Annotated in this window: 98 protein-coding genes and 1 pseudogene (1 of these 99 running past the window's edge); 50 read left to right on the forward strand and 49 right to left on the reverse strand. The window is 39.8% G+C overall.

Translation table 11 applies throughout. The features are described from left to right. Nucleotides 1–1044: 1044 nt before the first annotated feature. The 9 genes from ASU03_RS00030 (at nucleotide 1045) to ASU03_RS00070 (ending at nucleotide 8189) form a co-directional block, all read left to right on the forward strand. On the forward strand, nucleotides 1045–1425 hold the full coding sequence (locus ASU03_RS00030) for an ATP synthase subunit I (protein ID WP_082627068.1): 381 nt from the start codon (nucleotides 1045–1047) through the stop codon (nucleotides 1423–1425). A 67-nt stretch (nucleotides 1426–1492) separates the two neighbouring features. Continuing rightward, nucleotides 1493–2290, forward strand: a complete 798-nt coding sequence (gene atpB / locus ASU03_RS00035; protein ID WP_057829871.1) for a F0F1 ATP synthase subunit A — start codon at nucleotides 1493–1495, stop codon at nucleotides 2288–2290. A gap of 110 nt (nucleotides 2291–2400) precedes the next feature. Continuing rightward, nucleotides 2401–2652, forward strand: coding sequence for a F0F1 ATP synthase subunit C (atpE, locus tag ASU03_RS00040; protein WP_057829872.1), 252 nt, complete (start codon nucleotides 2401–2403; stop codon nucleotides 2650–2652). Nucleotides 2653–2700: 48 nt separating this feature from the next. After that, nucleotides 2701–3171 (forward strand): F0F1 ATP synthase subunit B, encoded by a 471-nt coding sequence (gene atpF, locus ASU03_RS00045; protein ID WP_057829873.1) that lies wholly within the window; start codon nucleotides 2701–2703, stop codon nucleotides 3169–3171. Nucleotides 3172–3183: 12 nt separating this feature from the next. Continuing rightward, the gene (atpH, locus tag ASU03_RS00050; RefSeq protein ID WP_057829874.1) at nucleotides 3184–3717 is read left to right on the forward strand and encodes a F0F1 ATP synthase subunit delta; all 534 of its coding nucleotides are present in this window, start codon (nucleotides 3184–3186) and stop codon (nucleotides 3715–3717) included. 25 nt (nucleotides 3718–3742) lie between these two features. Further along, nucleotides 3743–5284, forward strand: a complete 1542-nt coding sequence (atpA, locus tag ASU03_RS00055; RefSeq protein ID WP_057829875.1) for a F0F1 ATP synthase subunit alpha — start codon at nucleotides 3743–3745, stop codon at nucleotides 5282–5284. A 34-nt stretch (nucleotides 5285–5318) separates the two neighbouring features. Continuing rightward, nucleotides 5319–6179: a F0F1 ATP synthase subunit gamma gene (atpG, locus tag ASU03_RS00060; RefSeq protein WP_057829876.1), complete on the forward strand. Its 861-nt coding sequence runs from the start codon at nucleotides 5319–5321 to the stop codon at nucleotides 6177–6179. Nucleotides 6180–6288: 109 nt separating this feature from the next. Continuing rightward, a complete protein-coding gene (gene atpD, locus ASU03_RS00065) occupies nucleotides 6289–7674 on the forward strand; it encodes a F0F1 ATP synthase subunit beta (protein ID WP_057829877.1) in 1386 nt (461 codons plus the stop codon). Nucleotides 7675–7763: 89 nt separating this feature from the next. Then, nucleotides 7764–8189: a F0F1 ATP synthase subunit epsilon gene (locus tag ASU03_RS00070; RefSeq protein ID WP_057829878.1), complete on the forward strand. Its 426-nt coding sequence runs from the start codon at nucleotides 7764–7766 to the stop codon at nucleotides 8187–8189. A 188-nt stretch (nucleotides 8190–8377) separates the two neighbouring features. Here ASU03_RS00070 and ASU03_RS00075 read toward each other — a convergent pair whose 3' ends face one another. From ASU03_RS00075 to ASU03_RS00090, 4 genes are read right to left on the reverse strand one after another with little or no spacing between them, the layout of a single operon-like run. Next, nucleotides 8378–9301 (reverse strand): phosphotransferase, encoded by a 924-nt coding sequence (locus ASU03_RS00075; RefSeq protein WP_057829879.1) that lies wholly within the window; start codon nucleotides 9299–9301, stop codon nucleotides 8378–8380. A 15-nt stretch (nucleotides 9302–9316) separates the two neighbouring features. After that, complete coding sequence (gene pnuC, locus ASU03_RS00080) at nucleotides 9317–9961, reverse strand: nicotinamide riboside transporter PnuC (protein ID WP_057829880.1); 645 nt, start codon at nucleotides 9959–9961, stop codon at nucleotides 9317–9319. Next, entirely contained in the window at nucleotides 9961–10227 is a 267-nt protein-coding gene (locus ASU03_RS00085) for a hypothetical protein (protein ID WP_057829881.1), read from the reverse strand. Before ASU03_RS00085 ends, pnuC begins: the two co-directional genes overlap by 1 nt. Before the next feature lie 59 nt (nucleotides 10228–10286). Further along, entirely contained in the window at nucleotides 10287–12407 is a 2121-nt protein-coding gene (locus tag ASU03_RS00090) for a TonB-dependent receptor (RefSeq protein ID WP_057829882.1), read from the reverse strand. Nucleotides 12408–12874: 467 nt separating this feature from the next. Between ASU03_RS00090 and ASU03_RS00095 the strand changes: the two genes are divergently transcribed. The 3 genes from ASU03_RS00095 to ASU03_RS00105 all read left to right on the forward strand — a co-directional run bounded on the left by ASU03_RS00095 (nucleotide 12875) and on the right by ASU03_RS00105 (nucleotide 19053). Next, nucleotides 12875–16345, forward strand: coding sequence for a hybrid sensor histidine kinase/response regulator (locus ASU03_RS00095; protein ID WP_057829883.1), 3471 nt, complete (start codon nucleotides 12875–12877; stop codon nucleotides 16343–16345). A gap of 598 nt (nucleotides 16346–16943) precedes the next feature. Next, complete coding sequence (locus ASU03_RS00100) at nucleotides 16944–18446, forward strand: FG-GAP repeat domain-containing protein (RefSeq protein WP_231731445.1); 1503 nt, start codon at nucleotides 16944–16946, stop codon at nucleotides 18444–18446. Between the two features lie 400 nt (nucleotides 18447–18846). Next, on the forward strand, nucleotides 18847–19053 hold the full coding sequence (locus ASU03_RS00105) for a DUF3565 domain-containing protein (RefSeq protein ID WP_057829885.1): 207 nt from the start codon (nucleotides 18847–18849) through the stop codon (nucleotides 19051–19053). A gap of 49 nt (nucleotides 19054–19102) precedes the next feature. Here ASU03_RS00105 and ASU03_RS00110 read toward each other — a convergent pair whose 3' ends face one another. From ASU03_RS00110 to cyaY, 5 genes are read right to left on the reverse strand one after another with little or no spacing between them, the layout of a single operon-like run. Next, nucleotides 19103–20314: a heme biosynthesis HemY N-terminal domain-containing protein gene (locus tag ASU03_RS00110; RefSeq protein ID WP_057829886.1), complete on the reverse strand. Its 1212-nt coding sequence runs from the start codon at nucleotides 20312–20314 to the stop codon at nucleotides 19103–19105. Next, a complete protein-coding gene (locus ASU03_RS00115) occupies nucleotides 20311–21639 on the reverse strand; it encodes a uroporphyrinogen-III C-methyltransferase (RefSeq protein ID WP_082627069.1) in 1329 nt (442 codons plus the stop codon). Before ASU03_RS00115 ends, ASU03_RS00110 begins: the two co-directional genes overlap by 4 nt. Before the next feature lie 38 nt (nucleotides 21640–21677). Next, entirely contained in the window at nucleotides 21678–22532 is an 855-nt protein-coding gene (locus ASU03_RS00120) for a uroporphyrinogen-III synthase (protein ID WP_231731446.1), read from the reverse strand. Next, entirely contained in the window at nucleotides 22504–23457 is a 954-nt protein-coding gene (gene hemC, locus ASU03_RS00125; RefSeq protein WP_057179186.1) for a hydroxymethylbilane synthase, read from the reverse strand. Before hemC ends, ASU03_RS00120 begins: the two co-directional genes overlap by 29 nt. Before the next feature lie 24 nt (nucleotides 23458–23481). Beyond that, entirely contained in the window at nucleotides 23482–23802 is a 321-nt protein-coding gene (gene cyaY / locus ASU03_RS00130) for an iron donor protein CyaY (protein WP_057829889.1), read from the reverse strand. A 154-nt stretch (nucleotides 23803–23956) separates the two neighbouring features. Here cyaY and lptM point away from each other — a divergent pair, with 154 nt between their 5' ends. From lptM to ASU03_RS00150, 4 genes are all read left to right on the forward strand, one after another. Then, nucleotides 23957–24256: an LPS translocon maturation chaperone LptM gene (gene lptM / locus ASU03_RS00135; RefSeq protein ID WP_231731447.1), complete on the forward strand. Its 300-nt coding sequence runs from the start codon at nucleotides 23957–23959 to the stop codon at nucleotides 24254–24256. Between the two features lie 5 nt (nucleotides 24257–24261). Beyond that, entirely contained in the window at nucleotides 24262–25092 is an 831-nt protein-coding gene (dapF, locus tag ASU03_RS00140) for a diaminopimelate epimerase (protein ID WP_057829891.1), read from the forward strand. 34 nt (nucleotides 25093–25126) lie between these two features. Further along, the gene (locus tag ASU03_RS00145) at nucleotides 25127–25840 is read left to right on the forward strand and encodes a DUF484 family protein (protein WP_231731448.1); all 714 of its coding nucleotides are present in this window, start codon (nucleotides 25127–25129) and stop codon (nucleotides 25838–25840) included. A gap of 114 nt (nucleotides 25841–25954) precedes the next feature. Beyond that, nucleotides 25955–26740: an HAD-IA family hydrolase gene (locus ASU03_RS00150; RefSeq protein WP_057829892.1), complete on the forward strand. Its 786-nt coding sequence runs from the start codon at nucleotides 25955–25957 to the stop codon at nucleotides 26738–26740. A gap of 124 nt (nucleotides 26741–26864) precedes the next feature. Here ASU03_RS00150 and ASU03_RS20500 read toward each other — a convergent pair whose 3' ends face one another. Continuing rightward, complete coding sequence (locus ASU03_RS20500; protein WP_157465771.1) at nucleotides 26865–27038, reverse strand: cache domain-containing protein; 174 nt, start codon at nucleotides 27036–27038, stop codon at nucleotides 26865–26867. Between the two features lie 327 nt (nucleotides 27039–27365). On the opposite strand from ASU03_RS20500, the gene uvrD reads away from it, so the two are divergent. Together uvrD and ASU03_RS00160 are read left to right on the forward strand one after the other, a co-directional pair. Then, complete coding sequence (gene uvrD / locus ASU03_RS00155) at nucleotides 27366–29540, forward strand: DNA helicase II (RefSeq protein WP_057829893.1); 2175 nt, start codon at nucleotides 27366–27368, stop codon at nucleotides 29538–29540. 58 nt (nucleotides 29541–29598) lie between these two features. Further along, entirely contained in the window at nucleotides 29599–30858 is a 1260-nt protein-coding gene (locus tag ASU03_RS00160; RefSeq protein WP_057829894.1) for a diguanylate cyclase, read from the forward strand. 73 nt (nucleotides 30859–30931) lie between these two features. Here the strand turns inward: ASU03_RS00160 and rarD are convergent, their stop codons facing one another. Beyond that, the gene (gene rarD / locus ASU03_RS00165; protein ID WP_057829895.1) at nucleotides 30932–31834 is read right to left on the reverse strand and encodes an EamA family transporter RarD; all 903 of its coding nucleotides are present in this window, start codon (nucleotides 31832–31834) and stop codon (nucleotides 30932–30934) included. A gap of 386 nt (nucleotides 31835–32220) precedes the next feature. Here rarD and recQ point away from each other — a divergent pair, with 386 nt between their 5' ends. Both recQ and ASU03_RS20505 read left to right on the forward strand, forming a co-directional pair. Next, a complete protein-coding gene (gene recQ, locus ASU03_RS00170; protein WP_082627070.1) occupies nucleotides 32221–34050 on the forward strand; it encodes a DNA helicase RecQ in 1830 nt (609 codons plus the stop codon). A gap of 27 nt (nucleotides 34051–34077) precedes the next feature. Further along, nucleotides 34078–34215, forward strand: a complete 138-nt coding sequence (locus ASU03_RS20505; protein WP_157465772.1) for a hypothetical protein — start codon at nucleotides 34078–34080, stop codon at nucleotides 34213–34215. Nucleotides 34216–34569: 354 nt separating this feature from the next. Here the strand turns inward: ASU03_RS20505 and ASU03_RS00175 are convergent, their stop codons facing one another. The 4 genes from ASU03_RS00175 to ASU03_RS00195 all read right to left on the reverse strand — a co-directional run bounded on the left by ASU03_RS00175 (nucleotide 34570) and on the right by ASU03_RS00195 (nucleotide 38596). Next, entirely contained in the window at nucleotides 34570–36738 is a 2169-nt protein-coding gene (locus tag ASU03_RS00175) for a prolyl oligopeptidase family serine peptidase (protein ID WP_082627071.1), read from the reverse strand. A gap of 305 nt (nucleotides 36739–37043) precedes the next feature. Beyond that, nucleotides 37044–37460, reverse strand: a complete 417-nt coding sequence (locus ASU03_RS00185) for a VOC family protein (RefSeq protein WP_057829897.1) — start codon at nucleotides 37458–37460, stop codon at nucleotides 37044–37046. Between the two features lie 53 nt (nucleotides 37461–37513). After that, nucleotides 37514–37924, reverse strand: a complete 411-nt coding sequence (locus ASU03_RS00190) for a VOC family protein (RefSeq protein ID WP_057829898.1) — start codon at nucleotides 37922–37924, stop codon at nucleotides 37514–37516. Nucleotides 37925–37963: 39 nt separating this feature from the next. After that, complete coding sequence (locus ASU03_RS00195) at nucleotides 37964–38596, reverse strand: NAD(P)H-dependent oxidoreductase (protein ID WP_057829899.1); 633 nt, start codon at nucleotides 38594–38596, stop codon at nucleotides 37964–37966. A gap of 178 nt (nucleotides 38597–38774) precedes the next feature. On the opposite strand from ASU03_RS00195, the gene ASU03_RS00200 reads away from it, so the two are divergent. Further along, on the forward strand, nucleotides 38775–39392 hold the full coding sequence (locus ASU03_RS00200; RefSeq protein ID WP_057829900.1) for a helix-turn-helix transcriptional regulator: 618 nt from the start codon (nucleotides 38775–38777) through the stop codon (nucleotides 39390–39392). Nucleotides 39393–39880: 488 nt separating this feature from the next. Here the strand turns inward: ASU03_RS00200 and ASU03_RS00205 are convergent, their stop codons facing one another. The 3 genes from ASU03_RS00205 to ASU03_RS00215 all read right to left on the reverse strand — a co-directional run bounded on the left by ASU03_RS00205 (nucleotide 39881) and on the right by ASU03_RS00215 (nucleotide 47686). Then, nucleotides 39881–45133: a beta strand repeat-containing protein gene (locus ASU03_RS00205; protein ID WP_057829901.1), complete on the reverse strand. Its 5253-nt coding sequence runs from the start codon at nucleotides 45131–45133 to the stop codon at nucleotides 39881–39883. Between the two features lie 2 nt (nucleotides 45134–45135). Further along, nucleotides 45136–46212, reverse strand: a complete 1077-nt coding sequence (locus tag ASU03_RS00210; protein WP_057829902.1) for an OmpA family protein — start codon at nucleotides 46210–46212, stop codon at nucleotides 45136–45138. Nucleotides 46213–46300: 88 nt separating this feature from the next. Further along, nucleotides 46301–47686, reverse strand: a complete 1386-nt coding sequence (locus ASU03_RS00215; protein ID WP_057829903.1) for a sensor histidine kinase — start codon at nucleotides 47684–47686, stop codon at nucleotides 46301–46303. 146 nt (nucleotides 47687–47832) lie between these two features. On the opposite strand from ASU03_RS00215, the gene ASU03_RS00220 reads away from it, so the two are divergent. Beyond that, entirely contained in the window at nucleotides 47833–48561 is a 729-nt protein-coding gene (locus ASU03_RS00220; RefSeq protein ID WP_057829904.1) for a GGDEF domain-containing protein, read from the forward strand. Nucleotides 48562–48654: 93 nt separating this feature from the next. On the opposite strand, the gene ASU03_RS00225 is transcribed toward ASU03_RS00220, so the two are convergent. The 7 genes from ASU03_RS00225 to ASU03_RS00255 form a co-directional block, all read right to left on the reverse strand. Next, nucleotides 48655–49587, reverse strand: coding sequence for a mechanosensitive ion channel family protein (locus tag ASU03_RS00225; RefSeq protein ID WP_082627073.1), 933 nt, complete (start codon nucleotides 49585–49587; stop codon nucleotides 48655–48657). Nucleotides 49588–49976: 389 nt separating this feature from the next. Beyond that, on the reverse strand, nucleotides 49977–50642 hold the full coding sequence (locus ASU03_RS00230; RefSeq protein WP_057829905.1) for a YceH family protein: 666 nt from the start codon (nucleotides 50640–50642) through the stop codon (nucleotides 49977–49979). 173 nt (nucleotides 50643–50815) lie between these two features. Then, a complete protein-coding gene (locus ASU03_RS00235; protein WP_057829906.1) occupies nucleotides 50816–51679 on the reverse strand; it encodes a YicC/YloC family endoribonuclease in 864 nt (287 codons plus the stop codon). Between the two features lie 104 nt (nucleotides 51680–51783). Next, complete coding sequence (locus ASU03_RS00240; protein WP_057829907.1) at nucleotides 51784–52713, reverse strand: DM13 domain-containing protein; 930 nt, start codon at nucleotides 52711–52713, stop codon at nucleotides 51784–51786. A 123-nt stretch (nucleotides 52714–52836) separates the two neighbouring features. Next, complete coding sequence (locus tag ASU03_RS00245) at nucleotides 52837–54564, reverse strand: GMC family oxidoreductase (protein WP_057829908.1); 1728 nt, start codon at nucleotides 54562–54564, stop codon at nucleotides 52837–52839. Beyond that, complete coding sequence (locus tag ASU03_RS00250) at nucleotides 54561–55295, reverse strand: gluconate 2-dehydrogenase subunit 3 family protein (protein ID WP_057829909.1); 735 nt, start codon at nucleotides 55293–55295, stop codon at nucleotides 54561–54563. The genes ASU03_RS00245 and ASU03_RS00250 overlap by 4 nt, the downstream gene beginning before the upstream one ends. A gap of 72 nt (nucleotides 55296–55367) precedes the next feature. Then, nucleotides 55368–55919, reverse strand: coding sequence for a thioredoxin family protein (locus ASU03_RS00255; RefSeq protein WP_057829910.1), 552 nt, complete (start codon nucleotides 55917–55919; stop codon nucleotides 55368–55370). Between the two features lie 134 nt (nucleotides 55920–56053). Here ASU03_RS00255 and rph point away from each other — a divergent pair, with 134 nt between their 5' ends. The 3 genes from rph (at nucleotide 56054) to ASU03_RS00270 (ending at nucleotide 59001) form a co-directional block, all read left to right on the forward strand. Next, nucleotides 56054–56767, forward strand: coding sequence for a ribonuclease PH (rph, locus tag ASU03_RS00260; protein ID WP_057829911.1), 714 nt, complete (start codon nucleotides 56054–56056; stop codon nucleotides 56765–56767). 33 nt (nucleotides 56768–56800) lie between these two features. Beyond that, on the forward strand, nucleotides 56801–57466 hold the full coding sequence (pyrE, locus tag ASU03_RS00265; RefSeq protein WP_057179211.1) for an orotate phosphoribosyltransferase: 666 nt from the start codon (nucleotides 56801–56803) through the stop codon (nucleotides 57464–57466). Nucleotides 57467–57627: 161 nt separating this feature from the next. Beyond that, nucleotides 57628–59001, forward strand: a complete 1374-nt coding sequence (locus ASU03_RS00270; RefSeq protein ID WP_057829912.1) for an alpha/beta hydrolase — start codon at nucleotides 57628–57630, stop codon at nucleotides 58999–59001. Here ASU03_RS00270 and ASU03_RS00275 read toward each other — a convergent pair. The 3 genes from ASU03_RS00275 to waaA are packed head-to-tail and all read right to left on the reverse strand — an operon-like array spanning nucleotide 58998 to nucleotide 61423. Next, nucleotides 58998–59318 (reverse strand): hypothetical protein, encoded by a 321-nt coding sequence (locus ASU03_RS00275; protein WP_057829913.1) that lies wholly within the window; start codon nucleotides 59316–59318, stop codon nucleotides 58998–59000. The two genes, ASU03_RS00270 and ASU03_RS00275, sit on opposite strands and share 4 nt — an antisense overlap. 9 nt (nucleotides 59319–59327) lie before the next feature. Beyond that, nucleotides 59328–60104 (reverse strand): 3-deoxy-D-manno-octulosonic acid kinase, encoded by a 777-nt coding sequence (locus ASU03_RS00280; protein ID WP_057830097.1) that lies wholly within the window; start codon nucleotides 60102–60104, stop codon nucleotides 59328–59330. An 11-nt stretch (nucleotides 60105–60115) separates the two neighbouring features. Then, a complete protein-coding gene (gene waaA, locus ASU03_RS00285) occupies nucleotides 60116–61423 on the reverse strand; it encodes a lipid IV(A) 3-deoxy-D-manno-octulosonic acid transferase (RefSeq protein WP_057829914.1) in 1308 nt (435 codons plus the stop codon). An 89-nt stretch (nucleotides 61424–61512) separates the two neighbouring features. Here waaA and ASU03_RS00290 point away from each other — a divergent pair, with 89 nt between their 5' ends. Beyond that, on the forward strand, nucleotides 61513–62418 hold the full coding sequence (locus ASU03_RS00290) for a hypothetical protein (RefSeq protein ID WP_157465773.1): 906 nt from the start codon (nucleotides 61513–61515) through the stop codon (nucleotides 62416–62418). Nucleotides 62419–62478: 60 nt separating this feature from the next. Here the strand turns inward: ASU03_RS00290 and ASU03_RS00295 are convergent, their stop codons facing one another. Further along, nucleotides 62479–62907, reverse strand: a complete 429-nt coding sequence (locus tag ASU03_RS00295) for an Lrp/AsnC family transcriptional regulator (RefSeq protein ID WP_057830098.1) — start codon at nucleotides 62905–62907, stop codon at nucleotides 62479–62481. A 234-nt stretch (nucleotides 62908–63141) separates the two neighbouring features. Here ASU03_RS00295 and ASU03_RS00300 point away from each other — a divergent pair, with 234 nt between their 5' ends. The 4 genes from ASU03_RS00300 (at nucleotide 63142) to glpG (ending at nucleotide 66844) form a co-directional block, all read left to right on the forward strand. Further along, entirely contained in the window at nucleotides 63142–64350 is a 1209-nt protein-coding gene (locus ASU03_RS00300) for a glycine C-acetyltransferase (protein ID WP_057829916.1), read from the forward strand. A 118-nt stretch (nucleotides 64351–64468) separates the two neighbouring features. Further along, the gene (gene tdh, locus ASU03_RS00305) at nucleotides 64469–65494 is read left to right on the forward strand and encodes an L-threonine 3-dehydrogenase (RefSeq protein ID WP_057829917.1); all 1026 of its coding nucleotides are present in this window, start codon (nucleotides 64469–64471) and stop codon (nucleotides 65492–65494) included. 127 nt (nucleotides 65495–65621) lie between these two features. Continuing rightward, nucleotides 65622–65948 carry a thiosulfate sulfurtransferase GlpE gene (gene glpE, locus ASU03_RS00310; protein ID WP_082627074.1) on the forward strand — a complete coding sequence of 109 codons (327 nt, stop codon included), beginning with the start codon at nucleotides 65622–65624 and terminating at the stop codon, nucleotides 65946–65948. A 5-nt stretch (nucleotides 65949–65953) separates the two neighbouring features. After that, on the forward strand, nucleotides 65954–66844 hold the full coding sequence (gene glpG / locus ASU03_RS00315; RefSeq protein ID WP_057829918.1) for a rhomboid family intramembrane serine protease GlpG: 891 nt from the start codon (nucleotides 65954–65956) through the stop codon (nucleotides 66842–66844). Nucleotides 66845–66918: 74 nt separating this feature from the next. Here the strand turns inward: glpG and ASU03_RS00320 are convergent, their stop codons facing one another. Next, nucleotides 66919–67308: a flagellar basal body-associated protein FliL gene (locus tag ASU03_RS00320; protein WP_057829919.1), complete on the reverse strand. Its 390-nt coding sequence runs from the start codon at nucleotides 67306–67308 to the stop codon at nucleotides 66919–66921. 243 nt (nucleotides 67309–67551) lie between these two features. Here ASU03_RS00320 and ASU03_RS00325 point away from each other — a divergent pair, with 243 nt between their 5' ends. Beyond that, nucleotides 67552–68208, forward strand: coding sequence for a chorismate--pyruvate lyase family protein (locus tag ASU03_RS00325; RefSeq protein WP_057829920.1), 657 nt, complete (start codon nucleotides 67552–67554; stop codon nucleotides 68206–68208). 39 nt (nucleotides 68209–68247) lie between these two features. Beyond that, nucleotides 68248–69111, forward strand: a complete 864-nt coding sequence (gene ubiA, locus ASU03_RS00330) for a 4-hydroxybenzoate octaprenyltransferase (RefSeq protein WP_057829921.1) — start codon at nucleotides 68248–68250, stop codon at nucleotides 69109–69111. A 12-nt stretch (nucleotides 69112–69123) separates the two neighbouring features. Here ubiA and ASU03_RS00335 read toward each other — a convergent pair whose 3' ends face one another. Continuing rightward, on the reverse strand, nucleotides 69124–70545 hold the full coding sequence (locus ASU03_RS00335; protein ID WP_057829922.1) for a putative bifunctional diguanylate cyclase/phosphodiesterase: 1422 nt from the start codon (nucleotides 70543–70545) through the stop codon (nucleotides 69124–69126). Between the two features lie 143 nt (nucleotides 70546–70688). Here ASU03_RS00335 and ASU03_RS00340 point away from each other — a divergent pair. From ASU03_RS00340 to ASU03_RS00360, 5 genes and pseudogenes are all read left to right on the forward strand, one after another. After that, a pseudogene (locus ASU03_RS00340) lies at nucleotides 70689–70988 on the forward strand (TRAP transporter large permease subunit); the annotation flags it as partial. Nucleotides 70989–71238: 250 nt separating this feature from the next. Then, nucleotides 71239–72486 (forward strand): hypothetical protein, encoded by a 1248-nt coding sequence (locus tag ASU03_RS00345; RefSeq protein ID WP_057829924.1) that lies wholly within the window; start codon nucleotides 71239–71241, stop codon nucleotides 72484–72486. Continuing rightward, a complete protein-coding gene (locus ASU03_RS00350; RefSeq protein ID WP_057829925.1) occupies nucleotides 72486–72920 on the forward strand; it encodes a hypothetical protein in 435 nt (144 codons plus the stop codon). The genes ASU03_RS00345 and ASU03_RS00350 overlap by 1 nt, the downstream gene beginning before the upstream one ends. Next, nucleotides 72913–74508, forward strand: a complete 1596-nt coding sequence (locus ASU03_RS00355) for a sensor domain-containing diguanylate cyclase (protein WP_057829926.1) — start codon at nucleotides 72913–72915, stop codon at nucleotides 74506–74508. Before ASU03_RS00350 ends, ASU03_RS00355 begins: the two co-directional genes overlap by 8 nt. After that, nucleotides 74508–76415 (forward strand): putative bifunctional diguanylate cyclase/phosphodiesterase, encoded by a 1908-nt coding sequence (locus ASU03_RS00360; protein ID WP_157465775.1) that lies wholly within the window; start codon nucleotides 74508–74510, stop codon nucleotides 76413–76415. Before ASU03_RS00355 ends, ASU03_RS00360 begins: the two co-directional genes overlap by 1 nt. Here ASU03_RS00360 and ASU03_RS00365 read toward each other — a convergent pair. Together ASU03_RS00365 and plsB are read right to left on the reverse strand one after the other, a co-directional pair. After that, nucleotides 76405–77178: a hypothetical protein gene (locus ASU03_RS00365; protein ID WP_231731450.1), complete on the reverse strand. Its 774-nt coding sequence runs from the start codon at nucleotides 77176–77178 to the stop codon at nucleotides 76405–76407. The genes ASU03_RS00360 and ASU03_RS00365 overlap by 11 nt on opposite strands. Before the next feature lie 135 nt (nucleotides 77179–77313). Then, nucleotides 77314–79749 (reverse strand): glycerol-3-phosphate 1-O-acyltransferase PlsB, encoded by a 2436-nt coding sequence (gene plsB, locus ASU03_RS00370; RefSeq protein WP_057829929.1) that lies wholly within the window; start codon nucleotides 79747–79749, stop codon nucleotides 77314–77316. A 236-nt stretch (nucleotides 79750–79985) separates the two neighbouring features. Here plsB and ASU03_RS00375 point away from each other — a divergent pair, with 236 nt between their 5' ends. Then, nucleotides 79986–80459: an NYN domain-containing protein gene (locus ASU03_RS00375; RefSeq protein WP_057829930.1), complete on the forward strand. Its 474-nt coding sequence runs from the start codon at nucleotides 79986–79988 to the stop codon at nucleotides 80457–80459. A gap of 30 nt (nucleotides 80460–80489) precedes the next feature. Here ASU03_RS00375 and ASU03_RS00380 read toward each other — a convergent pair whose 3' ends face one another. The 3 genes from ASU03_RS00380 to ASU03_RS00390 form a co-directional block, all read right to left on the reverse strand. Continuing rightward, the gene (locus ASU03_RS00380) at nucleotides 80490–81230 is read right to left on the reverse strand and encodes a TVP38/TMEM64 family protein (protein ID WP_057829931.1); all 741 of its coding nucleotides are present in this window, start codon (nucleotides 81228–81230) and stop codon (nucleotides 80490–80492) included. Between the two features lie 204 nt (nucleotides 81231–81434). Further along, nucleotides 81435–83624, reverse strand: a complete 2190-nt coding sequence (locus ASU03_RS00385) for a hypothetical protein (protein ID WP_057829932.1) — start codon at nucleotides 83622–83624, stop codon at nucleotides 81435–81437. A gap of 51 nt (nucleotides 83625–83675) precedes the next feature. Continuing rightward, complete coding sequence (locus ASU03_RS00390) at nucleotides 83676–84374, reverse strand: single-stranded DNA-binding protein (protein WP_057829933.1); 699 nt, start codon at nucleotides 84372–84374, stop codon at nucleotides 83676–83678. Nucleotides 84375–84510: 136 nt separating this feature from the next. Between ASU03_RS00390 and ASU03_RS20510 the strand changes: the two genes are divergently transcribed. The 5 genes from ASU03_RS20510 (at nucleotide 84511) to ftnA (ending at nucleotide 88906) form a co-directional block, all read left to right on the forward strand. After that, on the forward strand, nucleotides 84511–84666 hold the full coding sequence (locus ASU03_RS20510) for a hypothetical protein (RefSeq protein ID WP_157465776.1): 156 nt from the start codon (nucleotides 84511–84513) through the stop codon (nucleotides 84664–84666). Then, nucleotides 84666–85484, forward strand: coding sequence for a class I SAM-dependent methyltransferase (locus ASU03_RS00395; protein WP_057829934.1), 819 nt, complete (start codon nucleotides 84666–84668; stop codon nucleotides 85482–85484). The genes ASU03_RS20510 and ASU03_RS00395 overlap by 1 nt, the downstream gene beginning before the upstream one ends. A gap of 107 nt (nucleotides 85485–85591) precedes the next feature. Beyond that, nucleotides 85592–87541: a methyl-accepting chemotaxis protein gene (locus tag ASU03_RS00400; protein ID WP_057829935.1), complete on the forward strand. Its 1950-nt coding sequence runs from the start codon at nucleotides 85592–85594 to the stop codon at nucleotides 87539–87541. 141 nt (nucleotides 87542–87682) lie between these two features. Continuing rightward, entirely contained in the window at nucleotides 87683–88156 is a 474-nt protein-coding gene (locus ASU03_RS00405) for a peroxiredoxin family protein (protein WP_057829936.1), read from the forward strand. Nucleotides 88157–88378: 222 nt separating this feature from the next. Then, entirely contained in the window at nucleotides 88379–88906 is a 528-nt protein-coding gene (gene ftnA, locus ASU03_RS00410) for a non-heme ferritin (protein ID WP_057179241.1), read from the forward strand. A 143-nt stretch (nucleotides 88907–89049) separates the two neighbouring features. Here the strand turns inward: ftnA and ASU03_RS00415 are convergent, their stop codons facing one another. From ASU03_RS00415 to ASU03_RS00430, 4 genes are all read right to left on the reverse strand, one after another. Next, nucleotides 89050–89379 (reverse strand): winged helix-turn-helix domain-containing protein, encoded by a 330-nt coding sequence (locus tag ASU03_RS00415; protein WP_057829937.1) that lies wholly within the window; start codon nucleotides 89377–89379, stop codon nucleotides 89050–89052. A gap of 10 nt (nucleotides 89380–89389) precedes the next feature. Beyond that, on the reverse strand, nucleotides 89390–89965 hold the full coding sequence (locus tag ASU03_RS00420) for a hypothetical protein (protein ID WP_057829938.1): 576 nt from the start codon (nucleotides 89963–89965) through the stop codon (nucleotides 89390–89392). A 92-nt stretch (nucleotides 89966–90057) separates the two neighbouring features. Beyond that, nucleotides 90058–90345: a hypothetical protein gene (locus ASU03_RS00425; RefSeq protein WP_057829939.1), complete on the reverse strand. Its 288-nt coding sequence runs from the start codon at nucleotides 90343–90345 to the stop codon at nucleotides 90058–90060. A gap of 117 nt (nucleotides 90346–90462) precedes the next feature. After that, complete coding sequence (locus tag ASU03_RS00430) at nucleotides 90463–90717, reverse strand: hypothetical protein (protein ID WP_157465777.1); 255 nt, start codon at nucleotides 90715–90717, stop codon at nucleotides 90463–90465. Nucleotides 90718–91042: 325 nt separating this feature from the next. Here ASU03_RS00430 and ASU03_RS00435 point away from each other — a divergent pair, with 325 nt between their 5' ends. After that, on the forward strand, nucleotides 91043–92227 hold the full coding sequence (locus ASU03_RS00435) for an NAD(P)/FAD-dependent oxidoreductase (protein ID WP_057829941.1): 1185 nt from the start codon (nucleotides 91043–91045) through the stop codon (nucleotides 92225–92227). Nucleotides 92228–92659: 432 nt separating this feature from the next. Here ASU03_RS00435 and ASU03_RS00440 read toward each other — a convergent pair whose 3' ends face one another. The 3 genes from ASU03_RS00440 to ASU03_RS00450 all read right to left on the reverse strand — a co-directional run bounded on the left by ASU03_RS00440 (nucleotide 92660) and on the right by ASU03_RS00450 (nucleotide 95717). Beyond that, the gene (locus tag ASU03_RS00440; protein ID WP_057829942.1) at nucleotides 92660–94336 is read right to left on the reverse strand and encodes an ATP-binding protein; all 1677 of its coding nucleotides are present in this window, start codon (nucleotides 94334–94336) and stop codon (nucleotides 92660–92662) included. Continuing rightward, nucleotides 94329–94886 carry a carboxymuconolactone decarboxylase family protein gene (locus ASU03_RS00445; protein WP_057829943.1) on the reverse strand — a complete coding sequence of 186 codons (558 nt, stop codon included), beginning with the start codon at nucleotides 94884–94886 and terminating at the stop codon, nucleotides 94329–94331. Before ASU03_RS00445 ends, ASU03_RS00440 begins: the two co-directional genes overlap by 8 nt. Before the next feature lie 420 nt (nucleotides 94887–95306). Beyond that, nucleotides 95307–95717 carry a CBS domain-containing protein gene (locus tag ASU03_RS00450; protein WP_057829944.1) on the reverse strand — a complete coding sequence of 137 codons (411 nt, stop codon included), beginning with the start codon at nucleotides 95715–95717 and terminating at the stop codon, nucleotides 95307–95309. Between the two features lie 581 nt (nucleotides 95718–96298). On the opposite strand from ASU03_RS00450, the gene ASU03_RS00455 reads away from it, so the two are divergent. Both ASU03_RS00455 and ASU03_RS00460 read left to right on the forward strand, forming a co-directional pair. Continuing rightward, nucleotides 96299–97186, forward strand: coding sequence for an alpha/beta fold hydrolase (locus ASU03_RS00455; protein WP_057829945.1), 888 nt, complete (start codon nucleotides 96299–96301; stop codon nucleotides 97184–97186). 133 nt (nucleotides 97187–97319) lie between these two features. After that, entirely contained in the window at nucleotides 97320–99323 is a 2004-nt protein-coding gene (locus tag ASU03_RS00460) for a methyl-accepting chemotaxis protein (protein WP_057829946.1), read from the forward strand. Between the two features lie 64 nt (nucleotides 99324–99387). Here ASU03_RS00460 and ASU03_RS00465 read toward each other — a convergent pair whose 3' ends face one another. The 6 genes from ASU03_RS00465 to ASU03_RS00495 all read right to left on the reverse strand — a co-directional run bounded on the left by ASU03_RS00465 (nucleotide 99388) and on the right by ASU03_RS00495 (nucleotide 110227). Next, the gene (locus tag ASU03_RS00465) at nucleotides 99388–100656 is read right to left on the reverse strand and encodes a leucine-rich repeat-containing protein kinase family protein (RefSeq protein ID WP_057829947.1); all 1269 of its coding nucleotides are present in this window, start codon (nucleotides 100654–100656) and stop codon (nucleotides 99388–99390) included. A 271-nt stretch (nucleotides 100657–100927) separates the two neighbouring features. After that, a complete protein-coding gene (locus ASU03_RS00470; RefSeq protein WP_057829948.1) occupies nucleotides 100928–103546 on the reverse strand; it encodes a glycosyl hydrolase family 18 protein in 2619 nt (872 codons plus the stop codon). A gap of 114 nt (nucleotides 103547–103660) precedes the next feature. Beyond that, complete coding sequence (locus ASU03_RS00475) at nucleotides 103661–105253, reverse strand: lytic polysaccharide monooxygenase (RefSeq protein WP_057829949.1); 1593 nt, start codon at nucleotides 105251–105253, stop codon at nucleotides 103661–103663. A gap of 77 nt (nucleotides 105254–105330) precedes the next feature. After that, nucleotides 105331–108483 (reverse strand): glycosyl hydrolase family 18 protein, encoded by a 3153-nt coding sequence (locus ASU03_RS00480; RefSeq protein ID WP_057829950.1) that lies wholly within the window; start codon nucleotides 108481–108483, stop codon nucleotides 105331–105333. Nucleotides 108484–109022: 539 nt separating this feature from the next. After that, on the reverse strand, nucleotides 109023–109526 hold the full coding sequence (locus ASU03_RS00485) for a CPBP family intramembrane glutamic endopeptidase (RefSeq protein ID WP_082627075.1): 504 nt from the start codon (nucleotides 109524–109526) through the stop codon (nucleotides 109023–109025). Nucleotides 109527–109924: 398 nt separating this feature from the next. Continuing rightward, a complete protein-coding gene (locus ASU03_RS00495; protein ID WP_231731451.1) occupies nucleotides 109925–110227 on the reverse strand; it encodes a hypothetical protein in 303 nt (100 codons plus the stop codon). 168 nt (nucleotides 110228–110395) lie between these two features. Here ASU03_RS00495 and ASU03_RS00500 point away from each other — a divergent pair, with 168 nt between their 5' ends. The 4 genes from ASU03_RS00500 to ASU03_RS00515 all read left to right on the forward strand — a co-directional run. Then, nucleotides 110396–111175 carry a SapC family protein gene (locus ASU03_RS00500; protein WP_057829954.1) on the forward strand — a complete coding sequence of 260 codons (780 nt, stop codon included), beginning with the start codon at nucleotides 110396–110398 and terminating at the stop codon, nucleotides 111173–111175. Nucleotides 111176–111336: 161 nt separating this feature from the next. Beyond that, nucleotides 111337–112905: a hypothetical protein gene (locus ASU03_RS00505; protein ID WP_057829955.1), complete on the forward strand. Its 1569-nt coding sequence runs from the start codon at nucleotides 111337–111339 to the stop codon at nucleotides 112903–112905. Nucleotides 112906–113011: 106 nt separating this feature from the next. Beyond that, nucleotides 113012–113677 carry a YjaG family protein gene (locus ASU03_RS00510; protein WP_057829956.1) on the forward strand — a complete coding sequence of 222 codons (666 nt, stop codon included), beginning with the start codon at nucleotides 113012–113014 and terminating at the stop codon, nucleotides 113675–113677. Between the two features lie 77 nt (nucleotides 113678–113754). Next, nucleotides 113755–115343: the 5' portion of a serine hydrolase gene (locus ASU03_RS00515; protein ID WP_057829957.1), read on the forward strand. It continues 19 nt past the right edge of the window; the window shows 1589 of its 1608 coding nt (coding positions 1–1589); it begins with the start codon at nucleotides 113755–113757; its stop codon lies beyond the right edge, outside the window.

The following is a 115343-nucleotide window of genomic DNA, read 5'->3' on the forward strand; positions in this document are numbered from 1 at the left end:
TCTGCTCATTGCCATCCATGGCAACGCGGCGACATTAGTACATCCATGTACGTCACGCAGTTGCGCCGGATGTAGTAAGTGTGTGGGTGTTTTTCTCTTTATGTGAGAGTAGGACATTGCTAAACTTATATTTAAAGAAACCCGTAGCTTAAGCTACGGGTTTTTTGCTTTGTGGGATTTGAAAAGTTGTAGTTGCGCCGATGGTAGTGTGACTTATGTTGCAGGTAAGCCCATGTGCGAGCGTAGCGGGACATTGCTAAACTTCTATTTGTGCTTAGGCACTGAGAAGCTCGATTGATAAGAATCGGTCTTTTTGCTGTCTGGGATTTGAAACCATTACAAATAAGCGCGAATAAATTTCGAAGCGCGAACAAGCTCCCTGCGCGAATAAATTCCCGCCTACATATTTTTGACCCCCCTTATCTCATTCACTATCTCTAACGGAAAGTGCCGCGGTGCTGCAGAAGTTGTGTTTGCTTTATGTAAGAGTAGGAGTTTGCGAAACTTCTATTTTTACTTTCTATTTTTTAATGTTATTAGTGGTATTAAGACATTTCTAGCTCAATTACTTACTATAAATCTAGGTGTTAAGCCGATTTTAATCGAGTAGATAATTAACGAGCCGATATTAAAATAAGTAAACAGTTACTTATTAGCTAGTATGAAAATATTGTATAAATTCTGTACTTATTATTCGTTGGAGGGGGCGTCGACTTATTATTATTTATACCTAGCTCATTGTTCTCTGTCATTCAATTATGAAGCTTATAAAAATATTTAAGGGTCGTAGTATGTTAATTGATTTAGGCTGCTAATTTTGGCATTGAAAGCTCTCAGTCACAGTTGTCCAATAGACATTATTTAATAGCGTATTTTCCTGGTGCTTATAAATCATTCGCACAAATATAGGGCGTGATTTGCCCTAATATCTTGCAAAAATAGCCAAGTTAAGTATACTTGCGCAAACTTTTTAGCGTTAAAGTTTTTACTTTAAAAAACTATAGAATATACGATTGATTTCGTATGTTTATAAGATATATCACGATGAAAAATACATTAACAGCAGTTGGCCGAAAATATGCTCGGCAACAGAGTGCTTTCATGGTTGCGGTGGTATTGTTGGTTACGCTAGTCATTTATTTTGTTTGGGGTTGGTCAATTGCTAAATCAGCATTGCTTGGTGGTTTTATTGCAATCATCCCTAATATGTTATTCGCCTATAAAGCTTTTAAATATGCTGGGGCACAAGCCTCTGAAAAAGTGATTGATTCCTTTTTTAGTGGTGTAAAATTGAAAATGGCCTTAACGGCTCTATTACTAGCACTCTCCTTCAAATTTTTAGTGTTGGTGCCTTTACCATTTTTTTCGATGTTTAGCTTAGTATTGATGTTACCCGCAGTAACACCGTATATATTTAAAAATTAAGCTGGAATTGTTAATAAACAAATTTATAAAAATTTTAATTTAAACTTTAATCATTAGGAACATTAATATGTCTGCAGCTGCTGCTACTGAAGCAACACTAACCAGCCAAGAATATATTAAACATCATTTAACTAATTTAACAGTTGGTGAAGGCTTTTGGAGCTTGAACCTGGACTCGTTAGGTTGGGCGGTGTTTTTAGGCGTGGTATTTCTTACTATTTTCCGTAGCGTTGCTAAAAAAGCAACCTCGGGTGTACCAGGTAAACTGCAATGTGCAGTTGAAATGGTGGTAGAATTTGTTGATGACAGTGTTAAAAGCACTTTCCATGGCAAAAATGACTTAATAGCCCCCTTAGCGCTTACTGTATTTGTCTGGATTTTACTGATGAATATGATGGATTGGGTGCCAGTGGATTTACTGCCTTGGTTAATTAGCTTGGCAACGGGTATGGACATGGCTGATATCTATATGAAGCCAGTACCAACAGCTGATCCTAACATTACTTTCGGTCTAGCTGGAGGTGTGTTCTTCCTCATTATCTACTACTCAATTAAGGTAAAAGGTGTTGGCGGCTTTATGAAAGAGCTTTACACACAACCTTTTGGTCATTGGACTTTGTATCCAATCAATTTCATCCTTGAAGTGGTTACTTTATTAGCTCGTCCATTAGCATTATCTTTACGTTTATTCGGTAACTTGTATGCGGGTGAATTGATCTTCTTATTGATTGCGACACTTGGTTTATACCAATTGCCACTTCACTTTTTATGGGCAGCGTTCCATTTATTGGTCATCCCATTACAGGCGTTTATCTTTATGATGTTAACTATTGTATACCTTAGTTTAGCGCACGAAGATCACTAATTCTTCAGGGAAGAATTTAAACGACGGAGGTCGCCCGAAGGGGATGGCAGGAAGCCAAATATACTAATTTTTACTTTTAAACTTTAACTTTAAACAATCGGAGAAAAAAAATGGAACAACTAGTACTTGAACATGCAGGTTTAATGTATATCGCTGCAGCACTACTTATCGGCTTAGGTGCTTTAGGTACTGCAATCGGTTTTGGTTTGTTAGGTGGTAAATTCTTAGAATCTGCTGCTCGTCAACCTGAACTTGCACCACAACTACAAGTTAAAATGTTCATCGTAGCAGGTCTTATCGATGCTATCGCGATGATCGGTGTAGCAATGGGCTTATACATCTTATTCGTTAAAATCGGTTAATTTAGCCACTTTATTTTTTAAACGAATAATTGATTAGGAGGTACACAAATGAATCTTAATGCCACGATTATTGGCCAGTTAATTGCGTTTGTCGTATTTGTAATTTTTTGTATGAAGTTTGTATGGCCACCAATTATGGCTGCCATCGAAGCTCGTCAAGCTACTATTGCTGACGGTCTTGCGGCTTCAGACCGTGCTGCTAAAGATCTTGAGCTTGCTCAAGAAAAAGCAACTGCTCAACTTAAAGAAGCGAAAGTTCAAGCTGCGTCAATCATCGATGCGGCTAAAAAACATGAAGCTAAAATTGTTGACGAAGCTGCAGGTAAAGCACAAGTTGAGAAAGAAAGAATCTTAGCTACTGGCCATACAGAAATTGAAACTGAACGTAACCGAGCTAAAGAAGAATTGCGCGCACAAGTTGCCATTCTTGCCATTGCCGGTGCCGAGAAAATTCTTGAACGTTCAATTGATGCCGCTGCACATAGCGACATCTTAGATAAACTCGTCGCTGAGCTTTAAGGGGAGAGCGCTATGTCTGAATTGACTACTATCGCTCGTCCTTACGCGAAAGCTGCGTTTGACTTTGCTGTTGAAAAAAATGCAATTGAAAGCTGGTTCACCCAGCTAACGTTTGCGGCTCAAGTTTCACAAGATGAAACTATCCATACCTACCTTAGTGGTGGTGTATCGGTTGAGCAAGCCATATCATTATTTTTAAATGTGTGTGGTGAACAAGTAAATAGCGAATGCCAAAACTTTTTAAAAGTTATGGCTGAAAGTCATCGTTTGCTGGTGCTACCACAAGTGTTAGTTCAATTTTGTGAATTAAAAGCAGAATATGAACAAATCATTAATGTGAATGTGACCTCTGCAGTTGAAGTAACAACTGAACAGGAAGCAAAAATTAGCACCGCGCTTGAAAAGCGCTTGGCACGTAAAGTAAAGCTCAATTGTAACGTAGATGCGTCCATTATTTCTGGTTTGATTATCAAAGCAGATGATATGGTTATTGATGGTTCTATCCAAGGTAAATTGAACCGTTTAGCACAAACATTACAATCCTAGCACTGATAAATTAAGGGAACAGAGCATGCAACTGAATTCCACTGAAATCGCTGAACTGATCAAAAAACGTATTGGACAGTTTAACGTTGTCAGCGAAGCTCGTAACGAAGGTACTATCGTTTCTGTAACAGACGGTATCATTCGTATCCATGGCCTTGCAGAAGTAATGCAAGGTGAAATGATCGAACTTCCTGGTGGCCGTTATGCTATCGCATTAAACTTAGACCGTGATTCGGTCGGCGCGGTAGTTATGGGTCCGTACGCGGATCTCGCTGAAGGACAAAAAGTAAAATGTACTGGTCGTATATTGGAAGTTCCAGTAGGACCAGGCTTATTAGGTCGCGTAGTAAACACTCTAGGTGAGCCAATTGATGGCAAAGGCCCTATCGAAAACGATGGCTTTGCTCCTGTTGAAGTACAAGCTCCAGGTGTTATCGAACGTCAATCAGTTAACCAACCAGTACAAACTGGTATCAAGTCAATTGATGCTATGATTCCAATTGGCCGTGGTCAACGTGAATTAATCATTGGTGATCGTCAAATTGGTAAGTCTGCCATCGCAATAGATGCCATTATTAACCAAAAAGATACTGGCATTAAATGTATTTATGTTGCGATTGGTCAAAAATCTTCTACCGTTGCTAACGTAGTACGTAAGTTAGAAGACCATGGCGCTCTAGAAAATACTATTATTGTGGTTGCCTCAGCTTCTGAAGCGGCTGCCTTAATATACTTAGCACCATACGCGGGTTGTTCAATGGGTGAATACTTCCGTGACCGCGGTGAAGATGCGTTGATCGTATATGATGATTTGTCTAAGCAAGCTGTTGCTTACCGTCAAATTTCATTACTACTTCGTCGTCCGCCAGGTCGTGAAGCCTACCCAGGTGATGTTTTCTATCTTCATAGTCGTTTATTAGAGCGTGCTGCTCGAGTAAATGTAGCTTATGTAGAAAAATTCACTAAGGGTGCGGTAAAAGGTAAAACGGGTTCTTTAACTGCCTTACCTATTATTGAAACTCAAGGTGGTGATGTATCTGCATTCGTTCCAACGAACGTTATCTCAATTACCGATGGTCAGATATTCTTAGAGTCTAGTTTGTTTAACTCAGGCATTCGCCCAGCGGTAAATGCAGGTTTATCTGTATCGCGTGTTGGTGGTGCTGCACAAACAAAAATCATCAAGAAACTTGGTGGTGGTATCCGTTTAGCATTAGCTCAATACCGTGAATTAGCTGCGTTTGCTCAATTTGCCTCAGATTTAGATGATGCTACTCGTGCCCAATTAGAGCATGGTCAACGTGTAACTGAATTAATGAAGCAAAAGCAATACAGTCCATTATCAGTAGCTGAAACTGCGGTATCATTATTTGCTGCGGAAAAAGGCTTCTTAGTTGATATTGAAATTAAAAAAATCAATGATTTTGAAGATGCTTTGCATATTTACATGAATAATGAGCAAGCTGAGCTTATGGCTACCATCAATGAAACTGGTAACTATGATAAAAATATCGAAGCAAGTTTGAATAAAGCACTTGAGACATTCAAGTCAACGCAAACTTGGTAAGAGTTATCATTAACTAGTTTCGGAGAGAAGAGTCATGGCCGTTGGTAAAGAGATAAAAACCAAGATTGCGAGTGTGCAAAACACTCAAAAGATCACAAAAGCTATGGAAATGGTTGCTGCGTCTAAAATGCGTAAAGCGCAAGAAAGCATGGCAGCCTCTCGTCCATATGCAAACAATATACGAAATGTGATCGGTCATATCGCGCTTGGTAACTTAGAATATCGTCATCCATATATGGAAGAACGTGAAGTTAAGCGTGTTGGCTATATTGTTGTATCAACAGACCGTGGTTTGTGTGGTGGTTTAAATATTAATTTATTTAAACAAGTACTAGCATCTGCTAGTGAATGGCAATCGAAAGACTGTGAAGTTGAATTTGCTGTCGTAGGCTCTAAAGCTACGTCATTTTTCAATAACATGGGTGCGAATGTTACTGCTCAAATTTCTGGCTTAGGCGACCGCCCGTCTATTACTGACTTAGTTGGTAGTGTACAGGTTATGCTGAAAGCGTATGATGACGGAAAAATTGATAAGCTGTTTATTGTGTATAACAAGTTTGTTAACACCATGACACAAGCGCCAACAATCGATCAATTGTTACCTTTGCCTAAGTCTGACGATGAAAAAATTAAACATCGTTGGGATTACATCTATGAGCCTGATGCTAACGTATTGTTAGATCAATTATTGGTTCGTTATGTAGAATCGCAAGTATATCAAGGTGTTGTAGAAAATATCGCCTGTGAACAAGCTGCCCGTATGGTAGCGATGAAGTCAGCAACTGATAATGCCAGTGACTTGATCGACGATTTACAATTGGTATACAACAAAGCACGTCAAGCGGCAATCACCCAAGAATTAGGTGAAATTATTGCCGGAGCGTCTGCGGTATAAGGATTAGGTAGTTGTTTTAATAACAAGTATCGGTAACAAAAAATTCGTAATTTAACGACAAGCTAATTAACTATCAATATTTAGTTAGCTTAAATTAAGAGGAATAAACATGAGTGCAGGTAAAGTCGTCCAAATAATTGGCGCAGTTGTGGATGTTGAATTTCCACAAGATGCCGTACCTCAGGTATATCACGCAATAAAGATAACTGAAGGTGACCTAGCAGGTTTAACACTTGAAGTTCAGCAACAGCTGGGCGGTGGTGTTGTTCGTACTATTGCAATGGGGTCATCAGACGGTTTACGTCGTGGTTTGACTGTAGAAGATACAAAAGAAGCTATTCAAGTTCCTGTTGGTGTTGAGACTTTAGGTCGCATCATGAACGTCTTGGGTGAGCCTATCGATGATGCAGGTCCAATTGGCGAAAAAGAACGTTGGGGTATTCATCGCGAAGCACCAGCATACGTCGACCAAGCATTATCTAATGAATTGTTAGAAACTGGTATCAAGGTAATCGATTTAATTTGTCCATTCGCTAAGGGTGGTAAAGTTGGTCTTTTCGGTGGTGCTGGTGTTGGTAAAACCGTTAACATGATGGAACTTATCCGCAACATCGCTATTCAACATAGTGGTTACTCAGTATTTGCTGGTGTTGGTGAGCGAACTCGTGAAGGTAACGATTTCTACCATGAAATGAACGACTCTGGTGTACTTGATAAAGTATCGCTTGTTTACGGTCAAATGAACGAGCCTCCAGGAAACCGTTTACGTGTTGCCATGACAGGTTTAACCATGGCTGAAAAATTCCGTGATGAAGGTCGTGACGTATTATTCTTTATTGATAATATTTATCGTTATACGCTTGCGGGAACTGAAGTTTCTGCATTACTTGGTCGTATGCCATCAGCGGTTGGTTATCAACCAACATTAGCTGAAGAAATGGGTATCTTACAAGAACGTATTACTTCAACTCATAAAGGTTCAATTACTTCAATTCAAGCGGTATATGTACCTGCAGATGATTTGACTGATCCAAGTCCTGCAACAACGTTTGCGCATTTAGATGCAACGGTAGTACTTTCTCGCTCAATTGCTGAGCTAGGTATTTACCCAGCAATTGACCCATTAGATTCTACATCTCGTCAACTTGATCCTTTAGTTGTTGGTCAAGAACATTATGATGTTGCACGTGGTGTACAAACCATATTACAACGTTACAAAGAACTTAGAGATATTATCGCTATTTTAGGTATGGACGAACTTTCTGAAGAAGATAAACAGACAGTTACCCGTGCTCGTAAAGTTCAGCGTTTCTTATCTCAACCGTTCTTCGTTGCTGAAGTATTTACTGGTTCTCCAGGTAAATATGTATCATTAAAAGACACCATTGCTGGCTTTAAAGGCATTATAGCGGGTGATTATGATGATTTACCAGAGCAAGCCTTCTATATGGTAGGTACTATTGAAGAAGCCGTAGAGAAAGCGAACAAGATGTAATCATTTGTAGGTCGTCCTCTAGGGCATCATGGTTTTTATAAATATGTGATGGGCTAAAGCCCAACCTACAATTAAAGAGGTCAAGTCAAATGGCATTATTTACGGTAAATCTTAGTGTTGTTAGTGCAGAAGAAAGTTTATTTTCTGGTAGCATTAAATCATTACAGATCACAGGTAGTGAAGGTGAATTAGGTATTATGCCGGGTCATGCACCTTTATTAACCTCATTAAAACCAGGTATGGCATTAATTACCAAAGAAGATGGCACTGAAGAAGTGATTTATCTTTCCGGTGGTATGTTAGAAGTTCAACCAAATAACGTAATCGTATTAGCAGATGTTGCTACACGTAGCGCTGATTTAGATGAACAAGCTATTCTTGACGCGAAACAACGTGCTGAAGATAACATCAACAAGAATACTGATGGTGTTGACTTTGCTGCTGCTGCCGCTGATTTAGCTCGTGCAGAAGCGCAATTACGCGTTATACAAGCGAGTAAGAAAAAGGTTAACTAGTTTATCTAGTGATCCTACCTTCAGGTTTAGTGATTTCTTAGTCATAAGAAGTGAACAATGATACTGATTTTAAAAGCCGCTTACTCCTAGAGTAAAGCGGCTTTTTTGTCTCTGTAATACCATTAAGTGCAGAATAGATAAACAATGACAACGGGTATATGTCAGGAGAAAGGTATTCGTTAGCAGCATTAGCTAACTACCGGCATTAATTTTGTTATAGCAATGGAGTGATGAGTTGCAAAATGGTCGAAGGCCGACCATTGCTCTATAGCTAAGGTATATAATCGATTGCCTGCTGGTAAGTTTTTGCTATTATCAAAATACCATAAACCGTTAATATAAAAGCTATAGAGAATGTAGTAGTTCAGTAATTTAAGATTAGGCTGGTAACTAACTACTAATTTTCTATAGTCATTAACTATCCCCGCTATATGGTGATCAGCAATATTGTTTACTGCGATAAACATGGCCAAATCGAATTCCACTGGTGCTAAATGTGCACATTCAAAATCTATTAGCCAAGATCTTTGCTGATCATCTAGTAGAATATTAGTGAAATTAATATCACCATGACAAAGCATGCTAGGGCTCTGTGAAGCATCAATTAGGCTGTTAATAGTGCAAGACAATGACTTGGTTACATTATCTAAAAGGTGGCTTTTTTTTGTTAGTAAAGGGGCAGGGTTAGTTAATAAACGCTTGATTGACCGTGTTGTGTTCAGTGGCTTAATCGCTTGCTTGGCAACTGAAGTCGGTAATTGATGTAACTGTGCCATGAGCGTCAGTGCAATGGAAATCTTGACCTGAATTTTAAGCTCAGCATCAGCAAGCGTGATACCGTGAATAAATTCAGTCACTAACCATTGCTGGTCATGGTAAATAACGGGCGGACTTAACTGTTGCTTTGCATCTTTCCTAGCAAAAAAGAGGGCACAAGAGATCTCTGTACTGGCGGTCTCATCATTAAGCTTTTTAGCAAAAAACACCTGCGAAGCTGTGCTAACTTTAATTGCGGTTTGACTCAAGCCATCCGCTAATAAACTAATGGCCTGAATCTCGGTAAAACAAGGCAAAGATTGCAGAGAGTTAATAACATCTATAGGAACAAGCATATAACAACTATAGCCTTAGCTACTAGTAGCCGGCTGCAATTTGATTGATGACTTCTTATACAGCGTTAACCACTTGCTATAACCGTAACATGCAGCAATAACAAAGATCACGAATAAAACCGTGGTCGGTATTAAGGCTTTTTCGATATATAAATAGATAGAAACAAGATCAATAACAATCCAATATAGCCAGTTTTCCAAGACCTTATTAGCAACCAAGTAGGTAGCAAATACCGCGAATACCGTAGTGAAGGTGTCTAAATAGGGAAAATGCGCCTCAGTATAGTTAGCCATAAGATAACCTAAGCCAACAGCAAGTATTACTAAGCCAGTAGATATTTTAATATGCCAGCTTAAATTCCAACTTACAATGGTGATCTCGGCGTTATCAGCTTGATTGTTATTGCTGTGTTTAGACCATTGCCAGTAACCATAAACTGCCATTAATAAGTAATAGGCGTTTAAGGCGCTATCCATTAACAGCAAAACATCATAAAAAATAACTGTGTACAGTGCGGTACTAACAAAGGCAGCCGGCCAACACCATAAGGAACCTTTAGCAGCCAAAATAACATAGGCAAGTGATAGCAGCATAGCTATCAGCTCAAGCCAAGGCAGTTGTTGGAAGTAGCTGGTAACGCTGGTTAAGATTTCAGCCATTAACTTTCAGCTTCGACTTGTGAACGATCACCATTAATAAACTTACAAACAAAAACCGCCGCGCCGGTGTTTTGATGTACGTGTTTGATCTCAGCCATAACATGATTAACAGCCAGGTCGTAATCACCAAACACTTGCGTACTCATGCCATTAGTGACTACTTGCAAACCTTCTACCAATCTAAGCCTTTTGATAAACGCCCAAATCTCGGTTTTATATTGCTCTTCCGCTAAGGGGTATAAGCTCAGTTCGATAGAAATTTTCATAAGGTACCTTTATAAGTGTATCAGGGGGGATAGATCCCCCCTGATACAAGTCATGCTAATTAAAATTGATAGTCTAAGCTAGCACCAAAAACTAATGGCTCAGACAACTGAGTATATTGCTTGGCAGTATAACCATCACGTGGGTCATTACCAAAATAAAAGCCACGGTTAGCGTAGTCTTTATTGGTTAGGTTACGGCCCCAAATTTTAAGCTGCCAGTTCTCTTGTAAGTAGCTAATGGAAGCATTAAGTAATGCTACAGATTCAGACTTTTCATCATGGCTATCAGAGAAGTAGAAGCTATCTTTACCATCAACAGAAATATTGATTAACCAATTTTCATTCGGTTGAACATTAATGCCAACATTGAATTGATAGTTTGGCGCATGGGCTTGTTCACGACCATCTAAAGATTCACCTTCAGCATTAATAAAATCATTAAATTGAGTTTCAAGTAAGCCGAAAGAACCATAAACGTTAACAACGTCGTTTATATGCCATGCACTTTCAACTTCAATACCGTAGTTACTACCAGTAGCAGCGTTACCTAAATAGCTAATAAATTCAGAACTACCGTCTGCACGTACTATGGTTTTAGAGCTTTTTACTTGCATGTCTTCACGATCCATATAGAAAATCGAAGTTCGAACATAAGCACTGTTTTCGAGTAAAGAAACCTTATAGCCAATTTCATAGTTCAATAAATATTCAGGATCAAAAGTACGCAAACCTTCAGGTAAAGTACCGTCGGTATTATGACCACCGGCTTTATAACCACGGTTAATTGAGCCGTACCACATGCTATCTTGAGTTTGTTGATAACTAAGTACTAACTTACCGCCGACCATAGTATCGTCAATACTGTCATCAAACTGAGCTGAATTGTTATAATCGGCACTGTAATTTTCAATACGTAAACCAGATATTAGCGACCACTGCTCGGTTAACTGGGTGTCTAATTGCCCATAAAGCGCAACACTAGTGCTGTCGTTAGTTGAAGTAAAATCACTATCGGCATAAGTGTATTGGCGTAACAGGTCTTCGTCGTCTTGTTTAAAGTAAATACCAGCAACCCAAGCTGTACTGCCATTAAAAAGTTCTTGGCCTTGCTTAGATACAGCGCGTAACTCAGTAGTTAATACTGCTTTATCGCGGTAATAATGATCGGTAGAAGTGTATTCCCAGTAGGCATAATCAGGATTTTCGATAACATCGGGGTCAGATATGCCAACGTAAGCCCAATCTTCATCATAGCCATAAGCTAAATCTGAATCGGAGCTACTAATAATGGCTAATACAGTGGCGCTGTCAAAACCTTGATAGGTAAATTTAGCGGAAAAGGCAGTGGTTTCTTGTTGATCAAACCCCGGCTCGTCAGAAAGCGTCTCTCTAGTGTTATCTAGTGAGAAGGTATCGTAACCGTTATCAAAATCAAAGTAATAACCCGCAAGGTCAATGGTCAGATCGTTACTGACTTCTATAGCCAGTTTACCGCGGATAGTTAATTCATCACGGTTGTTAGTATCCTCACGCTGTAAATAAGTATTTTCTATATAGCCATCACTGTTACTTTGATTAACGGCTAAGCGGTAATTAACTGAATCGCTGGCAGGGCCAGATAAAGCAACACCTAAATCATAACTATTATAATTGCCGACGCCAAATTGTAAGGCACCTTCAAAGTCTTCGGTTGGCGCATTGGTGGTAATATTTATCATACCAGCAATAGCATTGGCGCCAAAACGGGTACCTTGTGGACCGCGAAAAATTTCCGCTTGCTTAACATCAAATAATGAAGCAACACTACCGATACCAGTAAAGTCAACTTCATCAATAATCACACCCACTGACGGGTTAATCGGTTCTTGAAATTGACTGCGTTCGCCAATACCACGAATTTGATAATAACGTGCTCGTTGTGAACCACTGGCAAAGTTAACATTGGGGCTAACGGCAATTAATTCTTCAAGATGTTTAGCATTACGTTGCTTAATTTCAATAGCGGTTAGTACAGACAACGATGCCGGAATTTTTTGCAGGTTTTGCTGGCGAAAATCACTGGTAACAGTAATGGTTTCAATATCGTTAGTGTCATTACTCGTTTGCTCTTCAGCGAAAGCGGTAACGTTAAAAATACTGGCGGTGATAGCTAAACTAATAGCCGATTTGGAGAAGGTCATAAAAATCTCATCAAAAAAATAAAAAGTTGGGCTGTGCAAGCAGGATAATTTTTGATGAATTTTAATATTTATCTGTAACCATCCCTATGCCAGAAAAATAATTAAGCTAATTTTCTGCCCAGGTTCAAAGAGTATATATCTCAGCGACTAGTCAGTTTAAAAGCTAAATGACAGCGCACCCCTTGGTTGCACGCTATTCTAACAAATAATCACCTTGGAATCTTGTTATTGTTGAGCCGCTGTTAAAAGATTTATTGCGGCGTTATTGCGATTAAATAGACTGCTACTGGCTGCTGCTCATTAGATAAAGTCAGAGCATATTCTGCTGAATAACCATTGCTTTGCAATGAATGCTTTACCTAAAGTCTTTTAAATTCACACTGAATCCTGCATTATGAAGTGGCACGGATATCATAATTAATCCACATTGTAGTAACTTACCGATAAAATAATAGTAGCGAGTATTTATGTTTCCCAATTGGCAATTAGTGCTGTTAAGTTTGGCTTATATTGGCTTATTATTTTTAATTGCTTTTCTGGGGGACCGATACCGACATCAGCTGGCTAAAAAAGGTCAGAGTATTATTTATGCACTAACGCTTGGTGTTTATTGTACCTCGTGGAGTTTCTTAGGTACCACAGGACAAGCATCTACTAGTTTACTATCGCACTTACCGATCTATTTAGGCCCGATACTGCTTTTTGTTTTTGCTTGGCCCTTTATTCAACGCATCATTCGCGTCAGCTTGAAGCTACATTTAACCTCTATTGCTGACTTACTAGCAGCGCGCTTTGGCAAGTCACATAATCTCGCTATTATGGTGACCATAGTTGCCCTCGTTGGCACCATGCCATATATCGCCTTGCAGCTTAAAGCTATGGTGTATTCTTTTCAGCAATTACAAATAGAGCAAAGTTTCACTAGTTGGGGCATTGGCTTAGTGGTCAGTCTAGTTTTAGCGGTATTTACTGTTTTATTTGGTATTAGACACATTGATGTCACTGAGCGACACCCCGGCGTTATGTTGGCCATTGCCTTTGAATCTTTAGTGAAATTATTTGCTTTTTTAGCTGTCGGTATTTTTGTCTGTTTTGTTTTGTATGATTCACCGGTAGATATTTGGCAGCAAGCCGATGCTAATGCTTTACTTGAGCAACAACTGACTGTCGATAACGTCACTTCTATGTTGGCCATGTTAGTGATTGTTATGGCGGCATTTTTATCATTGCCGCGTCAATTTCAGGTGATGGTGGTTGAGCTGAAAGATCAGAAAGATACCTGGCTTAGTCGTCGAGTCTTTCCGCTGTATTTATTAGTCTTTGCTTTCTTCGCCGTGCCGCTGGGTTTAGCTGGTCAAATGTTACTAGGGAATACTGTGCCCTCAGATACCTATGTACTGTTTTTGCCGGATGTTACCGAGCAAACCTGGCTGACCTTGTTTGCTTTTTTAGGCGCGATATCGGCAGCAAGCTCTATGGTAATTATTTCCGCTATCGCCCTAAGTACCATGCTCAGTAATGAAATTGTTTTCCCGCTACTTTATCGTCGACAAAAAGTGGCGCAAACTGACTATGATCATTTTCGCAAACGTTTATTAAACATTCGAAAGCTACTGGCCTTGTTTGTTATTCTGCTAGGTTATGGTGTTTTTATCATGGCCTCACCCGATACACTCTCTTCCTTAGGCGAAGTGGCTTTCGGCGCTTTTGCCCAGCTAACACCAGCGTTAATTGCGGCCTTTTATTGGCGACGTGCTAGCTTAGTAGGGGTCTACGCCGGTATATTGGTGGGCTTTATCTTATGGCTGACCCTTAACTTCTTACCGCAATTTGGTTTATACGCATCACCTTTTGCTGAAGGGTTTTTACCGGCAAAAACCACCGCCACGCTCTTTAGCTTAGGAGCCAATATCATAGTGATGTGGGCTTTATCACAAATCAGCCGACAGAGTGTACAAGAGCGGATACAAGCCTCGCTGTTTCTTGAGTGGCAGTCACCCAAGCTGCTTAGCGCAGAGAAAAAACGTCATTTAGATGTTAGCGAGTTAGAATTGTTAGCGTCTCGGTTTGTTGGCATAGACAAAGCGCGCGATAGCTTCAAGAACTTCTTATCGGTTAATGATAAAAAGCAATTGGGCAATGTTGGCTATAACCAACAATTATTGCAGCACACTGAAAATACGCTAGCAACTGTGATGGGCTCATCATCTGCTCGTTTAGTGTTGAGTTCAGTACTTGATGGGCGTGATTTTGCCCTAGATGAATTGGCTGTTTTTGTTGAAGAAGCTTCCAGTCATAAACAACAATTTTCCCAAAACTTACTGCAAAGTGCTATAGAAAATGCCAGTGAAGGCATTTCCATCGTTGATGATAAATTACAGCTAGTTGCCTGGAATAAAAAATATATAGACTTATTCGATTACCCAGCAGAGTTAGTCTATATAGGCAGCCCGATATCTGACCTTATTCGTTATAATGTGCAACGCGGCTTATGTGGCTCTGGAGATATAGAGTCGCAGGTGAACCGTCGCTTAGACTTCTTACGTAAAGGCAACCCACATAGTTCAGAACGGCAACAAGCAAGTGGGAAAACTATTCGCATTGAAGGTAACCCTCTGCCGGGTGGTGGTTTTGTTATGTTGTTCTCTGATATCACCGCCTATCGACAAGCAGAGCAAGTACTTAAAGAGGCCAATCTTGATCTGGAAACTCGCGTTTATGAACGTACGCTAACGCTAGCTAAAACCAATGAAGCTCTGGCGAAAGCGCATGAAAAAGCTGAACAAGCGCATTTGAAAAAAAGTCAGTACCTGAAAGCTTGTAGTCATGATTTAATGCAACCCTTAGAAGCCGCAAGATTATTCACTTCGGCTCTGTCGGAGCAAGGTAATTTAACTAAGGTTCAGCAAAAGCAAGTCGATAATATTGACCGTTCGTTAAAAGCGGCTAATGATTTATTGGCTGATTTAGCCGAAATTGCTCGTTTAGAAAGTGGCAATATAAAAGCCAATGTACAAGTTTTTGCACTCAATGACTTATTTGAGGACTTATCACAAGAGTTTTCCGCCCTTGCTATTGAACAGTCGGTCGAGTTTCGTCTAGTGGCCAGTAAAGTTTGGATTAAGTCAGATAGACATTTACTCAGACGTATTATTCAAAATTTGGTTGGCAATGCTTTTAGATATGCCAGCCCAGGAAAAGTTTTATTAGGCGCCAGAGTTTTTAATAACAAAGTTATTATACAAATTTTAGATAATGGTCCAGGTATTCCTGTTGAAAAGCAAGAGTTGGTTTTTGAGCAGTTTACCCAACTTAATACCCATAATAATCAAGCGGGTAGAGGCTTGGGTTTAGGGCTTAATATCACCCAAAGTTTGGCGCAGTTATTGGGACATAGCTTAAGTTTACAATCGAAAACCATGCAAGGTTGTAAATTTTCTGTGCAAGTAGAGCAAGCGAAACCTGTGGTGCAAGCGAGAATGGTTACAAAACCTAGCTTTCATGTCGCGTTAAAAGATATCACCGTTTTATGTATAGATAACGATCCAGATGTACTCAGTGGTATGGTTGAGCTACTTTCAGCGTGGCAATGTAATATTCTAGCGGCGGACTCTAGAGAAACAGCCCTAACAGAATTTGCTAATCACAGTAATGAAATAGATATATTATTGGTTGATTATCAATTGGGCTATCAGGCTGGTGATCGACAAGAAATGCAAGTGGATGGTTTAACCTTGATTAAAGACATACGTAGTCAGTGTCATCATTCACTACCAGCAATATTAATAACCGCGACCACAGATACAGACATTGAAGCTAAGGCCAAAAGTTACGATGTCGGTTATATGCGTAAATTAGTAAAACCTGCCGCGTTACGGGCAATGATGAGCGCTATGCTGGCGAAGAAGTTACAAGCGGATTACGTTGGTTATAGCTAGATTTAACATAGCCTATAGGTGGGGGGCTCATGATGAGCGCGTGGTTATAAGGTAAGGCGAAGAAGCTGTAAGCGGATTACGTTGGCTATAGCTAGATTTAACATAGCCTATAGGTGGAGGGGCTCATGATGAGCGCGTGGTTATAAGTCAAGGCGAAGAAGCTGCAAGCTGATTATGTTGGTTATAGCTAGATTTAACATAGCCTATAGGTGGAGGGGCTCATGATGAGCGCGTGGTTATAAGGTAAGGCGAAGAAGCTGCAAGCTGATTATGTTGGTTATAGCTAGATTTAACATAGCCTATAGGGTGGGGGGCTCATGATGAGCGCGTGGTTATAAGGTAAGGCGAAGAAGCTGTAAGCGGATTACGTTGGTTAAACCTCTGAAATAAGGGGCTTTAATAAGAAATATACAAAGCTGTTACATATTATGTAACAGCTTTTTTGCTGCGCTTTAACTTGGCTATGTTATATATGTTATATATGTTAGAGCATGCTAGGGAACTCTAATGGCTTTTAGTGTTCTACATTTACCAGAAGATGGTTAATAGCATTAAGTATTATATATGGAGATTGCCCTTGTTGTTTAAGAAAAAAAGAGTGTTTAGCCTGCTTACTACCCTTGTCTGTGTAACGTCTTTAACTACGTTTGCTAGCAAGTCGTTCGCCATTGATTTTAATGAAGTTATTATTAATACTCCCTATAAACTCACGCAAGAAATTATTGCCGCCGATGTACTGGCAGGTAAAGGTAAGGAGCTAATTACTTTTTCTGTCGATGAACAGAGTAATCGTTGGTTAATAATTTACCAACTAGATAGTGAAGCTAATCAGTATGTGGTCGCGGAAAAAACCATCATACCGAAACAGTTTTATCGCTTTGATTTAAGTGAATTACACGCAGAGAAAAAACAACAGCTCTACTTCCTTTCTGCTGATTTATTAAGCCTTTATCAAAATCAGCAGTTTAAGCCCCTAGCAAATATTGAGTCGTTATACATTCAAGAGCAAGCCGATTACCTCAGTCGCGGCGATTTTATTCAAGATCTAAATAATGATGCTTTTGCTGATGTAATTATTGCCGACTTTAATAACACCCATATTCTTATTGGTCAGGAAAAGGGTGGCTTTATTAGCCAAGTACTGCCGATAAAGCCTGAAGTTCGGGTGTTTTCATCAGGTGCCAGTTATAGCCAAGCAAAGCTGTATTTTAGTGATGTAAACTTCGATGGCAAAGTTGATATTTTACTGATCGGTGATGGTGAAATGATTATTTATCTGCAAACGGAACAGAGTATGTTTGCTAGCACGGCAGTTCACTTAACCATTAATGCAGCGATCAGTGGTACTGAATGGTGGAATAAGCGCGATGAAAGTGGTGAGCAACTTGACCAAAGTAATTTGGAATACCGAAAATTAGAGCAGCTGCGTGATGTTAATGCCGATGGTATTGTCGATATGGTGGTGCGTTATACTAAGGCTTCAGGTGTACTCGACCGCGTTAATGATTATGAAATATTCCTCGGTCGGAACAGTAACGGCGAATTAAGTTATGCTCAAACTCCCGACAGTGTTATTCATGCCGAAGGTACACTGACAGGTTTAGAGTTTGTCGATATTGATAGTGATGACAAACTTGAGGTTTTACTCGCTGGCTTTGATATCGGCCTATCGCAAATTATCGGTGCCTTAATCACGGGCAGTATTGACCAAGATGTTTATGTATTTAAAATGAATGCAGAAGATAAATTCCCAACAAAACCAACGATTAAAAAAGGTGTTGAACTGACTTTTAGTTTAAGCTCAGGGCAAACTGGTAGTGCGGTAGTTAAGTTGGCAGACTTAAATGGTGATGGCCTAAAAGAGCTTATTTTGTCAGATGATGATGATGAGTTGAAAATATACCTAGGTATAAAAGCGAGCAAGAATAACAAATCATTTAAAAAACGCAGTGTTAGCTATAGCACTCAGTTACCTAAAGATGGCAAACGGGTCATGGTTGAAGATTTAAATGGTGATGGTAAAGATGATTTACTAATGAAATTCTCTCGCCTTGATGGTGAAGATAAGGCTAAAGAGTTTAAAGTACTCTTTTCAAAGTAACTTATACCCGTTACCATTCAAAGTGCTCGATTTCAGTGGGAATTAAAAGGGCTTTAGGCAAGGGAAATAATTGAAGCATAGTCATTCTATGGTTTAATTAGTTAACGCGGTATAAAGTCATTTTAAACCCATCGAAGAAGCGTTTGAGCAACATCACTTCATCGTTGCTGTAACTCATAATGACGCTGCATGGATGCAGCTTGTTAGAGAATGCAGACGGTACAGGAAGTACCTTATTAGATAATGCAGGAGCAATTATCCTGAGCATATTCTCCGGAACAACCATTATTTCATCACAGCGCCTTGAATTGAAATTGCTCAAGCACTCTGAAACATGCATCTTGAATGGTCACGGGTATATACCATAGCCCTGTAAGGCTAAAATAATACTGAGTTAACAATGAAACAGGCGATTTGTGGTTATCATCAAGATGAAGAAGACCATTGGGTAGCAGAGCTGGTTTGTGGACATTTTCAACATGTTAGGCACAAGCCGCCATTTATTAATCGACCTTGGGTTGTGTCATTACATGGACGGAAAAGCATGTTAGGGCAGTTACTAAAATGTAAAAAATGTGATGAGGGTGCAGCAAAAAATACCTGCTAACGGGTATATAGGTTATTACTTTGCTAAGCAATAACCTGAATTACCTTATCTATAAAGCGCTTGCTTTTAACCAAATAGAATCGGCAGCTTGATACCGGCCTTGTTGGCTATGAGCCTGTGCTAAAGCTTGCAAGTCTTGGCGATCATATTGCCTACCATAATCATCATCGGCTAGCTTTATCAGGCTACCAAAGGCTTTTTCTGCCATAGAATATTGCCCGCTCATCAAGGCTAAATGACCTAAACAACTTAACCATTTACCGCTATGAACATTTTTATGTAATTGTTTTTGCACAATAACAATCAGCTCGTCGGCTTGGGTAATAGGCAGGCTACGGATTTCCTTTAAAAACGCACTACTAGGTGATTTTTTTAATAGTGGCACTAGTAAGTTATTTATTGGCGCTATGATTTTGTTTTCGGCTAACACTTTGCAGTAAGCAAAAAGTACCGCTTCCTGTTGTTTAACCTTACGGCTAAGAGCCTGCCAATTATCAAACAAGGCTTTACTATTATGCTGGGTGATAATGTCATTAAAGCTACCGTAATAGGCTTGTCGTTGCCAAGCTTGAAGTACTCCATCGGTAATGGTCTTCTCTTTACGTGCTGCCGTTAAGTATTTTATCGCTTGGCTAAAGCGTTGCTCAATAATGCATAAATCAATTTCTAGCGCCAGTAAGCGAGCATCATGGCCAATCTGTTTATGGTGTTCATCAATTAAGCGGCGAGCTTTGCTGTAGGTTTCCGCTTTATCTTGATTCATTAATAATTTTATATTAACAATAATACTTGATAAACCTACATCTTGCAGCTTAACGGTTTCTTTTTCTAGCAATGCTAGGTAATGATTTGTATTGCTATCTAGGTTTAGTTTGGCTGCTGCAGAGGCGGCAAGTAGGTAAGCACTTTGTTTACGTTTTGATGGAATGGCACTCTTGGCGAATAGCGCTTCCGCTTGGCTATAGTCCTCTAACATATAAGCGGCCAGACCTTTGTTAAAGTTGGCGATGCCACGGCGTTGCCCGGCAAAAGCGAGCTTGTTCCAGGCACCAAAACTTAAATGTAAACCTCCGCGCAACAGCTTTAAGCTAATAATGAGGGCAATGAAGAGTAGTGTTAACATAATGCCGGCAGATAATACGGTTAATTCTATGGTGGTGTTACCCATAGCAATAAGAATGTAACCTTTTTCATCAATTAAAAAGGGGCTTATTGCCATTACGCTAAGAAAAAGGATTAAGGCAATGATAATGCGGATCATAACTGGCCTCCGCTCACGGGTTCATTTTCAACGGGTTTGTTTTCTTCGGGTGTTGGCGTTTGTCCTACCGACGGGGTTGATTTTTGCTCTAAAGGGGCATTTTTTAACTTAGGGCTTTGTGGCCGCGTAATTTTCTTAGTATCATCAAGCAAACGTTTTATTGCCGCTAATGAACGTAAATCACTGGGGTAGTCGTAATAGATAGTCTGCTGTTTTAGCTGCTCTATTGCTTGATAGAACTTTTGGTTTACCGGTAAACTCATATCAAAGAATTCATTTAGCCATTGTTGAATATCAAGCAAGGTTTGTTGATAAACTTCTTCCTTTTGTTCGCTGGCAGCCCATTGCACTAACTGTACTTTTAGACTTATATTTTGTTTTAAATGCTGCTGTTGCTCAGGAGCCATTAATGGCTCAACTTGTCCGGTTCTTCGGCGCACCGTGATAAAGTCGTTGAGAAACTTCTGCCAGGTTTTTGCGAGATTTTCTTGCCAATCACCGATATCATCGGACAAAGCAAGGTCTTCTTTGCTTGCATCGACCACGGCTGTTAGGTTCACGCTGGCTAGTGTTAATGTGGCTACCTGTTTGTTAAGTGCCATCAAGGTCAAAATGGCTTGCTGATTGTTCAGTGTTGGCATTAACGCCAAGTTTTCAATATCTTCATTAATTAATGCCCGCACAGGTAGGAACTTTGGCTGATTTAATTCTTCTAGGCGATTGTCAGCATCACGCAGCAAGCCGATAGCGGCTTTAGTGTCACGCTCTAGCCACATAGTACGCGCGGCCACACGCACTAAGTATTCTGCTTCATGTATTAACCAATCACTGGGCTGGCGCTGAGTCACTTGCTGTTCTAACTGGTTAATTTGAGCCGCTAATCGCTGCACCTGGCTGTCATGTTCAATATGTACTTGCTGAGCACTTTGTTGTGATTGGCTATTTGCACTATGCTGTTGTTGCAATTGCTGGTTAAACTCTGCGCTTAAGCTGCTCTTTAGTTGAGCTTGGCTTTGTTGTAGCGCTTGGCTATTTTTTTGGCTTAGTGCTAGAAATTGCGCGCTAGTTTGTTGCTGTTGCCAAGTATAATGGCCAAGTGAAGTAAAAATACTTATCGTGGCAAGTACCAAAGCAATAGTCGCGGCTTTATTCGATGATTTTTTCTGCTCAGATTTTTTCTGGTTAGTGTCAGCGTTATCATGCTTTGGTGTAGGAGCCAGCGAGTTTCTTTTAGCGTTACTGTCAGATGATGTTTTAGCGGCCTCTTGCTGCTCGGTGCTGCTATTAGCCGATAGTTTGTTGTTAGAGACTTCTTTATCCGACATAATTCTATATTCCATCGTTATTTATTTTATAAATAGGCTTACGAACCAGAGAGTGTTTGTAAGGTATCACTAAGTATTTGGGAGCTTGCACTATGGGTATTCAGTACCCGTGTTAAACCTAAGGCTTGGGCATTTTTTTCAATACGATCACTGACTACTAACCACAAACACTGGCATTGCCAATAATTATCCGCGTTATCGGTAGTGCTGACTAAGTATTTTACTAAGGCTAATAATATATCGTTACTGGTAACGACAATACAGTTAATTTGTTGTGCTCGCCATTGCTCGGCAATATTTATCGGTAATGTTCGCCATACACGTAGGTAACTTTCGACATAACTCACGTTAGCACCACGTTGCCTTAAACAATCGGCAATATGTTCTCGCCCACCATTACCACGAATTATGACGACTTTTTTACCGGTAACCTGTGCTAATTGCGGTAGCTTAAGTATACCTTCACTGTGCTCTTGCTGAGGTGGTGGCGATATAACGCTAGTAATACCTATTGCCTGTAGCGCTTTTTTGGTGGCATGACCAACCGCAAAAAATCTTTGGCATACCTTGTTATTTAGCGGGTAGCTGGCGTGAGTAAATTCAACGGCGGCAACACTAACAAAGATCAGTATATCGGCGTGTGCTAGCGCTGTGCTGATATCGTTAGCACTGGCGTTACTTTGATAGTCAAATAAGGGTTGGCTGGTGTTGGCTATGCCTTGTTGGTTAAGTAATAAGGCAAGTTGTTGAGCTTTAGCCTTAGGTCTAGTGATTAAGACCTTAAGCGGTTTACCTAAGGTAAGTAAAGACGGCTCTGGTGTAGGTGTCTCAAGTGCTATCACTTGAGAGCTATGTTCGGCAGACTTAGGTGTTTTCGGCATTACTTTCTGCATACACTTGCTGTAAGATTTTATCGGCACCTCGATTAAGTAATTCTTGCGCCAGTTTATTGCCGAGTGCTTCAGCTTCTGCAACCGGGCCAGTAATTTCACTTTTAATTATTTCACTGCCATCAACAGCACCCACTAAACCACGTAAGTAAAGTTCTTTACCATCTGCAGAGATAACACCATAGCTGCCAATAGGTACCTGGCAGCCACCTTGTAAGGCTCTGTTCATCGCACGTTCGGCTAAAACACGTATACGAGTGGTGCTACATTCTAAGGGTGCCAACAAGGCTTTAATGGTTTCATCATCATTGCGACACTCAATGCCAACAGCGCCTTGGCCATTTGCTGGTAGCATGACTTCTGGTTCGATAAATTCTGCAATACGCTCAGGCATAGCTAAGCGAATTAGCCCGGCAGCGGCTAAAATGATGGCATCGTATTCACCGTCATCTAATTTTCTTAAGCGGGTGTTTACATTGCCACGTAAATCACGAACATCTAAATCTGGGCGGCTGGCTTTTAATTGACACTGGCGGCGTAAGCTTGACGTACCGACAATGGCGCCTTGTGGTAAATCGCTTAATGACTTGATGGTATTAGAAACAAAAGCATCACGGGGATCTTCACGAGGACAAATCACTGTTAAGCCTAAGCCATCAGGAAAATCTACCGGTACATCTTTCATAGAATGGACCGCAATATCAGCACGATTTTCAAGTATTGCCACTTCAAGCTCTTTAACAAATAAGCCTTTACCACCAACCTTGGCTAAAGGCGTGTCTAAAATGATATCGCCCTTGGTGGTCATAGGTACTAATTCAACGTTAATACCGGCATGAAAATGCTCAAGTTGAGCTTTAACATATTCAGCTTGCCATAAGGCGAGAGCGCTTTTGCGTGTGGCAATACGAACTGTAGTGTTAGTCATTCTATTTATCCAAATATATAATGGTTACTGAGCTGAAAGCGTTAATTCAGTTTCAGCTTGTATGCTTACCGCTTTTGATAAAAACTGCCAAAATTCATCACCACTGCGTTTATCTATCCAACTATTGTTGTTAAAGACAAAGTGGTGACCGTTGAATTTTGTTGCTACCCATATTTCATGTAAGGGCGCTTGTTTGTTTATGATCACTTTGCTGGTATCTAGAAAAGTTAGCGTTAATAATCCGCCAACACCTTCGTAATCTATATCGACACCAGAGTCTTCGACAGCTTCTTCTATAGCGAGAAGAAGTTCATCAGTGAGCAAGTTGTATTGGCTATCGTTCATTGCCTATCCTTTAACTATCATTATTTTTCTAAGTGAGTATTATTGTTGATAAGCATGTGAGTATAATAGCAATCAGACCAAATAAATATAGATACAGAGCGGTTAAGTTCAGCTAATAACCTTGATTTAAACGACTTTTATGGCAAAAACCATCATGAGTACCAATAGACCCCGTTACTTACATCGTAATTTAAACTTCAAAACAATTTTACTGACTTTTATCGCCGCCATTTTTTTATCTGCTTGTGGTATTAAAGGTGATTTGTATCAAGCACCTGAGCAAGGCAATGAAGCAAGTAACGAAACAGGTAATGTGGCCGAGCAGGCTGATAAAAGCCAAGAAAAATCAGTAACAGCGTCTGATGAGTCAAAAAAAAAGCAATCCGTGCAGTCGCCAATAAAGTTGCTAGTTATTCCCTCCGTAAAACCGTCAACAGACCCAGTTAAAGAGTAGCCCTAATGTTAGTCAATTTTTCTAAAATGCATGGTTTAGGTAATGACTTTCTAGTGCTTGATAATGTCACGCAAAACGTTTTTTTATCACCCGAACAAATCGCTAAAATTGCTGACAGAAACTTCGGTATTGGTTTTGACCAACTATTAGTTGTTGAACCGCCCTATGATCCCGATTTAGATTTTCATTACCGTATTTATAATGCTGATGGTAGTGAGGTCGGGCAGTGTGGTAACGGCGCTCGCTGTTTTGCAAAGTTTGTCCGGATGAAAGGCTTGTGTAATAAACATAAGATTAAAGTTTCTACCAGTACAGGCAAGATGAATCTATATATAGAGCGTGATGGTAATATTTCCGTCACTATGCCTGTGCCACAATTTGAGCCGAGTAAAATTCCTTTTAATGCCAAGAAAATGGAAGGCACTTATATTATACGCAGTGAAAGTGAAACTGTTTTATGTGGTGCTGTGTCTATGGGTAATCCACATTGTGTCGTTACCGTTGATAGTGTCGCGGAAGCGCCTGTGGCATCACTTGGCAAAGAATTATCAACCCATGAGCGTTTCCCTAAAGATGCCAATGTTGGTTTTATGGAAATAGTATCACCGAATTATATTAAATTAAGAGTCTATGAACGTGGCGCAGCAGAAACCTTAGCTTGTGGTAGTGGTGCCTGTGCGGCCGTTGTTATTGGTTATATGCAGAAAAAACTAGCCAAACAAGTAACCGTAGAGCTGCCAGGTGGTAAATTACGCATATTTTGGCAAGGACCGGGTCACCCGGTGAAGATGTCAGGGCCCGCAACTCACGTATTTGATGGCCAAATATCTATATGATACTTTTCCCCAACCCTATTAGCGATAGCATGCAATGAAAGAAGAAACCAGTAAAATGAAGGATGTACAACAAGGTATCAATAGTGAAGATCTGCCATTAACGGATGAGTTAGTGGTCAGTTACTTACAAGATAACCCCGAGTTTTTTAATCGTCATAATAGTTTAATGACCAGCTTACGTTTAATCGATGAGCAACGTGGTACTGTCTCTTTAGTTGAACGCCAACAACAGCTACTTCGTCAAAAAATGCATGGTTTAGAAGATGAAATTACTCAGTTAATGTCGGTTGCTAATCAGAATGAGCAGTTATTTGTGCTCTATAGTGATCTCTATTTACGTTTACTTGATTGTAAGTCAGCGGACGAATTACTCGATTGTATACATCAAGCAATTACTGAGTTTTTATCGCTATCATCGTTCAAATTGTGGTTAATTCCTGCTAATAATACCGCACTGACTCACCACAGCTTATCAACAAATGATTGTGCTGGCGTAATGCAAAATCGTTTAAGTAAGGATGAATACTATTTTGGTCGCTTGCAAGAAAGTGAACAAACACTCATCTTCTCAGAAGCGTGTTCAGGCTCAGTGGTATTGATTAAGCTAACTCATGAAGAACAAGTACTTGGTTTTATGGCTATTAGTAGTGCTGATGCCCACCATTTTGACCCACGAATGGATACCTTATTACTAAATCAATTCAAACGGCTAGTGGCAAAATTGTTACAACAACAGTTAGCACTGTAGTACTCGCTTTTACTAAATCAATTCAAACGGCTGCTTACCGAGTAAATGGCAAAATTATTACAACAACAGTTAGCACTGTAAATATTTTAAGTATTATCAGGGTTATGTAAGACTATGCGATTTTACCGACGATTAACCACGATTAAGGCCATCAGTTTTGATTTAGATGACACCTTATACAATAACCGCCCAGTAATGTTGGCCATTGAAAAGCAAATGCTGCATTATTTTACTGAAAAGTTTGCCCTGTTAGTACCTGAGTTAGTCTCTGAACTAAAGCCGATTTTTAATCGACGTTTCTGGGCACCATATCGTCAACAAGCAATTGCAGCTACACCTGAGCTTGGCCATGATGTTGTTAGAGTTCGTTATGAGACTTATCGTTTAGGTTTGCTGGCACATAATGTCTCGGCAGAAGAAGCGGTACAAGAAGCACAAGCGGGCTTAGATTTTTTTATTAGCTTACGTAGTGATTTTACTGTACCGAAAGCGAGCCATGAATTATTAGCAAGTTTAAGTAAAGAGTTTCCTTTGGTGGCCATCAGTAACGGCAATGTAAATACCAAAACCTTGGGTATTGCTCACTACTTTCAACACATTTACCATGCGGGTTTTCAAAACTGTATGAATCATGATGAAAGTGGGCACTTGCTAAGGCAGAAGCCTGCGGCAGATATGTTTACTTTGGTCTGTGAGCAGTTAGCCATTCCAGCGGAGCAGTTACTGCATGTCGGTGATTGTGGCTTTGCAGATATTTATGGTGCGTTAAATGCGGGTTGTCAAACTGCTTGGTTACCGCAATATGGTGTTGGTAAAAAATTACAGCAATTACCTCATATTGAATTGACCCAAGTAAGCGAATTGTCACAACTTCTACTTAAAAAACCATCAGTGCTATAACTTTTTCATATCTAAACCCGTGCAGCTGCTATTACGCTTTTTCCTCCATCAGCGTAAGAATCATTCGCTTTGAGTGGTGGCAATGTTACTGAGATCACGGATAACATGGCCGCCTTTTATATCTTTAAAGTTCCATCAGTTGGTGTTTTTTAACGGTATAAAAATAGGATGCAAAACCCCAAAAACCATCGCTTTGATAAATAAAGAAGTAGCCTCTACCTTTATTAAAACGAATATCCCTTAGTGCATCGCTAATAAGTAACTTTATTTCATAAGCACTCTTATCTTGTAAATTCATTTTTATTGAACATGGGCACCCTTAGAATTAAAAAGTAATACTTGTTGGAGTATGCATCATAGCTTTGAAAACAAAGCGCAGTTAAATGGTCTATTACCTTGTTTTATATCTCATTTATTCTTATTGTTTTGTATTCACTCCTTGGATAATAAAATTAATGTAGTGAAATTGACTAGGAGTAATGAGCTATATTGTGCTTTAAGGGTACTGTAAAAATAAACAGCAGAGCACAACAACTAGTTTTAAATAGTGATATACTTTTGTCTATTATTTAGCGCCACTATCTACTTCATTAGATAATGCCACCGCAAGAAAGGTTTTAACCCTATGGACGTTTCAGAATTACTCGACTCTCTTAATGATAAGCAGCGTGAAGTTGTTGCTGCCCCTAAGCAAAATATGCTTGTTTTGGCTGGCGCAGGTAGTGGTAAAACTCGAGTATTAGTGCAGCGCATTGCCTGGTTAATACAAGTAGAAAAAGTTTCATCACACAGTATATTGGCGGTAACCTTTACCAATAAGGCGGCGGCAGAAATGCGTGCTCGTGTTGAACAGGTAGTGGCTGGTAATACTCATGGTATGTGGATTGGCACCTTTCACGGTTTAGCACATCGTTTGTTACGTATGCATTTTCAAGAAGCCAAGTTACCGCAAAGCTTTCAAGTATTAGACAGCGATGATCAATTACGCCTAATCAAAAGAATCGTTAGGTCACTAGAACTTGATGAGAAAAAATGGCCGCCTAAGCAATTTGTTTGGTATATCAATGGTAAAAAAGATGAAGGTTTACGTCCTAAGCATATAGATGCCCAATTTGACCCCACCGAAGAGTTATTTGTTAAAGTGTATAAAGCTTATCAAGAAACTTGTGACCGCGCCGGCTTAGTCGATTTTGCGGAATTATTATTGCGTGCTCATGAATTATGGTTGGAAAACCCTGCGTTGTTAGAACATTACCAACAGCGCTTCGGTCATATTTTGGTAGATGAATTTCAAGATACCAACGCCATTCAATATGCTTGGCTTACCATGTTAGGTAAAGCTCGCAGCAAGGTAATGATTGTTGGAGATGATGATCAATCTATTTATGGCTGGCGTGGCGCAAAAATAGAAAACATTGAACGATTTTTAAAAGAGTATGATGATACTAAAACGATTCGACTCGAACAAAACTACCGCTCCACCGCCAATATTTTGCAAGCAGCGAACCAATTAATTAGCAACAATAATAATCGCATGGGCAAAAAGTTGTGGACCGATGGTGAGGCTGGCGAAAAAATCTCAATTTATACCGCTTTTAATGAAATTGATGAAGCGCGTTTTATCGCCGGTCGTATTAAACAATGGCGTGATGACGGTGGCAAACTGGATGAAATAGCCATTTTGTATCGCTCTAATGCGCAATCTCGTTTACTTGAGGAAGCTCTATTACAAGGACAATTACCTTATCGTATCTATGGTGGTCAACGATTCTTTGAACGACAAGAAATCAAAGACGCCCTTGCTTATCTGCGCCTTATCAATAACCGTGATGATGATGCCGCCTTTGAGCGTGTTATTAATACGCCAACCCGTGGCATTGGTAATCAAACCTTATCGTTAATTAGAGATGCCGCCCGTGGCATGGAAGTAACGCTGTGGCAAGCTTGTCAGCATATGTTGCAAGCAGAGCAACTAAAAGGCAGAGGTGCTAAAACCATAACCGCCTTTATCCAGCTTATTGAGCAATTAGAAGATGATACCGAGAATTTAGATTTAGATCAGCAAGCGAATTTTATCATTAATAATAGTGGTTTAAAGGCTATGTACCAGGCAGAAAAAGGTGAGCGGGCTGCCCAACGTATAGAAAACTTAAATGAGCTGGTTACCGCCTGCCAAACTTTTGAAAGTGATCCTGAGTTAGTCGAAGAGCAAAGCCCATTAACCGCTTTTCTCACTCATGCGGCATTAGAGTCAGGTGAGTCACAAGCCGATGAATTTGAAGCCGCCGTACAGTTAATGACCATGCATTCAGCTAAAGGGTTAGAGTTTCCTCTGGTGTTTATTGCGGGACTTGAAGAAGGCATGTTCCCATCACAAAAATCGGTTGAAGAAATAGGGCGTTTAGAAGAAGAACGTCGTTTGTGTTATGTCGGCATGACACGAGCAATGCGTAAGCTATACTTATGTCATGCTGAAAGTCGTCGTTTATATGGGCAAGAAAAACACCATAAAGCTAGTCGTTTCTTACGTGAATTACCTGAAGAGTGTATTGAAGAAATTCGTATGCAGGCGCAAGTAAAACGACCGAGTAAAGTGGGTAGATTCTCCAATACCTTTACCCTTGAAACCTTTGAAAATACAGGTTTTAAGTTGGGCCAGCTGGTTAAACATGCTAAGTTTGGTGAAGGGGTAGTACTTAACTATGAAGGTAGTGGTGCCCAGTCGCGTATTCAGGTGAATTTTGCCGATGTTGGTAGTAAATGGCTAGTGGTGGAGTATGCCAATTTAGAAACAGCCTAAGTTCAGCAGTGAACCTAACGTCCATAGAGTAGCCGATTTAAAATTCGAAGGTGTGGTGATGTCGAAAAGATTATTAGTGGTAGAAGACAGTAAACCGATAGCAACCGTTATCAAACAAATAGCCCGTTCATTAAAATTTGAGGTGGTTATAGCCACCACCTTGGCTGAAGTAGAAGATATTTTATCTGCCGATACTGACTTTTTTGCCGCGACCATAGATTATGCGCTACCTGATGCGCTCGATGGTGAAGCCATATCCTGTGTATTGTCTCATGGTATTCCGGGTATAGTAATGACAGGTAAAATGGATGATGAAACTCGGCAGAAAATATTATCTCAGCCGGTAATTGATTATATTCCCAAAGAGAATAGCCAAGCCTTTTTGTATTTAAAGCGCGTTTTACATTGGCAGCTAACCAATGATCAAAATACCATTTTAGTGGTGGATGACTCCTCGGCAGCGCGTAATCATATTGTTGAATTATTAAAACGTCGTAATTTTACTGTGGTAACCGCTAATAATGGTGTTCAGGCATTAGAGAAACTAGCTCAACACAAAAATATTAAAATGGTGATAACCGATTTAGAAATGCCGGAAATGGATGGTATCGAACTGACCAATGAAATTCGCCGTATTTATACACGTGAGCAATTAGCGGTAATAGGTATCTCTGGCGCGACAAGCGGCATTCATTCCGCGCGTTTTATAAAAAATGGCGCTGATGATTTTTTACGGAAACCCTTTTGCCCGGAAGAATTTTATTGTCGTATTACCCAAAATATTGAGAGTTTGAATAACATTGCCAAAATTCAACATGCCGCCAATACGGATTATTTAACCGATCTTGCCAACCGTCGTGCTTTTGTCCGCGCTGCTGAATTGCGCATTAAAGAATATATCCAGAAAAAAGTACCTTACTGTTTAGCTATGATAGATATCGACTTCTTTAAGAAGGTTAATGATAGCTACGGTCATGATGCGGGTGATCAGGTATTAAAAGTGATTGCACTTTATATGCGTAAACACTTTAGTGCAGGGCTAACAGCTCGTTTGGGTGGTGAGGAGTTTGCGGTATTATTACACGGCATTGATGTCGATAATTTGTATAACAGGTTAGACGACTTTAGACGCGAAATTTCCGTGTCGACTATTCCTGTCGGTGATATACCTATATCCATTACGTTAAGCCTTGGCGTGATTTTTGACAGCCAAGACGAGTTCGCTAAGCAAATGAATGAAGCCGATAATGCCTTATATTTAGCAAAAGAAAATGGTCGTAATCAAGTGGTTATCTCAGGTGCTGAACTCGAAGACTAACTTGCTACCTTAAAATAATACATAAAAGAGTGCTTATCACTGCTGAGGATAAGCGCTTTTTTTTCGCCTACTTTTACGCGCGTTTTCTTAACGAGTCTAAGGTATAGAGTGCTAATGCCGCCCAAATGAAAATAAAGGTGATCAGCTCAGCACTTTTCATGGTTTCTTGATAATAAAAAGTCGCCAATAAAAACATAATACTTGGCCCTAAATATTGGAAAAAACCTAAGCTTGACAGTGTTAACCTTTTTGCTGCGATAGTAAATAATAATAATGGTGCTGTGGTTACCAGGCCTGCCATGATCAAAGTAAAATTCAAACTAGAGCTATTTAACGCCATATTACTGGTACTGCTGTCAACAAAGAAAAACCAATAAATCAGGGCTATCGGTAGCATTAACAACGACTCAATAAATAAACCAATGAATGAATTAACCGGCAGTTTCTTTCTTATTAAGCCATAAATGGCAAAAGTACTGGCCAAGGCGAGTGAAATCATTGGCAGAGTACCTAAGGCAATCAGCTGCACTAATACACCCGTCAGGGCTAAACCTACCGCTATTAATTGATTACGCCGTAAACGTTCATGAAAAAATATCATGCCAAGGACAACATTAAAGAGTGGGTTAATGTAGTAACCTAAACTGGCATCGAGCAAGTGGTTATTATTAATTGCCCAAATAAACAGAAACCAATTTACCGCCAGAAAGCTAGCTGATAAAGACAGCAAGAGTAATATCTTTGGCTGACGGAAAACAGTAACGAGCTGTGACCATTTTTTCATCACGACAATCATCACTAGCAAAAATAAAGCTGACCAAATAACCCGATGCATTAATATTTCACCGGGCTCAATTTCGTTGAGTAATTTAAAATATATTGGCGCAAAACCCCACAGTAGGTATGCGCTTAAGGCACTTAAGGCGCCGTTACGGCTGCTATTGGCTTCAAGTTGATCAGTGGTTGCTGTACTCATGAGTTAATCATTCCAGGGCAAGCTATAGGAAAGGCGGAATAATAACATGACCTTAAGCTGTGTAAGTACTAAAAGTTCAGTACTTATTCTTAGCGGTGTAAACTTGTTAATACGAGGAACGGTAAGCTGGCTATACAGCCATAATACTCACCATGGGTTTTTAGTATGGCAGCGAAAATTATGTTCAAAGTGGATTTTTTATTAATAGTGTGGCCTTAAAAATAGGGGGGGGTAAAGAGCATTAATTCTGCATTTTTAGGTAACTTAGCTATAAATATCAATAAGATCGCCGCTGAGTTAAAAATATATTTTTCTGTACTAGGTTTTCACTGCATCGCTGAGTTAAAATAGCTTTATTACTCCTTCGAAAATTAGTCGACACCTTCTTGAATTCCTCAGTAGCCACAGCCAATACAGCAACCAGTGCAGTAGATAAGGCCTTATTGCTCGAAACCTTAAAACACTATTTTGGCTATGAAAGTTTTCGTACCGGTCAAATCGAGATTATTAATAATTTATTGCAAGGGCGAGATTCTCTGGTATTAATGCCTACCGGCGGGGGTAAATCGCTGTGTTATCAATTACCAGCGGTGTTGTTGCCAGGGGTTACTATTGTTGTTTCGCCTTTAATTGCCTTGATGAAAGATCAAGTAGATGGCTTAACTCACCAAGGCATATCGGCGGCGTTTATTAACTCTAGCCTAGAGCAAAGCGAGATCAGTGATATTTTTGCTCGCTTAGGGCGAGGTGAAATTAAGTTACTGTATGTGGCGCCGGAACGTTTAACTAATTACTACTTCCTACAAAGCTTAAGGCAATTGCCCTTAAGTTTATTTGCTATTGATGAAGCACACTGTATTTCTCAATGGGGCCATGATTTTAGGCCAGCTTATACCAAGCTACAATGTTTAAAACAAAATTTTCCTACGGTACCTGTGATGGCATTAACCGCTACGGCGGATGTCACCACCCGCAAAGATATTTTGCACCAGCTGGCACTGCCAAACCCCTATATTCATCTTGATAGTTTTGACCGTCCCAATATCCGTTTTACTTTAGCGCCTAAATATAATGGCGAAAAGCAGTTGCTGGGTTATATCAAAAAGAAAGGCGAAGATAGCGGCATTATTTATTGTAACAGTCGTTGGCAAGTAGACAAACTGACTAAGTATTTAGCGGCTAGCGGTATAAATTGTGCTGCTTACCATGCCGGTTTAGAGAATGAAATCCGTACCATAGTGCAAGAAGGGTTTACTAAAGATAACATTCAGATAGTGATAGCTACCGTTGCCTTTGGCCTAGGTATTAATAAACCTAATGTCCGTTATGTTATACATTTTGAGCCACCACGTTCCTTGGAATCTTATTATCAAGAAATAGGTCGCGCTGGGCGTGATGGTTTAGACGCAGAAGCCTTATTTTTGGTTGATGAAAAAGATGTCGCCCGCATTAAGAAACGTATTAGTGAGGGCGATAACCCCGAGCGAGTAAATGTTGAAATGCAGCGCTTTGCTGCCATGAATGCTTTTATTGACGCACAAACCTGTCGTCGACAAGTGGTACTGAATTATTTTGCTGAATATACCGAAAAAGGCTGTGGTAACTGCGATATTTGTTTAGACCCACCGAGTCAATTTGATGGCACCATAGAAGCACAGAAAGTGCTTTCTTGTGTTTATCGTATCAAACAACAAGGTGATATTAGTCATGTCATTGCTGTATTACGCGGCGAACTCAGCGATAAAATCAAACAGTTAGCGCACGATAAAGTCTCTACCTTTGGTTTGGGCAAGGGTAAAACAGCCGGTTATTGGTATTCAATTATTGGTCAACTAATACACTTAGGTTATTTGCAGCAAGATATCGAGCAACAATCTATTTTATGTTTAACACAGGCCTCTGGTGTAGTGTTGAAAGGACAAGAGCCGCTGATGTTAGCGAGCCCACGTTTACAAAAAGCGAGCTACTGGCAACAAAAAAGCCCACAAAAAAGTTATGATCGGGCTTTATTCGCTAAATTACGTGAGTTACGTAAAGCCATTGCTGATGGTGAAGATATTGCGCCCTTTATTGTCTTTAATGATGCCACCTTATCTGAATTGGCACGGGTAAAACCAAAAACTTTAAGGGACATGCTGAGTATCAGTGGTATAGGTGAAGTGAAATTATCCCGTTATGGTCAACCATTTTTGGCCTTGATTAAGGAACATGGCTAAACAGTCCCTTGATTACTTGAAGTATGTATGAATAAATTTGTAGTAAGCCCGTTACCATTTTCTTTATTGGGTATCTTGTTAGTTTCTCTATTCGCCATAGCGTCTTTTAGCCTGAGTTCGATAGAATATTTAACCGCAGATAAAAAAGCCACTGAACTTAACTAAGTTAGTGGCTTGGTCGTTAACATGAAAAAACTGAGCGAAGCCAGGATAAAAAGGCTAATTTATACTAATTCCCCCCGATACCCGTTTAAAGCAAGTATATTTAATCTTTCTTTGCTGCTTCAGTTTGTTCTGTTGCTTTATCTTGAGCTTGCTCTTTTTTCTCATCATGGCCTTCTCCACCACAACCACCACAACAACCCATAATTTACTCCAGTTATTTAATTGAATTAATTTAATTGGTATTAATTAGACTTGGTGGCATAGTAGCTGAGTAATTTACTCAGCTACTTGATCGAGATCAGCTTTACTCATATAAGATAGAGGTTAATTTAAATCTTTATTAACCTCTAAACCTCATGATTTAGGTAATGAGGTAAAACCCATGTTGAACAAGGTAAAGGCATAGATATCCGCATACTGCTCAATCGTTTTAGATACCGGAGTACCGGCACCATGACCGGCATTGGTTTCAATACGGATAAGCATTGGGGCATTGCCTGCTTGTTTGGCTTGTAACTCAGCAGCGAACTTAAATGAATGTGCCGGCACTACACGGTCATCGTGATCGCCCGTTGTTATCATAGTTGCAGGGTAGCTAACACCGGCTTTAACATTGTGAACTGGCGAGTAGCCTTGTAAGTAGCTAAACATTTCTTTACTTTGTTCACTGGTGCCATAGTCATAAGCCCAACCTGCACCCGAAGTGAAGGTATGGTATCTCAGCATATCTAATACACCAACGGCGGGTAAAGCTACTTTCATTAGATCAGGACGTTGTGTCATCACAGCACCAACTAATAAACCGCCATTAGAGCCACCATTAATGGCTAAGTAATTACTAGAAGTATAATTTTTCTCAATTAAGTACTCAGCAGCAGCAATAAAGTCATCAAAAACATTTTGTTTGTCTAACTTGATACCAGCTTTATGCCACTTCTTACCGTATTCACCGCCGCCACGTAAGTTAGCAACAGCATAAATACCACCTTGCTCTAGCCATACCGCACGAGCAACACTAAATCGTGGCGTTAAACTAATATTGAAACCACCATAACCATATAAAATAGTCGGATTTTTACCATTCAGTTCAATACCTTTTTTATAGGTAATGATCATAGGTATTTGTGTGCCATCTTTTGATGGATAGAATACTTGTTTTGATTCATAAGCATTACTGTCAAATTTAGCGCCTGACTTACGGTAAACGTCACTATTGCCATTATCTATATTGTAGCTATAGATGGTACCTGGCGTTTTGTAGTTGCTAAATGAGTAATATAAGATACTTTCGTCTTTGTCACCTTCTAAGGCAGAAGTACTACCAATACCGGGTAAGTTGATTTCACGCACTTGTTTACCTTGATAATCGTATTGGTAAACTTTCGAAATAGCATCAACCATATACTCAGTAAAGAAGTAACCGCCACCCGTAGATGCGCTTAATACGTATTTAGTTTCGGCAATAAAATCAGTCCAGTTTTTACTTGCTGGTGCGCTCGCATTTACCGTGACAATTTTCTTATTTGGCGCCTTTAGATTTGTCACTAAAAATAGCTTATCACCCTCATTTTCAAGTAGATAAGTATCGGCATCAAAGTTATCGGTAATGGTTACTAATGGGCTATTTGGCTTAGTTAAGTCTTTAATATAAAGATCGTTACCTGAGGTTGAAATTGCACCTGAGATAAGTAAGAAACGGTTATCTTCGGTGACAGTACCGCCAACGTAACGACGTTTTTGTTCGGCAGTATTGCCAAAAATAATTTTATCGTCTTTTTGTGGTTGACCTAATACATGGTAATAAAGTTTATGTTGATCGGTTTTTGCCGATAACTCACTGCCTTCTGGTTTATCATAACTTGAGTAGTAAAAGCCTTCATTTTTAAACCATGAGATGCCAGAAAATTTAACGTCAACCAGTGGCGCTTCTAACACTTGCTTAGTTTCAACATCAATAATGATAATTTTACGCCAATCACTACCACCTTCAGAAATAGCATAAGCGGCAATTGAACCATCTTTTGAGAAGCTAAGCTGTCCCATCGAAGTGGTGCCGTCTTCACTGAACGTATTGGGATCTAAAAATACTTCCGCTGTGCCACCGTCTTTTTGACGATAAACCACATACTGGTTTTGCAAGCCATCATTTTTATAAAAATAGGTATAGTTACCTTCTTTAAAAGGTGCGCCCACTTTTTCGTAGTTCCATAATTCAGCTAAACGAGACTTTAGTTGGTCGCGATAGGGAATTTGCGCTAAGTAATCAAAAGTTACTTTGTTTTCTGCTTTAACCCAAGCCGCGGTTTCTTCGCTACGATCATCTTCTAACCAACGATATGGGTCAGCAACTTCTGTACCAAAGTAATTATCAACAACATCACCTTTAGGGGCTACAGGGTAACTGATTTTTTGTACTTGAGTGGAAGTCATCGTGTCTGACGACTGTCCTACACTGTTGCCAGTACAACCGGCTAATACACTAGTGACCAAGATACTAGTCACAAAAAGGCTTTGTTTGTTCATTTGAGTCTCGCTTGTTGCAGTGAGTATTATGCAGCTACTAGTATTTACCTAGTACTTAGCAGCATATTGACATTTATTTTACAAATCGTAAGCAGTGTAGCAGAAGAAGGTTTAGCTAAACTATGGCTTGCCCCATTGAGTGCTGAGGTAAGCGGCAGTATTTTGTTACAGAGTATGACTAACTATTTGTCGGGGGTGAAATTAGCGCATAATTGGCTAAATTTAAGCTATGTTAATGAATACTGTAACCTTCTCATGGTTGGTAATTAGGTACTCATCAACATAGCTTAGTGCCGCTCTTGGCATTAATAACGGTTTCTTAGTTCAGGGATATCGGTATGGTATTGTACAAACTCTACTTCATAACCATCAGCATCTAGAAAATAGATGTTCTCTCTATACTTATCAGGGGTGCCGTCTTTATGGATAGGGAAACCAGCTTGGGTTATCCGCGCTATGGTACCTTTTAAGTCACTGGTAACATAAGCAAAATGCGCTAAACCTACCTGATGGCCGGTTAAGTCTCTATTGTCACCAACACCATTATCGGCAAAGGCGATATATTGATAGTCATCACCAAAGTGTAACCAATTTCTTGGTTTGCCAGACCACTCACCTTTATCACCACCACGTACATGCCAGTGAGGAAAAGCGGCTCGGTAAAAAGCTAAACTTTTTTCTATATCACTGACCACTAAGTTAATGTGTTCTAAGGTAATCATAATTGCTCTCCGTTACCTATTTTGTAGGTATATTTTTAATAAGTGTAGTCGTTTTATGCCTGGTATTTTTTCTCAATCCGCCAAGGCGGATTTAAACGATTTTCTCCTGCCCAATAGAGTTTTATGTTATTGCCACTAGGGTCAACTAGGCTTGCTTCGCGCCACAGGTAGGACTGATCTGTTGGTAACTGTTCAAATTGAATGCCTCGTTGTTGAACCTCTGCAACCCAGGCATCTAATTCTTCATGCTCAAAGTAGATAGTGGTGCCGTTACTCAGCTTATTGTGAGTATTGGTCTGAGTATTTGTTTCGGCTAAGCTTAATGAAAATGTAGCACCTTTATCGGGGCAGGCGAAGCGCGCATAATGTGGTGTATCTACAATTTGTAGGAAGCCTAAACGGCGATAAAACTCAGTACTTTCGCCCATATTCATAACAGTAAGGGTAACTTGATTCAAATTCATTATAACTCCTTGTTGATTTACTTTAGTCTGACGATTAATTTACATACCGTACGGGTATAAATGCTCGTTGTTATAGGTATTGCCTTGCAAGGTTTCACGTAATATTTTCATTGCTTGGCTGTAATGCAGTAGGGTATGCAAGCTATAACCAATGCGGTGACGGATACTTTTATCGCGGCGAGTTAGAGCGCTATGCTCCCGTTGCTTAGTCGTATCGACAGTATTGAGAATTTCTTCAACATTTCTAATAATAAGGTGATCGGGAATAGCAACCAGCTTGTTATTGGAAAAAGCATTCATGCGTAATTCAGCAATAGGATAAGCGCCGCTAATTCCATTAACCACAGACACTAGTAGTACCGGTTTATGACCAATATCGGCCGCTTGCGCCATCATCAGTAAATTTTTTAATAATGGTGAGGCTGTACCGCCCCATTCAGGGGTAATAAGTATTAAGGCATCCATGGCTTGTAATTTTGCATTAATGGCCAGCCAATCACTATCATCATGTTGTTTACTTATCTCTTCACCATCCCATAGGGGCAGACGTTGTTGGCATAATTCAATATGGCTAACAGCACTAAAGTGACTACTACAGTCGACTAGATATTTAGCAACTTTAGCGCTTTGTGATTGCGTGCGTTGACTGGCACTGATAATAACTAAATTCATGGCAATTCAGCCCCTGTATTAAGTAAAGTTTTTTATTTATATAATAAAGTAAACACTTTACTAAAGAAGATCAAGTAAAATATAAACAAAAAACTTTACTAAAGCTGTCGCTAGACGATGAAATCGTGCTGAAAATGGGTAATAATAGCGATATACCTACCTGTCGGCCGGAGATCTAATGAAGACTCATGAAAAAATAATTCAGCTATTAAAGACCGAAGGGCCTTTAACGGCAAAAATACTGGCGAGCGAATTAGGTCTTACCACCATGGGAATTCGCCAGCATGTACAAGGATTAGAAGACTCAGGCGATGTGATTTTTAAAGATAAAAAAGCGGCTCGGGGCAGACCGACTCGCTATTGGTCATTAACCGATAAAGGCAATAGTCGTTTTGCCGATCGCCATGATGAATTAACGGTGCAGTTACTTGACTCAGTGATTAGCATCTTTGGTGACGACGGCATGGAAAAACTAATCAGCCATAGAGAAGAAACAGCGATGGCAAACTATAGATTAGCCCTTGCCGATCGTTTTGGCGTTGAAGAAAAGTTAAATACCTTAGCTAAACTGCGCAGTGATGAAGGTTATATGGCGACGGTAGAACAGCATGACGGCGTTTTTTGGTTAATGGAAAACCATTGCCCTATTTGTGCGGCGGCCAGTAAGTGTTTAAGTTTCTGTCGTTCGGAATTGCAAATGTTTCAGGCGTTAATGAGTGAGGTCGCTACCGTTAGTCGCGAAGAACATATTATTGATGGTGCTAGGCGCTGTGCCTATAAGGTAACTCCTGTTTAGTAGCAATAAACCTTGTCGCCGTAAACCTTAATGAATTCGTCAAAAGTACTCATTGATAGTCATCAACTCCGTGCCTTTTACTTTTCATTGAAGCATACAGTTTAAAGCTTTCAGCAACTTGTATCTAAATGATATTTAGTGAGTATTATTTAAGCACATTCATTACAGATGGTTACCTTGACGTTAATGCAGAAATAATTATAACCAGTAGCCGCAGCAACATTGTTTGCTCCTAGGGTGAGTTGATGTATTTTTAAAGTATTAGTGTCGAAAGTGTATGTGTAAACAGGTGGTTTAGTTTTTCGCCCGTGGTTAAATCACGGAAATTTTGATTGGTGCTGCTACTTTCTAGGCCAGCAAATTCGGGCTGCCAAGCGCCTACTTTTTAGAAAATTAAGGTGCTGGGTAATACTAAGGGCGATATTATAAAAAATGCCACTGTTGTTGAGCATGACAGTGGCATTTTAATTTATGATATGCAGTAGGTATTACTGAACCGTTAAACTTGAACTACTACTTTTACCACCATAATTACAGGTGATAGTTGTACTGCCCGCTTTATTCAGGGCGGTTACCGTTTGAGTGCTGCCGTCATTGCCAGCAATAATAGCTAAGCTGATATCAATTGAGCTGAAACTGGCTAAGCCAGTGACAAATTTTTCTGCTTGCTCAATACCATCAATGGCAGTTCTTGCGGAACATAAATAACTTTGTGAGTTACCTTTGGCTAGTATTGTCGATGGGGCAGGTTGAATACTTACCGATAATACTTCTTCGTTGCTTACCGTCACAGTAACAGGCGTTGCCGTTAAACCTTGGTAATTTGCATTTATCGTTGTTGAACCGATTTTTTTAGCTAAAGCAATGCCGTCTTTTTTACCAATAGACACTAATTTGTTGTCACTACTTGACCAATTACTGGCATTGTTTTTGGTTAATTCAGACGTACAACCATCAGACCATAATCCATAAAGGTTATACTGTATTGTTGTATTCAAACTGATTGTTGCATTGACGGGGCGAATATAGATGCTCTCAGATTTAGTTTCTCCACAGCTTGCAATAACAGTTAGGTTAGTCGAAGCACTTACGCCATTAAATGTTGCCTGTATTGTTGTTACGCCAGCTGATATACCTGAAGCTAAGCCGATATATGTTTTATTATCGATAGCAGCAATTGTTATATCAGCACTCTGCCAACTTGCTTCTTTAGTAATATCTACCTCGGAGCCATCGCTATATTGTGCTTTTGCCTGATATTGTAGTGTTGAGCCAAGTGAGATGTTTTCATCTAAAGGCGTAATACTGATCGAGTCTAATGTCGCTGATAACACCACTAAATTAGCGGTAGCACTTTGATTGTGGTAATTAGCTTGGACTACTGCGTTGCCACTGGTTATACCTTCGACAGTAACTAATGTTTCTTCTTGATAAATTATCGAAAGTTCGGCCGTTCCGGTCGCGCTTTTAAGTACGTCTTTAGTGACATTCTCAGTGGTCCCATCGGATAATGTCGCGATAACGGTATAATCTACTGTCGAGTGAACCGCCATCTCATGATAACTCGGCGTAATGGTTAGGTCTGTTGCTACGGCATCTGTAACGGTAATCTCTTGACTGTCTGACTTACCTTCAAAAGATATATTTATATCAGTTATACCAGTATTAACACCATAAACTAGGCCTATAGCCGTCACGACAATGGCAGGTTCATCACTTTTCCAAGTGGCATCTTTGGTGATTTTAACGACACTTTCATCACTATAAGTCGCAAATGCGCTGTAATGTTTAGTGGTCCCTTTCGGGAAGTTGGCATTGTCTTCAATAACAATTTCGATTGATAATAAGGTTACCGAATTAACGGTAATATCAGCGGTATTGCTGGTTATTCCTTGGTAAATAGCGCTGATAGTAGTGCTGCCAGCGCTAACGGCTAAGGCATAACCGGCCTGCTCCCCTACAGGTATTATATTAACTATATCGGAGTCTTGAGCTGCCCACACTGCTTGGCTGGTAATATCTTTAGTGGTGTTGTCTTCATAATAAAGTGTTGCGGTATAGTCACCACTAGTACCTTGTGGCACAGCAATATTTGCTGGCGAAATAACAAGTGTTGGGGGTGTTGGTGCAGGAGCTGAAACATGTAAAAATTCTCTTTCACTGATCATGCCTTGGTAGGTAGCGGTAAGCTCACCATCACCAATGCCAACGGCCGTCATTGAGTTATTTTCATCAAACGTAGCAATGGCTAAGTTTTTACTTTGAATCTGTGTAACAGCGGTAACATCCTTACTTGAATAATCATCATAAATAGCATGGACAAAATACTGTGTCGTTTCTCCTACTTTATAGCTTTTATTGTTAGGTGTAATTTGTACGTTATCAAGCGTTTTTCCTGCAACAGTAATCGTTGCATTATTGCTCGTGACATTGTCTAACACGGCGGTAATATTGGCTGTGCCTGTCGCTAAAGCATGGGCAAAGCCAGCATTGTCACCCGTTGTAATAATGCTCACCACATTGCCGTTATCAGATAGCCAAGTGGCTTGGCTGGTAATCTCAGCAGTTGTGTCGTTGGAGTAATAGGCAACAGCAGTAAACTGCTCTTGAGTACCAACTGCTACAGTGGCAAGGGCTGGCGTTATTAGGATAGAGGTAATTACTACAGGGGTTATTACTTTCGGCGCCACCTCCAATATTGCAGTATTACTGACTATATCACCTACTCGGGCAGTAATATTCGTTGAACCCTCATTGAGACCAGTTGCCCATGCGGACGTTGGACCGGTAATTTGAATGGTGGCAACATCGATATTTGAACTTTGCCATAGACCATTGCTTGGTAAATTATGTAATGAACCATCACTGTATTTGCAAATGGCGTTATAGCTGACTTGGTCACCGATATCGATAGCGCTGTTTACCGGGTTTATGTAAATGTTGGTTAATACCGCGGGGGTAACTGTTGCTATAGTTGTAGTCGATAATCCGGAAAAAATAGCGGTTATTTCACTTACACCAATTTTTTCTGCACTGGCTATACCTGCACGTGGACCGCTGGCATTTATTTGCACCACGTCAGGTTTGCTTGAAATCCAAGTTGTACTTTCGGTAACATTGGCAGCATAACCATCGGTGTAATAAACCGTCGCAACAAAATTACCAACAGTGCCAAGCGGTTTATTTGGATTGGTGGGGGTTATTTGTAAAACATTAGCAATAGCGCCTGTAATGGTTAAGGAGGCCGTAGCATTCAAACCTTGATAGCTACCAGTTATGGTGGTTTGCCATTCTTGATAAGTTGTCGCGAGACCTTCACTATCAATCGTCACTGCCTGCGGTTCCGCAGAGGTCCAATCACTTACTAGAGTAACGTCTCGGCTGGTACTATCTGAAAATATAGCGAACAGATGATATTGTTGCGTTAAGCCAGCAGCAATAGTTTTAACAACAGGTGTTATATTGACACTTGATAATACTGCAGTAGTCACAGTGACAATACTGGCGGCTAGCTCACCTTCAAAACTTGCCGTAATCGTTACAATGCCCTCGCTAATACCCAGTACACTACCTGCGTCTGCATAAGTATTATCTACTGAAGCGATATCACCATCATCGACACTCCAAGTAGCTAATTCGGTAATATCTTTAGTTATACCATCAGTATAAAAGGCTCTCGCTTCTAAGTGAGCTTTATGACCGACAGGGATACTTTGAACCGTAGGCTCAATAGTAATGTATGCAAGTAATCCCTCAGAAACGGATAATGAAGCAGTGGTTTGCATACCATTATAAGTAGCGGTAATCGTTACCGCACTGGTCGAGTTGATATGAGCACTTGCTAACGCAGTGGCGTCAATAGAGGCAATACTTGGTTTACTACTTTGATAACTAGCAAAATTTGTTAGCTCATGATTAGTGCTATCGGAAAAAACACCAAATAGTTGATATTGTTGTGTAGTGCCAGCTGGCACTACAACCTGAGTTGGCGTTAGAGATAATGACTCTAAGACTGCAGGTGACACAGTAATTATTGTACTGCTACTTTGTCCTTTATAGCTTGCTGTTAATTGAGTCGTGCCTTGAGATAACGCTTTGGCGTAACCCGAAAATTCACCATTAGGAATAACGGCAGCGATAGTGTAGTTATCAACTAGCCAATTAGCGCTATGAGTAACATCGACAGTCGTATTATCTGAGTAATAAGCGATAGCGGTAAACTGACCTTCAATGCCGACGGGCACACTAGGGTCTAATGGCGATATTTGTAATTTTGTCACCACGGCGTTGCTAACGGTTAATGAGGTAGATTTTATTATGCCGTCAAAACTAATAGTAATAGCCGTGGTTCCAACTGAAAATGCAGTCGCTTGACCTGATTTGGCACCAACAAAGTCAATAACTGCCACCTCTGGTTCGCTACTTGACCAAGCGCCAAATTGGGTAATATTACGCTTACTACCATCGGAGTAGAAAGCAAAAGCTTGATAATTAATGGCTGTGCCAACTGGCGTAGAGGCATCTTGCGGACTTAGGCTAATTGCCTTTATTTCTGCTGTGGTTACTTCAACATTGGTACTATCGCTAATCGAAAATAAAGTTGCGCTAATAGTGGTTTTTCCAGGTGATAAGGCAATGCTATCGCCAGCGAAAATACCTGAGCCGACAATACTGCCAATACTGGTATCCGCTACTTGCCATGAAACTTTACGCGTTACGTCTATGACGCTACCATCTGAAAAATAAGCCGCTGCATGATAAACCCCAATTTTACCGACAGGAAATTTACCATTCTCTGGACTAATAACTAAGCTGCTAAGCACGGCATTATTAACAGATAAAGCGGCATTATTACTCAAGGTAATGCCATTATGAACAATAGATGCTTGTACTTGAGTATCACCGGTAGTGTTAGCTGTTAACCATGCATTACTATCAATATTTGCGATCGCCGTATCGGCAACAGTCCAAGTAGAGCTAGCGGTTACATCAATTACTTCGTTATCAGTAGTGGTTAAATAAGCATTATATTGTTGACTAGTACCGGCAGGAAGTGTGGAGTGAGCCGGGGTGATAACCAATGCTTCTGGTGTGGTGTTTATCACAGTAAGCTTGGCAAAAATGCTATTGCCATTATAGGTTGCAGAGATAGTGTCTAGCCCGCTAGTAAGGCCGGTAACTTCAACATTCACACCATCGGCGCTTAGGCTAGCAATGATAGGGTTAGTTGATGCCCAAGTTACTTGCTTAGTAATTTCTATTTGCATGCCACTGGGTAAAATAGCGAATGCTTTATAAGACTGAACCATACCCGTTAGGATACTGGCTTCAATCGGATTAATACTAAAAGTAATCGCGCCTACTGACAGTTGGGCGCTAGCATTCATGTCGCGATATTGACCAGTAATAACAGCGATACCATTAGCAACACCAGTAGCAACAACAGTACTACCATCGACAGCAATGGTGGCAATGCTTTCATTATCAACCGCCCAAGTGACTCGATCGCTAATATCAAGGGCACTACCATCGGTTAAGGTGGCAATAGCTTGATAATTTTGCAAACCAGCAATTAATACTGCTGACTTATTGGGTGTGATGGTAAATTCACTGACACACAAGTTATCGGCGTCACCACAATCTGCTGTTGGAAAACCAGAATGACTGCCTTCACTACAAGCAGTTAATAGCAAAAGTAATAACGATGAAAGAAGGTGTTTAGTTGTCGATAAAAATTTCATAATTATTGCTCCTGCATGACTTTAACAAAGGATTTAGGTAGCAATACCTTCACATTACGGTTTAAGTGTCTGTGCTCTTCAGTAGCATTGTCTGCTACCGGATATTGTTCACCAAAATAATCAGTGGTTATTTGTTCCTTATTAACGCCAGCAGCTATCAGGTAATTGGCTATGCTATCAACGCGCCGCTTAGAAAGCGCTAAGTTGTAGGCACTGCTGCCTTTATTGTCAGAGTAACCGTGCAAAAGCACCTGAGTTTGACGGTATTTGGTTAAGCGATTAATAACCACGTTTAATGAGTCGGTCAGTAATAAGTTGCTCTTATCAAAATCAAATAATAAGGGAAAGGTGACTTCTTCAAGTTCTACTGGAGCGAGTTTTACTACTGTCTTTGTGACTATCTTGGTTCTGCTGCGGCCAAATTGATAACTAATACCTAATGTGGTTAAGTGGGCATTGCTGCCACCAATAGTATCGTCACCTAAATTATTAAAGTATTGATATTCAAAGCGCGCTTGCCAAGCATCGGTTAACTGATAAGTTACGCCAGCGCCAACGGTTATAGACCAATCATCTGCGTTAGTTTTATTAAAAGGGCCCCTATTGCTACCATGCCAATTAAATACTCCCGCCTTAGTAAAAGCGGTAATATTATCAGTGAGGTAAAGTGAGCCAATGGCAGAAAGCTCTAAACCTTTCATGCTACCGGTGTGTTGATAGGCATTACCATTTTCTAAATAGCTTGCTTTGGCATCACCTAAATCGATATAGGCAGCTTCTAAGGCAAAATTGTCATTAAATTGATAACCGGTAAATACACCAGCAGCAAAGCTATTTTTATCACAATCTAGGCTCCAAGACTCACAACCATGTTGGTAGTGGTTGACGCCTAGTTTGCCGCCCAAATAGAAATAAGCGCTAGGAAATTCACCCACAACTGCCAGCTCCTTAGCATTTGTGTTTACTGTTGAGTTATCAGCTTCTGCCGCGGTTGCACTGTAAGAGAGAGATAAGCCTAAAGGAAATAGCAGTAGTGCTAACGAAGATTTTAGTTTAAGTGCTTTTAGAAAGGTAAACATTTTATCACATCCATGATGTTTAAATAAAAACATTGATGGATAGGGATTATACAGAAGTCATAAGCTAATAAAAGTATTGGATTAGAGTTTAATTGATTGTATTTGCTTTGAATTTATAGTGGAAACAGGCACCTGAATTCGTGTTTTTTGCTTCGATAGAACCATGGATTTTTTGGTTAATTAAGTTAAAGACAATAGACATACCTAAACCTACGCCACCTTGTTTACGCGCTGTGGTAAAGAAAGGTTCAAAAATATGTTGTTGTACTTTTTTAGATAAACCACGACCATTGTCACTGTATATAACGTCGACCTCACCCGTAGCGAGCTGTTTAATCTCAATAGTGATTTTATTTTCTTGAAAGGCATTATCTACCTCAACATTGTGCTTGTTAGCAAAACCATGCTTAACACTGTTACTGATTAAATTAGTCAAAATTTGTGCATGGATGCCAGGGTAGGTTGCCAAAATTATTTTGTCTTGACACTCTATGGTAAGGCTAACCTTTTTTGGCTTAAGGATAGACTGTAAGGTTGAAATTACTTTTTGATAATATTTATTAATATCAATCGTTTCAATTTCTAATTGCTGCTGATCAGCAGCAGTTTTTTTAAAATTCTCAATTAATTTTTTAGCCCGGTTTAAACTATCTCCTTGCATCGCTATGGCACTTGCTGAAGTTTTACGGAAGTGTTCCATATCCTTCATAGTTAGGCTTTTAGTCGCCAGTTTATCTTGTAATTTATTAAATTCATCCGCCAAAATACTGTGGGTAGTTATGGCGATACCTAGAGGCGTATTTACTTCATGCGTAACACCGGCAACTAAGTTACCTAAAGCAGACATTTTTTCTGAGGCGACTAACTGTTGCTGTGTTACTTGTAACTTTTTTACTGTTTCGGATAGCTCTAAGGTGCGCGTAGCTATTTTATTCTCAAGGGATTGTTCATAATCAAGGCGCTCAAGTTCGGCGGCAATTCGACCTGAGAATAATTGAAATAGCGCTGATGTTTCTTTTTTCTTTTTATGCTCAGTTTTGAATAAAGCAACAATTATGCCGATCACTTGCTGTTTTGAATCAAGGAGAGGTGTACCTAAATAGGCTTGAATTTTCATATCAAGCAATAACTGGTCTTTAGGGTAATACTTGCAAATATCTTTAGGATAGAAGCATACCGAGTTATCGGCGACATTCGCGCAAGGGGTGTTTTCTAGGGAATACTCAAAGTTATCGACAACTTTGCTTTTGGCAACGAACACCGCTGTTTTACAGCTATGGGCTTGTGAATCTAACCGAGCAATAAAGGTGTAGTCAGCAGCAATCACTTTATTGAGCGCTAAGGTTACCTTAGTAAAAAATTCATTGCCATAACTGTTTGATACGGCCTCAATAACTTCTTGAATGTGAGTTAACATAGATACTCCAAAGTGCCACCATAACTTAACTATGGCATAAGCCCTTTTATTTTTCATAAGTTACCTTTACCTCTGTAGCGAAATAAAAACAACTTACTGATAAATGATATTATTGGCCTTATGTGCAAGTTTTAGTGAAAACCACTCGCATTTACTTATGTTTTAGTTAATGATAGAAAATGGGTATTACTCTAGGGATCATTATGGTGCATTATAAGTATTTACATAGACGTTCATTTGTTCGAGATGGCTTGTGGTTACTGGCAATAAATGCTCTGTTTTTTGTTTTTTTTGCTCATTATGATGTATTAGAAATGCTGGTAAATTTAGTAAAAGAGTATGAGCATTTAGAGCTTGATGAGCTTTTACCCTTGGGGGTAACGTTAACTTTTAGTTTAGTCATTTTTATCTACCGTCGACTACAAGAGTTGGGACATGTGACCCAAGCATTTGAAGAACTTGCTAAGCAAGACCCCTTAACTCATGCACTAAATAGACGTGCAGGCCAAGCAATACTGCACCACCGTTTTAGCAAGGCTGAACAACAAGGTCAGGGTTTTAGCTTGTTGCAGCTAAATATTGACAATTTTAAACGTATTAATGATAACTATGGCCCAAGTGTTGGCGATGATATTTTAATAAACTTAGTTAATATCATTCAAAAGCATATCCCCAACAATGCTCGGCTTATTCATTGGCACAGTGATAGTTTTCTTGTGGTGCTACCGGCAGACTTAACGGCGCCGTTTGAATTTGCTAATAATTTACGCGAAATCATAGCTAGTCAACTGTTTACTACAGATACTATCACTTGCAGTATAGGTTTAGCTTCATGGCGAAAAGGCCTATCTTTACAGGATATTCTGCACAATGCTGAGGACGCTTTGCTTGATGCGAAAGCAGCTAACAAAAATATCGTTAAGGTAGCTTAACGGTATTTTGAAGTTACCTGAACATCAAGAGGGCTATATTTTCACCTAAGCCTTTAAAAAATTCCCTTTGGGAACCAGGGAGCTTATGCCGTGCTAAGTGGTCACTTCTTTATACGGAATGGTATTAAGATGTATATCTTGTTGCGGGAATGGAATAGTAATCTCTTCTTGTTCAAAAGCTAAATAAATTGCTTTATAAGCACTATATTTTGCCGCGTATAAATTTGTTGTTGGTATCCAAAGTCTTATACCAATAGTGATGGCGCTATCAGCAAAGCCATCAATACCGACTTGCATACGAACTTCATCAGTATAGATATCGAGTTTTGCTAAAGTGCGCTCAACGAGTTGCACCACTTCGATAGGGTTGTCTTGGTAGGAGATGCCAACAGAGAGTTTCAATAATGTATCTTTTTTTGAATTAAGCAGCACTTCACCAACAATATGTTTATTGGGAATTGTGATCTCAGCGCAATTTTCATCTTGGATGATGGTAAAAGCTAATTGTACCTCTTTTACTATGCCAGTTACCCCTTGTACTTCAATGGTATCGCCCACGACAAAAGGGCGAATAAGTATGATATTAAAGCCAGCGGCGTAATTGGCTAATAAACCTTGCATAGCTAAACCAGCACCTAATGAAATTGCCCCTATGGCAGCAATAAATGGCGTAACACTAATACCAATTTTACTTAAGGCGATGATACTTACCATGACCATCACTACCATTTTGCTGGTACTTGCGAGGAAGCGACTTAAAGTGACATCAAGTTTTTGCTTTTCACAGAGGCGCAATATTACTTTGGCAACTTTTCCAGCAACAGCATAACCCAATAAAAATATCAGCAAGGCGCCAACTAGCTGAAAACTATAGTTGGTGAAAAATTCTAAAATTATTTGGTAAAGTGCCGAGGCTTGTTCTATTTCATTGCGTAATAATTCCGCCGGTAATTCAGCGGCTTCTTGTGCTCTTTCGGCAATGCTAGTGGTAATATTTTTTGTCTTGTCGTTTGTTGCATCTGACATCTGAGTTTCCTGTGAAAATATACTTATGGGCTTATTTAGCCCTTATTTTATTTAGAAGTGATAACTCCTGGCATGATAAACTGCTATCTATCACTAAAATCTGAGTTGCTTTCGGCAATTACAGCCCATTCTTCGGTAATATTCCATTGTGCGGTAAAGCCAAGCAAAAAACATGATAAAAGCTTAGTAACAGTAAGTCGTTAGGCATAAAGTTATTTTCCGTAAAAAAATGTTATTTTATCGGCATATTTTATACTGTTATCTCTTGCACGCACAGATCAAATCTATTTTTTGCAAAGGATAAACTCTGTTTTATCTAATAAAAAAGCACCGAACATAGCGTAGGGTGCTTACCTAGAGTACAGGTACTAGCCTAACTAAACCAACAATCATTGAGCTTCAAATAGCTCCGTTAGAGTGGCCACTTGCTCTGTTAATGAGGCAACCTGTTGCTCTAACTCAGTGACTCTCTGAGCAAGTTGATTTTTATTGTCTGTGGGGGCTATTTTAACTGGATTATCGCTGAATTCAGCCAAGCTGCTTTCATCAAAATCTGATAGTAAATGCACATAGCGTGAATCACGCCTTCCTGGCTCACGTGCGAGTTTTTTCACCAGGGGTTGGCCGTTTAAATCTTGTAATTGAGTTAAGGCATCTTCAACGGCACTAACATCGGTAAAGTCAGTCAGGCGATTAGTACGCGTTCTTAACTCACCCGGCGTTTGCGGTCCTCTTAGTAACAGTACACAAATAATGGCTCTTTGCTGGGCGGTGAATTTTAAACTGCCAAATTCGGTATCACAAAAGCGATGAAAATATTTATTTACTCGGCTGGAGGCTTTGTGATCGACCATTAATTTATTCAGTTGCACCAACTCATCGACTACGTTTTGCACGTCACTTTCTGATAATGACATTACTGGTTCACGGTTGCTTTTTTGATTGCAGCCGAGCGTGATACCGTTTAATGACAGTGGGTATTGCTCTGGTGTGGTGGTTTCTTTTTCAAGCATGACGCCGATAATGCGGCATTGCTCAGCAGAGAGTGAGATCATTTTGAAGGCATCCTGATAAATTAGATGCTAATGTTATAGCAAGCAATATGCGACATTACTAGACTAATGTTGTTGATTGCTAAAAGAAAAGAGCGTGCTTGCTTGCTGATAAAAAAGCCATAGTTAAGGACGGAGCTAACTATGGCTTTTTATCGATAATATTGGCTTACGTATTACTCTATATTCGCAATCTGCTCACGCATTTGCTCAATTAATACTTTCAGCTCTACCGCGCTGGCGGTAATGTCGGAATTAATGGATTTAGAGCCTAGGGTATTGGCTTCGCGATTAAATTCTTGCATCATGAAATCTAAACGGCGACCTTGGGCGCCACCTTTATTCAAGATCTTTTTAGTTTCGCTCACATGGCTGTTTAAACGGTCAAGCTCTTCAGCGACATCCATTTTTTGGGCCAGTAATACTAGCTCTTGTTCAACACGACCTGTGTCTAGCTCAATTTTAGCATCGGTAAACTTATCGATAATGCGATTACGCTGCCATGCAATTACCTCTGGCATATAAGTTTGTACTTTATCAGCTTCGACAGATATCGCCTCAAGGCGCTGTTCAATCATGGCTTTAAGGTTTGCACCTTCACTAGCTCGGGCCTCAATAAAGTCTTTAAGTGCTTGATCAAAACCAGCCAGTAATTCTGCTTGAATAGCTGACATATCGCTTTCAGGCGCTTCCATTACCCCAGGCCAGCGCATTACTTCAAGCGGGTTAACTTGACTATTTAGCGTGTGTCCATTAATCCAGTTAGCATGCTCAATAAGTTGCAACGCGAGCTTTTCATTTAGCGCTAATTCATTTTTGTTGGCTGCATTGGCATTAAAACGTAAGTTACATTCTACCTTGCCGCGATTAAGTTGTTTGCGAAAACGCTCACGTAATACCGGCTCGATACCACGAAACTGTTCAGGTAAGCGAAAATAAGTTTCTAAAAATCGTTGGTTTACTGAGCGTATTTCCCAGACTGCATTGCCCCAGTCACCTTTTATTTCAACGCGTGAAAACGCCGTCATGCTGTAGATCATAATCTTTCCTATTAATCTGTTTTATAAGAATGAACAGGGTGGATTATGCCTGACCTTGTTATATCTAGCCAGAAATTCAGTGCTGACAAAACCCCTTTTGTCAATTAAGGGGTAAATTCCATTTGGCCAAAGTTAGCATTAAAATCGACACACCAAACACTTAGACCGGTTAAGTCATCTAAGGTTTTATTACGGGGTAATTTAATAATAAAGCTAGCATTGTCAAACACCTGCCCATTAAGTCTGTTACCTATTGAAAAAGCCCCATTGCCAGCATATAAATGCTCTGTAGCGCCGTAGATGTATACATTGGGGCCACCACCATCATAACTAAATTGCGTTATTTCAATGGTGCAGTCATCTATAATTGTCGCTTTGCCTGAGACATTGTGGGCAAAAGTATTGAAGAAACCACTATGACCAACTTTGTCATGTTCTTTACTGCAGCTTGTTACATTGTTATCACTGATCTGATTCAGTGTTAACTGAAAGTGCTCGATTGCCATTGAGGCAGGAATGAGTGTTTGGTAAACGCCACCACTTTGGCTGACGAGTTCCGCGACTTGTTGGGCAAAATCACTGGCGGAAAAGTCAATAATCAAGTTAGTGGCTAATTGGTGCGCCGATGCCGTTATTTCAATGCCATTACTACTATCACCATCACTATCTAAACTTTGTAATAGCCGCAGCAGGTTAATGACTTCAATTTGATTAATATCGGTGGTTTGAAAGAGCTCTAACGGGGTTAAATAGAGACGGGCAAGTGTGGTGGGCAGTTCAATATCACCAATTGAGAAAGTGATCATTTCATTGTCTTGAAAGTTAAATTCGCCCAGCTCATTGGTTTGGCCACTTTGGCTAACCGTTTTATAGTTTAGCCCAGTAACCGCTGAATCTAGAAATATACCAGTATAAGTGGTAACCGCAGAAGGGGGCGGATTTAAATTATTTGCTACTTCAGCAATCTTGTCATCTGAACCGCATGCGGTTAATAACAGGGCTAATATGGCAGTTAATAGTAATTTGACAGTCATATCCGGTCACCAATAATAAGTTAAATATAGAGACCGATATTGACGGTATAACTTCACAGAGATATCACAAATTGATAGTTTTTTAATATTTCTGCTAATGCTTACGCAAATAACACTGAGTTGTTAGGGCTTATTTGTCAGCGTTAACCAATGTGCTTTAATTTTATCGGCTACGCGGAAGGCATTGGCATAAATGGTAAAGGTGTAAGGTACACTACCGCCAGTAGGCATAAACGAGCCATCTGTGACATACAAGTTATCAACTTCATGGGCTCGGCAGTTCTTATTGAGCACTGATGTTTTTGGATCATGGCCAAAACGACAACCACCCGCCATTAAGTTTGTTGACGGGTAACCACTGACCGAGGAGGAAACATTTTTTGCCCCTAGGGCTGCTAGCAGTTTTTCTGCTTTTTTCGATAAGTACTCTCCGACTTCAAGGTCATGGTCATGATAACCAATGCGCACCTTGGCGACTGGATCGCCCCATTGGTCGGTAACTTCTTTATCTAAGCTGACAAAGCAGTTATCGGTGGGCAGCCAATCATTAAATACTTCAAAACGTAGGGTTTTATAGCTGGTAAATTCTGTTTTTAAACTTTGCTTGAGATCTTCACCCCAGAGTAATTGTTCATCACCCTTTTCATCTAGAGCCCATTGGGTGCCTTGTGCTCTAGCGATAGGGTTTTGGTGAAATAAAAAATCGATAGTGCCACCTTTCGCTTGGCCTTTTTTGTTGGCACCAGTAAAACTGTTGTCGTTAATTTGATACCAGTCTTGTAGTGCCCGATTAATAAAGGGACCCACTTGCTTTAAATCATTCACTTTTTGCTCGGATAAATCAGCATAAATGAAGTCACCTTGACCGGTACCACCACCACTAAAGAGTAAATTCTTGCCAACCTGACCACTATTATTGGCTAGGCCTTGAGGGAATTTTTCACCGGTTGAAGCCAGTAATAAACGCGAGGTTTCTACCGCCTGACAGGCAACCACATATATTTTGGCACTGACAGCTTTTTTACGACCGATTTTATCGTAATAATGTACGCCAGTAATTTTACCTTGTTTGTCAGTGGCAATTTTATAAACCTTGGCATTTGCTTTAATGGTGCAATTACCCGATGCCACGGCATGGTTTAGTAATGCGGCTCTGCCACTACCTTTAGCGCCAGAGGAGCAGCCATAGCTGCTGCAATAACCTGAATACTCGCAACTGCCTCTGCCCATGGCTGGTTTAGATAAAATAGCTCTAGGAACGGGAATGGCATGATAGCCAATTTCTGTCGCGGCTTTATCTATCCATGCAGACATGGGTAATTCGGCAATAGGAGGATAGGGAAAGTCGGTAGAGCGCGGCTCTTGATGTGGGTGTTTAACCACACGGCCCGATACGCCAATTTCACGCTCTACTTTTGCGTAGTAGGGTTCGAGTTCGTCATAACTAATCGGCCAATCTACGATATTGGCACCTTTTATCGCACCAAACTCCGATTTTAAGCGAAAATCTATCGGTTTTAACCGGTGAAAGTAGCCACTCATAAAATTAGATGAGCCACCAACCACAGTACCATTCCACCAACTCCAACCCGAATCACTGGTTTTTTCACCTTGCCAGAAAGGTTGGTCATTTTCATCTAGGTATTCTTCTTCAATAACATGCTGTTCATCACTCAACTTGGGGTTGTAAGCATCATGAATACTGATGGTCAGCTCATCTTTGAAAAAGTCTTTTTCCGTTAACCAAGGACCTTTTTCTAGCACTAAAACCTTGGCACCGGCTAGCGCTAATTGGTGGGCAATAGGGGAGGCGCCTGCGCCGCTACCAATGATGCAAATATCAAAACTCATGCTTTTCGGGTTCCTTGATGGGCTTTTTTACGGCTGCTTGCTAGACGTTTATTGTCGTATTGCTCTGGGCTAAGTAAATCAATGCGGGCGCGAGTAGGTAATTCAAAATAGCGTTGACCTTTTTCTGGCAAGGGAAAACCTGCTTGATGTTCTAACCATTGCCAGCCAACACCGTTAGGATTACCACCATAACTAGGGGCTGATAACATGGCTTCAAAAATGTAACCGAGTAGGGTATTTAACCAATTCTGTCCCGCGGTTGATTGGCTAATACCACGTAATAGCTGTTCTTTATCGGTAAAACTTAATTGGGCAAAGTCGGCAGATTTTTCGCTATTGGCATAAGCATTTAACCAATTAACCCCCTTGAGAATAAAATCTTTCTCATCTTGCTCGGTCGGTTGTACTGTCATCACTTGATATAAATAAGCGGTGGCCTTTATTTCTCTGGCACTTGGGCCTGTTGCTGAGCTGGGCAATAAATGATTAAGTGTGGCATCTAGAGTTAACCAGGGTTCTGTTTTTACTAAGGTGTTAACTAACTCATGCAGCGAAGTTTGTGTTTTTGCGGTGATACTAAAGCTGGATAAACTGGCTAATGCGCCCATACCCGCGGCCGATTTAAGAAAATGACGTCTATTGTGCTGTAGTTGCTTTTGTCTCTCTTTGATAAATTCAGGTGTTTGGTAATTTTTATCAAAAAAAGAACAACATGTATCTTCATTAATCACTAACTTGCTCCCCTAACCTAGGCCGATCTGATCTTGGCGGTACTTGGTTTATGTCTTGCTACTCATTTTGAACTATTCTGCCGCGTTAGTTGTTACTAACTGTGCTGGTATTGCGGTGGCACTAACTGACCAGTCGCTGAGAAAACGTAACCATTGTGATTTTGAATAATTATTGTCGGCCAGTAATTCGGCGGTATCTTTAGATAAAATCATTTTACCTTGTGCCGTGGAGACATACATATGCGGATAACCCAATACCGGCGGTAGTGATTTCATAAAGTCATTATTTTCATTACTGTCACTGACATTAATTTTCAGCAAAACATATTGGCTATGCAAAGCTTGATATACCTCGGGATTTTTAGCAAGAAAGCTATCCATCTTATGGCACCAACTACACCAGTTACCGCCAATTTCAATTAATACTTGGCGATTAGTCTCTTTGGCCAAAGCCAGTGCTGCTACCGCATCTTTAAAGGGGTCGCGTTGCTCATCGTATACTTTGCTGTAAGTGGGTAAGTCAGAGGCTATTGCTGTTGGTGCAGTATAAGTAGTAGCACTTACGGTAATAACAAAGCTTAAAAATAAGCTTAAACTGATAACTAAGGCGGTGATAATTTTCATGGTGCTCTCTGCTGATTTTTGGTGCTTGGGACAATTAACATGACCTTACTTTACTGAACTATATTTCAAAAAAGTCTGATAGGCATTATAATAGCGGCAATTATTTTATCCGTCTTTATATATAGGAACACTTCATGCGTCCAAGCGGCAGAACATTAGGGCAAATTCGCCCAGTAACGATTACCCGTCATTTTACCACTCATGCAGAAGGCTCAGTACTTATTGAGTTCGGCGATACTAAAGTGATTTGTACTGCTTCGGTTGAGGTTGGTGTACCACGTTTCTTAAAAGGCAAAGGTAAAGGTTGGATTACGGCGGAATACGGCATGTTACCTCGCTCTACTCATACACGTATGCGTCGTGAAGCGACTACTGGTAAGCAAAGTGGTCGTACGTTAGAAATTTCTCGCTTAATTGCGCGTGCCTTACGTGCCGCGGTTGATTTAAAAGCCTTAGGTGAAAATACCATTTCTATCGATTGTGATGTTATTCAAGCCGATGGTGGTACCCGTACTGCTGCTATTACCGGTGCTTGTGTGGCTTTAGTTGATGCACTTAACTATATGCGTGCTAAAGATATTATTAAAACGAACCCGCTAAAACATATGATCGCTGCCGTTTCTGTTGGTATTTATAAAGGTGAAGTGATTGCTGATTTAGATTACCCAGAAGATTCAGCCGCAGATACCGATATGAACGTGGTGATGACAGATACCGGTAAACTTATTGAAATACAAGGTACTGCTGAAGAAGAACCGTTTAGCTTTGAAGAGATGCAAGCCATGCTTGAATTAGCAAAAAATGGTATCAATGAATTATTTGAAATACAAAAAGCAGCATTAAGCTAAGCTGCGTTCAGTTAAGTAAACAGGAAAATAACTATGAAAGATTATCAACGCGAATTTATTGAATTTGCTATCGAAAAGCAGGTATTACGTTTTGGTGAGTTTACTTTAAAGTCTGGTCGAGTGAGCCCGTACTTTTTTAATGCTGGTATGTTTAAAACCGGTGGTGATTTAGCGCGCTTAGGTCGTTTTTATGCGGCGAGCTTAATGGACGCAAAAATTGATTTTGATGTGATTTTTGGTCCGGCTTATAAAGGTATTCCCATTGCCACTACCACGACTATTGCTCTGTACGATCACCATAATCTCGATGTACCTTATTGCTTTAACCGCAAAGAAGCCAAAACTCATGGTGAAGGTGGCTCATTAGTAGGCGCTGATCTTGAGGGTAAAATCATGCTAGTTGATGATGTTATCACTGCAGGTACTGCCATTCGTGAATCAATGGAAATCATTAAAGCACACGGCGCACAGCTTTCTGGTGTCTTGATTGCTCTTGATCGTCAAGAGAAAGGCCAGGGCGAGTTATCAGCGATTCAAGAAGTTGAACGTGATTTTGGTACGCAAGTTGCGTCGATTGTTACTTTAGGTGATGTGGTAGCTTTTCTTGAAGAAAAAGTTGCCGCGCAAGGTGCTGAGAGTTCAGAGCTAGCAGAAAACTTAGCAAGTATTAAAAAATACCGCTTAAGTTACGGTATTTAATTTTTCCGGCTTACCGTGCTTTAATGGTAAGCCGGAAAATAATGTGCATAAATTTTAACGCCTTTGCCGCATAATGCTGCAAAGGCGTTATTTTTTTGGCTACTATATGACCTTATAGCTCTGCTTGTTTATCGATAAAATAAAATTAACAGGAAATCATCATGCAATATGTTAATAAGTACACGTTATTACTACTATGGTTGGTGAGTACCTTGTCCTTTTCCCAAGGGCAACAAGATTGTCTGAGTATTCAATATGACTATGTCTCCCTAATTGAATCTGGTAAATATCGATTCTCTAATAAGGTCGCTAAGGATTCTTCAGATAAATTTTTAGCCAGTGTTAACTTTAAAAAACTATCAAGTTACCAGCAATACCTTAAGGATGCTTATCAGGTCATTGTTAATACCAACCCTAGGGCCAATATGCATTGCCCCATTGTTACAGAGACCTACCAACAGTTGGCGAAACAACATAAATGGTCAGAAATACCACAAATAAGTCAATTGGTTGCTCCGTTTGAATTAGCTCAGCCTAATAATGACAAAGCTATTTTGCTTATTCATGGCTTAACTGACTCACCGTTTTCTTTTCATGATCTTAGCCAGTTTTTCTACCAACAAGGTTTTACCGTACGTACGCTGCTATTGCCTGGGCATGGTATGGCGCCTTCAGAATTGTTGACTACTGATTATAGTGAGTGGCAACAGGCGACAAAGTTTGCCATAGAGCAAACGTTAACTGATTATCAGCAGGTGTATCTTGGTGGTTTATCTACGGGCGGGACACTTATCTTTAATTACTTGATGCAGCAAAACAGTGTTGATGAAAAAATTAAAGGTCTATTTATGTGGTCGCCTGCATCCAAGGCAAAAAGTGACCTCGCTTGGTTGGCTAAGTATATAGATGCCATTCCTTTTGTTGATTGGCTTGATCTTGATGCCGATATTGATTTTGCTAAATATGAGTCATTCCCCTATAACGCAGCCGCGCAAGTACATGCCTTAATGAGCCTTGTTGTTGGTGATCAAGCTATGGCTAGTCGAAATATGCATGATATTCCGGTCTTTGTTGTTGCCAGTGAATATGATCAAACCATAGATACTGAGTATACTCTACAGCTAGTTCAGCAGTGGCAGTTAGCATCACCGCAAGATAAAATGAAGCAAAGTGTGTTGATTTATTATGGTGATAACAACAAGCTGCCGAAAAAATTAGCTGACGTTATGACAGTGGTTGTGCCTGAATGTTCTCCGGGTAGTTTATGCCGTGACATTTTTGATGTTGCTCACATTGCGACCACTAATTCCCCTGATAATCCCCATTATGGCGTTAATGGGCGTTATAGGAATTGTGGTCATTATGTAAAAGATGCCGTTCGTTATCAGGCATGTAAACAAAATAAGCAGGTGATAAAAGGGGAGATAACTGCAATGAACCTTAATCATGAATTGCCAATACAAAGGCTGACTTACAATCCGTATTATCAGGAAATGCTTGCTGATATGACTAAGTTTTTACAGGCTACTCATTAACGTGTGTATTTCAGCCACAGTTTATAAAATACAGCATTACATGTGGCATTATTGTCCATCTTGCCATCCCTGTCACAATCAGAGCCAGTCAATGATCTAGCAACTTGTTGACCATATTTATCTTTATCTGCCTTGGATGGCGTTACGGTAATCGTCACCTTAGGTGATTGTTCAATAAAGTCTGCGACATTTTGATAGCGGGCAAACTCTTGCTGAGAAATTAAGTGACTAATATCTTGTGCCGCCAGCTTTGTTGCGCTTAAGGCAAATGACGTTAGCGTTAAACTTGCGGTCAGCAGCAGGATAAAAAAATTCATTTAAGTCACCTAATCAGTGTGGTTTTGATAGCCAGCCAGCAATGTTTGCCAGTTTTTCTCAGTAAAATTAAACTGCGTTAGCTTATTGAATTCCTTCAAAAATGAACGCTGTAAACGTGCTATATTAGCATGTTTCCATTGGGCATCAGTTGTTAAATCTGCTTTACTTTGGCGTAATTCGCCACGGTCAAAATCGATTAGAAACACCTGCTCTTTATCATCGATCAAAATATTATGGCTATTTAGGTCGTGATGATAAATACCCTGCTGATGAAAGCGTTTAATCGTGGCGCCAATACGTTGCCAAACATTATCCGCTAAGATTTTTTTACTTAATATTGCCACTAAATCTTGTGCGTTTTGAATACGGCTTGATAATAAGTCTGCTTGGTACGTTAAACCACGGCGAATAATACGATAGGCTACGGGCTCAGGTGCAGGAAGTTGTAGGGTTTGCATATGACTCAGTAAGGCAAACTCACGTGCGGCACGAGTATTTGCTAAACCGCTAAACCAGTAGCTATCGTTAATTATTTTACCCATTAAACCGCCACGGTAATAATGACGTAAGACCCAATCATGTGAAATATTATTGCTATCATTATAAGCGACAAACCAAGTGGTGCCACGCCCTTGGGCTGAGCCTGTTACTGCATTTTTTTGTTGCCAATAGCTTGGCTCAAGCATCTTGGCACTGAAATCATCAATAAGGTTTTTACTAAAAAAACCACTGACGTTACCTTGTGAAAACTTGGCAAACTGTTCGCTGCTTATCGCTTGATTCACACGTTTTATCCTCATGACTTTGCGCCGTTACTTGTTAATAACGCTTGTACTTGAGCCAAGGTTTTTTCGCTGGCGCCTTGGTTTGCTAAGACCACTTTAAGGGCATTTTCGCCCAGAGACTTTTGTCGTTCCGGCTGCTGTAATAAGACGCTAACTTCTTTGGCGAGTTGATGGCTAGGTTCATCAGCAGTTAACTCAACTATGGCATCTGCCTGCCTTAACTGCTGCATGATTTCGTTGAAGTTACTCATGTTAGGGCCAACGATGACTGGTTTATTAAATAACGCTGGCTCTAGTGGATTATGGCCACCCACGGCATTAAAGCTGCCACCCATAGTGACAATATCGCTCAACGCAAAAGCCGCCATTAATTCACCCAAGCTATCGAGTAACCATACTTGCTCATTATTAATGACAGTATTTTCACTGCGCTTAGCCAAGGATAAACCTTGCTCAAGACAAAGCTTGGCTACTTGTTCAAAGCGTTCTGGGTGGCGCGGCACTAGCACTAATAATAATCGTGGATATTGAGATAATAATGCTTTAAAAGCGGTCAATGCAATTGTCTCGTCGCCATCATGGGTGCTGGCGACTAACCAAATGGTTCTTTTTTCTTGACGCTCCTCAGTAAAAAGTAGTTTGGCTAATTCGGCCTTTTTTGCCATCACTTGAGCATTGACACTGATATCAAATTTCAAGTTGCCGCTATTTTCACAGCGACTAGCTTGCGCGCCTAGTTGCAAAAAATGGCTTAAATTTTCTTGGCTTTGTGTCAGGATTATATCGAAGTGGTTTAGGCAGGGCTTAATGAGCGGGCCAATTTTTTGGTAGCTAGTTAAGGATTTATTCGACAAGCGGCCGTTAATTAAGAGTAATTTAATGTTTTGCTGAGCACATTGGGCAATTAAGTTCGGCCATAATTCGGTTTCCATAAAAATCATCATTTTTGGTTGCAGTCTACGCAAAAACAATGCGGTGCAGGGCAATATATCTAAGGGTAAATAACCGTGTTGCACTCGATCACCAAAGAGCTTAGTGACTTGTGCTGAGCCAGTGGGAGTAAATGAAGTTATCGTAATGGCTAAATCAGGATAATTAAGTAATAATTTTTCGATAAAACTTTTGAGCGCGATAACTTCGCCAACACTGGCAGCATGAACAACAATACCACCTTGCTGGTAAGGTTTTGGAAAAAAGCCCAGTCGTTCAGCTAAGCGCTGACGATAGGCCTTATTACTTTTTGAGCGAATAAGCAAAAAAATGAGTAGCAAAGGTAGTAATAGCAAGAGTGAAATGCGGTAAAATAGCAAGGAAATCATGTCGGTGAATATTGCTCTATAATCAGTTTGTCGGTAGATTATACCAAAGGGTTTCCAAATAAGCGTTAGCAATTATGATGGTAAAAGCCATGCAGCAAAAATTAATGAAAAATGTCGGTAGCTCGAAGGTAAAACACCTTGCTTACCTGAGTATATTGATGGTTTACAGCATAGCAATGCCAGCGGATGCCAACAACCATTTGCCAGAGAGAATTATCTCCCAGGGCTTTTTATCTGACAGTATGTCAGAGGCACACAAATCTGCGAAGCAAGCTAAGATTGATCTTGCTCTTCAATACCAAGTCCAGTTTAAAGTTCGGCTCGATCGTGACTTTTTATTGGTGGCAGACTATCGCTATTTCCCGGATAAAGCGTCTGCTAAAAATATGGCCGGCGTCATTGTTTTACATGACTGTCATAGTGAACGCAGCAAATATCAAAGCTTATCGACAAGTATTGCTGAGCAAGGCTTACATACCTTATCGCTGGACTTTCGCGGTTATGGTAGCAGTGTTGCTCAGGGATATTCTGCCTTAGAGGTAAAAAAGCATGCCACTGACATTATGAGTTTTCAAACTGAAATTGCCGTGTTGATGTCCTATTGGTCAGCAGACTTAGTGGCGGCTTATAATTTTTTACGCAAAAAAGTGGATAATAGCAAAGGTATCTCAATTGTTGCTAGTGGTTGTGCGGGTACCTATGCGATAGCGTTAGCTGAAAAAGTGCACTTAAACTCTATGGTGTTATTAACGCCTGACATGTCTTATGCCGATAAAGAACGCTATAAAAATTTGGTGGATATTCCCAGTTATTTTGTTAGTTCAGCGCAGCATGCCATAAGCTATGCTACGGCACAGGAGCTCTTTGCTTGGAGTGGCGCAAGGCATTCAAAACTACAAGTGTACAAGGGAGAACGGCTAAATTATCAGCTAATTAGGGCCAATAAATATTTGGTGGATGATATAGCCCAGTGGTTGAAGCTCACTTTGCGTTAAGGCCGCCTAATCGCTTAAATAAGCGTTGGCGGTATTCAGGGCGGTGGCAAAAGGGTAGGGCTAACGCTCAAAGATGGTATCAAGAATAATAGCAGAGTTGGTTCTCTCTACGCCTTCAGTTGAGCATACTATATTGAGTACATCACTGAGTTTTTCTAGTGTGCTGGCTTGTATGGTAACCAATAAGTCATATTCGCCACTTATCGAATGGATATGACTAATTTGGTGAACTTTTCTTAAGGCGATACCAATCGTTTTTCGTAAGTTTGGCTTTACTTTTAACGAGACATTAGCAGAAATCAAGCCACTGGTATATGCGCTGCCGAGCACAACGCTGTAGCCTTTAATTACATTATTATTTTCAAGCTTATTGAGTCGATTTTGTATAGCTGTTCTAGAAACGCCTGTGGCTCTGGCGATATCTGAAATACTTGCTCTTCCATTCAGCCGTAATATTGACAGTAATTCTTCATCTTTTTCGGTTAACAAACTAAACTCCACTTTAGTAATTATAGCCGTTATCAATCAAGATGCATCTTGCCCACGCTTTGAATGATAACGGTTATATATTCATAATATAGTCATTACCTTACACTTTGACAGGTTTAGGTGTCAATTTAACTATTAAAAAGGTCATATTACCAAGTAGTGTCACTTTTATTCTAATACGATCTGGGTTGATAATATGACTATTAAACGACAATCATTATTTAAGGAATTTACATGACTGATTCTGTATCGACAAAAGATTTTTACTCGCATTTAACCGCGCAAATAGACCAAGTTAAAACAGATGGTTTATATAAAGCCGAACGTATTATTACTACTGCGCAGCAAGCGAAAATTTCCGTTGCTAGTGGTGAGCAAGTAGTTAATTTTTGTGCCAATAACTATTTAGGTTTAGCAAATCACCCTGAATTAATTGCTGCGGCAAAAACCGGCTTAGATGAACATGGCTTTGGTATGGCATCGGTACGCTTTATTTGTGGTACACAAGATATTCATAAAACCTTAGAGCAAGGTATTAGCCAATTTCTCGGTATGGAAGATACTATTTTGTACTCTTCTTGTTTTGATGCCAATGGCGGTCTATTTGAAACCTTATTAGGACCAGAAGACGCTATTATCAGTGATGCCTTAAATCATGCCTCTATTATTGATGGTGTGCGTTTATGTAAAGCTAAGCGCTTCCGTTATGCTAACAATGACATGGCGGCTTTAGAGCAAAGCCTGATTGAAGCTGATGCCGCGGGTGCACGTTTTAAATTAATTGCTACCGATGGTGTCTTCTCCATGGATGGCGTTATCGCTAACTTAAAAGGTATTTGTGATTTAGCCGATAAATACAATGCCATGGTGATGGTTGATGATTCCCATGCGGTAGGTTTTGTTGGTGAAGAAGGTCGTGGTAGTCATGAATATTGTCAGGTAATGGGTCGTGTCGATATCCTCACTGGCACTTTAGGCAAAGCTATGGGTGGCGCATCAGGTGGCTATACTTCAGCGAAAAAAGAAGTGGTTGAGTGGTTACGTCAACGTTCACGTCCTTACTTGTTTTCAAATTCACTAGCACCGGCAATTGTTAATGCGTCATTAAAAGTACTTGAATTATTAGCTGATGGTGGAGCTTTACGTAAAACCTTAAAAGATAATGCCGCATATTTCCGTAGCAATATGGAAGCCGCTGGTTTTACTTGTGCGGGTGCGGACCATGCGATTGTGCCGGTAATGCTAGGTGACGCTAAAGTTGCTAGTGCAATGGCGGAGCGTTTATTAGCGGAAGGTATTTATGTTATTGGTTTCTCTTTCCCGGTTGTACCGAAAGGGCAAGCACGTATTCGTACGCAAATTTCTGCCGCCCACAGTAAAGAGCAGTTGGACCACGCCATTGCAGCCTTTATCCGTATTGGTAAAGAGATGGCCGTTATTTAGTTAAAAGAGCCTAATTAAAGGTATCTAATTAGTACTTTTATAGCCCAATGACAATAATAGCTTGAGATTGGCTATACAACTTATCGTATGTTAAACATCACAAAGATAGAGAGCGACAATGAAAGCTTTAGCTAAATTAAAAGCAGAACCAGGCATTTGGTTAACCCAGACCGAAAAGCCGAAACTAGGTCATAACGATCTACTTATCAAAATCAAAAAAACCGCCATTTGTGGTACCGATATCCATATTTATAACTGGGATGAATGGGCACAAAAAACTATTCCTGTGCCTATGGTGGTCGGTCATGAATATGCGGGCGAAGTCGTCGGTATTGGCCAAGAAGTAAAAGGCTTTACTATTGGTGATCGTGTTTCCGGTGAAGGTCATATTACTTGTGGCCATTGTCGAAATTGCCGTGGTGGAAAAACTCACTTATGTCGTAATACCATAGGTGTTGGCGTAAATCGCGAAGGTTCATTTGCTGAATTTTTAGTGATACCTGCTTATAATGCCTTTAAATTACCGGATGAAATTTCAGATGACTTAGCGGCAATTTTCGACCCCTTTGGCAATGCAGTGCACACCGCCTTGTCATTTGATTTAGTCGGTGAAGATGTCTTGATCACAGGTGCCGGTCCTATCGGTATTATGGCGGCGGCAGTGGCCAAACATGTTGGTGCTCGCCATGTCGTTATCACAGATATTAATGAGTATCGCCTTGATCTAGCAAGAAAAATGGGCGCAACTCGTGCGGTAAATGTCAGTACAGAAAAACTAGAAGATGTCATGAGCGAATTAGGCATGAATGAAGGTTTTGATGTTGGCATGGAAATGTCAGGTGTCCCAGCAGCATTTACCAGTATGTTAGAAAATATGAATAATGGCGGTAAAATTGCCATGTTAGGTATTCCCAGTGGCGAAATGGCCATTGATTGGAGCCAAATTATCTTTAAGGGCTTAACCATTAAAGGTATTTATGGCCGTGAAATGTTTGAGACCTGGTATAAGATGGCGAGCTTGATCCAATCGGGCTTAGATCTAACACCAATTATTACTCACCATTTCAAGATTGATGACTTCCAACAAGGCTTTGATATGATGCGATCTGGTCAATCTGGCAAGGTCATTTTAGATTGGACCTAAATTGGTTATACTAGCGGTTACAAAAGCGCTACCTTAGCTGGGTAGCGTTTATATTAAGTTGAGCGAAACCAAAAAATCACTGTCATCAAGGCCGTGATTTAAATAAAGGTTAATTGAGGAATACATAGTGTCAGAGAATAGTTTTAAACATATGTCAGTCAGTGAGCTGCAAGCAGTTATGGCAGATAAGTCACATGTTGTTGTAGATATTCGAGATGAAAATTCCTTTGCCAATGGCCACATTACCGATGCGATTAATTTAACGAATGAATCAATGGCTGACTTTTTACGTACAGCAGATCTGGATGCACCGCTAGTTGTTTGCTGTTATCACGGCATTTCCAGTCAACAAGCCGCACAATTTCTCATTAGCCAAGACTTTACTGACGTCTACTCTCTTGACGGCGGCTTTACTCAATGGCAAACAGACTTTCCTGATAATATTGAGCGATAATTAGCATGACAAATGAGTCTGCTGAGAATATGGATACTTTACAGCCTCTGGTGCAAGTTAAAGATCATAATATTGCCTTATTATTTAGTAACTATTTACAATCTTTGGGTATTCAAGCGCAGCTTAAAGCAAACTCAGAGCAGGGCTATATGATTTTGTGCCCTAAGAATAAGATCTCACAAGCAAAAACAGAATTTGATGCCTTTATTTTGCAACCTTATGCTGATAAGTATCAACAAGCAGCATGGGATAGAGCTGAAACAGTCACCTTAAATGCGGATGATTTCAGTTTATTAGCTAACTTCAAAGAAAACTTTTTAGCTCATGCCGGTATTGTTACCTTAGTGATTTTTAGCCTGTGCTGGCTAGTCTTTCTAGGTAGTGAGCTGGGTTGGGCACAACAAATTTTCAATAGCTTACAGTTTTATCCGCAACTATCAGTGGATGCTTTTTTAGCAGAGCCGCTACGTTTAATTGGCCCTGCATTTTTTCATTTTTCTTGGTTGCATATTGTCTTTAATACCATGTGGTGGTGGCAGTTGGGTGGCAGTATTGAGCAAACTTTAGGTAAAAAAACACTGATAAATATACTACTTATCTCGGCGATTGTTTCTAACCTAGGCCAATATTTAGTCTCAGGGGCTAATTTTGGTGGCTTATCTGGCGTGGTCTATGCGCTGGTGGGTTTTGTCTGGTGGTTTGGCTATTTAGCACCAGAGCGCGGCTTGTCGCTGGCTAAACCTTTGGTTGGTTTTTTACTGTTCTGGTTGCTGCTTGGTTTTGTCGACTTACTACCAGTTAATGTTGCTAACACTGCGCATTTGTTGGGCTTATTGTCAGGGTGTTTTTTAGCGTTAGTTACCGTGAAAGTCATCGGTATCAAGGTTAAAAAATAACGATACAGCTTATATTTACTCGCTCTCAGCGCTTCACTTACTAAGAGATTACTCTTGCTGGCGCTTGGCTTAAATTAGTTATCTAACCATTGGGTAAAGAGTAATTTTTTAATCAGTGGTTGGCCGGTCTCTTTAATAAGTAACTCTTTTACTTGCTCTTCACACTGCAACAGAATTTCGGCTCGGCCTTTTATTGATTTCACTTTTGCTTCAGATTGCTGACCAATAATATTGATGATGGCGTCGCGTAATAAAGGCGCATGGTGTTCTACTATGCTTAAGTCATCACCTGCAACCATCAACTCTACCGTTAAGCGAACATAACCCATTTTCTTTTTCACCGCGACATAATTGGTGACAATGTCAGGTTCAAAACCATAGTAAGCATAATCGCTGGCATTGGCTCGAGAGAAGCTAGTGCATAATGTCAGTAAAAAAGAACAGAGAATTAAGGTTTTAAACATAAAATAACAGTCGGTTGAGTATGATTGAACTTATCCTTATCATAACCCGATTTTATTTTTTTTCCTTATTATTTTGATAAATGTAGCGTTTTTTTATTTCATTGATTGAGATAAATGAGATTACTGTTTAGGTCTGCTACTATAGCTACGATCTTATACCTGTGCATCTTGAAGTAGAGCGGGTATCTAGCAAATAAATTAGTACCCTTGTTATTAACACCCTATTATCTATAAAGTAAATTCATGCAGCACAAAACAGATAACTTTCCGATAACCTTTCCGGTAACCTTATCGGGTCAATGGCAATCGCCTAGCGCTGGGAGCTTCTCTGAGTTGTCAGTGCCCCTAAAAGATTGGTTGCTTGATGAAGGTTCACTGACAGCTCGTTTAAAAAATCGTGGTAAAGACTTTAAAGTGAAGGTGATTGGTGAGCAAGAGCAATTATGTTCAGCAGCAGAAGCGGGTGACTTTATTAAAGTAGGTGAGCCTGTTTTAGTACGGGAAGTCATTTTATATTGCGACAATGTGCCACAGGTTTTTGCCCGCAGTTTATTGCCTTTAGCTAGCTTGACCGGTAAAGAGCAAGTGTTGGCAAATTTAGGTGAGCAACCCTTAGGGCAAGTACTGTTTAATAACCCGACATTACAACGTCTAGGATTAGAGCTCTCCGCTTTTGCTAGTGATTCTAGTGTTGCCATCTTAGCCGTTAAATTAGCAACCACACTATCTAATCGCTCATCGGATAAAGTACCACTAATACCAGAGCAAGAGTTATGGGGACGACGTTCCATCTTTATGGTGGCTGATAAACCCTTGATGGTCGCTGAGGTGTTTTTACCCGAGGCATTTGCTTATCAAAAAACAGCAGTACCGAAGGCATTAAACCAAGAAAGCTTATAAACAAAACTATTAAACGAAACTATTAAAAGAAACAGATAAATGCTGAAAAAAATTCAACAAAAATGGTTAGCAATTAAGTTAATTACCCGCATGGATAAACCTATTGGTACCTATCTACTATTATGGCCAACGTATTGGGCCTTATGGATTGCTAGTGATGGCTGGCCTAACATGCATCTACTGTTGATTTTTAGCCTAGGTGTTTTTATCATGCGTAGCGCGGGTTGTGTGATCAATGATTACGCCGATCGAAAAATAGATGGCCAGGTTGCCCGCACTAAAAATAGACCGCTTGTTAATGGCATGATGACCAGTAAAGAGGCCATTACTGTATTCGGTCTATTAATTGGCATGGCACTTGGCTTAGTGCTTACCCTTAGTTGGACCACTATTTACCTCTCTGTTGTTGCGGTGTTTTTAGCTGCGCTCTATCCCTTTATGAAGCGCTATACCCAGTTTCCCCAAGTATTTCTTGGTGCCGCCTTTGGCTGGGGCATGATCATGGCATTTTCAGAGGTACAAGGTCAGATACCGTTAGTTGCTTGGTTACTTTTTTCGGCTAACCTCTGTTGGACCGTTGCTTACGATACCATATACGCTATGGTCGATAGAGATGATGATGTTAAAATAGGGGTGAAGTCGACCGCTATTTTATTTAGCGATAACGATAAACGTATTATCGGGTTTTTACAGTTAATGACCTTGGCTTTATTGTGGACAGTAGGTGATATTTTAGCTTTTGGTTGGCCATATCAGTTGTCTCTTATTGTGGCTGCAGGCTTATTTAGCTATCAACAGCTATTGATTGTTAATAGAGATCGCGATGCCTGTTTGCAAGCTTTTTTGCATAACCATTGGGTAGGTTTGATTGTCTTTGTCGGAATATCCATTGAGTATTTATAGTTTTTCATTACGTTAGTTAAACAATTGAACAAACTTATCAAAGGGTAGCGGTTTACTAAAATAATAACCTTGGTATTGATAACAACCAAGGTCCTTTAAACAATTGAGCTCTGCCACTGTTTCAACTCCTTCAGCTAAAATGTCCATTTTAAGGGTTTTGCCTAAGCTAATAATCATACTGGCATTGGCGGCACTTGCACTGCTTTGCTCTATATTGGCAACAAAAGAACGATCTATTTTCAATAAACTGGCGGTAATACGCTTCAAGTAGGTAAGCGAGGAGTATCCAGTACCAACATCATCAATGCTACAATCAATAGAGTTTGCTTTAAGCTCGGCAATTAACTTGATTGAATCTTCGATATTTTCTACCAAAAGGTTTTCGGTTAGCTCTAATGCTAAACGTTCCGCTGGAATATCATTGAGCTTGATAGCGCGCATTATCTTGTCTTGAAAGTCATGCTGAATTAATTGTTTGGCGCTGACGTTTATGGCTATTTTCTTAAAGGTCTGTGGCAGTGGCAATCGCTCAAGCTTTTTAATGTCACGACAAGCTTGCTCTAATACCCATTGGCCAATAGCGAGAATTAAATCACTTTCTTCAGCAATAGGGATATAAACCGATGGCGATTCCATCCCATGAACAGGATGTTGCCACCTTAATAGCGCTTCGGCGCCAATAATGTCACCATAATGATTATATTGCGCTTGGTAATATAATTTAAAGTCGCCATTTTCTAGCCCTTGCTTCATATCATCGACATAAGCTAAGCGCCTTTTTATTTTTTCAGACATAGTCTTCTGGTATTGTTTACCCTGTTTACTTTTAGCACGCTTAGCTTCGTACATGGCAATATCGGCAAACTTAATGAGATTATTCACTGTACTGCTTTGTAACGGAAATAGCGCATAACCAATACTACAACTGAACTTATATGAGTTAGCATCAATAACAAAAGGTATTACCAGTAATTGATTAATCTGGGTAATTATGTCTTTGATATCATCTTGATAGTTGTGGTTAAGGTTCTTGATGATAATGATAAATTCATCACCACCAAAGCGACCCACATCAATATGTTCACTTGTTAAGGAATGCAGTCGGTTGGCCAGGGTGAGTAATATTTTATCGCCGACAGTATGACCCATAGCATCATTTATTGGTTTAAAACGATAGAGGTCTAGAAAAATGATGGTGCCAATTTTTTTATTGCGATGAGCATCGTCGATGGCATTGCTTAGTAAATGATTAATATGTTGGCGATTGAATAAACCGGTTAAACCGTCGTGTTGTGCTTGAAAGGCAATTTTTTCCTCAATGAGTTGTCTTGAATGTACTTCTTTAACAAGAGAGTCGTGCACTAGTGAGGTATAACAACTTGTGGCGAGTTTTTGTAAAATGGGGAATAACGCCTTTTGCACTTCATCAGCCAAGGTATAATGGGTTTCAAAAATAAGTAAGCCATGTTCAGGAATGATAAAACCAAACAGATACTGACCATTTTCACATTGAAAAGAAATATTGTGCTGAGCCTGGTTAAGTTGCTGGGCAAAGTCGGTTAGTACAGGATTTTTCTGCCATGTTAGCCATTTTTATTTTAGGCTTATTTATCGACTTTTTAGTGGTACCTATTTTACTGCCGGTCGCTATTGCCTTAGATATTAACCTAGTCTGGTTTGTCATTCTTATTTCGATGAATTTACAAACCTCGTTTTTAACACCGCCCTTTGGTTTTAGTCTCTTTTACTTAAAAGGCGTGGCGCCTAAATGGATGAAAACGACGACCATTTATAAAGGTGTTGTGCCCTTTATTTTAATGCAAATCATGGTGTTGTTATTGGTGATACTATTTCCGGAGCATTTTATTATTTCTTAGCGAGCTAAAATAGCTCAGTAAGGTTACTGAGCTTAGGATAATTTAATTAATAATAAGTTGTTAACGTTTTCCTAGGCTCTTTACGGGATTTACTAGTTAGTCGATAAATAGCTACAGTTAAACGTCAAATTTTCATGTTAACAATTGTTTTTTATTTATTTTGCTTAGTTTGGTGAATGACTTCCACATTGAATAATCAGTAATGTTGATATATATTTTATATATTCCTTAACCGTTGGTTGTTTGTTGTATGCTTTTAGTACAATGTAAAAATTATTTATGCTTTGTTTTTTTTGCTCTTGCCTTTCATGCCGCAGCAAATGAAGCTGGTAATGACAAATTACAATTTAGTGGCTTTGCTACGCTCGGAGCTGTTTATTCTGACTCTGATCACCATGGCTATCGAAAAAATGTCGGCTCAGACAATGCTGTTTATTCAGGTGATATTGATTTTAAGCAGCACTCTTTGCTTGGTTTGCAAGCAAACTGGAATATTTCGTCAAGTTTTGATGTTGTATATCAAGGTGTGCTCAGAGATTTAGTTAAACCCTCATTTGATAGGTATACCACGCTGGCTTTTTTACGTTATGAAGTGAATGCCAATTGGAGTGTTAGACTTGGCCGGACAGCACCGGATATTTTTTTACTGACCGAATACCGTGATGTCGACTTCTCTTATATTTGGGCCACTGCTCCTAATGAAGTCTACGGTATTATCCCTTATCGCAGTATTGATGGGCTTGATGTTACCTATAGCCAAAGAGCTTTAGGTGGGGTCTTTACCACAAAGCTATTTACCGGTGCAAGTGAAGCTGAAATTTCTGCAAATTCAGTCGTTGAAGAGATTAAAATTGAGGATATTATCGGCATTTCGCTCTCATTTGATCACTTTAACTGGATAGTACATGCAAAACATAGCCAAGTTAATATTGCCAATGAACCTAAAATTAACGCTTTGTTAGCGGCGAGCATTAGTCAAATCCCCGATTTTTTATGGCCTAATTCAGATGTATTTGCTCAGTCAATACTGATGGAGGGGCAAGAGGTAAACTATTCATCAATCAGTGGTCAATATCAGTGGCAACATTGGTTGGCATCAGCCGAGTTGTCACATATTAACTCAGCAAGTGAAGTCATTCCGAAAGTAATCAGCGGTTATGTGGCCCTATCATACCAATTAGAGGCTCACCAATTTTATAGTATTTATGCTGCTACTGACTCTAACAATTATATTTTTTCTGAGTCCGGAGTCAATGAACAGGCACTAGAAGAAATTATTCATGGCACTACGTCAATGATGAATTTCTATGCTAGCAACCAGCAAACAATATCCTTAGGTTGGCGTTGGGATATTAGCAGTTATATGGCCTCATCGTTACAATGGAATTACACTCGTATAGATGACGGTGGTGGTACCTTGTGGCTAAATGAAGCGGCTCACCATAATGTAGCAGAAGATATTAATACCGTTTTACTGACTTTGAGTTTGGTTTTCTGATGAATAAACTCCCTCAAACTATCATCATATTAATGCTGGCACTATTGAGTGTGATAGTTCAGGCACAAGAACCTATTGCTGTGGTGGTTAACAAGATCAATCCTGTTGATGAATTATCCCGCTCTGAACTGATTGATTTATTTATGGGGAAATATGTGGCCTTTCCTAATGATAGTAAGGCTATCCCGGTTGAGCTTAAGGGCGATCATGCGATCAAAGTTAAGTTTTATAAAAATCTTGTTGGTATGCCTTTATCTCGCGTTAACGCCTATTGGTCTAGATTACGTTTTACTGGTAGAAAGCGCGCCGCGGTATTTCAGTCAAATGAAGATGACCTCATTGCTTTTATTATAGCGAATGAACAAGCGATTGGTTATGTACCGCAGTCACTTATCACAGATGATTTAAAGGTGGTTTATATTTTAAATGAATAAATCGGGCTTAGTTATTCGATTGGCAGTCGTTATTGTCTTTACAGCCGTTATTGTTGGGTTTATTACTACCCAGCTTTTCTATCGTTATACCTTTCTTAACGAGCAACGACTGGGAGAACAAAGTATTAAGCAATTGTATAACACGGTTTCCCCGACGGCCTCTATTGCCAGTTATTTAGGTGATGAAGAACTAGCGAAAGAGGTTATTAATGGCTTGATTAGTAATGATCTTATCACTGCTGCCGCGATTAAAACCGATGTGCTTATGGTGAAAAGTGATAACTATCAAGAGTCGGCAGCTATGCTTAAATTTATCTTGTTTTCGCCTTTTCAACCAGAACGCAGTGTCGGCGTACTTTTTGTCAAAGCAAATGAAAAATACCTCGTTGAAAAAGCCAATAATATAAGTGCTACTAATACTATAGTGGTCGCGGTTGAAGCCTTAATTATCACTATTATTTCAATTTTTGTTACTTATTATGTTATTACCCGCCCTATTTTAAATATTAGCAAAGCATTGCATGTCATCAGCCCAGGAACGCGAGAACGAATAAATAAACCTTTATCACATCAAAAGAGTGAAATAGGTCAATTAGCGGATGATGTAAATAGTTTATTAGCAAAAGCCGAGCAACAAATGCTTAGAGAAAAAAGCCTTAGAAATGAAGTACAAGTCTTAGAGTCAAGATTTAGAATGCTATTTGAAAATGCAACTTCAGCAATAGTGTTGGTTGAGCCGCAGGGAGACATTCTACTTTATAATCAAACATTTGAACAGCTGATTGAAAAGCTTAAACTGCCATTGAAAAAGAATTATGGTAACTATTTGCAAGATCTTTTTATCATGAAAAAAGATCTGCATGAACAGATTCGTATTGCTTTTACTAATGATGAGTCAGCCGTGGCAGAGCTAGAATTAATATCGTATCAAGAAGAAAAAATTTGGGTACAAATAGTGGTGACTCAGCTAATAACCGATGACTTTCAAGAAAACTATCAAATCACCTTACATGACATTTCCAAGCGTAAACAACAAATATCATTACTTGCTCAAAAAGCCAATTATGATAGCTTAACCAAGTTACTTAATCGCCAAGCGGCAGAGCAGCATTTAAAACAACTAATATTCTCTAGAGTACCTTTCGCGCTGATAATGATGGACTTGAATGATTTTAAACCGATAAATGATATCTTTGGCCATGATGCGGGTGATGAAGTACTGATTCATGTTGCAGGTAAGTTAATGAAAAGCCTGAGAAAAGACGACATCCTATCACGCTGGGGCGGCGATGAGTTTGTAATTATTTTGCCTAATGCTCTTCAAAAAGAGGTGACTAATGTCTGTGAGAAATTGGTTGCACAGTTGAGTAAACCTTATCATTTATCCCAGTACAATAAGAGTGTTTGTGTTACAGCAAGTATGGGGGTTAGTTTTTATCCAGACGATAAATTGGAGTTATTAGAGCTCATTAGAGCGGCAGATAAAGCCATGTATCAAGTAAAAAAAGAAAAATCGATCAACAAAGAGCTGTATTTAGCCTTTAGTAGTGATCTTGCTAAGCAAGCCAATGATGGCACGTCAGCATAATGGCAGTAACTGGGCGTTCTTCAATAATACTATTTTCACAACAGGCAAAAGTTCATCGACTTAAATTAACGCTGAAAATTTTGCTGACTATTTTTATGCTGCTATTGCTTAGCGAACTATTTTTTAATGGTCAATCGGTGTTAGCTTTTGCCATGTTTTCATCGATTAGCCTGTTAGTGGTGTTTTACTATTGGGCTTCTGCCGATACCTGCAGCGTTATATCTGGCATGGTGTTATGGTCTATTGCCGTATTTATTACTTACGCTTGTTGGCTGGGTGAAGGTATCTTTGATGCGGCGGTATTAGCGTTTCCTTGCCTCTTGATGTTAGCTATAGTTCTATCCGGTAAGCTGATTTTTATTTCATTGTTTGTCTATCTTGTAAGTGCTTTATGTTTCTTTACTTTGGCCCATAAACAGGGGTTTTTAGTGGCTAGCGGACTGTTTGATACGTTACCCATGTGGGGGCGTGTCTTTAGTTATGTGGTCATGTTGACCTTCTTTTCGGTCGGGGTTTTTTATATGTTTGCCGATATAAGAAAAAGGTTCAAATACATTTTACAAAAGAATGCTGAGCTTGAATTAGCCATTGCTCAATTAAGAAAAAGTAGTCGCTTTGATCAACTCACGCAATTACCCAATGAAAATGCTTGTAAAACTGATCTTGCACAAAAGCTCAAGCAACAAAAATCGTCAGGTCATCTCTTAGCTTTTATTACCTTGAATGTGGGTAATTTACACTTAATTAAGATGAACTATAGCCATAATATCTGTGATGAAACACTTAAACTCCTGGCAAAAAGATTGCTGTCTTTTGCCAATGACAAGACAGTTGTCTATCGGTTTCAACAAAATGAATTTGTTATTTTAAAACACTCCATTGATTATCGTGGTATCAGTAAATTTGCGGAGCAAATGCAGCAAGTTTGTTCCCAAAGTTATCATGTCACTGACTTTGAAGTTGCGCTGCAACCTGATATTGGCATTGCTCTTGCTCCTTTTGATGGTAGTACTATGGCAGAGTTGCGGCATAACTCTCACTTAGCCATGCATGCTAAGGGCGAAGAGGGTAAAGCTGATTTTAGTTTCTTTGACCGAGTGATGGCGGTGCAAGAGCAAGAAAAGCTGCAACTAACTAAAGCGTTAAAAAAGGCCATTAGTAATAATGAGTTAGTTGTCCACTTTCAGCCAAAAATAGACTTAGCTACCGATCAAATAACCGGTGCCGAGGCTTTAGTACGCTGGCTTAGTCCAGAGCATGGCTTAGTACCGCCAACGATCTTTATTCCTTTAGCGGAGCAATCAGGAGTAATAACTGATATAACTCAATGGGTTATAGAGCAATCAGTTGCCGCGTGCAAGCAATGGCATCAGTTAGGTTTTAATAAGTTATCTATTGCGGTGAATTTATCCGCGGAAGATTTTAAACGCGGTAACCTATCAACACATACCCTGAGTGCTCTTACTAAGGTTAACCTAGCGGCACATTTTTTAGAGCTAGAACTGACTGAATCCATGTTGATGGATGATATCAATTATATTCAAAAACAAATTAATGAGTTGCGCTCTTTTGGTATTTCATTTGCCATTGATGATTTTGGTACTGGCTATTCTAATCTAGGTTATTTAACAAAATTTAATGTCTGTACACTTAAGTTAGACCGTTCTTTTGTTAAAAATATCTGTCATTCAACTAATGAACTACAGATTGTTAAAGCGATAATAGGCATGAGTAAAAGTTTGAGCATTACCAATGTCGCTGAGGGCATTGAAGATAAAGCAACCGCAGAGTTACTGGCAGAACTAGGCTGTGATATGGGCCAGGGTTACTTCTGGTCTGAACCGGTAGTACAGCAAGAATTTATTGCTTTATTAGTAAAAAAACAGCCCCTGGGTGTTAGCGTTTAATTGGCAGTTTAGCTTGTACCTTCTGCATATGTTCTCGAAAACTCGTATCGAATTTACTTTCCCCACAAGCAAAGTATGAAGTTGTTGCTTCAATTGGGCTACCGATCATTTGCTCCGTCACCATAGTGCAGCTACCGTTGTCATGTTTAGTAATACGGGTGTTATTAGAAACACTGGTATTTAGCTTATGTTTTTGATCGCGAGTCAAAGGAACCACAGTATGAGGCACGGGAAAGGGCTCACCATGCATGATGGAAGCGGAACGCTTTTGTGTTAGCTCAGCAAAAGCTTGTTCTTGTTGCTGATTGGCAAGCTTGTTTCGTAATCGTGTTAAGCGATCATAACTTGAAAAACTGCCTTGGCTTACACTTGGCACTTTATTTTCAGTTGTCGAAGTTTCATTTTTAACGGCATTAGTAACCTGTGTAGACAAGGTCTTAGTGACCGGTTCTTTAGCTACTAGCGGCTTGGAATTCTTCTGTTCGGACGCTAAATTTTCTGCTATTAACTTTTTTACGGCAGCCTTTTTCGGCGGCTTTATTTTAGTAACAATGTTATCAGTGGAGTCTTTGCTTACTACGTTTTTTTTAGTGGTAACTGTCTTAGCTTTGTTTAGCTTGGGTTTGAATACCTTGGGGGCAGTGTACAAAAAACTTTTGATAACGGTGACCTTAGGCTTATTTTTCTTGATAGCTTTAGGTTGTTTATTTGCACTATAGATTAATGCCAATAACACTAATACATGCAGTAGTACTGATATCACAATGGCAGTGTAAGATCCCTTTATCACAGAATATTCAGTACTTTTGTTGGTAATTGGTAAGCCTATAGACTAAACAAAACACCGTAAGTTCAAAATAGTACGGTGTTTTTCGAGTAGTGTTTAATGATGTAAGTTTTAGCGGGCGATACTTTGTAATACTTCAATATCGACCAAGTTAATGACGGTGGCTTTTATTTCAGCCATGCTACTACTGGCGATCAGTAAACCATCATCATTTATTTCAATATAGCCTTGCTGACGGATACTGGCGATTAACGTTGATTGAGCACGTTTGTCGGTAAACTCTGGGGCATTAATATTATTTAATACCGATAAACGCTTGGCAATAGCCACTACTTTACTTTCTAAATCACGTTTACTTAAAGGCCCTAAACGACTGGTTAATGACGTGATAATCGCTAGGCGCTGTAAGCTTTCATCAACACACTCTGCCATGGCGTGAACTTGGCTTAGGAGCACCATATCGTCAGTCAGTGACCAAAAACCAGCTTTACTTAATTTTGTAATATCCTTTGCTTGTAATGTGGCTAATATTTGATGAGTTTGTTTAGCGACCTGTTCGCTATCTTGGTATAAAAATAAATCTTCTTTGAGCAAGGCCATTAATGTTTGTACTTTGGCAACTAATTCGTCTTGATTAATTTTGTTATGTCTATCGAGCAAACGACAAATAAGTGCCGGCAGCACAAAAGTATGCAAAATATTATTGCGGTAATAGCGCATTTCAAGCTTGGCGGTATCAGAAAGTGAGACCAAGCTACCAAAGCTATCTTCAGTGATAGTCACTTTATTCAGTGAAATAACATGTGTCAGTAACTGGGCACCTGTTTCTTCTGGAATGGTCAGTTGCTCACTAAAAGGCGCTTGGCGTTGTAAATTCAAGAAAAAATCGAGTTGTGTTTGTAATTCTATTTTAGATAACGCTTTGTTTTTACTAGCATGTAAAATCAACGCGGTTAAAGCTACCCCGTTCAATGCGGCACTTTTATTGATGTTTTCCATGACTTTATTCGCAAGTATATTGACCGTCGGCGTTAACCACGTTGGTTTTTGTGGCGCAATAGGATCTATGGCATCTTTCCAGTCGGGAACTTGTTTATTTAAAAATTCGTTGATATTTATCGGCTCACCAAAGTTTACATAACCATTGCCATAGTTACGTAAGCTCTTAATGGCTTTTAGCACGCCAAACATCGATTCACCTTTTTTCTCGCCACCACTTAATTCTTTATGGTAAGTGCCTACTTCCATAACGTGCTCATAGCCTAAGTAAACAGGCACTAAAGTGAGCGGTCTATCAATGCCACGCAGTAAACTTTGAATAGTCATCGCTAGCATGCCGGTTTTCGGTGCTAACAATCTACCTGTGCGGCTTCTGCCACCTTCAGTGTAGTATTTAACGCTATAGCCACGTTCAAATAAAAGTCCTAAATATTCGCGGAAAATAGTCGAATATAAACGGTTGCCACCAAAGCTACGCCGAATAAAAAAGGCGCCGCCTTTTCTAAATACGGTACCTGCGGGCCAAAAATTTAAGTTAATGCCTGCGGCAATGCGTGGCATGACTAAGCCTTCTTGCAATATGACATAAGAAAGCAATAAGTAATCCATATGGCTACGATGGCATGGTACATAAATTATTTCATGGCCATCTTGTGCCAATTTACGTAATACCTTGGCATTACTGACGTTAATGGCGCTGTATAATCTCGCCCATAACCAATGCAAAATAATCTCACCAAAACGTACCCAAGAAACACTGTAGTCACCAGCAATCTCATTCATTATGGCTAGCGCTTGTTTTTTAACGTCTGCTTCCGGTATTTTTTTACTTTTCGCTTCGTCACTGATGATGCGCTTTATTGAAGGATTGGCAAACAAGGCAGTAAACATTTGCTTGCGATGCATTAATCTTGGGCCTTTAGCGGCAATGGTTTGACGATGAAAATGAAAACGAGCAACGCGTAAAAATTTATGAGTGGCAACTTCATCGCTACCGTGGTTGTTAGTGATATCTCTAAAAGAAAAAGCTTCGCTAAAACGTACTAAGGTATCGCGACCTAAAAAGAGTACGATAAAAAATTTACGTAACCAATTTGGTGACTCTTGATCCGCAATCAGCGTGCCGATATTAAGGTTTTTACGCTCTTTGGTTGGTGTCCGGCCCCATATTAAATTGACTGGAATTAATTTTGCATCGAGACTTTCATCAAGTGCATGTAGCTTTAAAAGCTCTAAACCTTGACTGCTTGCCGCTGTTTCACTGGTTTTACACCATGAAAAAATGGGGGTTGGTTTGGCTAAACATAAGGTGCGATTAAACGTTTTTCCGTTAATGCTAACTTGGCCAAGAGGGTCGGGAAGGTTTTGCTTTTTACAAGCACTTTGCAGGGTCAGTAAGTCGGAAGCGGATTGATGACGAACAATATAAAAAATAGGTTTATTTAGCGGTTCGGTCGCACTTTGACTGTCGTTGATGATTTTACAGCGAACCAGTAATTTAAGAGGAAAATTCAAGAAAAAATAAAAAAAAGAACGTAAGGCTAACATGTTGTCTTGCTCGGATTAGTCATTAACTGCTATAAAAAAGGATTTTAACATCATTAATTAATATTGTCTTGGTTTGTAGCTAATGGTTATTCAGGAGGCTAGACTCATTTTTTTGCTGCTAATTCATCCATGCCTTGCAAAGTATTCCCTTCTTTATGCACAATGGTATAAAGTGGTCGCACACTAGCTCATCGCGTTTAATCAGATAAAAAGACCTTTAATTTCAGGAGAACACCTTGAAAAAAATAGCTGTATTTGTCGATGTACAAAACATTTATTACACCACCAGAGATGTATTTTCTAAGCAATTTAACTACCGTTTATTGTGGCAAGAGTTGATGGCGCAAGGTGATATTACTATTGCCAATGCTTATGCCATTCAACGCAGTGATGATCAACAGCATAAATTTCAAAAAGCGCTGAAGCACATTGGTTTTGAGGTCAAACTAAAGCCTTATATCCAACGTCGTGATGGTTCTGCCAAAGGTGATTGGGATGTGGGCATAACCATAGATATCATGGAAGCTGCTGCTGACGTTGATACCGTTATATTACTTTCCGGCGATGGTGATTTTGATGTGCTGCTGCGTAAAGTTCGTGAAAAATATGGGGTTACTACAGAAGTTTATAGTGTTGCCAGCTTAACGGCAAAATCCTTAGTGGATGCTGCTGATGTGCACCATAAAATTGAACAGAGTTTATTGTTGTAGTGTTAGACAGAAGATAGGAAGTTGTTAATATTATTTCACTTTCATTTTATGTTTTTTCACTAAATAGGCGCTTAACAACAGCGCAATAATAAATAGACCTGCGCTAGCCATTAACTCATTTTGTGCACCTAAGCGTATACCGCTGCCAGCAAGAGCAAAGATGATCATTTGTGGGATAAAACCGACAAATGAGCCACTAACATAAGCGGGCATTGATACCTGACTCACCCCAGCAATAATATTGGTGATAAAATTACTCCCTAGCGGTAATATACGAATAATGATGGCTTTTAAGAAGGTTTGTTCACCAAGGAAAACCGATAATTTTGCTAGCTTACTTGGGTACTTACGAGTAATGCTATCGCTTAGTAGGTAGCGGGCCACAGTAAAGGTAATTAAACAGCCAAGCGTTGCCGCCAATGTCGCGATAATCATGCCGATAAAAGCACCCAAGTTAATACCCGCGACTAAAGCGGCAATTTGTCTAGGTAAACCTATACTAGTTGCCAGGGATAAAAAAACCAACAACACCAAGGTATTATAAGACGTTGAGCTGCCTTCTTCTTGCCAGTTAAGCTTATCAACTAAGGCTATGGTCCACTGACTTAAATTAAAGCCAGCTTCTGCTGCGCTAAGTGTTGTCGCGCCAGTTGCTGGTGTCTGTATTAGCCACTGATATAAGCCTGTCACGATAATAATGATCATGATAAGGCTAGCCAGTATTCTAGTGGTATGTACGTGAGAGGAAAAAAGAACAATCTTAGCAAGCATGGTTATACCAAATAGATTAATTAATTGCCCACTTAGCGATAATTATAAAGCTTATAGGTAAGGCATTGATTGTGGAACATAGTGATTTAGGACATTTTGTTTGAATAATTACTCAGGATAATAGCTCCTGCATTATCTCATAAGGTACCTCCTGTACCGCCTACATTTTTTAGTAAGCTAGATGCGTGCCTTACTAGCGAAATATTACTCAGTTTTATTTAAACAGTCCAATAATTTGGCTTTCGCTTGGGAAAATTCATCAGTACTTAAAAAGCCTTGTTGTTGTAGTTTAACTAATTTTTCTAAGGCATTCACCAACTCTGTTTCTACTTTGGCCGCTGTTATCGCTGTCGAGTCATGATAGTTAGATAAAATGATCACATCGTTATTTCCCTGAGCTATTGGTACTTCAGGCGTGGGGACTTGTTCATTATCAGCTAAAGTTGGCTGAGGGTGGGTGGCCGGCCTAATAATAGCGGCTTGGGTATGCAGAGGGATATCATCATGGCTCTTGTGCTCTGCTAGAGCTATATCTGCGGCAGTGATACTAGCTGTTAAACCACGCTTGCTGGTATGTTGGCTATTGATCTTGGCTGCAATTAACCAGCACCAATTAATGACATCATCGACCACGGCAAAGTAACTGTTTTTGGTTATTCTATCGTTACCTTTGCGTAGGTATAAACAAATGATGTACTTATTTTTTTCACCGGTATTGATTGATAAGCTAATGCGCCTAACTTTACCATCAACCATTTTATCAACTTGCTCGTTATGAAATATCTCACGTAAGGCCTGTTCTTGTTGATCATTAAAACCATGAGCCAAGGTGGTGTTAATTGTCGCAATGACTAAATCACCCAGTAAAAGTTGACACTGCTTAATCTGAGTCAGGGCTATCACAGTCTCAGCCTTGCGTTGATGGCGTTTAAATAAGTTTAAAGCTAACTTATCATCAGTCAATGCTAAGTGAGAAAACTCTCGACGTACCAATGATTTAACTGAATTTCGTTGGCTGTTTACTTGGTATAAAATATATCCACCAAGTAAAGTGAATAGGCTAATAAAAAATAAAGTAATATCCGCTAAGCCGCTTTGTTTTATTGCTTGATTACCTTGTATATGACCTTGGCCTGGCATTATATCCTGTTGATATAGCTGATAGATAGCGCCAGAGTCCTCATTGAAAAAAAGCAGTTCACCACGATTATCACGAAAAAGAGATAATTGCTTAGTGATTAACTTTGGCTGCGGTAATGGCCACTCTAGTTGCGGTGTTGATAAGGCTTTTTGTTGTTGTACGCCCAATTTAGCCACTGGATTACCATTCGTTAATGAGCTCAGTTGCCATTGCCGCTTTTTTTTCGTCAGTAATAATAGCTTGTTGCGCAAGCTTGGTGCATTTTGACCTCGGTATACTAGCAAGCTATTGGCCGTTAAAGGTTGGTCGTTTTGGTAGAGAAACTGTTTAGGTGAGTATGCCCGCCAATCTTCCCCGCCATAGCTATAAGATAACCAATGTTTTACTGTATTTTTATAGCGGTATAAATGTGATATCAGTAATTTATTAGAGTATTTATCAGGCCAAATAAATTGCTTTATTTGCCCGGCACCCAGTAAATAAATGGCGGCTGAAATCTCGTTATTAGCGAAAAAAGGGTTGTTATCAGGCACGCTATAACTAGCCGTAGTAATTTCTTGTGGATTAATACGTAAAATGGCACCGGAATAAAGTGGGTATTGGCTTAATTTTTGGTTTTGTGCAAGTGCAATATAGAGCTGAGCAAAGTCATCATGCCATGATTTACTGTAGGGATTAAAGCTCAATTGTTTAATGCCAGTTGTTACGCTGGCAATTGCTATTCTCAATACTTCTCTTTGACTTGAAATATCGACTTGCCTCGCGGGGTTTAATTGCCATTCAGTGATTACGGCATCGAAGCTGAGTGCTATGGTGACCGCCGATTCTTGTAAGCGCTTGGCTCTGCTGAGGGTAGGCGATTTTTCTACATGAGCGGTATAAAAAGTGCCATAACCGCTATGCTCATTCAAGGCAAAGTTGGGGTGTAAAGCAAAAGCGCTGAGTTGTAGTATTGGCTCTTTAGTCGAGACTTGCTGAAAATCTAGTAATAAAGAGCTGTTAATAGCGTTATCTTGTGCTAACTGATAAATTTGACCCTGTCTATTCGCAAGATAATAATATTGGCTGTTACCCGGTTGCTCAAGCAGTTGCAGCCACTGGCTATGTTTTCCTTTAAGTAGAGGCGCTTGCGCTATTTTTTGTAGTAAATATTGATTTTTTTCACTGGTGCTATTATTGGCATGGCTGCTGCGGGTGAATAGCACTAGCCATAGAAAAAAAAATAAAAAGAGAGTGTATTTTACGGTAAGCATTTAGTTGAGTCATCCATAGTTCAGTGTCTTGCTAACGATTTAATTTTTCTTTTAGGTGCCCTTAAACAAATGCACGTTTTTTACTTCAATAAACTGATCTTTGTTAACACCACTGGTGTAACTTAGTTTTCCCTCTAACATCAGTTCATCGCCAATATTACCATGTTCTGCTAAATACAGTGCTTGTTTGCCCCAAGCATGAATGGCTCGTTCCACAGTAATTGTCTGCCATATTTGTTTATCGGTATTATAAATATGCTGATTAATGACAATGTTGGCTTGAGTTATCTCTTTGTTTTGTTCGGTTAACATCAGTTTTGGTTGAGACGTTAGCTGGGCACTACAATGTATTTGGTTAATGGCTTGAGTATAACCTTTGCTGAATTTTTGCACAAAGTTAGCGTGGACAATACCCGGATGATTAGTGGTTTTATCCGTTGCTTTAGCCTTAATATTACTTAAATAGCCATGAAGTAAAATAATATCACCTTTGTTGGCTTGTAATAATGCCTGCTCGACCAATTCACCTTCTACCTTGACATGATGGTAACTAGTCCATTCTTTATATTTGTTAGTATTTTTATCTAACCATTTACTCGATGTCGCTAAGACAATCTCAGTCACTGCGGTGGCAGGGTTTGCGCGATAGCGAATATCTGGCGTTGCCACTAAATTGCCCAACAAGGTCACGGCACAAAGCTGTGGGCTTGGTGTTTCTAGGCGTTTATTCATAGCATCGGATAATGACAAAGGTTTTTCCTATGAGGTTAAAAAAGTATATAAATTACTCAGTTATCTATTATCACTGTGTGTGATTAAAGGAGCAAGTGTTTATATTTTAATATGAATACGCTGAGGATGTTAATAGTTTGTAAGGTGAATGGGCTTGAAATTTAATTTAAAAGCCTCTTTAGCCGCAATTAACTACCCATTTGAGTGGTTAGTGAAAGACAAAGAAGGCCATGGCTTTTATAATGAAGACAATATTTTAGAGTCAAACCAAAGAATCTTGTCTTTCTTGGACAAGCACATAGGAAGCTAATGAGCGCAATTATTGCCAGCGAATACCTTAATAACATCGCCCTAGGTTATGTCGATAGTGTCGATAGCGAATACGCTAAACGACTGGCGAAAAAATGGCATTTCAATTATCTGGGGGATGTCGCCGCTGCCAAAAAACAGCCACAGCTTGAATTTATCTTGCAAGTGCACCATCACGCTTTAGAGTTATGTAAATTAGACGAACCTAAATTGGGCGCTATCAAAGTAGACTTCGTTGCAGGCGCGGTCGCCCACCGACGTAAATTTGGTGGCGGTCGCGGTCAAGATATTGCCAAAGCGGTGGGCTTAAAGCATGGTTTTACTCCCCATGTTTTAGACGCTACCGCCGGCCTTGGTCGTGATGCCTTTGTTTTGGCTGGCTTAGGTTGTCAATTAACCTTAATGGAACGTATGCCCGTCGTGGCTGCACTTTTAGAGGATGGCATTGAGCGTGCGAAATTAAATCATGAAGTTGCCGATATAGCTAATAACATGCAGTTAATTCACGGTTCATCAATAGAGGAAATGGACTTGGCCAGCGCGCCTGATGTGGTCTATCTAGATCCTATGTTTCCACACCGGGAGAAATCTGCTGCAGTTAAAAAAGAAATGCGTATTTTTCAATGCCTCGTTGGTGAAGATCTTGATGCCGATGGCCTACTTGAACCTGCACTCGCGTTAGCTAAGTACCGAGTTGTGGTAAAACGACCCAGTTATGCACCACCACTGGCAGGTAAAAAACCGTCGATGAGCATTAAAATGAAAAAAAATCGTTTCGATGTTTATGTTAATCAAGCCATTCCAAAATTGACTACTTAAGTCTAGCTCGGCTTACCCAATTACATAAATCCGTCATATTTATGTAACCTTACTGTCATATTAATACGTGATTATTGCCTTTAATTTATCTTAAAGGCAATGTTATCATGCGCGTTTCTAGCTTCTCCCGCTTGTCTGTTGCGGCAATCAGTATTTTTGCAGTAATTTTTTTGGCAACCATGTATCACGTCGGTGAATCTTTAAGTAAAAGCCAAGCGCAATACCAGGGCTATCAAGCACTTATTTCTTTAACCAGTATTGAGTTTAATCGCACCATTACTGAGTATTTACAAAGTGGTGATGCGGCTTTGCTGAATAAGGCGCAAAAGCAACTCGCTAATATTGTTAAACAAACACATCGTTTGAATATCGATAAATTGTCTAAGCAAATAGACGGGCAAGCAGAGGCACTTGCTAACAATATCGACACTAAATTTCGCGCCATGGGTAAGCTCAGTGGCGATCCTTTAGTGTTATTGCGTAATAGTGAACAAGCAATGCTGGCCATCAATAACCATCTCGCTAACTATGTGCAAAAAACCCGGGTATTATCGCTAACGGCACAGTTTAACTACCTCATTAAAACCCAAACTATAGGGAAATTATTGGCCGATTTAGTCAGTGCTCGAGAGGCTGTTTTTACTAAGCAACAAGGGAGTATTGAATCGATAACGGCCCTCTTAGATGAGTTAAAAGATTTAGGTCGTTTCTTAGCAATACAACCGGCTTTAGCGATTTATGCAGCAAGTGATGAGGACTTATTTGATGAGGATGACGTACTTGGCGAACCCGAAGAGCTTCAAGATGTAAGTATAGAAGCCATTAATGAATTGCAGTCTTTATTTAATCGCTATCAACGAGAGCTAAAAAACACCCTAGCTCAGCAGCAGCAACGACAAATGGGCTTAGCATTATTGGCCGAGCAAGTAGGCAACATTGAACAAGCTATCATGGCAGGTGAAGCGGATATCTCCCAACAGCAAGAGCAAATGAATGAGCAGCTTTATTTTATTGTCATTGGACTATTAATATTTTTGGTGGTTTTTCTGTTAGCAAACTATGCCTTGCAGCGTAGTGTTATCCTTAAACCACTACGACATTTACGTGATAGTTTTGTGCAATTAATGGCACAAGGCAAGGTAGATAACATCACTAATATTGATAAAAGCACTGAGTTTGGTGAGATCTCAACCAGCTTTAATCATATGGTTAATAAGCTAGCGCAAGACGATAAAGACAAAGCACAGCAACTTGATTTAGTGGCCAAAGCATTAACCACCATGGAAAGTCAGGTAAAAAGAATTTACCAGTCATCACACACCACCAGTGAACATGTGCAAGGGGCGAGAAAAATAATGCAAGCCTTAGGTGAGGCCACCGAAACAGTGAATACCCTCTCAGGACAAGTGGTTAATAATGCCCAGGCTACCAAAAAAGCCATGGCAGTAAGTCAGCATCATGTTGCGCAAGTACTGGCAGCAAGTGAGTCGACCAATTTAGCAGCAAAGGAAAGTAAAAGTGCTATTACCTCTCTCTTTCACTCGGTTGAATCGGTTAATTCTATTGTTGATGTCATTAGCGCCATTGCGGATCAAACCAATTTATTGGCACTCAATGCTGCCATTGAAGCGGCAAGGGCCGGTGAGCATGGCCGAGGGTTTTCTGTGGTCGCCGACGAAGTTCGCAAACTCGCGGGTAAAACACAAGCATCACTCAAGCAAATTTCAGCGCGCTTAAATCAATTGCACAGCGCCAGCAATTCAATAAAAGGCATTATTAATGACATTGAAAAAGCGTCACATAAGCAACGTATTATCGCCGATGAATTGCAAGAAACAGCACTAGCCGTTACTGGGCAAGCGCAAGTTTCAGCAACGGTTGCCCAAGACACCCTTGAGCAAATTACCCGTCAACGCCAGCACTTTATCGCCTTTGAGCAAGCCATGGCCAATGTTGATAAAGAAGTGAGTGACTCTCAACAATTATCCAGTGTTATCTCTATTGATGTCACTAAGCAAGTAAACGCTATTGGCCTGACCCTGAATAAAGCCTCTTAGTGAGATATTATGTTAAGTTTCTAAAGCTAGGTATAATTAACGTTCATCCGGATAAGTTACTCGAAAACTTATTTCCATTACTAATACCAAACGGATCAATAAATTAGTCCGATTGGTTTGACAACAAATAAAGGTGTTTTTATGATTAAGCAAAATAGTTTAATGCCCGTAGGCGAATTACAACAATTAAAAAATGGCGAAATGATCACGCATAAAACTGCTGAACTGTTTGCTAATAAAAAAGTGGTGTTATTTGCCGTACCCGGTGCTTTCACGCCAACCTGTTCCGCCGCACACTTACCTGGTTATGTGGTTTCGGCGGATGAATTTAAAGCTAAAGGTGTAGATGCCATTATCTGTTTATCTGTTAACGATGCATTTGTGATGAATGCCTGGGGCGAGTCGCAAAATGCCGAAAATATCATGATGTTAGCCGATGGTGATGGTAGCTATAGCAAAGCATTAGGTTTAAGCATGGACACCGCTAGTTTTGGTGGCTTGCGCTCTCAGCGTTATGCCATGATTATTGATAATGGCATAGTGAGCCATTTAAATGTTGAACAAGCCAAAGCGTTTGAAGTCAGTAAAGCCGAAGTCATTCTTGCTCAGCTGTAGCATTAATAGCCGTTATAGTATTGGTTATTAAGGCGGTATTTAATAATAGCCGCTTTATAAAGTGGATACTAAAAGCAATAAACAAGAGAACACAAACAAGAATGATTAACCTTATTAACTCATTGGTTAATAAGGTTTTTTATGTAGTTTATGCTATTTTTACTTGAATGTTCTCGGATAAAAAGGCAGAATTCACCCAATTAAAATATTCAAGGTAAAATTATGTTAAAAGCTGACATGGTAGACAAGTTAAACAAACAACTTAATTTAGAGTTTTACTCTTCAAATTTGTATTTACAAATGAGTGCCTGGTGTGAAGAAAAAGGCTTTTCTGGCGCGGCAGAATTTTTACGTAAACATGCTAATGAAGAAATTCAGCACATGAACCGTTTATTTACTTACGTAAGTGAAACGGGCGCCTTACCTATTATTGGTGCTATTGATGCGCCGCCGCATGAATTTGAAAGCTTAGGGCAATTATTTCAACTAACTTACGACCATGAATGTTTAATCACTGAGCGCATTAACTCACTTGCTCATGAAGCATTCACTAATCAAGATTACTCTACCTTCAACTTCTTACAGTGGTATGTGGCTGAGCAACATGAAGAAGAGACTTTATTCAAAGGTATTTTAGATAAAATCAACCTAGTAGGTAACGATGGTCATGCGTTATTCTTCGTTGATAAAGATTTAGCCGAACTTGCCAAAACTGGCAGCACCAGCATAATGACAGGCGCCACAGTATAAGCGCCTAGCTATAGCGCTTAAAAATACGGTTTAACTAACTGCTGCCCTTAAAAGTTTGCACGTCCTTAAAGGGAAGCTTTGAGGGCAGCAGTTAATATAATCATTGCGTCTTTTAGTTAAGTATTTAAGTTAAAGAATGGATATTAAGGTTTTAAAAATATATATCCCCGTCCCTTCACTGTTTTAATAACCGTACGCTTCGATATCACCAGTAACTTCTTTCTTAAATTGGCCATGTGACTATTAATACTTTTATCACAACGGGCAAGCTTACGTTGAAAAATCCGCTCAGCAATAACCTCTCTAATCACTAGCGAACCGGCATTGTTCATAAGTAACGCCAGCAAATTAAATTCTAGCCCAGTAGTACTCATAGGCTGTTCTAAAAATATTACCGAGCGATTTAAAAAACTTAACTCAACTTGCGCAATCAATAATTTGTCTACGGTTAGCTGTTGCTCTTTAGTTAACATGAGACTTACCTTATTCTTGTTCGGGCGTTTGGCTAAACAGGGTTGTTTTATAGCCTGTTGGCGAAGTCTCACTGCTTTCAAGCACTAAAAACTGTTCATTTGATTGCTCATTAATGATTAATTCAAATGAATTTAAGATAATCGAGCTGCCATTATTATTGGCGATAACAAAAACGTGATAGCTGTTATTTTTTAATAATATTGAGCCAGTGTTTTTATAGCTAAGTTCTCGGTGATAAATGGCAGAGCTTATGCTTTCATCTTGTCTAACAAAGAAAACGGCTACTTGAGTAAAATCATCAGATTGAATTAAGTTTACTATTTCAATCTCATGCTGATAGATACTGCTCAGTACACTATTCTCAACCATCAAAGAGAAAACATTAACGTCAATTTCATCAATGATGCCATCACCATTTTCATCAATATTACCGTCGTTATCATTATCGACATATTCTTGCTCCGCATAGAAAAAGAGTGTTTTATTAGTATTTCCCACTAAAGATAATAAATGATTGCTCATTAACGGCGTATTATCCTCGGTGCTGGTGAGATCTACGCTGTAGTCACCACTTGCTAAGACCAAGGCATTACTAATTTCGCCATAGGGTAGGACAGCGATAACCGGGCTATCACCAACGCCATTAATATGTAAAGCAAAGACTTCTTGGTAGCTGGTTATTGCTCATGATTGGCAACGGCATTATAAGCCCTAAATTGTGCTTCAGCTTCGGCGTCTACATACTCTATGACCGCAGAATCTGACATTTTATCTAACACATAAGGTGAAGAACCGGCCCCCATGTTATCTTTTACTATCATAATGTTCTGCGAGCTATAGGCAAAAGGGATGCTGCTTGAGCTAAATAACACCTCATCGTTACCAGCAGTGGTGATATAAAAAATATAGTCATCTTGAGCAAGTTTTTTATTGTCAGATAATTGCTGATAACTGTATTGGCCCACTAAAATAGTCTCATTAAAACTTTCATTTTTTTAGATAGATAAAAATCACCGGCTTGCTGGTTTGAATGCATATTTAGCACCCTAAGATTAAAAAGATCGTTAGTGGTATCATCGTCATCATCTATGACAGGAATGCTGTGTACCATAAGCAATGGCGGTATAGGTTTGTTCAAAATGCTCATCTTCATCGTTATCCTCAGTAATATCTTCATCTATGGTTAAATAAATACTGGGTGAGTATTTAGATAAATTATAGAGTTTGACATAACCTGTCCCGCTGCTGTCCTCACTAGATTCACAACCGAGTAATGTCAATAATATGCTGCCAGCAAGCCAGCTCTTTAAGGTTTGTAGGGTTTTAAGTGTTTTCATGTGTTTTTCGTAAGGTAAAGTTGCAATAAATTTTTGTCGAATGTGATGCAGCAATAGATAGGTAGTTGAGGCAAGAATTCCTACCTTTACACACTCTTTGCATTTCTTTACTTAGCGTGACGTTTTCTTGCACAATCGCGTAATTTACTGCACTTTTATCGGGTAAATCAACGAATTTGCAGCAAATGTGCAAGGAGCATCTTCCGTAAAAAGACTTATAACAGCAACCACAGTAAAACGCTAAGGTAAGTTTTTGTATACGACCTATTTGCATACAGATTATAATAGCGGCGAAATTTTCAGGTTTTCTTCTTAAGGTATAACAGTGATCACAACAGACGTATTAATAATTGGTGCCGGCGCGGCAGGCTTAATGTGTGCCGCACAAGCAGGCTATCGTGGTAAAAGCGTTGTTGTGGTTGATATGGGGAAAAAGCCGGCGAGAAAAATATTAATCAGCGGCGGCGGCCGTGCCAATTTCACCAATGAAGGAGCAAGTCCTGAAAATTACCTGTGTCAAAATCCACATTTTGTTAAATCAGCACTTAGTCGCTATAGCGCGCAAGACTTTATTGATTTAGTTGATAGACATGGCTTGCAATACCACCATAAAACCCTAGGTCAGCTATTTTGTGATGATAGCGCGCAAGATCTGGTTGATATATTGATGACCGAATGTGAGTGGGCCGGAGTAGCCGTAAACTTGCGCACAGAGGTATTGTCGGTTACTAAAAATAGTGAGGGTTATTTAGTTACTACGAGCGATAAAAGTTACCAATGTAAATCGTTAGTGGTGGCTTCAGGTGGCTTAACCATGCCTAAATTGGGCGCAACACCTATTGGTTATAAAATTGCCGAGCAATTTGACTTAAATGTATTAGAAACCATCGCCGCACTAGTACCATTCACCCTACATGATCACGACAAACAACGCTTCGATGGCCTATCTGGCATCAGTTTATTAACCGAAATAACTAGCGAAGACGGTACTAGTTTTAAAGAAAATATCTTATTCACCCATCGTGGTTTATCAGGGCCGGCGATATTACAAATATCCTCTTTTTGGCGCGCAGGGCAGGCGGTAACCATTAACTTATTGCCAGAATATAATCTTAGCGATACCCTAACTCAGTGGCAAAGTGAGCAAGGGCAAAAATCGGTAAAAAATCTGCTGGCGACGTTATTACCAAAACGCTTTATTGAAGTGCTGGTCAAAGATGGCGTAATTGCCGACAAGCCAATAAAACAACTAAATCACCCCGAAATAAAGCAGTTAAGTGAATACTTACATGCGTGGCAGATTAAGCCAAACGGCACCGAAGGTTATCGCACCGCCGAAGTAACTTTGGGCGGGGTAAACACCGATGAACTATCTTCAAAAACCTTTGAAAGTAAAAAGCAGCCAGGCTTGTTTTTTATCGGTGAAGTCATTGATGTCACAGGTTGGCTCGGGGGCTATAATTTCCAATTCTGTTGGGCCAGTGGTTTTGCTTGTGGGCAGGTGGTTTAGTTGGATCTTCATAACTGATGAGATGTGCGTCATCGTCTGAGAAAATTCAACATATTGGTTATGTTTTATGACTGTCCCTAATGCTTGAGGTTAACGATCACTTTTACCACGAAGCGGTCGGTTTTTGTGAACTAAATTCATCTCAGCTAAGGGGCAGTTTAGATACGGAAGCGGACATTAAAATTTTTTGATAAATAGACTGGTTAGTGCGTATTACACTCACTATATGAAGATTTTTCGCCTTATCTCTTTTCTAATGCATTATTTATGTCATTTTACTAAATCGACCTCGTAACATTATACTTTAGATGAAGATTGTGTTTTTGTTGTTTTTAATTGAAATAATGGGATATTTATATCAATTAAAATCATGGAAGGGACACTCCTAGTTGGCCCCATTATAAACGCCAACGGAGTGGGATATTCATGAAGTTATGTTAATACCCAGCGATTTTTTAGCTCATTATTTATTAAGTCATCATTTCGTTGATAACGTGTAGATAAAGTTCTTTCTAGCTCGGTTATTAAAAGGGGTTTAGGGATAAAGTCATCCATACCTACAGCGGCACAATTTTCTCTATCTGCTTTTAATACATTAGCCGTCATGGCAACGATAATGGGGCGAGCTTGGCCATAACGTTTGACTATTTCTTTTGTTGCAGTCAAACCATCCATTTCTGGCATTTGCAAATCCATGAAAATAATACTGTATTCTGAACTATTTAAGGCCGCTAACGCTTCAAGACCATTAACGGCTACATCACATTCAAAACCCAATTTTGATAACATCATTTTTACGATGGTCTGATTTATACGTACATCTTCAACAACAAGTATTTTATGATTAAGATTGATGGAATTTGCTAACTCATTTTCTGGACTTTTTTGAACACGGGAGTTTTTAAGGTTTTGAGCGGCTTTTAATGGTAAAGATAAGTGGAATGCTGTACCTTTTTTTTCTTCGCTTTCTACACGAATAGTGCCATTCAACGCTTTGGTAAGGTTAGCTGAAATAGCAAGCCCGAGACCTGTGCCGCCAAACGTTCTACTCATTGAATTATCGGCTTGAGTAAAGGGTTGAAAGATGTTTTTCAGGGCGCGTTTACTAATACCAATTCCAGTATCTTTTACAATTATATTAACTTGATAGAGAGAAACAGCTGTTTTTTCACACTCCACTATTATATTAACTTCACCTACTTGGGTGAATTTAATCGCGTTATTTAACAGATTAATTAATATTTGTTTTATTTTTGCTACATCCCCCTTCAGCACTACAGGCGTAGCGTTATCAAACAAAGTGGTTATGTTAAGTCCTTTAAGCTGAGCCGTAGCAGAGGATAGTTTAACCACCTCTTCTACAGACTCAATAACGTTAAAATCAACTTCATCCAACTCCACTTTACCGGTTTCTAAATGACTATAATCTAATATGTCATTAAGTATTTTTAATAAGTCGTCACTGCTATTCGTTATTGCGCCAAGCATTTCTGTTTGTTGGTTATTAAGCGGCGTATCTTTTAACATCTGAACAATTCCCAAAATACCATTCATTGGTGTTCTTATTTCATGAGATATAGTGGCTAAAAACATAGACTTTAGCTTATTGGATTCTTCTAAAATCACTTTTTCATTTTGTAATTGTCTATTTTTAAATTCGTTATTTTTTGTTTCTAATGATTTTTTTACGGATGTACAAAATAGTTCTAACACTATTGAAATTTGGGAAGAGAATCGCTCTGAACGTTGTAAAAAAAGCATCAACTTAGAGTTTTTACTGTCTTTATGTAACACGTTGTAAAATAGGTAATAGTCGTTGTCAGATAACGATATAGGCATGTTTTGCGTATATTTTACAATAGGTAATTGCGTTAACGACTCGAAGTCATGGTTTGTATCCTCGTTGTTTAAAACGAGTTCAAGGTGACATTTTGTCGACTTCTCAAGGATAATACATAGATCAAAATTGATAATCCACATCAATTTATCAACCGACTGACTTATTATTTGGCTAACGTCTACAGAAGGGTTAATACTGTCTTCTGCCATCGCATTTGTTAGCTCAATTAGAGACGCTAATTGGTAAGTATCAATTAATTTTTTAGCCATTATTAAGTAAACTCACAACCTTTTGGTCAACGTTAATCATCATGCCTTGCGCAAGTGTATTCGAATAATTGACCAAACTAACCAGAGCCATTAATTCAAATATTTGGCTTTTGGTGAGCCCAGAGTCGAGTAAAGTCTGATGGTCTGCTTCAACGATTAAGGCTGGATTTATAGCCATTTTTTTAGAAAACTCAATGGAGAGTTTAACCCTTTTGGGGTTTAAGTTAGTTGCTTTTTCTAGTACTTTTTGAATATCACCCTCATTTACATTAAGAAGCTTACACATCGCAGTATGAATATCGGTGCAATAGCTACAGTTTTTTTCATTGGAAACAGCAACAAAAACAAGTTCCTTTAATGACCGAGGTAATTCACCTTTCACTAAAATATTTTTTAGAGCATTCCATGTCACGTCTAATACCATAGTGTTGTAATTACCAAGCACTTTAAAATAATCGACAAGCCCTTCGTTGCCTAAACACTCGAATATATCGTCGTAAATTTCTTTTACTGATTCAGAAGCTCCTTCATATTCCAAAACACTATACATTTTAATAGCCTAATTAAAATAGTTACAGTAATTGTAGTCAAATGTTCTGATTTCACCCAATAGTTTTGGGTAGCGTGGTGTTTATAACTCTTAACTCTATTACTGGCGAAGACCTTCTCATAAAAAATCATGTTAGACCAAGATAATAGAGTGATTTTTACATACAAAGTCTAAAGTGAAAGAAGAATTTTTATATTGAGATAAATGTCTCGTTTGTGGCAGTAGTTAGCCTTTCCAACGCAGCCAAAACAGTCTGCTTTTAGCGATCAGTTGACCTAAAGAATAGCCAGTAGCTAAGGTCAACAATGCGCACCAAGAAGTCATTAACGCTGAACTATTTGTAATTATCCATTAGTTAAGATCTAAGGTTCTTTCGCCGCCATTGCGAGTTAGAAACTATAAGTTTAAGGCCAGAATTACTTAGCCACTACATTTGTTGTCTATTTGCTCCAGTAGTTTCTCTAGTACGCAGCGGCGCTGCACCAGCCCGACCACTTTGCCTTCCCCAACCACAGGCAGTACCCGGCGATTGTTGTGCAGGAATTTCTCCGCGATATCGACCAGGTTGCTATTGGCACCGATCGATTCGACTTCGGTTGTCATCCGGTCGCGAACTAACTCGCCGATGGTCGAGAAGTAGCCTCCCATCAGCGCGCCGCGCATACAGTCAGCTTCGGAGAGAAAGCCGATTAGATTGTTATCGGCATCAACCACAGGTGCACCAGACATACTGGCGGTTAGCAGCTGGCGCAGGGCGACGATCACCCCGCTATCGGGTCGAAATGATAACGGTGAACGGTCCATGATGGTTTCAGCGGTGATGGTTTGCATGTTAGGCTCCTGAAGCGGTGGGTCGCTCGTTTGGGTATTGTTGATTGTTATTTGTGGTCGAATGATAGAAAGCAACAGCCGTGCCATCTATAGCATATAAAAATTAACTGTTTTATTACAATCAGTTAGTTTTTTATACGACCAACAAATAACCACTGTCTGGTAATGTATAGCGGTTACTGGGTTGAAGGGGGTCTTCTTTGCACCGAAATGGTGCAGTCCGCCGAAGCGTGCATGCGGGGGTAAGACTAAGCAGAAGTCATAAGATAATGATGATGCTAACGACCGCTTTAAGTCTTGGACCTGCCATTAGTGAGGCAGGATTAACTTCTGTAATACGCACCAAGACGACGTTAAATGGAGCAATTTATAGGTGGCTTTTAATGTGTTTAGCACCGAAATGTAGGTGAACTGAATCATAGTATCGTGCCTGCATATAAATTATTTATATATGCGCTCAATTTTGTTTTTATTCAAAAAAGTATGATGCTCCTTGCTGATGTTTTATTTAACTGTATGCTAATGGCTCAGTGGTCAGACCTTTGATTGCAGTCAATTATTATAGAGGCTATAAGTAAGCAATGAAGCAGCAGTCGTTATATATTCAAGGTGAAGGTTACCAACTACATCTTCGCCATATTTCCAAAAATTCAGCGGGCACACCGGTATTAATGATCCACGGAGCGATAGAGAATGGCTTTATTTTTTATACTGAGAAAGGTAAAGGTTTAGCTTGTTATTTAGCGGAACAGGGCTTTGATGTTTATGTTGCTGACCTGCGTGGTCGCGGAAAAAGCACGCCAATAATAAATGCTAATTCTGATTTTGGTCAATTTGAAGTGATTAGCCAAGATATTCCCATGCTTTTAGATTACATAGCTAAAAAAACCAACAAAGCCATGCATGTTGTTGCTCATTCATGGGGCGGTGTCTTGATGGCGAGTTGTTTAGCTCGTTATCCAGAACGTTTATCACAAGTGTTAAGTAACACCTGTTTTGGCACAAAAAGGTCGGTAACGGTCAGAAGTATAGAAAAGTTTTTAAAAGTGAATTTGTTTTGGAATAATTTTGCCATCAAGCTAGCAAATAAGCATGGTTTTTTAGACGCAAAAAGATATGGCATAGGCTCAGATAATGAAACGAAAAAATCGCTTGCACAGAGTGTTGCTTGGGTTAAAAAAGGTGCTTGGCTAGATCCTCACGATGGTTTCGATTATAACAACGCCGCTAAAAATATAGTATGGCCGCCGTCTTGGCATTTTACCGGGGTAAAAGATAAGGTGTTAGGGCATGAGCAAGATGTAAAAGCTTTTATTGCCGAGTCATATAATCATCAAGCTAAGTTTAATTTACTGTCAAAGAAAAATGGCAATGCCCTAGATTATGATCATATTAATATTCTGACTCACCCACAGGCGGTTACCGATCATTTTCCACTGTTGGCTGTATGGCTAAAAACGCATCAATAATTTGAGTAAAGGCTCGCTAGATAGCCATTTCATTCGAGCCATGATACAGTTTTTGTCTTATCAAAATTAACATTTTGATTTCAGATAATAAAAGCTCAAACTTGTTCAACACCAACCATGCAGTAGGAAGTTCATGTTTAATTTTATAAACCGTTCTATTATGCGTCAGTTAGTTGCTGGCATATCAGGTGCAGTGGCGCTATTACTGATCATCACGTCATTTTTTATCCTGTCAAATGTCAGTGATAACACGCGAACACAAATCATTAACTCAATTGAAGATATTGTGAAACTGCAATCGGCAGAGGTGCGTGGTTTTTTTGAAGCGAAAGGACAAATAGTGCACAGTGTTTTTGCTAGCCCACAAGTTATCGACTGGTTTTCCAACTATGACCAAAGACTTGCAGATATCGATAACAATAAGCAATACCAACAAGTCACTGAATATTTTAAATTTTTCTCAACTAAAGATCCTGCCATTAAAAGTGTCTTTTTTGGCAGTGAAAATACCCATGAATATTTTGACTTAAATGGTCGCTATACCGATGCCGACTATTACACCAATCAACGACCTTGGTGGACTTATGGTATAGAGCAAGGGCAAATGTATGTTACCGACCCTGCCGTCGATAACAATGATGGCTCTATTTCAGCGACAGTAACCGGGCCTTATTACTTACCTAATGGCAAACTATTAGGCATTGGTGGTATTGATATTTTAATCTCCACCATAGGTAAAGATTTACTGTCAAAAATTAAATATCAAGGTGAAGGTGACGCATTTTTAATGACAGATACCGGTAAACTGGTATTTTTTCCTGGTTTTAATACGCGCTTCTCGCCAGGTGATTTGATGCAAGACATAGACACTAAGTTTGCTGATGCGTCGGGCTTTACCCAATTACAGCACCTTGCCTTAAATAATTCTTCCGGTATAGGCAGTGTTGAGTGGCAAGGTGAACAGTATACAGTTGTCTTTAATCAGGTACGCAGTGATTTTCCTAAAATGAACTGGAAGCTAGGTTTTATGGTGCCAGAAAAGCTTATTTCTGAACCCGTTACCCAGGCTTTTTGGTCATCAAGCTTTATCGTCTTGATTATCATCGTCTTAATCTCGGTAGTTGTTTATGTGATGGTTTTACCGCTGACTAAACGTATCATTCGTTTACAACAAACTATGCATGATATCGCGGAAGGTGATGGTGATTTGACTAAGCGTATTGAACCGCTTAAAGATGATGAAATTGGTCAATTAGTCAAAGAATTCAATACATTCATTGATAAAATTCAAGCGTTAGTGAAAGAAACCGTGGTGATTACTGCCGAAGTGGGGCAATCAACCAAGATTGCTTCCGCTATTAGTAAGCAAACTATCGAAATTATTGCTGAGCAAAAACAAGAAATTGCTTTGGTGGCCACTTCGGCGAATGAATTGGCGCAAAATAGTAGTGAAATATCTTATAACGCTAATTTATCACAAGAGTTGGCCAATAGTGCTGAAGCTCACGTTGCTCAAGGGGCATCCGTGGTTAATCAAGCCACTGCCGGTATCAGCAAGTTAGCTGAAAATATTAGTGCCGCGGCAACTGTGGTTAATAAACTGAAAGAAGATAGCCAGAGTATTGGTGACGTGTTGAGTGTGATTCGCGGTATTGCCGATCAAACCAATTTATTAGCCTTAAACGCCGCCATTGAAGCGGCCCGAGCGGGTGAACAAGGTCGAGGTTTTGCCGTGGTTGCCGATGAGGTGAGAACGTTAGCCTCGCGGACACAAGAATCAACGGCGAGTATCGAAAAAATTATCGATGAGCTACAAACCACAGCATCAAAAGCGGTGACAGTGATGGAAAGTAGCCGAGTCGAGGCTCAGTCTAGTGTTGAGCTTACTGAGCAAGTGCAAGCGGTGTTAACTGAGATCACCGGTGTTATTAGTAACATTCAAAGCCAAACACAAGAAATTGCGCTCTCGGTTACTCAGCAGTCAACCGTTGCTGAAGAGGTCTCGAAAAACATCGAAAATGTGCGAGCGTTGACCGAAGATACTGTACAAGGCGCCGCAGAAATGCGTGAGGGTTTACAGGGTTTACAAACCTATTCGGAAAATCTGACTACGGTAGTGAATCAATTCAAAGTTTAATCATTAAACTAAATTAACAAAACTTAAGCGTGCAGATGTTCATCAGCACGCTTTTTTTGTGCTGTTAATAGTGTACTCGCTCATTTAATACCTTAAACGCTTCACTAGCTCTATCTTCTTCAGCGCAAATAGTTAATAAATCTTCAATAAAATTATTTAGCGCTCGGTGTTCAATTTGTCGTACTTTTTCTTGCTGTACTGGCGTTAACATTTGATAGCTAGTAGCAGCACCAAAGTCGCCAAAAATGATATTACCTTGAGTATCAAATAAGGTGTTATGGGCGTATAAATCACCGTGACATACTTTGCTTTTATGTATGTGGTTAAAGACATCTTCCATTTGCTGCACTATGTTGGTGATGAGGGTAATAGTTAAACTAAAACCTTGTGGAAATGTGTCACGGGTACAACTTTTAAAGCAAGGTGGCAGACCTAGGTTTTTATAGTGTTCAGGAATTAAATTCATGATTAACGCTAGGTACTTACCTCCTGAGTTTAAGTCTTCCTTCACTTGCGCCAACGATTGTATTAAATTTGGGTGATTACCGACTTGCAAACACGCTTGTAATTCATCTTCTGGGTAGCCGTCACTGGTTACGTCACCTTTAAATACTTTTACGGCAATGTCATCAGGGAATTGAGACTGGGCACTATGCCAATGGGCTTTTGAAATAACGCCAGAAGCGCCTTGGCCAAGGACATGCTCTAAATTGTAGCTAGCTGATGATAGCTCAGGTACCGATTTCGCCTTAGCTTTTTCTCTGGCACTAAGTTCTGAGAATGGGTTACCGGCAAAAGCCAGCCAAGCTAACTTTGGTAAGTTTAATAACTGCTCAGGACATTCAGTTAACTTATTGGCTGAAATTCGAATCAGTTCAAGGTTATGAGCTCGGGCTAATGATTGCGGTAATTGCGTTAAGCGGTTACCTGCTAAGGCTAGCTTTTGTAATCTAGGTCGTTCACCTAAAGAGTCAGGTAAGGTGGTAATTTGATTATCGGTTAATATTAACCAACGCAATTTCGTCGGCAGTGAGTTTGGCGCTACGTGTGTTATTTGGTTTGATTTAAAGCCAACCATCTCTAAGTTAGGTAACTTTCCTAACACTTCGGGCAGGTGTGAAAATTTATTTTGCGAAGCGAAAATTATCTTCAATTTGGTTAGTTGTACGAGTTCTTCCGGAAGCGATGACAAGTCATTACTTGATAAGTCGAGTATCTCTAAACTGTCAGCCAAGGTTAAAATTTCTAGGGGGAATTCGGTTAAATTTTCAGCGAGTTTTAACTGATTAATGCCGGCGAGTTCACCAGAGCGAAGCTGAGCAAGAGTATGCAAAATAAAGCGTCCATAAGAGTGATTGAAAATGGCGCTAGTGTACTTAAATTCTGGCTGTAATGCTCATGCTATACGATCTAATGTGAATTTCCGCCACATTAGTCAAGCGAGTTTGTGGTTTTACTTTTTGAAAAAAGCACCTAGGCTCATAACTGAAACTAGGTGCAAAAGTGTAGGGAGTTAATTAGTCGCCTTGTAGCAAAATCCTGTAATCAAGGTAGGAGTCCACTTCCGTGTGAGAAAGACGGGTAATTAGTTACAGCATTTATTCTTACTTTTTCCACACACTGGCAACACCAGGCTGTTCACCTTTAGTCCACCAAGCAGCGGTATACGTTACGTTATTATGTGACACTTTATCGCCGCCGTTATACACTAAATCTGCGCGCCATGCTCTTACTTGGCCATCATCAGGAATAACTTCCGACCATGCAGCACTTTGATCTGGCTGTTCACCTTTAGTCCACCAATTGGCTTTATAAGTTACCTCGTTATAAATAACAGTATCGCCAGTATTATAGATTTTACTGCTGTCCCAAGTACCACTGCCGCCGGTATCTTTGTTAGTTACCGTAACGGTGAAACTTTGTGAAGTAACCGCAGTACCATCACTAACGTCAACACTTACCGTATAACTAGTATCAGCAGTTACGTCGCCAGCCGTTAAGGTGATATTGGCACCTGAGCCTGCAAGTGTTAAACCGGTAGGTACTTGCCAGGTGTAAGTTAGTGCGTCGTTATCAGCATCTGTAGCAACAACAGTAATACTTGCTGGCATTGTTTCTTCTAGCGTTACATCACTAATAACGTTAACAACAGGCGCAGTATTACCCGTACTCGGTGCAACGACGGTTAATGTGGTAGATTTACTTACATTTGTTTTACCATCAGATACTGTCAGGGTTAATACATAGTTAGTATTTTTTGTTACAGTACTTGCGGTTATATCAACATTAGCAGCATTAGTTGCGCCCGTTGTTAAGGCACTATCAACGGCCCAGCTATAGGTTAAGGCATCATTATCGGCATCCGTTGCTGTCGCTGCGATAGTAATCATTTCACCAGCGTTAACCGAAAAGCTACTCGCTAATGAAATCACCGGTTTTTTGTTAATTGGACCAACACTACCACCTAAACCTTCATGCATGGCATTAAGAATATCGCCATTATCAGCATCAATTTCCCAGGCAAATAAACCACCTAAACCACTGGCTTTAACATATTGACCTTTAGCAATAACAGAACGTGGGCTATCGTAAGTCACTAAAGTGCCTGATTGCTTGTTCCATACATAAGCAGCATCAGCCATTTCATCATAACCAACTTCAAAACCATTAACACCAGTACCGGCAGCGCCAACCATATGCTGAGCAAGGCCTTTGTAATCAATAATGCCAGCTTCCCAAACACCTTGGGTAGTAGAGCCAGTAAGTTTACCAGTACCGTCAGCAGTCATGGGGTTGTCTAAAATGCTGGTGTTATCAGGTGATACGCCTTGCCAGCCACGACCATACATAGCGGTACCAACAACAATTTTCTTCGCCGGTACGCCTTGTGCTAATAATAAATCTACCGCATTGGTGATGGTATAAGCAGGGCCTTTACGTGGTTCGCCTTTATCATCCAAACCCGTGCCATTACATTCATCAACACTCAAATGGCTACCACAATTTAAACCAGTTTGATGACCGGTAACGTTGTTCCAGCCGCCAAAAAAGTCATAAGTCATGGCAAAAATGTAATCCATAAACTGCGCAGCTGCGGCGTAGTCGACATCTTCAATTTTGTCATAACCTGAGCCGATTGCTGAGGTTAATTCATAGGTGCGACCGGTATCCGCTTCTAACTCGTTTAACATGGTGCGCAACTCTTGCATTAAAGCAACATAAGCTGGACCATCATTAATCGGGTCACCTAATGTTGATGAAGCACCACTACCACCAGGAAATTCCCAGTCAATATCAACGCCGTCGTAGAATTTCCATGTTTTTAAGAATTTCTTCATTGAGGCAACAAACACATCACGGTTAGCTTTCTCAGTAAAACCATAGAAAGGGTCTGATAACGTCCAGCCACCAACAGAAGGCAGTATTTTTAAATCAGGGTTACGTTGTTTTAACGCCATCAACTGCGCGTAGGTACCACGAATAGGCTCGTTTGAGTTTATACCGGGTAAGGTTTTTTGTACTGCTGCCCAGGGGTCATGAATAACCACTTCATAATCAGCCGAGCCAGCACAGGCTTTTTCTAATGCGCGCCAGCTATTGCCATTCTCTATTTCTTTGAGTGACTCATTAGCGCCACAAATTGGAATAAAGCCGTATAATAAATGCGTTAAGTTATCCGCGGGTATTTGGCTAACATCATAACCACGGCCGTAAATTCCCCACTCAACAAAATAAGCACCAACAACATTATCTATCTGTTTTGGATAGCTTTTATTATTCGGATCTATATTCATGGTTAGGGGGGCTAAATGACCGCCATCGGTATCGGCAATAACGATTTCTTTTTGCGCACTGGTTGCACACACTGTGCCTTCACACAATTCGATAGTTAGCTGATGACGACCAGATCTATCATAAGGAAAGTTAATAACGCCGCTTTTAGTGCCTGCAGCGAAAGTGCCTTGATTAACCAGTGCATTATCGAAATACACTTTGTAGCTATCGCCACCAGAGCCGCTCCAGGAATTCCATTTAATAGAAATATCAACTTGCTCTTTTACTGTCACTAAATCTTTATAGGAGCCATTGCCTTCAAGGTCTACTTCTACAAAAGAGTAGGTTTGTGGGGTCCAATCTATACTTGGTGCAGCGGGTGCTGCCGCAGCTTGTTGCGATGATAGTGCGGCACTGATTGCGCACATTGTCAGTAATCTTCTATTCATAATTGCCTCTTATTATAATATTGCTGAATTTTATACCCTTGGTATTATCAGCATTGTTGTTGGTATTATTTTGTGGGGGATTCTTGAGCAAAGGCCTTTTCCTAAGGCAGGGAATTAACGTTTTTGCCAAACCTTGCTGACATCAGGCTGGTCACCTTTGGTCCACCATTTGGCTTGGTAGTTAATTTGTTGATAGCTAACCACAGCACCTTGAGAGTATTCATTTTTAGCATGCCAAATGACCATGCTACCGTCGGTGGGTGAGTCGAGTTGCCAAGCATTGCCGCTGCTAGGAAATTGGTTTTTATTCCACCATTTGGCCGAATATGCTTTATTTTCATAACTAACTTTATCGCCAGTAGAGTAGGCTGTAGTACTTTGCCATAGCGGAACGCTTGGCTCGACTGGGCTGTTAGTGACCGTGACGGTAAAGCTTTTTGTGGTGGTTAACAGGCCATCTGAAACTTCGACACTGAGGTTAAAGTTAGTGTCGTTATCAACAGCCGGGGCAACTATAGTGATATTGGCATCAGTGCCGGTATAGCTTATTTCATTAGGTATTTGCCAAGTGAAGTCCAAGTTCACTTGTTCATCATCAAAGGCATGCACATGAATGTCCTGTGCGGTAGACTCTGCTATAACAATATTGGCAATGTCATTTACTATCGGTGCGGTATTTACTGGTGCAGCTTGGATAGTGAGAGCAAAAGTATGATCTTTATCGGTTAGATAAGTGACATTGCTGAGTAAGTTTGTTGAATCAAAAGCAATATCACCTTGGGCATCTTCTACACCAATATTAAGTAAGTGGCTGTAATCAAGGTTCAATGATTGCGCAAAGTCACTGGCCCAACTTGCATGATTTAACTCGGTTATGGTGAGCTGTTGCTTTATTAACTCTTGGCCGGTAGCGTTGAATACTCGTAAGCTGACGGTTTCACCAGCAACTACTTCTTGCCCTTGTTTTACGTAGAAACCAGCATCGAACCAAGTGTCAGGCTGAACATTATCTCGGACTATGGTGATGTCACTACAGTTATAAAAGCCCTCACCAGCTGCGTCATCTCGCTGCCAGCGGCTATATAAAATGGCATCGCCAACTCTATCTGCGGGTATGTTGACATCCATCTGATAAAAACGTCTGCCATCGTCATCTTTAATGAAATCGACATTAGCGTGTGACTGCACCAAGGTGATATCTGACCAAGTTAGTGGCATGGTGTTGCCATCATAGTTAGGGTTAGATAAATAAAACTGCCAGAAGCTAGGGTTATGTGGCGTGCTGGCTAAAAACTTTATTTTTATATCGCCATTGGCATTTGGCACCACGTCACTGCGTTGCCAATAAGGTGAAGGCAAGTTCATGCCTTTTTTCTTGTCATCGCCACCGGCACATAAAGTACCATCGGGTATGTTGGCTTTCACGGCAGCTAAATTAGTATAATCAGCAGTATTGACTGCAAATTCATGATGCTGGACAAATTGAAAGTGACCAGAGCTTAAGTAAGCGGCACGACAAGCCGCATTGGGAATATTAGAGCCATCTTCAGGCCACCAGTAACCTTGTTGTAATTGACAAAATGCTTGGCGAGCCATAGGGCTGAACATATAACCATGGGCAGCAACTTGCATACTGGCGCCAGATAAGACACTGGTTAGTACTAAAGCCAAGGTAGTGGACTTAAATTTTAGCTGATTTTTAGACATAGAGTTCCCCTAGCGATAAATACTTAAGTATTTATCGCTGGTTAATTATTAAAAAATATTTGAATTAATTGCTGCGTTTATAAACTACAGACGTCATCCCAGTCAGCGCCGCCTGGCTCTGAGCTTGTCCACCACTTTGCTTTAAATACAGCATTGTTGTGCACAACCATATCGCCTTGATTGGCATGGCTAGAGTTACCGGCCCAGTCTTTTTGCGGGAATTCTGGGTAGACCGATAATGTCGCAACATCAACGCCGTCACATGCATCGCCTGTTCCGCCACCTGTGTCACCGCCGCCAGATGTTGCTTCCGGTAAGCTTGGGTACTCAGCTTTGAAGGCAAAAACTTTACCGTCTTTTTCTATGGTGAAGTTAACTGGGCCACTAATTGGCATGTAGTACATCACCTGAGCATTCACGGTTTGACCTGGTGCAAATGGTTCAGCTGCGCCGCCCCATTCGTCAGTCAAGGTAATTGAGAAACGATGGTAATCATTTTCAAAACCGCCAATGTTATCACCAGCAGCATTAGAGGCATTGTTATCAATAGCCATGTTAAGTTTTTTAGTGGCATTCCAATTTGACTTGAATATGGCTGACGTAGATACGGGCACATCAAATGATATTTTTGCCCCTGAAAAATCAATGGTAGAGTTGTTAGTAAAGGCAAAAGTAGGACTAATAGGGTAGTTATCATCACCACTTGGGAAGTCTTTAGCGGTAAAGCTTACATCAACCATTTCTGCTGGTTTTATAAAGTTCTTATTACCTTTATCTATACCATAGGGTGTACCACTTTGATTGAATTTGTCATAAGCAATGGTGGTCATGGTTGAGCCCATAAAGTACTCACCCTTTGTGACATCATAATCAAAATCACCAGCGAGTTCCCAGAACATTACGCCACCTAAACCATTATCGATAACGTAATCAACTTTAGTTGCCATAGATTCTTCATCTTCGGTTGAGATAAAGACTTTTTTACTGTCGTTCCATAACCAAGGTGCAATGGCAACGCTGTCATAATGACGGGTATAAGTGCCCGTTAATTTATCACTTGGCTCATTTTCTGGATCAAGGCCGTAAGCGGCTGAGTAGCTGCCGACAATACCTTTTTCTAAGTTTTTAATGTGCCATAGTGGGTTAGAGCCAGCAGGCACTTCACGATCATTTTCGGTATCATGCCAAAGGTTGTCGATACCGACAGCGCCATTACCGCAGCTATTTTTATCGCCTTTACCTGTACCTTTAGGACAGTTAGCTTGATCTGGGAAAGCTGCTTGGCCCCATAAACCATTGGTACCACCAGTAACATCTTTAAAACCACGGGTGTAATAAGGAATACCAATATTGATACGACCAGCGGATAAACCACCGCGGAAGTATTTAACCGCCCAGTCGGTATTTAAATAACCAATGCCTTCAAACTCTTTAGTGCCGTAGACATCCCATGCGGCTAGCTCAGAATCTAAACCGGTATCAAACAAGGAAGCATTGTGACCTACGTGTGAATTCCATGCACCGTGCAAGTCGTAAGACATGATATTTACGTAATCAAGATATTGTGTTGCTTGGAAGGTTTCCATACCGCGTAATAAGTAACCCGATGATGGTGAAGCTATGGTCAGTAAATAATGTTTACCAGCCGCTTCACCGGCAATATCGAGACTTTCACGTAATGATTTCATTAATACCTGATAGGAAGCATTTAGATGAGCTCGACGGGCATTCGAAAAAGTGAAATCGTCTGGATGACCAGAGTCCGCCATTGATGATGGGTATTCGTAATCAATATCAACACCATCGAAACCGTATTTTTCAATAAATTCAACCGCGCTGGCGCTAAAGGCTGAGATTGCTGCATGATTAACTGTGCCATCGGCATTGGTGGTTAAGGTATAAAAACCGCCATCAGCAACACGACCATTGTCAGCAAAGTGACCACCTGTTTCAGCCCAACCGCCTACCGAAATTAAGGTTTTTACCTTAGGGTGTAACTTTTTATATTTATTTAACAGGTTGAAGTGACCTTTGTACGGCAAGCTAGGATCAAGCTCTGCACCGACAACACCAGGCCATTCCATATTGGTGGCAGGATTGTTGGCTGAATTTGGCTCACCAATGGATACTTTATTGTTAGCGTCTATATGGGCAAAGGCGTAATTGATATGGGTGACCTTGTCCCAGGGAATATCATTAACCAAGTAACTTGGTTGATTGTTTGCGCCATTTCGCCAACTGGTGAAGTAACCAATAATACGGCGCGGGTGATCTACGCCCATCAACTCACGACCATCTTGATCGTAAATTGTACAGTATGGCGTGTTCACGCCTGGCGTTTGGTATAAGCCTTCAGGGCGACAGGCGTCAGCATCGTTACCTGTTTGTCCATCGGTAACTACGGTAAAGTTGATAGTATTACTGAGTGCAGTTGCACCCTGGTCATCGGTTGCTGCAACAGTAAAAGCTTGCGGACCTAAGGCGGTTGCTGTCCAGGTAAAGCTGCCTGAAGCGGCATCGATGGTATTTATCAGTACACCATTGTTAAGTAACGATAACTGAGTCACTTGACCGTCGCTATCAGTGGCGGAATATTCAAAATTTATGGTATTCGCCACTAAAATTTTACTGGGCAAGGTTGCCATTAATGTTGCCGTTGGTGCTTCATTGACCGGAGGCGTATCTTTAGCTGTTACCGTTAGTGTGGTGTTTTCCGTACTCGCTTGTGCACCTTTATCATCAAAGGCAATTGCTTTTAACAGATGTTCACCTAAGACTGCAGACCAAGTGAATTGGTAGGGCGAGCTAGTTAACGTAGTTAACATAACATCGTCTAAATACAGTTCAATTTTGGCAACACTACCATCTTCATCAGCAGCGAACACGGAAAAGACAACGCTGTCATTTTTAAAGAAAGAACTATTTTTTGCCGGTGAGATGATAGACACAGTAGGTGGACTGTTTTCAACCACGACACCAGCACAAGTGCCTAGGTTTTGCCATTCTTGCCATTCGCCAGAATGAGTTACCGGGTCGGTCTTGTTCCACCAGTTTGCTTTAAACGCTTGCTCAGCTGATTTTACTATTTGCTCTGCTACCGATACTTGCTCTGCTTGCCATTGGGTTAAATTACTACAATCATAAGTGGCCGCATAAACAGAATTACTCAGTAAAGCGACGAATAGCGCACTTAACTTTAAGGCCTTATTTATTTTTATTATTTGTTCCATACTCTTCCTTTACATTTATTTAACATCATTCATCATGTTATTTAAAAGTAACACATAAGTTTTAAAGGTCAATATGTCGCCATTTGTAGACAAAAATTAGCAGGATAATAATTAGTTTGTTTTTATTTAGTAAAATCAGTTGGTTGAGAATGTTTTCAGAACGACAGTAAAAAACTGTAATTTTAGACATATTCAGACATATTCAGACATATTTGGATGTATATGGTGGTGTTAATGGGATGTTAATTATATTGTAGCTGTTGTTTAATAGGACTGTCAGGTTAAAAAATAATCATTTGAATATTAAGTTATAAGGTATTCCAAATAAATATATACTACTTGTTTTTTGTGGCGAATAAGATAAAAAGTCTCAAAAAATTAAAGGTTTAGCGAGTGATATTTAGAGTTTTTATTCTATTTTTAGTGTGTAAAAGACCATAAGTAAGTTATTAATAACGATTGGTGCAATCAATATAGATGCAGTGAAATTGTACTGGTCCGTTAACTTTGCCGATGTAATATTAGTTAAAGTAACTGGCCTAAAACACCGTGGCATTATGGGCTACTATAGGGAAAAGCAAACTGCCAGTTTTCTCTCGCAACCACAGCAGAGCTAAGCCATAAACACTGGAAAAAACAATACTGATATAAAAAATATGCCAATGTGATTGTTGCCAAATTAGGCCATTTACTAGCGCAAAAAGCAGCACCAGCAAAATGCCGGCAATATTAACTTGTGCACGATAAATAGGGTAACGTGCCGAAATAATTGCTTTCGACATTACATAGAGTAATACCCCACGATAAAGCATCTCTTTATCTAACCCTGACATTGTCGCTAAAAATAAAAGTTCTTCAGGATCGGTGGAACCATCATCACCACCAAATAAACTGGAAAAAACAAACCTAAACGCTAACAGTAGCAACAGCATTTTTATTGCTGGAATAAGTGAGTTAGGTGCTTGTTTTAAGGTAAAGCCAGCATCGGCTAGGCTAAATTTTTCTGCCCTAACCATAGAAGAAGTAGAGCCAGAAAACTGCATGTAATTACGGAGAATTTATCAGCCCAAGGCCAAGCGAACTGGGCAAATAAATGTTCTAAAGGTAATAGAGTGTTCAGCATGCTAGGAGCTAAGACATAAGCAGAAAATAAGGCAATAGCGACTAAGGACCAATTAAGTTTAATCTTAATAAGTTTACGTTGTGATAAAGCTAAACACAGCACGGCAATAATGGATATATAAGCAGTGAGTGGTATTAATAAATCAACCATACAATATTGACTGCTCTGTTAAGTAGTTTATTTTCATTAACTTAAAGATAACATGAGTGAGGTAAAAAAAATCACCTAGGTAGCCGTGTTATTGGTTAAAAGAGCTAACGGCAAGTTTGCCTTTAGCTCTTTTAATTTTGGGTCTAGCGCTAAGGGCTAGTTGCTTACTTACTCTGCTTGATATTTAGGGTACAGTTTTAAATAATCACACCAAACACTAAAGTGAGAATGATTAAAGCGCACATCAGTTGCGGTAAACCACCGAGAAGATTCTATTGCTTTTAGGCGAAACAATACTTTATGACCGTCGATGGCAATATGACAAATCAAATTTTCCATGGTGCCATTACTGACTTGTACTTCGGCAAAGCCTTTGACATTACGTTGATGTTTTACCATTATTTTAGGCATGGCTATGGCACTAGTAATGAATAATAACAAAGTGAAAAAAGTAAAAAGCTTAACGGCCATAATCCTATTTTTAAAAGTATTTATAAAATAATATTAAGTTTAGCATTGAAAGCTGAATTAAGTGTCTCCATAACTTATAGCAACGCAGTAATTTCATTCTAGTTATAGCAATTCAATTACAATATTATAACAACATGCTCCATAGAAGCATTTATACGAGATAAAATCATGGCTAATTTTGTAGCAATTAAAGCAGACAAACATCAAAATCTTAAAGTTTCAAAAAAACGAAACTTAGCACATGTTGCTAACCAGCATATCACTAGCATAACGGCAGCAGAATATGCACAAGCTTCTGCTAGCTTTCCAATAGTACTGGTTAAAAACCCCGATTCACCACGCTACCGTAGTGTTGTCATGTTAGGTTTAGAAGCAGGTGAAAATTTATATTATAATGATGACAAGTGGTCGGCTTTATCTGTTCCGCAAAGTATTGGCATGGCACCATTCTCTTTAGGTTTAGATCCAGACAAAGAAAAAACCTTAACGGCATGTGTTGATGTCGATAGTGAATTTGTTGGTGAAGATAAAGATTTAGCGTTATTCGAAACTGAGGGTAAAGAGTCAGAATTATTAACGAATGTACAAAATTCACTTGGTCGCTTATATGAAAATGAAAAAATGACTGAGGACTTTATCAAAGAGTTAGAAGAAAATGATCTATTACAAGAGCTTGAATTAAAAGTTGACTTAAGTAGTGGTGAAAAGAAAAAGCTTACCGGTCTTTTTACTATTAATGAAGATAAAGTGAAATCATTAGCCGATGATAAAGTGTTAGATTTCCACAAACGTGGTTTATTTGTACCAATCTATGCCATGTTAGGTTCTTTAGGACAAATGAATCGTTTAGTGCAACTTCGCAATCTTACCGGTAAAAATCAAATTGCCGGTATCCAAATTGCGCCATTAGCTAAACAAGAAACGAAAGAAGAAGTTACTGAGAGTTAATCAACGGTCAAATAGTGACTTAAATATTTTTAAAAAATGATAAAAGGGGCTTCGGCCTCTTTTTTGTTTCTATTTGTTAAAAAAAGTTACTTTTCATATTCCGGTACTGGTGTACCTGTGGTAATTTAGAGACAGTAGAGATTTATAATAATGAGAATGATATGGTCGATAAAAGTACACTTTCTAAGGATATAGAAGAGCAAATACAAAGCCTAGCAAGTGATGTTTACATTCAGGTTGAAAAGAAATTAACTAGCTTGATAACTGCTGCAGTGAATAAGGAAATTAGTAAAAGTACCGATCAACAGAGTAAAAACCTATCAGCACAAGAGCAATCATTACAGCAAAATTTTTCTGAAAAACTAAAGCTGCAAGAGCAAGAACTTGCCCAAATTAAACAAGTATTAGCAGAAAAACAAGCGGATGAAGAGACAACTAAACAGAATTTTCAAGTAGAGCTCACGCAAAATACTATTAATTTTAGCGAGACCATAGAGCGTCTAGAAAAAGAAGTCTCTAACTTAAAGCAGCACAGTACTCAGCAGCATGATGAAAAGCAAAGTAACGATGATAGGTTAGAAGAGAAACTACTCGAAGTTGAACAAGATTTAAATGATAAAACTCAAAAAATTGATGGCTTAAATGGCCGTATCATGGTGCTAACAGAGCAAGATCAAAGTTTAACTAAAAAATTGACCCAAGCAAAAGAGCAAGTGAATACGGTTGTAGTACAACAAGTTGCGGCACTTAATGACGCTAAAAAGCAAATAAACGCCGCTGCACAAAAGCAAATAGATGTCTTGGCTGAAAAGCTGCAACAAGCTCATAGTGAAATTAGCCATGTTAAAGCGCAAGCACTGCAGAGTAATGATAAGGTTGTAGAGGGGTTACAGCAAAAAAATGCCCGGCTGACCGAGCAAGTTCGACAAGAACAAAATGGCAAGGCCGAATTACAACAACAGTTATCAGTCCAGCAAAAATCTATTGATACCGAGCAAGATAAAAACAAGCAAGCCGAGCGAAAAACATCCGATTATCAGGCGCAAGTGATTAAACTAGCAGAGCAAGCTGTGCAAAATAGCTCAGACCATCAGGGGCAAATAGCTAAGTTAGTAGAGCAAGCTGTGCAAAATAGCTCAGACCATCAGGGGCAAATAGCTAAGTTAGTAGAGCAAACTGAGCAAAATAGCTCAGACCATCAGGGGAAAATAGCTAAGTTAGTAGAGCAAACTGAGCAAAATAGCTCAGACCATCAAGCACAAATTACTAAGCTAAATGAACTCACCGCTAGTGGGAGACAAGCTCAGCTTGATGAAATAAAGCAAATGAATGCAGCGGCTGTACAAGCAAAACAATTACAAGACATGGCGCAACAAAAAATTATTGAATTAGATAAAGCTAATGAGCTACTTAGTAAGCAAGTTACCACAGAGCAAGATGATATAAAATTATATCAGCAGGAAGTTGTTGTGCTTAATGAACAAGTTAAGGTAGCGCAAGAGGGGCAAGAAAATATCTTAAAACGCTTTAATAGTAATCGTGATAAACAAGAATTAGAAAATAATAAAGTGAGAGAAACGATTAAGTTCTTACGTGATGAAAATCATGATCTGCTTGGCGCGAACACTGAGCAAGCCACTAAATTCACCGACGAACTCAATGTGGCCGAGTATAAATTGACTGAATATCGTTTGAAATTCGAGTATGCCCAGAAACAATTAACCAGCTAATTGTTCTGCGATAAATATAATTTTGCCGCTATAAAGCCAAGCTATTCGCATTTTGAATAGGCTTGGGTATAATCCAGTTAATTATCGCAACTGAGTATAAGTATAAGTGGCTATTTACCTTCCCTTTGTCAAATTAAGTCAATGGCAGCAAATTGCTTTTTCCGCGGCGCTACTTGAGCGTATGTTACCTAACTATCAAATGTTTAGTGAGGCCGTTGATTTTGGTGATGCTAAAATACTGCGCAATCAACTCGATATTATTTGGCAATGGCTTGCCAATCGTAATACGGTGAAAATTAATATTGATGCCCAACTACTCAAGTTGGAGGCTGAAATACCGGATCCCGAAGCATTTGATTCTTTTGGTGTCTTCCCCGCACTGGATGCTTGTATGGCGTTAACCGCGTTATGGCAATTAATGCAAAGTAAGCCACTGAAAAGATCGACAGTGTCAGAAGTGGATCTAGAGGATATCAAAAGTATTAGTCGCTTATCCCATAATAGTGTTAGTTATTATGTTGAGTTGCTTTTACTTGAAGAAGCTGAGGAAGTGGCAGAGACTAATGAAGTCGCTCAGCAACCTATTACCGAAGCGCTTGAGATCACGGATGAACAAATGAATGCCCATCCATTAATGCAATGGGAAAAAGATAGCCAAAATGAGCTGTTCGACTTTCTAAAATTTGCGGCTGAAGATAAGCGTAGCTGTCAATTAGCTAAGCAGATGAGCCTATCTGAAGGTTTATCGAATTTGGGTATAGAGATCTCTTAGTTTAATAGTGGCTAAGGAAAAGCAAAGCTTAACCTAGCGCTTAAATAAAAATAATAATGTTAATAATAGGAAGAAAAATGAAGTTACTCAGTAACACATTGTTTTCAATCACCTTGATTTTCACCTTAAGCTTATTAGTGGCTACTCCGCTGCAAGCAAGTAGTATGGTAGAGAAAAACACTAAGATTGAACAAGCCATTAGCCAAGCCATGAATACCTTTCAAGTGCCAGGTGTAGCGGTCGCTATTATCAAAGATAACCAGGTGGTGATGAGCAAAGGTTTTGGTGTTATTGAGCAGGGTCAATCAACTAAAGTGACTGCGGAGACCTTATTTGGTATTGCTTCAAATACTAAAGCGATGACAGTCGCATTATTGGCGAGCTTAATTGATGAAGGTAAGTTGACTTGGCAAACTAAAGTCATTGACGTTATTCCTGAATTTCAAATGCCTGATGCCTATGTCACTCGTGCATTCACTATGGTTGACTTGTTAGCCCACAATTCAGGTTTAGGCCTAGGTGCTGGTGATCTGATGATTTGGCCAAACACTAGCTTAAGCAATGCCGATATCCTCAACGGTTTAAAATATTTACCGGAAGTGTCTAGCTTTCGTAGTGAATTTGCTTACGATAACTTGATGTACATTATTGCCGGGGAAGTGATTGCTCGTATCACCGGACAATCGTGGCAAGAGGTCATCCAACAGCGTATTTTTACGCCACTTGGCATGAACAATACCCGAGCAACCTTCTCACAAATTGAAAAAACAAATAAAAATGTCGCCAGAGCGCATGTGCCACTTAACGGAAAATTACATGTGGTTGACGGTGATTTCTTAGAAAAATTCTCCTCCGCGGGCTCTGTTGCTTCAAGTGTAAATGATATGAGTTTGTGGCTGTTGGCTCAGCTTAATCAAGGCCAGTATGGCGACATAGCCGAGGCTGGTATTATTGATGGCAAGGCAGCTCGATTATTTTCAGCCAAACAAAGTCGTGCCATGTGGCAGCCGCGCACCTTATTATCGGTTACTGATAAAGCGACTCAACAAGATAAAACCCATTTTTCTGCCTATGGTTTAGGCTGGTTTATGAAAGACTACCATGGGGTGAAATTAATTCATCACAGTGGTGGTATCTTAGGCATGGTGTCAAAAGTGGTATTAGTGCCAGAAGAAAATTTGGCTATGGTGATCCTGACCAACCAGCAATCGGGTTATGCTTTTAACGCTATCTACCACGAGATCTTAAATGAGTACCTTGAGTTAGAAGAAAAAGATTGGATCGCTTACTATCACGCGAAACAGCAAAAAAACAGAGCAAAAGAGAAAAAGCGCTTAGCTAAAATGGCGGATTCAGTCAATAAAAACTCAGTACATTCGTTGGCACTACGTGATTATGCACAAAGCTATGTTGATAATTGGTATGGAGAAATTCATATTAGTTTTAAAAATAATAAGCTGCATATGCAATTTTCTAATACCGCAGCGTTACAAGGTACACTAGAGCACTACCAGCATAATACCTTTATTGTCCGTTGGCATGATAGAACCCTTGAGGCTGATGCCTTTGTGAATTTCAATTTAAATGAAGAGGGTGGTATTAACTACGTCACCATGAAGGCGGTATCGTTGGCGACCGATTTTAGCTTTGATTTTCATGACTTGAA

It is taken from the genome of Colwellia sp. TT2012 (genome assembly GCF_001440345.1).
Lineage (GTDB): Bacteria > Pseudomonadota > Gammaproteobacteria > Enterobacterales > Alteromonadaceae > Colwellia.

What these genes read in the sequence shown, in the direction of transcription:
- ASU03_RS00030 (WP_082627068.1), top strand. Translation starts at nt 1,045, where the DNA reads ATGAAAAATACATTAACAGCAGTTGGCCGAAAATATGCTCGGCAACAG.
- atpB (WP_057829871.1), top strand. Translation starts at nt 1,493, where the DNA reads ATGTCTGCAGCTGCTGCTACTGAAGCAACACTAACCAGCCAAGAATAT.
- atpE (WP_057829872.1), top strand. Translation starts at nt 2,401, where the DNA reads ATGGAACAACTAGTACTTGAACATGCAGGTTTAATGTATATCGCTGCA.
- atpF (WP_057829873.1), top strand. Translation starts at nt 2,701, where the DNA reads ATGAATCTTAATGCCACGATTATTGGCCAGTTAATTGCGTTTGTCGTA.
- atpH (WP_057829874.1), top strand. Translation starts at nt 3,184, where the DNA reads ATGTCTGAATTGACTACTATCGCTCGTCCTTACGCGAAAGCTGCGTTT.
- atpA (WP_057829875.1), top strand. Translation starts at nt 3,743, where the DNA reads ATGCAACTGAATTCCACTGAAATCGCTGAACTGATCAAAAAACGTATT.
- atpG (WP_057829876.1), top strand. Translation starts at nt 5,319, where the DNA reads ATGGCCGTTGGTAAAGAGATAAAAACCAAGATTGCGAGTGTGCAAAAC.
- atpD (WP_057829877.1), top strand. Translation starts at nt 6,289, where the DNA reads ATGAGTGCAGGTAAAGTCGTCCAAATAATTGGCGCAGTTGTGGATGTT.
- ASU03_RS00070 (WP_057829878.1), top strand. Translation starts at nt 7,764, where the DNA reads ATGGCATTATTTACGGTAAATCTTAGTGTTGTTAGTGCAGAAGAAAGT.
- ASU03_RS00075 (WP_057829879.1), bottom strand. Translation starts at nt 9,301, where the DNA reads ATGCTTGTTCCTATAGATGTTATTAACTCTCTGCAATCTTTGCCTTGT.
- pnuC (WP_057829880.1), bottom strand. Translation starts at nt 9,961, where the DNA reads ATGGCTGAAATCTTAACCAGCGTTACCAGCTACTTCCAACAACTGCCT.
- ASU03_RS00085 (WP_057829881.1), bottom strand. Translation starts at nt 10,227, where the DNA reads ATGAAAATTTCTATCGAACTGAGCTTATACCCCTTAGCGGAAGAGCAA.
- ASU03_RS00090 (WP_057829882.1), bottom strand. Translation starts at nt 12,407, where the DNA reads ATGACCTTCTCCAAATCGGCTATTAGTTTAGCTATCACCGCCAGTATT.
- ASU03_RS00095 (WP_057829883.1), top strand. Translation starts at nt 12,875, where the DNA reads ATGTTTCCCAATTGGCAATTAGTGCTGTTAAGTTTGGCTTATATTGGC.
- ASU03_RS00105 (WP_057829885.1), top strand. Translation starts at nt 18,847, where the DNA reads ATGAAACAGGCGATTTGTGGTTATCATCAAGATGAAGAAGACCATTGG.
- ASU03_RS00110 (WP_057829886.1), bottom strand. Translation starts at nt 20,314, where the DNA reads ATGATCCGCATTATCATTGCCTTAATCCTTTTTCTTAGCGTAATGGCA.
- ASU03_RS00115 (WP_082627069.1), bottom strand. Translation starts at nt 21,639, where the DNA reads ATGTCGGATAAAGAAGTCTCTAACAACAAACTATCGGCTAATAGCAGC.
- ASU03_RS00120 (WP_231731446.1), bottom strand. Translation starts at nt 22,532, where the DNA reads ATGCAGAAAGTAATGCCGAAAACACCTAAGTCTGCCGAACATAGCTCT.
- hemC (WP_057179186.1), bottom strand. Translation starts at nt 23,457, where the DNA reads ATGACTAACACTACAGTTCGTATTGCCACACGCAAAAGCGCTCTCGCC.
- cyaY (WP_057829889.1), bottom strand. Translation starts at nt 23,802, where the DNA reads ATGAACGATAGCCAATACAACTTGCTCACTGATGAACTTCTTCTCGCT.
- lptM (WP_231731447.1), top strand. Translation starts at nt 23,957, where the DNA reads ATGAGTACCAATAGACCCCGTTACTTACATCGTAATTTAAACTTCAAA.
- dapF (WP_057829891.1), top strand. Translation starts at nt 24,262, where the DNA reads ATGTTAGTCAATTTTTCTAAAATGCATGGTTTAGGTAATGACTTTCTA.
- ASU03_RS00145 (WP_231731448.1), top strand. Translation starts at nt 25,127, where the DNA reads ATGAAAGAAGAAACCAGTAAAATGAAGGATGTACAACAAGGTATCAAT.
- ASU03_RS00150 (WP_057829892.1), top strand. Translation starts at nt 25,955, where the DNA reads ATGCGATTTTACCGACGATTAACCACGATTAAGGCCATCAGTTTTGAT.
- ASU03_RS20500 (WP_157465771.1), bottom strand. Translation starts at nt 27,038, where the DNA reads ATGAATTTACAAGATAAGAGTGCTTATGAAATAAAGTTACTTATTAGC.
- uvrD (WP_057829893.1), top strand. Translation starts at nt 27,366, where the DNA reads ATGGACGTTTCAGAATTACTCGACTCTCTTAATGATAAGCAGCGTGAA.
- ASU03_RS00160 (WP_057829894.1), top strand. Translation starts at nt 29,599, where the DNA reads ATGTCGAAAAGATTATTAGTGGTAGAAGACAGTAAACCGATAGCAACC.
- rarD (WP_057829895.1), bottom strand. Translation starts at nt 31,834, where the DNA reads ATGAGTACAGCAACCACTGATCAACTTGAAGCCAATAGCAGCCGTAAC.
- ASU03_RS20505 (WP_157465772.1), top strand. Translation starts at nt 34,078, where the DNA reads ATGAATAAATTTGTAGTAAGCCCGTTACCATTTTCTTTATTGGGTATC.
- ASU03_RS00175 (WP_082627071.1), bottom strand. Translation starts at nt 36,738, where the DNA reads ATGAACAAACAAAGCCTTTTTGTGACTAGTATCTTGGTCACTAGTGTA.
- ASU03_RS00185 (WP_057829897.1), bottom strand. Translation starts at nt 37,460, where the DNA reads ATGATTACCTTAGAACACATTAACTTAGTGGTCAGTGATATAGAAAAA.
- ASU03_RS00190 (WP_057829898.1), bottom strand. Translation starts at nt 37,924, where the DNA reads ATGAATTTGAATCAAGTTACCCTTACTGTTATGAATATGGGCGAAAGT.
- ASU03_RS00195 (WP_057829899.1), bottom strand. Translation starts at nt 38,596, where the DNA reads ATGAATTTAGTTATTATCAGTGCCAGTCAACGCACGCAATCACAAAGC.
- ASU03_RS00200 (WP_057829900.1), top strand. Translation starts at nt 38,775, where the DNA reads ATGAAGACTCATGAAAAAATAATTCAGCTATTAAAGACCGAAGGGCCT.
- ASU03_RS00205 (WP_057829901.1), bottom strand. Translation starts at nt 45,133, where the DNA reads ATGAAATTTTTATCGACAACTAAACACCTTCTTTCATCGTTATTACTT.
- ASU03_RS00210 (WP_057829902.1), bottom strand. Translation starts at nt 46,212, where the DNA reads ATGTTTACCTTTCTAAAAGCACTTAAACTAAAATCTTCGTTAGCACTA.
- ASU03_RS00215 (WP_057829903.1), bottom strand. Translation starts at nt 47,686, where the DNA reads ATGAAAAATAAAAGGGCTTATGCCATAGTTAAGTTATGGTGGCACTTT.
- ASU03_RS00220 (WP_057829904.1), top strand. Translation starts at nt 47,833, where the DNA reads ATGGTGCATTATAAGTATTTACATAGACGTTCATTTGTTCGAGATGGC.
- ASU03_RS00225 (WP_082627073.1), bottom strand. Translation starts at nt 49,587, where the DNA reads ATGTCAGATGCAACAAACGACAAGACAAAAAATATTACCACTAGCATT.
- ASU03_RS00230 (WP_057829905.1), bottom strand. Translation starts at nt 50,642, where the DNA reads ATGATCTCACTCTCTGCTGAGCAATGCCGCATTATCGGCGTCATGCTT.
- ASU03_RS00235 (WP_057829906.1), bottom strand. Translation starts at nt 51,679, where the DNA reads ATGATCTACAGCATGACGGCGTTTTCACGCGTTGAAATAAAAGGTGAC.
- ASU03_RS00240 (WP_057829907.1), bottom strand. Translation starts at nt 52,713, where the DNA reads ATGACTGTCAAATTACTATTAACTGCCATATTAGCCCTGTTATTAACC.
- ASU03_RS00245 (WP_057829908.1), bottom strand. Translation starts at nt 54,564, where the DNA reads ATGAGTTTTGATATTTGCATCATTGGTAGCGGCGCAGGCGCCTCCCCT.
- ASU03_RS00255 (WP_057829910.1), bottom strand. Translation starts at nt 55,919, where the DNA reads ATGAAAATTATCACCGCCTTAGTTATCAGTTTAAGCTTATTTTTAAGC.
- rph (WP_057829911.1), top strand. Translation starts at nt 56,054, where the DNA reads ATGCGTCCAAGCGGCAGAACATTAGGGCAAATTCGCCCAGTAACGATT.
- pyrE (WP_057179211.1), top strand. Translation starts at nt 56,801, where the DNA reads ATGAAAGATTATCAACGCGAATTTATTGAATTTGCTATCGAAAAGCAG.
- ASU03_RS00270 (WP_057829912.1), top strand. Translation starts at nt 57,628, where the DNA reads ATGCAATATGTTAATAAGTACACGTTATTACTACTATGGTTGGTGAGT.
- ASU03_RS00275 (WP_057829913.1), bottom strand. Translation starts at nt 59,318, where the DNA reads ATGAATTTTTTTATCCTGCTGCTGACCGCAAGTTTAACGCTAACGTCA.
- waaA (WP_057829914.1), bottom strand. Translation starts at nt 61,423, where the DNA reads ATGATTTCCTTGCTATTTTACCGCATTTCACTCTTGCTATTACTACCT.
- ASU03_RS00290 (WP_157465773.1), top strand. Translation starts at nt 61,513, where the DNA reads ATGCAGCAAAAATTAATGAAAAATGTCGGTAGCTCGAAGGTAAAACAC.
- ASU03_RS00300 (WP_057829916.1), top strand. Translation starts at nt 63,142, where the DNA reads ATGACTGATTCTGTATCGACAAAAGATTTTTACTCGCATTTAACCGCG.
- tdh (WP_057829917.1), top strand. Translation starts at nt 64,469, where the DNA reads ATGAAAGCTTTAGCTAAATTAAAAGCAGAACCAGGCATTTGGTTAACC.
- glpG (WP_057829918.1), top strand. Translation starts at nt 65,954, where the DNA reads ATGACAAATGAGTCTGCTGAGAATATGGATACTTTACAGCCTCTGGTG.
- ASU03_RS00320 (WP_057829919.1), bottom strand. Translation starts at nt 67,308, where the DNA reads ATGTTTAAAACCTTAATTCTCTGTTCTTTTTTACTGACATTATGCACT.
- ASU03_RS00325 (WP_057829920.1), top strand. Translation starts at nt 67,552, where the DNA reads ATGCAGCACAAAACAGATAACTTTCCGATAACCTTTCCGGTAACCTTA.
- ubiA (WP_057829921.1), top strand. Translation starts at nt 68,248, where the DNA reads ATGCTGAAAAAAATTCAACAAAAATGGTTAGCAATTAAGTTAATTACC.
- ASU03_RS00345 (WP_057829924.1), top strand. Translation starts at nt 71,239, where the DNA reads ATGCTTTTAGTACAATGTAAAAATTATTTATGCTTTGTTTTTTTTGCT.
- ASU03_RS00350 (WP_057829925.1), top strand. Translation starts at nt 72,486, where the DNA reads ATGAATAAACTCCCTCAAACTATCATCATATTAATGCTGGCACTATTG.
- ASU03_RS00355 (WP_057829926.1), top strand. Translation starts at nt 72,913, where the DNA reads ATGAATAAATCGGGCTTAGTTATTCGATTGGCAGTCGTTATTGTCTTT.
- ASU03_RS00360 (WP_157465775.1), top strand. Translation starts at nt 74,508, where the DNA reads ATGGCAGTAACTGGGCGTTCTTCAATAATACTATTTTCACAACAGGCA.
- plsB (WP_057829929.1), bottom strand. Translation starts at nt 79,749, where the DNA reads ATGTTAGCCTTACGTTCTTTTTTTTATTTTTTCTTGAATTTTCCTCTT.
- ASU03_RS00380 (WP_057829931.1), bottom strand. Translation starts at nt 81,230, where the DNA reads ATGCTTGCTAAGATTGTTCTTTTTTCCTCTCACGTACATACCACTAGA.
- ASU03_RS00385 (WP_057829932.1), bottom strand. Translation starts at nt 83,624, where the DNA reads ATGCTTACCGTAAAATACACTCTCTTTTTATTTTTTTTTCTATGGCTA.
- ASU03_RS00395 (WP_057829934.1), top strand. Translation starts at nt 84,666, where the DNA reads ATGAGCGCAATTATTGCCAGCGAATACCTTAATAACATCGCCCTAGGT.
- ASU03_RS00400 (WP_057829935.1), top strand. Translation starts at nt 85,592, where the DNA reads ATGCGCGTTTCTAGCTTCTCCCGCTTGTCTGTTGCGGCAATCAGTATT.
- ASU03_RS00405 (WP_057829936.1), top strand. Translation starts at nt 87,683, where the DNA reads ATGATTAAGCAAAATAGTTTAATGCCCGTAGGCGAATTACAACAATTA.
- ftnA (WP_057179241.1), top strand. Translation starts at nt 88,379, where the DNA reads ATGTTAAAAGCTGACATGGTAGACAAGTTAAACAAACAACTTAATTTA.
- ASU03_RS00415 (WP_057829937.1), bottom strand. Translation starts at nt 89,379, where the DNA reads ATGTTAACTAAAGAGCAACAGCTAACCGTAGACAAATTATTGATTGCG.
- ASU03_RS00430 (WP_157465777.1), bottom strand. Translation starts at nt 90,717, where the DNA reads ATGAAAACACTTAAAACCCTACAAACCTTAAAGAGCTGGCTTGCTGGC.
- ASU03_RS00440 (WP_057829942.1), bottom strand. Translation starts at nt 94,336, where the DNA reads ATGGCTAAAAAATTAATTGATACTTACCAATTAGCGTCTCTAATTGAG.
- ASU03_RS00445 (WP_057829943.1), bottom strand. Translation starts at nt 94,886, where the DNA reads ATGTATAGTGTTTTGGAATATGAAGGAGCTTCTGAATCAGTAAAAGAA.
- ASU03_RS00450 (WP_057829944.1), bottom strand. Translation starts at nt 95,717, where the DNA reads ATGCAAACCATCACCGCTGAAACCATCATGGACCGTTCACCGTTATCA.
- ASU03_RS00455 (WP_057829945.1), top strand. Translation starts at nt 96,299, where the DNA reads ATGAAGCAGCAGTCGTTATATATTCAAGGTGAAGGTTACCAACTACAT.
- ASU03_RS00460 (WP_057829946.1), top strand. Translation starts at nt 97,320, where the DNA reads ATGTTTAATTTTATAAACCGTTCTATTATGCGTCAGTTAGTTGCTGGC.
- ASU03_RS00470 (WP_057829948.1), bottom strand. Translation starts at nt 103,546, where the DNA reads ATGAATAGAAGATTACTGACAATGTGCGCAATCAGTGCCGCACTATCA.
- ASU03_RS00475 (WP_057829949.1), bottom strand. Translation starts at nt 105,253, where the DNA reads ATGTCTAAAAATCAGCTAAAATTTAAGTCCACTACCTTGGCTTTAGTA.
- ASU03_RS00480 (WP_057829950.1), bottom strand. Translation starts at nt 108,483, where the DNA reads ATGGAACAAATAATAAAAATAAATAAGGCCTTAAAGTTAAGTGCGCTA.
- ASU03_RS00485 (WP_082627075.1), bottom strand. Translation starts at nt 109,526, where the DNA reads ATGCAGTTTTCTGGCTCTACTTCTTCTATGGTTAGGGCAGAAAAATTT.
- ASU03_RS00495 (WP_231731451.1), bottom strand. Translation starts at nt 110,227, where the DNA reads ATGGCCGTTAAGCTTTTTACTTTTTTCACTTTGTTATTATTCATTACT.
- ASU03_RS00500 (WP_057829954.1), top strand. Translation starts at nt 110,396, where the DNA reads ATGGCTAATTTTGTAGCAATTAAAGCAGACAAACATCAAAATCTTAAA.
- ASU03_RS00505 (WP_057829955.1), top strand. Translation starts at nt 111,337, where the DNA reads ATGGTCGATAAAAGTACACTTTCTAAGGATATAGAAGAGCAAATACAA.